The sequence below is a fragment of the Cedecea neteri genome, assembly GCF_000758305.1.
Lineage (GTDB): Bacteria > Pseudomonadota > Gammaproteobacteria > Enterobacterales > Enterobacteriaceae > Cedecea > Cedecea neteri_C.
Window position 1 is genome coordinate 4124352 of the sequence record NZ_CP009458.1, and the last position, 115343, is coordinate 4239694.

At 53.1% G+C, this 115343-nt stretch carries 115 protein-coding genes, 3 tRNA genes and 6 pseudogenes (2 of these 124 cut by a window edge); 48 read left to right on the plus strand and 76 right to left on the minus strand.

The genetic code is table 11. The features are described from left to right. The 3 genes from motA to flhD all read right to left on the minus strand — a co-directional run. On the minus strand, positions 1-382 hold the 5' portion of the coding sequence (gene motA / locus LH23_RS19155; RefSeq protein ID WP_008453872.1) for a flagellar motor stator protein MotA. Its footprint begins 509 nt before the window's first position; only the first 382 of its 891 coding nucleotides appear in the window; its start codon is at positions 380-382; its stop codon lies beyond the left edge, outside the window. A gap of 125 nt (positions 383-507) precedes the next feature. Next, positions 508-1086 (minus strand): flagellar transcriptional regulator FlhC, encoded by a 579-nt coding sequence (gene flhC / locus LH23_RS19160; RefSeq protein WP_039294634.1) that lies wholly within the window; start codon positions 1084-1086, stop codon positions 508-510. A 3-nt stretch (positions 1087-1089) separates the two neighbouring features. After that, on the minus strand, positions 1090-1440 hold the full coding sequence (gene flhD / locus LH23_RS19165; RefSeq protein WP_039294637.1) for a flagellar transcriptional regulator FlhD: 351 nt from the start codon (positions 1438-1440) through the stop codon (positions 1090-1092). Positions 1441-2378: 938 nt separating this feature from the next. Here flhD and uspC point away from each other — a divergent pair. Both uspC and LH23_RS19175 read left to right on the plus strand, forming a co-directional pair. Next, entirely contained in the window at positions 2379-2798 is a 420-nt protein-coding gene (gene uspC, locus LH23_RS19170) for a universal stress protein UspC (protein ID WP_039294639.1), read from the plus strand. An 810-nt stretch (positions 2799-3608) separates the two neighbouring features. Then, positions 3609-4112, plus strand: coding sequence for a non-heme ferritin-like protein (locus LH23_RS19175; RefSeq protein ID WP_039294643.1), 504 nt, complete (start codon positions 3609-3611; stop codon positions 4110-4112). A 70-nt stretch (positions 4113-4182) separates the two neighbouring features. Here the strand turns inward: LH23_RS19175 and LH23_RS19180 are convergent, their stop codons facing one another. From LH23_RS19180 to LH23_RS19210, 7 genes are all read right to left on the minus strand, one after another. Beyond that, entirely contained in the window at positions 4183-4434 is a 252-nt protein-coding gene (locus LH23_RS19180) for a DUF2766 family protein (RefSeq protein WP_008453864.1), read from the minus strand. Positions 4435-4542: 108 nt separating this feature from the next. Further along, positions 4543-5517: an ABC transporter ATP-binding protein gene (locus tag LH23_RS19185; protein ID WP_039294647.1), complete on the minus strand. Its 975-nt coding sequence runs from the start codon at positions 5515-5517 to the stop codon at positions 4543-4545. Then, the gene (locus LH23_RS19190) at positions 5510-6487 is read right to left on the minus strand and encodes an ABC transporter ATP-binding protein (protein ID WP_039294650.1); all 978 of its coding nucleotides are present in this window, start codon (positions 6485-6487) and stop codon (positions 5510-5512) included. Before LH23_RS19190 ends, LH23_RS19185 begins: the two co-directional genes overlap by 8 nt. Next, the gene (locus tag LH23_RS19195; RefSeq protein ID WP_039294654.1) at positions 6480-7325 is read right to left on the minus strand and encodes an ABC transporter permease; all 846 of its coding nucleotides are present in this window, start codon (positions 7323-7325) and stop codon (positions 6480-6482) included. The genes LH23_RS19190 and LH23_RS19195 overlap by 8 nt, the downstream gene beginning before the upstream one ends. A gap of 2 nt (positions 7326-7327) precedes the next feature. Then, on the minus strand, positions 7328-8281 hold the full coding sequence (locus tag LH23_RS19200; RefSeq protein WP_039296925.1) for an ABC transporter permease: 954 nt from the start codon (positions 8279-8281) through the stop codon (positions 7328-7330). A 59-nt stretch (positions 8282-8340) separates the two neighbouring features. Further along, entirely contained in the window at positions 8341-9930 is a 1590-nt protein-coding gene (locus LH23_RS19205; protein ID WP_039294657.1) for an ABC transporter substrate-binding protein, read from the minus strand. A gap of 233 nt (positions 9931-10163) precedes the next feature. Beyond that, positions 10164-11315, minus strand: coding sequence for a methyl-accepting chemotaxis protein (locus LH23_RS19210; protein ID WP_039294661.1), 1152 nt, complete (start codon positions 11313-11315; stop codon positions 10164-10166). 339 nt (positions 11316-11654) lie between these two features. Here LH23_RS19210 and yecR point away from each other — a divergent pair, with 339 nt between their 5' ends. The 3 genes from yecR to LH23_RS19225 all read left to right on the plus strand — a co-directional run bounded on the left by yecR (position 11655) and on the right by LH23_RS19225 (position 13848). Then, a complete protein-coding gene (gene yecR, locus LH23_RS19215) occupies positions 11655-11996 on the plus strand; it encodes a YecR family lipoprotein (protein WP_052050349.1) in 342 nt (113 codons plus the stop codon). Between the two features lie 140 nt (positions 11997-12136). After that, the gene (locus LH23_RS19220; protein WP_039294667.1) at positions 12137-13411 is read left to right on the plus strand and encodes a hypothetical protein; all 1275 of its coding nucleotides are present in this window, start codon (positions 12137-12139) and stop codon (positions 13409-13411) included. Further along, positions 13411-13848, plus strand: a complete 438-nt coding sequence (locus tag LH23_RS19225; protein WP_039294670.1) for a DUF3574 domain-containing protein — start codon at positions 13411-13413, stop codon at positions 13846-13848. The genes LH23_RS19220 and LH23_RS19225 overlap by 1 nt, the downstream gene beginning before the upstream one ends. A 46-nt stretch (positions 13849-13894) precedes the next feature. On the opposite strand, the gene LH23_RS19230 is transcribed toward LH23_RS19225, so the two are convergent. Next, positions 13895-15076, minus strand: a complete 1182-nt coding sequence (locus LH23_RS19230; protein ID WP_039296928.1) for a NupC/NupG family nucleoside CNT transporter — start codon at positions 15074-15076, stop codon at positions 13895-13897. A gap of 350 nt (positions 15077-15426) precedes the next feature. On the opposite strand from LH23_RS19230, the gene ftnA reads away from it, so the two are divergent. Further along, positions 15427-15924 carry a non-heme ferritin gene (ftnA, locus tag LH23_RS19235; RefSeq protein WP_039294673.1) on the plus strand — a complete coding sequence of 166 codons (498 nt, stop codon included), beginning with the start codon at positions 15427-15429 and terminating at the stop codon, positions 15922-15924. A gap of 42 nt (positions 15925-15966) precedes the next feature. On the opposite strand, the gene LH23_RS19240 is transcribed toward ftnA, so the two are convergent. From LH23_RS19240 to LH23_RS19250, 3 genes are all read right to left on the minus strand, one after another. Next, positions 15967-16542 carry a UPF0149 family protein gene (locus tag LH23_RS19240; RefSeq protein ID WP_052050352.1) on the minus strand — a complete coding sequence of 192 codons (576 nt, stop codon included), beginning with the start codon at positions 16540-16542 and terminating at the stop codon, positions 15967-15969. Between the two features lie 73 nt (positions 16543-16615). Beyond that, positions 16616-17323 carry an alpha/beta hydrolase gene (locus LH23_RS19245; RefSeq protein ID WP_052050355.1) on the minus strand — a complete coding sequence of 236 codons (708 nt, stop codon included), beginning with the start codon at positions 17321-17323 and terminating at the stop codon, positions 16616-16618. Between the two features lie 71 nt (positions 17324-17394). Beyond that, entirely contained in the window at positions 17395-17835 is a 441-nt protein-coding gene (locus tag LH23_RS19250) for a lysozyme (RefSeq protein WP_039294676.1), read from the minus strand. 475 nt (positions 17836-18310) lie between these two features. Here LH23_RS19250 and LH23_RS19255 point away from each other — a divergent pair, with 475 nt between their 5' ends. Beyond that, a complete protein-coding gene (locus tag LH23_RS19255) occupies positions 18311-18985 on the plus strand; it encodes a BRCT domain-containing protein (protein ID WP_052050358.1) in 675 nt (224 codons plus the stop codon). A 213-nt stretch (positions 18986-19198) separates the two neighbouring features. Here the strand turns inward: LH23_RS19255 and LH23_RS19260 are convergent. The 6 genes from LH23_RS19260 to uvrY form a co-directional block, all read right to left on the minus strand. Beyond that, positions 19199-19284 (minus strand) — tRNA-Leu (locus LH23_RS19260). A gap of 12 nt (positions 19285-19296) precedes the next feature. Further along, positions 19297-19370: transfer RNA gene (locus LH23_RS19265), tRNA-Cys, on the minus strand. A 50-nt stretch (positions 19371-19420) separates the two neighbouring features. Then, a tRNA-Gly gene (locus LH23_RS19270) sits at positions 19421-19496 on the minus strand. Between the two features lie 167 nt (positions 19497-19663). Next, positions 19664-20212 (minus strand): CDP-diacylglycerol--glycerol-3-phosphate 3-phosphatidyltransferase, encoded by a 549-nt coding sequence (gene pgsA / locus LH23_RS19275; protein ID WP_039294681.1) that lies wholly within the window; start codon positions 20210-20212, stop codon positions 19664-19666. Between the two features lie 57 nt (positions 20213-20269). Next, the gene (uvrC, locus tag LH23_RS19280) at positions 20270-22102 is read right to left on the minus strand and encodes an excinuclease ABC subunit UvrC (RefSeq protein ID WP_039294683.1); all 1833 of its coding nucleotides are present in this window, start codon (positions 22100-22102) and stop codon (positions 20270-20272) included. Next, positions 22095-22751: a UvrY/SirA/GacA family response regulator transcription factor gene (gene uvrY / locus LH23_RS19285; protein ID WP_008453836.1), complete on the minus strand. Its 657-nt coding sequence runs from the start codon at positions 22749-22751 to the stop codon at positions 22095-22097. Before uvrY ends, uvrC begins: the two co-directional genes overlap by 8 nt. Positions 22752-23232: 481 nt before the next feature. On the opposite strand from uvrY, the gene LH23_RS19290 reads away from it, so the two are divergent. After that, positions 23233-23457: a DUF2594 family protein gene (locus LH23_RS19290; protein WP_039294686.1), complete on the plus strand. Its 225-nt coding sequence runs from the start codon at positions 23233-23235 to the stop codon at positions 23455-23457. 69 nt (positions 23458-23526) lie between these two features. Here the strand turns inward: LH23_RS19290 and sdiA are convergent, their stop codons facing one another. Further along, positions 23527-24249 (minus strand): transcriptional regulator SdiA, encoded by a 723-nt coding sequence (gene sdiA / locus LH23_RS19295; RefSeq protein WP_039294689.1) that lies wholly within the window; start codon positions 24247-24249, stop codon positions 23527-23529. A gap of 153 nt (positions 24250-24402) precedes the next feature. On the opposite strand from sdiA, the gene LH23_RS19300 reads away from it, so the two are divergent. Next, positions 24403-25764, plus strand: coding sequence for a CoA transferase (locus LH23_RS19300; protein ID WP_039294691.1), 1362 nt, complete (start codon positions 24403-24405; stop codon positions 25762-25764). A gap of 21 nt (positions 25765-25785) precedes the next feature. Here LH23_RS19300 and tcyN read toward each other — a convergent pair whose 3' ends face one another. The 6 genes from tcyN to fliA all read right to left on the minus strand — a co-directional run bounded on the left by tcyN (position 25786) and on the right by fliA (position 30532). Then, entirely contained in the window at positions 25786-26538 is a 753-nt protein-coding gene (gene tcyN, locus LH23_RS19305) for an L-cystine ABC transporter ATP-binding protein TcyN (protein WP_039294694.1), read from the minus strand. Continuing rightward, positions 26535-27203: a cystine ABC transporter permease gene (gene tcyL, locus LH23_RS19310; RefSeq protein WP_039294696.1), complete on the minus strand. Its 669-nt coding sequence runs from the start codon at positions 27201-27203 to the stop codon at positions 26535-26537. Before tcyL ends, tcyN begins: the two co-directional genes overlap by 4 nt. 34 nt (positions 27204-27237) lie before the next feature. Continuing rightward, complete coding sequence (gene dcyD / locus LH23_RS19315; RefSeq protein ID WP_039294699.1) at positions 27238-28224, minus strand: D-cysteine desulfhydrase; 987 nt, start codon at positions 28222-28224, stop codon at positions 27238-27240. Positions 28225-28342: 118 nt separating this feature from the next. Further along, a complete protein-coding gene (gene tcyJ, locus LH23_RS19320) occupies positions 28343-29143 on the minus strand; it encodes a cystine ABC transporter substrate-binding protein (protein WP_039294702.1) in 801 nt (266 codons plus the stop codon). Between the two features lie 85 nt (positions 29144-29228). Continuing rightward, a complete protein-coding gene (fliZ, locus tag LH23_RS19325) occupies positions 29229-29774 on the minus strand; it encodes a flagella biosynthesis regulatory protein FliZ (protein WP_039294704.1) in 546 nt (181 codons plus the stop codon). 38 nt (positions 29775-29812) lie between these two features. Next, positions 29813-30532, minus strand: a complete 720-nt coding sequence (fliA, locus tag LH23_RS19330; protein ID WP_008453816.1) for an RNA polymerase sigma factor FliA — start codon at positions 30530-30532, stop codon at positions 29813-29815. Between the two features lie 386 nt (positions 30533-30918). On the opposite strand from fliA, the gene LH23_RS19335 reads away from it, so the two are divergent. Together LH23_RS19335 and LH23_RS19340 are read left to right on the plus strand one after the other, a co-directional pair. Then, on the plus strand, positions 30919-31875 hold the full coding sequence (locus LH23_RS19335) for an ATP-grasp domain-containing protein (protein WP_039294708.1): 957 nt from the start codon (positions 30919-30921) through the stop codon (positions 31873-31875). Positions 31876-31879: 4 nt separating this feature from the next. Further along, entirely contained in the window at positions 31880-32596 is a 717-nt protein-coding gene (locus tag LH23_RS19340) for a class I SAM-dependent methyltransferase (RefSeq protein ID WP_039294711.1), read from the plus strand. Between the two features lie 71 nt (positions 32597-32667). Here LH23_RS19340 and LH23_RS19345 read toward each other — a convergent pair whose 3' ends face one another. The 4 genes from LH23_RS19345 to LH23_RS19360 all read right to left on the minus strand — a co-directional run bounded on the left by LH23_RS19345 (position 32668) and on the right by LH23_RS19360 (position 39689). Continuing rightward, positions 32668-33795, minus strand: a complete 1128-nt coding sequence (locus tag LH23_RS19345) for a DegT/DnrJ/EryC1/StrS family aminotransferase (protein ID WP_039294714.1) — start codon at positions 33793-33795, stop codon at positions 32668-32670. 40 nt (positions 33796-33835) lie between these two features. Then, positions 33836-37189 (minus strand): methyltransferase domain-containing protein, encoded by a 3354-nt coding sequence (locus tag LH23_RS19350; RefSeq protein WP_081946184.1) that lies wholly within the window; start codon positions 37187-37189, stop codon positions 33836-33838. 39 nt (positions 37190-37228) lie between these two features. Further along, on the minus strand, positions 37229-38656 hold the full coding sequence (locus LH23_RS19355) for a hypothetical protein (protein ID WP_039294720.1): 1428 nt from the start codon (positions 38654-38656) through the stop codon (positions 37229-37231). 196 nt (positions 38657-38852) lie between these two features. Then, a complete protein-coding gene (locus LH23_RS19360; RefSeq protein ID WP_039294723.1) occupies positions 38853-39689 on the minus strand; it encodes a flagellin in 837 nt (278 codons plus the stop codon). A gap of 400 nt (positions 39690-40089) precedes the next feature. Here LH23_RS19360 and fliD point away from each other — a divergent pair, with 400 nt between their 5' ends. The 4 genes from fliD (at position 40090) to amyA (ending at position 43850) form a co-directional block, all read left to right on the plus strand. Beyond that, positions 40090-41511 (plus strand): flagellar filament capping protein FliD, encoded by a 1422-nt coding sequence (gene fliD / locus LH23_RS19365; protein WP_039294726.1) that lies wholly within the window; start codon positions 40090-40092, stop codon positions 41509-41511. Between the two features lie 9 nt (positions 41512-41520). Then, on the plus strand, positions 41521-41931 hold the full coding sequence (gene fliS, locus LH23_RS19370; RefSeq protein ID WP_039294729.1) for a flagellar export chaperone FliS: 411 nt from the start codon (positions 41521-41523) through the stop codon (positions 41929-41931). Further along, complete coding sequence (gene fliT, locus LH23_RS19375; RefSeq protein WP_039294732.1) at positions 41931-42293, plus strand: flagella biosynthesis regulatory protein FliT; 363 nt, start codon at positions 41931-41933, stop codon at positions 42291-42293. The genes fliS and fliT overlap by 1 nt, the downstream gene beginning before the upstream one ends. Before the next feature lie 69 nt (positions 42294-42362). After that, positions 42363-43850 carry an alpha-amylase gene (gene amyA / locus LH23_RS19380; protein ID WP_039294735.1) on the plus strand — a complete coding sequence of 496 codons (1488 nt, stop codon included), beginning with the start codon at positions 42363-42365 and terminating at the stop codon, positions 43848-43850. 115 nt (positions 43851-43965) lie between these two features. Here amyA and yedD read toward each other — a convergent pair whose 3' ends face one another. Beyond that, on the minus strand, positions 43966-44385 hold the full coding sequence (gene yedD, locus LH23_RS19385; RefSeq protein ID WP_039294738.1) for a lipoprotein YedD: 420 nt from the start codon (positions 44383-44385) through the stop codon (positions 43966-43968). Positions 44386-44580: 195 nt separating this feature from the next. On the opposite strand from yedD, the gene yedE reads away from it, so the two are divergent. Next, positions 44581-45795, plus strand: coding sequence for a selenium metabolism membrane protein YedE/FdhT (yedE, locus tag LH23_RS19390; RefSeq protein ID WP_039294741.1), 1215 nt, complete (start codon positions 44581-44583; stop codon positions 45793-45795). After that, positions 45792-46028 carry a sulfurtransferase-like selenium metabolism protein YedF gene (yedF, locus tag LH23_RS19395; protein ID WP_016537040.1) on the plus strand — a complete coding sequence of 79 codons (237 nt, stop codon included), beginning with the start codon at positions 45792-45794 and terminating at the stop codon, positions 46026-46028. Before yedE ends, yedF begins: the two co-directional genes overlap by 4 nt. 29 nt (positions 46029-46057) lie before the next feature. Here yedF and LH23_RS19400 read toward each other — a convergent pair whose 3' ends face one another. The 3 genes from LH23_RS19400 to fliE form a co-directional block, all read right to left on the minus strand. Then, complete coding sequence (locus LH23_RS19400) at positions 46058-46912, minus strand: MurR/RpiR family transcriptional regulator (RefSeq protein WP_039294746.1); 855 nt, start codon at positions 46910-46912, stop codon at positions 46058-46060. Positions 46913-47219: 307 nt separating this feature from the next. Further along, positions 47220-47831 carry a YadA C-terminal domain-containing protein gene (locus tag LH23_RS23135; protein WP_081946132.1) on the minus strand — a complete coding sequence of 204 codons (612 nt, stop codon included), beginning with the start codon at positions 47829-47831 and terminating at the stop codon, positions 47220-47222. Positions 47832-48462: 631 nt separating this feature from the next. Next, entirely contained in the window at positions 48463-48777 is a 315-nt protein-coding gene (fliE, locus tag LH23_RS19410; RefSeq protein ID WP_039294749.1) for a flagellar hook-basal body complex protein FliE, read from the minus strand. 229 nt (positions 48778-49006) lie between these two features. On the opposite strand from fliE, the gene fliF reads away from it, so the two are divergent. From fliF to lpxO, 15 genes are all read left to right on the plus strand, one after another. Continuing rightward, a complete protein-coding gene (gene fliF, locus LH23_RS19415; RefSeq protein ID WP_039294752.1) occupies positions 49007-50698 on the plus strand; it encodes a flagellar basal-body MS-ring/collar protein FliF in 1692 nt (563 codons plus the stop codon). Then, the gene (gene fliG / locus LH23_RS19420; RefSeq protein WP_008458144.1) at positions 50695-51687 is read left to right on the plus strand and encodes a flagellar motor switch protein FliG; all 993 of its coding nucleotides are present in this window, start codon (positions 50695-50697) and stop codon (positions 51685-51687) included. Before fliF ends, fliG begins: the two co-directional genes overlap by 4 nt. Continuing rightward, on the plus strand, positions 51680-52375 hold the full coding sequence (gene fliH, locus LH23_RS19425) for a flagellar assembly protein FliH (protein ID WP_039294755.1): 696 nt from the start codon (positions 51680-51682) through the stop codon (positions 52373-52375). The genes fliG and fliH overlap by 8 nt, the downstream gene beginning before the upstream one ends. Continuing rightward, entirely contained in the window at positions 52375-53733 is a 1359-nt protein-coding gene (fliI, locus tag LH23_RS19430; RefSeq protein WP_039294757.1) for a flagellar protein export ATPase FliI, read from the plus strand. Before fliH ends, fliI begins: the two co-directional genes overlap by 1 nt. Positions 53734-53745: 12 nt before the next feature. Then, positions 53746-54189: a flagellar export protein FliJ gene (gene fliJ / locus LH23_RS19435; RefSeq protein WP_008458139.1), complete on the plus strand. Its 444-nt coding sequence runs from the start codon at positions 53746-53748 to the stop codon at positions 54187-54189. Beyond that, positions 54186-55427 (plus strand): flagellar hook-length control protein FliK, encoded by a 1242-nt coding sequence (locus tag LH23_RS19440; RefSeq protein WP_039294759.1) that lies wholly within the window; start codon positions 54186-54188, stop codon positions 55425-55427. The genes fliJ and LH23_RS19440 overlap by 4 nt, the downstream gene beginning before the upstream one ends. Positions 55428-55548: 121 nt before the next feature. Further along, entirely contained in the window at positions 55549-56016 is a 468-nt protein-coding gene (gene fliL, locus LH23_RS19445) for a flagellar basal body-associated protein FliL (RefSeq protein WP_038481606.1), read from the plus strand. Positions 56017-56020: 4 nt separating this feature from the next. After that, a complete protein-coding gene (fliM, locus tag LH23_RS19450; protein WP_039294764.1) occupies positions 56021-57025 on the plus strand; it encodes a flagellar motor switch protein FliM in 1005 nt (334 codons plus the stop codon). After that, the gene (gene fliN / locus LH23_RS19455; protein ID WP_008458131.1) at positions 57022-57432 is read left to right on the plus strand and encodes a flagellar motor switch protein FliN; all 411 of its coding nucleotides are present in this window, start codon (positions 57022-57024) and stop codon (positions 57430-57432) included. Before fliM ends, fliN begins: the two co-directional genes overlap by 4 nt. Further along, positions 57433-57813, plus strand: a complete 381-nt coding sequence (gene fliO, locus LH23_RS19460) for a flagellar biosynthetic protein FliO (protein WP_039294767.1) — start codon at positions 57433-57435, stop codon at positions 57811-57813. After that, positions 57813-58553: a flagellar type III secretion system pore protein FliP gene (fliP, locus tag LH23_RS19465; RefSeq protein ID WP_008458126.1), complete on the plus strand. Its 741-nt coding sequence runs from the start codon at positions 57813-57815 to the stop codon at positions 58551-58553. Before fliO ends, fliP begins: the two co-directional genes overlap by 1 nt. 12 nt (positions 58554-58565) lie before the next feature. Then, positions 58566-58835, plus strand: coding sequence for a flagellar biosynthesis protein FliQ (fliQ, locus tag LH23_RS19470; protein ID WP_039294771.1), 270 nt, complete (start codon positions 58566-58568; stop codon positions 58833-58835). Next, a complete protein-coding gene (fliR, locus tag LH23_RS19475) occupies positions 58832-59617 on the plus strand; it encodes a flagellar biosynthetic protein FliR (RefSeq protein WP_039294774.1) in 786 nt (261 codons plus the stop codon). The genes fliQ and fliR overlap by 4 nt, the downstream gene beginning before the upstream one ends. Before the next feature lie 348 nt (positions 59618-59965). Continuing rightward, complete coding sequence (rcsA, locus tag LH23_RS19480; protein ID WP_039294777.1) at positions 59966-60589, plus strand: transcriptional regulator RcsA; 624 nt, start codon at positions 59966-59968, stop codon at positions 60587-60589. Between the two features lie 181 nt (positions 60590-60770). Then, the gene (gene lpxO / locus LH23_RS19485) at positions 60771-61679 is read left to right on the plus strand and encodes a lipid A hydroxylase LpxO (RefSeq protein WP_039294779.1); all 909 of its coding nucleotides are present in this window, start codon (positions 60771-60773) and stop codon (positions 61677-61679) included. A gap of 241 nt (positions 61680-61920) precedes the next feature. Here the strand turns inward: lpxO and dsrB are convergent, their stop codons facing one another. Beyond that, positions 61921-62109, minus strand: coding sequence for a protein DsrB (gene dsrB, locus LH23_RS19490; RefSeq protein WP_039294781.1), 189 nt, complete (start codon positions 62107-62109; stop codon positions 61921-61923). A gap of 129 nt (positions 62110-62238) precedes the next feature. Between dsrB and yodD the strand changes: the two genes are divergently transcribed. Continuing rightward, positions 62239-62472 (plus strand): YodD family peroxide/acid resistance protein, encoded by a 234-nt coding sequence (yodD, locus tag LH23_RS19495; protein ID WP_052050363.1) that lies wholly within the window; start codon positions 62239-62241, stop codon positions 62470-62472. 439 nt (positions 62473-62911) lie between these two features. Here yodD and dgcQ read toward each other — a convergent pair whose 3' ends face one another. The 3 genes from dgcQ to LH23_RS19510 form a co-directional block, all read right to left on the minus strand. Further along, positions 62912-64579, minus strand: coding sequence for a cellulose biosynthesis regulator diguanylate cyclase DgcQ (gene dgcQ / locus LH23_RS19500; protein ID WP_039294783.1), 1668 nt, complete (start codon positions 64577-64579; stop codon positions 62912-62914). Between the two features lie 162 nt (positions 64580-64741). Further along, the gene (locus LH23_RS19505) at positions 64742-64921 is read right to left on the minus strand and encodes a YodC family protein (protein WP_039294786.1); all 180 of its coding nucleotides are present in this window, start codon (positions 64919-64921) and stop codon (positions 64742-64744) included. A gap of 92 nt (positions 64922-65013) precedes the next feature. Next, entirely contained in the window at positions 65014-65928 is a 915-nt protein-coding gene (locus LH23_RS19510) for a DUF808 domain-containing protein (protein WP_039294790.1), read from the minus strand. Between the two features lie 172 nt (positions 65929-66100). Here LH23_RS19510 and yedA point away from each other — a divergent pair, with 172 nt between their 5' ends. Continuing rightward, positions 66101-67018, plus strand: a complete 918-nt coding sequence (yedA, locus tag LH23_RS19515; RefSeq protein ID WP_039294793.1) for a drug/metabolite exporter YedA — start codon at positions 66101-66103, stop codon at positions 67016-67018. Here yedA and LH23_RS19520 read toward each other — a convergent pair whose 3' ends face one another. From LH23_RS19520 to LH23_RS19550, 7 genes are all read right to left on the minus strand, one after another. Beyond that, complete coding sequence (locus tag LH23_RS19520) at positions 67019-67519, minus strand: very short patch repair endonuclease (RefSeq protein WP_039294796.1); 501 nt, start codon at positions 67517-67519, stop codon at positions 67019-67021. It abuts the gene before it with no gap. Between the two features lie 12 nt (positions 67520-67531). Further along, positions 67532-68941, minus strand: a complete 1410-nt coding sequence (locus LH23_RS19525) for a DNA cytosine methyltransferase (RefSeq protein WP_039294799.1) — start codon at positions 68939-68941, stop codon at positions 67532-67534. Positions 68942-69034: 93 nt separating this feature from the next. Next, positions 69035-69730, minus strand: a complete 696-nt coding sequence (locus LH23_RS19530; RefSeq protein WP_039294802.1) for a phosphohydrolase — start codon at positions 69728-69730, stop codon at positions 69035-69037. Positions 69731-69779: 49 nt separating this feature from the next. Continuing rightward, positions 69780-71318, minus strand: a complete 1539-nt coding sequence (locus LH23_RS19535; RefSeq protein WP_039294805.1) for an HPr family phosphocarrier protein — start codon at positions 71316-71318, stop codon at positions 69780-69782. A 12-nt stretch (positions 71319-71330) separates the two neighbouring features. Beyond that, positions 71331-73919, minus strand: a complete 2589-nt coding sequence (locus LH23_RS19540; RefSeq protein WP_039294808.1) for a glycoside hydrolase family 38 C-terminal domain-containing protein — start codon at positions 73917-73919, stop codon at positions 71331-71333. Positions 73920-74028: 109 nt separating this feature from the next. Continuing rightward, a complete protein-coding gene (locus LH23_RS19545; protein ID WP_039294811.1) occupies positions 74029-75144 on the minus strand; it encodes a PTS fructose transporter subunit IIC in 1116 nt (371 codons plus the stop codon). After that, positions 75137-75451, minus strand: a complete 315-nt coding sequence (locus LH23_RS19550) for a PTS fructose transporter subunit IIB (protein ID WP_039294815.1) — start codon at positions 75449-75451, stop codon at positions 75137-75139. Before LH23_RS19550 ends, LH23_RS19545 begins: the two co-directional genes overlap by 8 nt. 1022 nt (positions 75452-76473) lie before the next feature. Here LH23_RS19550 and LH23_RS19555 point away from each other — a divergent pair. Both LH23_RS19555 and LH23_RS19560 read left to right on the plus strand, forming a co-directional pair. Next, entirely contained in the window at positions 76474-77025 is a 552-nt protein-coding gene (locus tag LH23_RS19555; RefSeq protein WP_039294818.1) for a hypothetical protein, read from the plus strand. A gap of 52 nt (positions 77026-77077) precedes the next feature. After that, a complete protein-coding gene (locus tag LH23_RS19560) occupies positions 77078-77614 on the plus strand; it encodes a hypothetical protein (RefSeq protein ID WP_039294821.1) in 537 nt (178 codons plus the stop codon). 88 nt (positions 77615-77702) lie between these two features. Here the strand turns inward: LH23_RS19560 and drpB are convergent, their stop codons facing one another. After that, complete coding sequence (drpB, locus tag LH23_RS19565; RefSeq protein WP_039294824.1) at positions 77703-77975, minus strand: cell division protein DrpB; 273 nt, start codon at positions 77973-77975, stop codon at positions 77703-77705. A 1159-nt stretch (positions 77976-79134) separates the two neighbouring features. On the opposite strand from drpB, the gene LH23_RS23650 reads away from it, so the two are divergent. The 5 genes from LH23_RS23650 to LH23_RS19585 all read left to right on the plus strand — a co-directional run bounded on the left by LH23_RS23650 (position 79135) and on the right by LH23_RS19585 (position 84767). Next, positions 79135-79380 carry a hypothetical protein gene (locus LH23_RS23650; protein ID WP_071530494.1) on the plus strand — a complete coding sequence of 82 codons (246 nt, stop codon included), beginning with the start codon at positions 79135-79137 and terminating at the stop codon, positions 79378-79380. 317 nt (positions 79381-79697) lie between these two features. Beyond that, positions 79698-82391: a magnesium-translocating P-type ATPase gene (gene mgtA, locus LH23_RS19570; protein ID WP_039294828.1), complete on the plus strand. Its 2694-nt coding sequence runs from the start codon at positions 79698-79700 to the stop codon at positions 82389-82391. 75 nt (positions 82392-82466) lie between these two features. After that, positions 82467-82703, plus strand: coding sequence for a hypothetical protein (locus LH23_RS19575; RefSeq protein WP_039294831.1), 237 nt, complete (start codon positions 82467-82469; stop codon positions 82701-82703). Between the two features lie 2 nt (positions 82704-82705). Continuing rightward, positions 82706-84358: a Na/Pi cotransporter family protein gene (locus LH23_RS19580; RefSeq protein WP_039294833.1), complete on the plus strand. Its 1653-nt coding sequence runs from the start codon at positions 82706-82708 to the stop codon at positions 84356-84358. A gap of 67 nt (positions 84359-84425) precedes the next feature. Beyond that, positions 84426-84767, plus strand: a complete 342-nt coding sequence (locus LH23_RS19585; RefSeq protein ID WP_008458076.1) for a DUF2493 domain-containing protein — start codon at positions 84426-84428, stop codon at positions 84765-84767. Between the two features lie 45 nt (positions 84768-84812). Here LH23_RS19585 and LH23_RS19590 read toward each other — a convergent pair whose 3' ends face one another. The 3 genes from LH23_RS19590 to LH23_RS24095 all read right to left on the minus strand — a co-directional run bounded on the left by LH23_RS19590 (position 84813) and on the right by LH23_RS24095 (position 87730). Beyond that, a complete protein-coding gene (locus LH23_RS19590; protein WP_039294835.1) occupies positions 84813-86345 on the minus strand; it encodes an amino acid ABC transporter permease/ATP-binding protein in 1533 nt (510 codons plus the stop codon). Between the two features lie 24 nt (positions 86346-86369). After that, complete coding sequence (locus LH23_RS19595) at positions 86370-87197, minus strand: ABC transporter substrate-binding protein (protein ID WP_081946134.1); 828 nt, start codon at positions 87195-87197, stop codon at positions 86370-86372. 290 nt (positions 87198-87487) lie between these two features. Beyond that, complete coding sequence (locus LH23_RS24095) at positions 87488-87730, minus strand: hypothetical protein (RefSeq protein ID WP_156108064.1); 243 nt, start codon at positions 87728-87730, stop codon at positions 87488-87490. Here LH23_RS24095 and LH23_RS19600 point away from each other — a divergent pair. The 5 genes from LH23_RS19600 (at position 87729) to argE (ending at position 92361) form a co-directional block, all read left to right on the plus strand. Further along, positions 87729-88652 carry a LysR substrate-binding domain-containing protein gene (locus LH23_RS19600; RefSeq protein WP_039294838.1) on the plus strand — a complete coding sequence of 308 codons (924 nt, stop codon included), beginning with the start codon at positions 87729-87731 and terminating at the stop codon, positions 88650-88652. The two genes, LH23_RS24095 and LH23_RS19600, sit on opposite strands and share 2 nt — an antisense overlap. A 176-nt stretch (positions 88653-88828) precedes the next feature. Continuing rightward, complete coding sequence (locus tag LH23_RS19605) at positions 88829-90094, plus strand: flavin-containing monooxygenase (protein WP_039294841.1); 1266 nt, start codon at positions 88829-88831, stop codon at positions 90092-90094. Between the two features lie 26 nt (positions 90095-90120). Next, positions 90121-90549, plus strand: a complete 429-nt coding sequence (locus LH23_RS19610; RefSeq protein WP_039294845.1) for a RidA family protein — start codon at positions 90121-90123, stop codon at positions 90547-90549. Further along, positions 90546-91220 carry a DUF1028 domain-containing protein gene (locus LH23_RS19615; RefSeq protein WP_039294848.1) on the plus strand — a complete coding sequence of 225 codons (675 nt, stop codon included), beginning with the start codon at positions 90546-90548 and terminating at the stop codon, positions 91218-91220. The genes LH23_RS19610 and LH23_RS19615 overlap by 4 nt, the downstream gene beginning before the upstream one ends. Next, entirely contained in the window at positions 91213-92361 is a 1149-nt protein-coding gene (argE, locus tag LH23_RS19620) for an acetylornithine deacetylase (protein ID WP_039294851.1), read from the plus strand. Before LH23_RS19615 ends, argE begins: the two co-directional genes overlap by 8 nt. Before the next feature lie 22 nt (positions 92362-92383). Here argE and LH23_RS19625 read toward each other — a convergent pair whose 3' ends face one another. Next, positions 92384-92779 carry a VOC family protein gene (locus tag LH23_RS19625; RefSeq protein WP_039294854.1) on the minus strand — a complete coding sequence of 132 codons (396 nt, stop codon included), beginning with the start codon at positions 92777-92779 and terminating at the stop codon, positions 92384-92386. Positions 92780-92869: 90 nt separating this feature from the next. Between LH23_RS19625 and LH23_RS19630 the strand changes: the two genes are divergently transcribed. Together LH23_RS19630 and LH23_RS23850 are read left to right on the plus strand one after the other, a co-directional pair. Beyond that, the gene (locus LH23_RS19630; RefSeq protein ID WP_039294857.1) at positions 92870-93553 is read left to right on the plus strand and encodes a helix-turn-helix transcriptional regulator; all 684 of its coding nucleotides are present in this window, start codon (positions 92870-92872) and stop codon (positions 93551-93553) included. Positions 93554-93804: 251 nt separating this feature from the next. Continuing rightward, entirely contained in the window at positions 93805-94245 is a 441-nt protein-coding gene (locus LH23_RS23850) for a SymE family type I addiction module toxin (RefSeq protein ID WP_081946135.1), read from the plus strand. 72 nt (positions 94246-94317) lie between these two features. Here the strand turns inward: LH23_RS23850 and LH23_RS19640 are convergent, their stop codons facing one another. The 25 genes and pseudogenes from LH23_RS19640 to LH23_RS19725 form a co-directional block, all read right to left on the minus strand. Continuing rightward, positions 94318-94614, minus strand: coding sequence for a barstar family protein (locus LH23_RS19640; protein ID WP_039294860.1), 297 nt, complete (start codon positions 94612-94614; stop codon positions 94318-94320). Between the two features lie 130 nt (positions 94615-94744). Then, positions 94745-94942, minus strand: a pseudogene (locus tag LH23_RS23660) (VENN motif pre-toxin domain-containing protein); the annotation flags it as partial. A gap of 18 nt (positions 94943-94960) precedes the next feature. Beyond that, complete coding sequence (locus LH23_RS19645; RefSeq protein ID WP_039294863.1) at positions 94961-95869, minus strand: hypothetical protein; 909 nt, start codon at positions 95867-95869, stop codon at positions 94961-94963. 215 nt (positions 95870-96084) lie between these two features. Next, the gene (locus tag LH23_RS19650; RefSeq protein WP_039294866.1) at positions 96085-96420 is read right to left on the minus strand and encodes a hypothetical protein; all 336 of its coding nucleotides are present in this window, start codon (positions 96418-96420) and stop codon (positions 96085-96087) included. A 76-nt stretch (positions 96421-96496) separates the two neighbouring features. Further along, positions 96497-96739, minus strand: coding sequence for a hypothetical protein (locus tag LH23_RS19655; RefSeq protein ID WP_039294869.1), 243 nt, complete (start codon positions 96737-96739; stop codon positions 96497-96499). Positions 96740-97035: 296 nt separating this feature from the next. Next, a complete protein-coding gene (locus tag LH23_RS19660; RefSeq protein ID WP_052050366.1) occupies positions 97036-97380 on the minus strand; it encodes a hypothetical protein in 345 nt (114 codons plus the stop codon). 2 nt (positions 97381-97382) lie between these two features. Next, a complete protein-coding gene (locus tag LH23_RS19665; RefSeq protein ID WP_156108065.1) occupies positions 97383-97874 on the minus strand; it encodes a hypothetical protein in 492 nt (163 codons plus the stop codon). A gap of 41 nt (positions 97875-97915) precedes the next feature. Further along, positions 97916-98284: pseudogene (locus LH23_RS19670) on the minus strand (hypothetical protein); the annotation flags it as partial. A 2-nt stretch (positions 98285-98286) separates the two neighbouring features. Continuing rightward, positions 98287-98514: an Imm31 family immunity protein gene (locus tag LH23_RS19675; RefSeq protein ID WP_039294876.1), complete on the minus strand. Its 228-nt coding sequence runs from the start codon at positions 98512-98514 to the stop codon at positions 98287-98289. Between the two features lie 190 nt (positions 98515-98704). Continuing rightward, positions 98705-98950 carry a hypothetical protein gene (locus tag LH23_RS19680; protein WP_039294879.1) on the minus strand — a complete coding sequence of 82 codons (246 nt, stop codon included), beginning with the start codon at positions 98948-98950 and terminating at the stop codon, positions 98705-98707. Next, positions 98947-100719, minus strand: a pseudogene (locus tag LH23_RS19685) (VENN motif pre-toxin domain-containing protein); the annotation flags it as partial. The pseudogene LH23_RS19685 and the gene LH23_RS19680, both read right to left, overlap by 4 nt. 123 nt (positions 100720-100842) lie before the next feature. After that, entirely contained in the window at positions 100843-101205 is a 363-nt protein-coding gene (gene cdiI, locus LH23_RS23670; protein WP_071842754.1) for a ribonuclease toxin immunity protein CdiI, read from the minus strand. A gap of 4 nt (positions 101206-101209) precedes the next feature. Continuing rightward, positions 101210-103426: pseudogene (locus tag LH23_RS23140) on the minus strand (VENN motif pre-toxin domain-containing protein); the annotation flags it as partial. Between the two features lie 140 nt (positions 103427-103566). After that, positions 103567-103818, minus strand: a complete 252-nt coding sequence (locus LH23_RS23675) for a hypothetical protein (RefSeq protein WP_071842755.1) — start codon at positions 103816-103818, stop codon at positions 103567-103569. Positions 103819-104133: 315 nt separating this feature from the next. Next, complete coding sequence (locus LH23_RS19695) at positions 104134-104502, minus strand: hypothetical protein (protein ID WP_039294883.1); 369 nt, start codon at positions 104500-104502, stop codon at positions 104134-104136. Next, complete coding sequence (locus tag LH23_RS24465) at positions 104499-104681, minus strand: deaminase domain-containing protein (RefSeq protein ID WP_156108066.1); 183 nt, start codon at positions 104679-104681, stop codon at positions 104499-104501. Before LH23_RS24465 ends, LH23_RS19695 begins: the two co-directional genes overlap by 4 nt. 133 nt (positions 104682-104814) lie before the next feature. Continuing rightward, a complete protein-coding gene (locus LH23_RS23680; protein ID WP_231560152.1) occupies positions 104815-105276 on the minus strand; it encodes a DUF4279 domain-containing protein in 462 nt (153 codons plus the stop codon). Then, positions 105273-105539 carry a hypothetical protein gene (locus LH23_RS24110; RefSeq protein WP_156108067.1) on the minus strand — a complete coding sequence of 89 codons (267 nt, stop codon included), beginning with the start codon at positions 105537-105539 and terminating at the stop codon, positions 105273-105275. Before LH23_RS24110 ends, LH23_RS23680 begins: the two co-directional genes overlap by 4 nt. Before the next feature lie 72 nt (positions 105540-105611). Further along, positions 105612-106085, minus strand: coding sequence for a DUF6862 domain-containing protein (locus tag LH23_RS19700; protein WP_419672752.1), 474 nt, complete (start codon positions 106083-106085; stop codon positions 105612-105614). Then, positions 106074-106307, minus strand: a pseudogene (locus LH23_RS24470) (VENN motif pre-toxin domain-containing protein); the annotation flags it as partial. The pseudogene LH23_RS24470 and the gene LH23_RS19700, both read right to left, overlap by 12 nt. A gap of 18 nt (positions 106308-106325) precedes the next feature. Beyond that, on the minus strand, positions 106326-106814 hold the full coding sequence (locus tag LH23_RS19705; RefSeq protein ID WP_039294888.1) for a hypothetical protein: 489 nt from the start codon (positions 106812-106814) through the stop codon (positions 106326-106328). Beyond that, entirely contained in the window at positions 106814-107152 is a 339-nt protein-coding gene (locus LH23_RS19710; RefSeq protein ID WP_039294890.1) for a hypothetical protein, read from the minus strand. The genes LH23_RS19705 and LH23_RS19710 overlap by 1 nt, the downstream gene beginning before the upstream one ends. 609 nt (positions 107153-107761) lie before the next feature. Continuing rightward, a pseudogene (locus LH23_RS24475) lies at positions 107762-108190 on the minus strand (VENN motif pre-toxin domain-containing protein); the annotation flags it as partial. Positions 108191-108228: 38 nt separating this feature from the next. Then, positions 108229-108459: a hypothetical protein gene (locus LH23_RS19720; RefSeq protein WP_039294893.1), complete on the minus strand. Its 231-nt coding sequence runs from the start codon at positions 108457-108459 to the stop codon at positions 108229-108231. Next, positions 108456-115343, minus strand: the 3' portion of a protein-coding gene (locus tag LH23_RS19725; RefSeq protein ID WP_052050375.1) for a hemagglutinin repeat-containing protein. 2766 nt of this gene lie beyond the right edge of the window; only the last 6888 of its 9654 coding nucleotides appear in the window; the start codon falls outside the window, past its right edge; the stop codon is at positions 108456-108458. Before LH23_RS19725 ends, LH23_RS19720 begins: the two co-directional genes overlap by 4 nt.

Below are 115343 nucleotides of genomic sequence, written 5' to 3' on the forward strand. Positions count from 1 at the left end.
CGACAATAAAATCAAGCATCATGGTGTCCGCTAGAATACGCGGGTAGCTGGCGAAGATTTCGCTTTCTTTAGGGTTTTCAATGTCTCTTTCGAGTGAAAACATACCCTGCTGACGCGACTTAGCCATCAGACGATAAAGCAATGCCATTAAGTCCATATACATGCTTTTGGTATATTTTGAGCGTCTGAAGAGCAACGGCAGCGCTTTTAAGGTGCCCTTAATCGCCTTGCCGTTATTCCCTACAATAAACGCCCCAATACCCGCCCCACCAATGATCACAAATTCAGCAGGTTGATAAAGTGCGCCAAGGTGGCCGCCGGTCAACATGTAACCGCCGAACACTGTCCCTAAAACAACCAGGTAACCTATTAAAATCAGCACGAGATCATCCTTACGCCGTTGAGTGTAGCGAGGATGCCCAGGAGGCAGGTGTAGCGTCGTGTTTGGGCATAAAAAAAGCAGCGGTAATCTCTCACCGCTGCTGGAATACGCAAACACAGAATCTGTTACACAGCCTGTTCCACCTGGTCATCCAGCAGTTGTGGAATAATATCGGCAGCATTCTGGGAAAGTTTACGTCTTTTTACCGCCCTCGATGGCGGCTGGCACAGACTGCAGGCAAAGCTGCCGACAGGCTGGTGTGCGTGGGTAATAAAATTGCCTCCACAGCAGTTACACTGGCTCAGTTGGAGCATACCGCTCTCAACAAATCGAACCAGCGTCCACGCGCGAGTCAGCGCCAAGAGCGGGCCGTCAGACTGGGAAGGACATTGTTCAAGATAGAGTCGATAGGCTTTGATCACCGCATCAACGCCGGTACATAGCCCACTACGAAGTAAAAACTGCCAGGCATTACAGAACATGGAAGCATGAATATTTTGCTCCCAGGTCATAAACCAATCAGTAGAGAAAGGCAGCATCCCTTTTGGAGGAGGACTTCCACGGAGTTCTTTGTAGAGTTTGATCAGGCGACCACGGCTCAACTGCGTTTCGCTTTCCAGCATTTGCAGTCGGGCACCCAGTGTTATCAGCTCCATAGCGAGCTGAATGTCGCGAGCTTCCTGGACAATACTTTTCTCGCTCATTTGTTATGCCCTTTTTTTCTTAGGTGCCTCGGCAGGCGTCGACACCTCATTCAATAAACGGGTAGATAACAAAATACCGGTATGAATTTGCTGTAAATCATCCACACGGGAGTCTTGTGTTAAGCGAGTAATTGCCTGACTTTCGCTAAACCGGAACTGACAAACTAATTGGTTAGTTTCTGCCAATTTTACCATTTGAGGCAACGTGAGTTCCCCAAGCGTATTTGCCATATCTTCAGCGATACCTAAGCGAAACATAGCAGAGGCTTTGTCCTGACTAATAAGACGCTGTGCAAGCAATAAGTACGACAAATTGATGTCGTAAATATGTTTTAGCAACTCGGAAGTATGCATTTTTTCCATCCCGAATAACCAACTATTATTGTATGCGGCCCAGCCTAAATATGTCGGATGACAGTAACGTGTCAGCGCGAGTAAATTCTCCAGAAACTTACAGTTGTAAGAAGCCGAAGCGCATCTCTCGCGCCATTACTGTTTTCTGAACTATTAGGGGGTTGTTACCGCACCCCGCGATGTCGCCGGGTCTCCCCGGTTAAATTAAAACAATCGTTACGGCCAAAATGCACGGATAAATCTTTAGCTCTGACTAAACTCCTTCGCATCCCACAGAAGAAGCCTTTTCCCTGACAGAGCCCGAACGCCTGTTGTCGTTCATCATTTTATTACAAAAAACTAAGATTTTTCCTAATTCGGGCAAACTCTACTCGCAGCCCCTGGCACATACAATGCGGGCACCTGCGATTTTGGAATTTATGTGACGCAGATCACATAAATACATCATCCTTTGGGATGAAAAGCATCAGAATCGCTTTTCATTTGCTTACTTTTTCATCTGATTAAGAATTTTACCGAAGCCGACAGATGAATAGTGACACGGAAAGATCACAACTCTATGAGTTGTCATTGCTTTTTATCCGATACGGGCGGCCAGGAATGCCTTAGCGATCACACTTTGTGAAAGCCATTCGGAGTAATCTGCTGTTATTCATGGACTTAAGTCAAATTATAGCGGCATTTTAACTGACCGTTATGATTTCAAAAGCGCCTGTTACCGAAAGTTATCGCGCGATCCAGGTTCTGAAATTAATCCATTCGTCTGATGGAAAATTTTTACATTTCGTCTACGAAACAATGTTTCAAATTCGTTTCATAAGAATAACTAAACAATTTCTATGAGTGGCTTCACATTTCGTACCGCGACAAGCGTTGCGCCTCGGGCACAACTGGTGTAAGAAAATGTTAACAATTCACACTAAATGTGGAGGGGTTATATGAGCTATCGTCATGTGCTGGTTGCCGTTGCTATCACGCCTGAAAGCCATCGTCTGGTACAAAAGGCCGTCTCCATCGTTAAACCCGTCAACGGAAAAATTACCCTCGTCACGCTCGCGTCAGATCCCGAACTGTATAACCAGCTTGCCGCCCCTATGCTGGAAAGTTTGCGCGATCTGATGCTGGAAGAAACCCACCTTTTTCTCGATGAGCTAAAAGAGAAAGCGCAATATCCTGTTGAAAAGGTAATTATTTCCACAGGGGAACTAAGCGAGCACATTCTGGATATCTGTGAAAAACACGATGTCGATTTAGTCCTTTGCGGTAATCATAATCAGAGTTTTTTCAGCAAAGTCATGTGTTCGGCCAAGACTGTTGTGGCTTCCAGCCGGGTCGATGTGTTGCTAGTCCCGCTTTAAGTCTTTCTCTGACAGAAAGCGGAGCCTGCTCCGCTTTTTCACCCCCAACCCCGCTGCTTATTCGATTATTCCATAGCGACTAATCACGATAATTTTTCAAAAATCGCGTTTTTATCCTGCCATTTCACTGCCGCCGGAAAGAAGAAAAAACACGCTCCAATAAACGGCTGGATTTCCAGGTTTCATCATTGTTAATGAGGTACGGCTTACTGTGAGGACACGTTGCAAGCGAGATGCGGACTCCCTTGCGCGGCATAATCACCTCACTAAGGCATACTTTTTTCCGATAGATAAAAAAATCAATTCATTAGCCGTACCAGCAGATTCTGGTGTTTTCCCTGGCCCAAAACAGCTTGTTTTTTGTACTCATCATCTGCTCTTGCACAACAAGAGATCTCCTTAGCCGCGGAACATCTTGACCCCTGAGAGCAAAAATTTTTTTAACCACGGATCTTCAAACCTCCGTCTAAGATGCAAAACAGACAAACATGATCTCGATGCGCATAAACCAAAATCTAAAATACAACCAAAAAATAAAAAATGATTCACATTGGAAAATAAACAAATCCAATTAATCGTACTTTTGACATAGCCCCACAGAGATAGCATCACGCCAATGAGTAAAATATATTTTATATCAAATACAGCAAGTTATGTAACAACGCAAGGGGCAAAGAATTAAGCTTTTTTTATCTTAAATAAAATTAAAGAAATGAAAAATAGCGCCACTTAGGACTTTTCTCACCATTAATAGCAGCGTATGTTTATTTCATCTCTTCATAAAATTGCTCATGAAATAAGGATATTGATATGCCTACTGCCAGCATGATCCAGAAACTGAATGCGCAAATTAATCGTGAATTCTACGCCTCCCATCTGTGTCTGCACTTGAGTGCCTGGTGTGCCAAACATAGCCTGACAGGGAGTGCGAATTTTTTACGCAGTCAGGCTCAAAACAACGTGACCCACATGATGCGGGTCTTCAATTTTATGAAGCAATCCGGCGGCATGCCTAGCGTCGGCACCATGTCCCCCCCAGACTGCGACTGCCTGACGCTGGAAGAGCTATTTCAACAAACGCTGGATGACTATCATCTCAGGCAAGAAACGCTGACCACGCTTAAGGAAGAAGCTAAAGCCATCAATGCCGGTAAGATTGTGAGTTTTTTAATGGCGCTAGGCTTAGAGCAGGATCGTGAGGGAGAACGGCTGCAAACGATTCTTGAAGAAGTGCGCGACGCAAAAAAAGCGGGCCTGTGTATGAGCCAGACCGACAGGCGCGTGCTCAGCTTTGTCGAACGAGACTATCACTGAACAGCTTCTGCTCAGATAAAAAGCACCGCAACCAGGCGGCGCTTTTGCTTTCTGGCAGCGGATAAAAGCTTCAGTGCGCTTCTTTCTGCTGAGTAAACTTCAGCTCAATCAAAGCAATAGCTTTTTGAATCGCACGGCGCGTGACCGGGTCAACGGCCGCCGGATGGGTAGTAAAATCGATGGTTTTCAGCTGTTCGGCCATCTTGTCACGGACTTCAACGGGCGCGATCACATCAATCACGTCGAGAATTTGTTTAATCACTAACTGGCATGCCACGACATCGGAAACCAGTTCCTGATCGGCAGAGAGTTGTTCGGCCATTTTAATCTCCTGTTTTATTTGCGCGACAGTCTACCTGCGTGCCTCCGTACGAGGCAACAGCCCATTCGTTGGCAGAGAGAAGAAGCGGGAGCAAATGCCCCCGCCGACTCATTTTTCGAACAACCAGCAGGCCACGCGGTGACCCGGCGAGATCTCCTGCATACGGGGAGCTTGCTGCTGACATTGGCCCATCGCTCGCGGACAGCGGCTGGCAAACTTGCAGCCAACGCTCTCCCCTGTATCACCGCCTATTTCGCCCTTTACCCCTCCCTGCTCCAGCATCTGAACATGCGGGTCGGCAACGGGGATGGACGCGAGCAGCGCCCTGGTGTACGGATGAGCAGGCTGGTGATACAGCGTTTCCGCTGGCGCTTCCTCCACCAGCGATCCCAGGTACATCACTCCAATACGGTCAGAAATGTGGCGAACCATCGACAAATCGTGGGCGATAAAAAGATAAGTCAGCCCGAAGGCCTGCTGCAGATCCTGCAGGATATTCACCACCTGCGCCTGCACAGAGACATCGAGGGCAGACAGCGGCTCATCGCAAAGAATAAATTCAGGATTCACCGCCAGCGCGCGGGCAATGCTGATGCGCTGCCGCTGACCACCGCTGAACTCATGGGGAAAGCGGTTCAGATGCTCAGGGTTTAATCCCACCTGCCCGAGCAACTCCAGAGTACGGGCTTTACGCCGTGCCGCATCATAACCGTGGATACGCATTGGCTCAGCGATCAGCTGCGCCACCGTCATGCCGGGGTTTAGCGACGAATAGGGATCCTGGAAAACGGCCTGCATCCGACGGCGAACAGGCTTTAGCTGGCGCTCGTTAAGCGCCGCAATATTTTGCCCGTCGAACTCGATTTCCCCGTCGGTCAGTTCAAATAGCCGCAATACGCTTCGCCCGAGCGTCGATTTACCGCAGCCCGATTCCCCCACCAGGCCGTAAGTTTCCCCCGGAAAAATATCGAAACTCACGCCATCCACGGCTTTGACCGTAGTCCCCGGCCCGAACCAGCCCCGACGAGCGATGAAATGCTTGTGCAGATTACGCACGCGAATCAAAGGAGTAATGTCAGGCATGAACGGCCTCTTTTTCCCACAGCCAGCAGTTGACTTCATGGCCGTCGGCAAGCGTGTGTTTGGGTGCCGCCGTGTCGCAAATGGCCATGCGCTGCGGGCAACGCGCGGCAAAAGGACAGCCGGGCGGCGGGTTGAGTAGACCCGGAGGGCTGCCCTCAATCGGCGATAAGCGCTCTTCGTTACCGTCCGGCCGAGGCAGCGAGGCCAGCAAACCTCGCGTGTAAGGATGTGCGGGGCGATAAAAAATCGCGTCAACGCTGCCCTGTTCCATAACCAGCCCGCCATACATCACCACCACCCGGGAACAGACTTGTGCCACCACGCCGAGGTCGTGAGTGATCAGTAAAATCGCGGTGTCCGTCTGCTGCTGAAGGTGTTTCAGCAGGCGCAGAATTTGCGCCTGAATCGTCACGTCCAGCGCGGTCGTCGGCTCGTCTGCAATCAGCAATGACGGATGGCACGACAGCGCGATGGCGATCATCACCCGCTGGCGCATCCCACCGCTAAACTCGTGCGGGTACTGGTCATAACGTTTCTCCGGCTGGCTGATGCCTACTTGCTCCAGCATCGCGATCGCCTTCTCTTTCGCCGCCTTCTTACTCAAACTCTGGTGGCGAATCAGGATCTCACTCATCTGTCGTCCGATAGTCAGCACCGGGTTTAACGCCGTCATCGGATCCTGGAAAATCATCGCGATTTCGCTGCCGCGAAGGTGGCGCATTTGCTCTGCCGTTTTACGCGCGAGGTCTTCTCCCTGAAAACGGATATGGCCTCCCACCACTTTGCCGTGACTGCCCAGCAAATTGATAACCGATTTACAGGTAACGCTTTTGCCACAGCCAGACTCGCCCACAATGCCAACAACCTCCCCGCGCTGCACGCTGAAGGTAACGCCGCGTACCGCCTGAACTTCGCCCTCGCGGGTATAGAAAGAGGTTTTCAGGTTTTCTATTTCCAGCAAATTACGCATCGCGATTTGCCCCCGGCTCGAAAGCGGTACGGAACACATCGCCGAGCACGTTAAAACTCAGCACCGTCAGTAGGATTAGCACGCCCGGGAACATAGCAAGCCAGGACGCTTCGCCGATATAAGACTGAGCGTTATTCAGCATACTGCCCCAGGAGGCATCCGGCTGCTGCACGCCAAGACCAAGAAAACTCAATGTTGACTCCATTAAAATCGCCGAGGCGATATTCAACGTTGCCGCCACGATAATCGTCGGCAAAATATTCGGGATGATGTGCCGCGCGACAATCATCAGCGGATGCTCCCCGGAAGCCCGGGCATAAATCACGTATTCCCGCTCTTTCAGCGTCAACGTTTCTGCCCGTACCAGCCGCGACATATTCATCCAGGTCAGCGCGCTGATAATTAAAATGATGTTAGCAATCCCAGGCTTCAGGTAAGCATTGAGCACCAGCAGCAGGAAAAACGCCGGGATCGCCATTAAGATGTCCACCAGCCTCATCAGCAGGTTATCAATTTTCCCGCCAAAGTAGCCGCTGACGGTGCCCACCAGCGTGCCAATTAGCGTGGAAAACATCATGGCTAAAAACCCGACCATCAGGGAGATTTGCCCGCCGTAAAGCGCGCGGGTGAAATAGTCCCGGCCATATTCATCCGTGCCAAACCAGTGGCCCGCCCCCGGCGGCAGCATTCTCGCCTGCAGCGACATCTGATTGGGGTCCCACGGACTTAGAAAAGCCGATAATGAAGCCAACGCAAAAATCACCAACACCGCCAGAGAAAGCTGCGCGGGGCGGCTGTGTTTGAGGCCTTGTTTAACCTGATTCCATCTTCTGCTCATGGTTACCTCAGCGCCTTAATGCGCGGATCCGCCACGCGATACAGAAGATCGGCCAGCAGATTCCCTACGATCAGCATCAATGCTGAAAGCAAAATAATGGCCATGATCAGCGGGTAGTCGAGGGAGGTGATAGCCTGGATCCCCAGCAGCCCCATCCCCGGCCAGGAAAAAACGCTTTCCGTCACATAGGCGCCCACCACCAGCTCGCCAAAAGAGAGGCCAAACAGCGTGATCACCGGCAACAGCACGTTCTTCAGCACGTGCCGGAACAGAATGGTGCGGCGGGTCGCCCCGTAGGCCAACTGGGTTTGCACATAGTCGGCGGACAGCTGGCTGATAGTGTTCGACCGGATGTAGCGCACGTAGCTGGAGAGGTTGTAAAACGTCAGAGCGATACAGGGCAGAATGCCGTGACGAATCACATCGAGCCAGGAATCCTCCGCGCCAATGGTCCGCATCCCCATGCTCGGCAGCCAGTTCAGCTGCACCGAAAACACGGTAATCAGCAGGATGCCAAACCAGAAGATCGGCACCGAGATCCCGACGTAAGCGAACAGGTTTAGAACATGGTCGAGCCAGCGGTGTTTGAACGCACCCGCCAGCAGCCCAAGCGGGATCGCCAGCAAGATAGCTAACACCAGGGACGCGCCCATCAGGCCAAGGGTGGCCGGGATACGCTCGCCGATCATCGTCAGCACCGGACGGTGGTAGATCAGGGAGTAGCCAAGATCGCCCTGCAGCAGATTCTTCAGCCACAGCAGGTACTGCACCGGCAGCGGTTTATCCAGCCCCATACTCTGGCGGATACGTTCGATATCCTCCGGGCTCATGCGAGGAGTGATATACGCCTGCACAGGATCGCCGGGGGCCAGCTTCACCAGTAAAAAAGAGACCAGCGAGATAAAAAGCAGCATCGGGAGCAGCTGCAGTAAACGCCGGAAAAGAAGGTTATTCATAGTTTCGCCTTCCTCCGCCCGGCCTGCACAAAACGGGCCGAGAGGAGGATCACTCATTGTTATTGTTGATAAATCTTAGACAGATCCTGGAACATATAAACGGGCTTAGGCTCGGCTTCTTTCGTCCCGCCAAAACGTTTGTCCACGGCCACCACTGCGTTGGTGTAAGCAATTGGGTACCAGGCCATATCGCTGGCGACGGTTTGCTGGATCTGCTTGTAGATAGCCGCGCGCTTAGCCGCATCCGTTTCCGTTGCGCCCTGCTCCCACAACGCATCAAACGCCGGGTTTTTATAATGCGCGTAGTTGTAGGCTTCGTTGCTCATATACAGCGATTTATAGCCATCCGGCTCAGAGCCCATGATGTAACCCCCCAGGCTTAGCTCATAGGCCGTGTTTTTCATGTCCTGGCTGCGCTGAGACATCGCGTTCGCATCCAGAGGCAGCAGTTCAACGTTGATGCCTATCGCCTTCAGCTGCTGCTGAATGTAGAGCCCCATGCTTTCCTGGGTTTTATTGCTGTTGATGTAAGCCAGGCGCAGCTTCAGGCCCTCCGGCTGCCCGGACGCTTTAAACAATGCTTTGGCTTTTTCGAGATCGAATTTATACGGCTCCACATCGCTGGTTTGGTAGAGGGTATCCGGGGTCAAAATAGAAGCCGCAGGTTTGGCGTAATCGAGCGAGGTGAACGCCGTTTGCACAAGGTCATCTTTGTTCAGCGCATACGCGATAGCCTGGCGCAGATCTTTGCTCTTCATGCTGTCAACGTTCTGGTTAAACGTCATGTAGGCCAGACGCCCTTCCGGGTAAATAACAAAATCAAACTTGCCGGTGGCTTTCAGGCGCGAAACATCCTGCGGATCGACCATTTTGAGATTGATTTCGCCGTTCTGCAGCGCGAGGTTGGCCGAGTTGGCATCCTTCGCAAAACGGTAGGTGACCGAGTCTAGTTTCGATTTGCCGTTCCAGTAATCATCAAACCGCGTCAGGGCGTAGTACTGACCCGCCCGGTACTCTTTAAACTTGAACGGGCCGGAGCCGACAGGCGCATCATTGCGGGTACTTTTTTCCAGATCGCCCGCTTCGCTGCCGAAGATATGCTGTGGGATCGGGAAGATTTGCACCAGCGTACCGGCGAACGCGGCGCTGATCTGCGGCAGCGTAAATTTAACCGTCAGCGGATCCACTTTGCTCACGGCCAGCGGCTTGTTGCCATAAACAAACATGCTGCGGAAGAAACTGTGCTGCTTTTCATCGAGCAGTTTATTAAAGGTGAACACCACGTCATCGGCGGTGATCGGCTGCCCATCCTGCCATTTCAGGTCGGGCTTGAGTTTCAGCGTCCAGGTGAGGTTGTCGGCCGACGGCGTCAGGCTTTCCGCCAGGCCCCACTCGATCTTATCGCCGTTGTAGCTGTACAGCGGCGAGTAAAGCGCCTGCATGATGGTTAACGTAGTACGATCGCTGGCGTACAGCGGGTTCATGGCCAGCGGGTCGCCGGAGGTGATGCCGATTATCAGGCTGCCGCCCTGCTGCGCTTCTCTTGCCGGAGCGGGTGCCGCCGCGGTCTCTTTTTTTGCGTCATCACAGCCGCTTAAGGCCAGGGCCAGCGCGGCGACCAGCGCCGACAATACCAGAGGTTTACGCATTGCTTCAGAAACTCCTTGCTCAATAAGAGCCCGCATAGTGCGACACTCGCGATCGCTTGTAAATGTGCCTAAAAAGCATAAGCTTAGCTGAATTTTAACTATCCGCATGGTGCCTGACACCAATGCCTGCGGGGAATATTATTTAACCAAGCTGCGTCACATATTTTTGTTTCCGCGCATGTATAAGACGTAAAAAAAGCAACCCTGAGGCTGCTTTGTCATTTACGTGACTTTCAGACTGCGTTAAGTCGGAACATCGCCACCGCGTCATGCAGATGGTGCGCCTGCTTCTCCAGTTCAACGGAAGAGAGTACCGACTTCTGGACCAGGTTCACGTTCTGCTGCGTCACGCTGTCCATTTCCCTAACGGCGATCCCGACCTGCCCGATGCCCTGACTTTGCTCCAGGGAAGCGCTGGCAATCTCCCCCATAATGTCGTTGACCTGCTTCACGGCGCGGAGGATCTCGTCCATCGCTTCCCCCGCTTTTCGCACCTGCTGCGACCCGGTGTGAATATTACTGACCGAGTCGTTGAGCAGCGTTTCAATCTCTTTGGCGGCCCCGGCGCTGCGGCTGGCCAGGTTACGCACTTCGCTGGCGACGACCGCAAAGCCTTTGCCCTGCTCTCCCGCCCTTGCCGCTTCCACCGCGGCGTTTAGCGCCAGAATGTTGGTCTGGAAAGCGATGCTGTTAATCACCGTGGTGATATCGACAATTTTATTCGCGCTGCTGGCAATCACGTCCATGGTCTTCACCACCTGCTTCACAGAATCCCCGCCGTTTACCGCGGTATTGGTGGCATTCTGCGCGAGATGGCTGGCGTGATTCGCATTGTCGGCGTTCAGCTTCACCGTACTGTTCAGCTGCGCCATGCTGGCGCTGGTCTGCTCCAGCGCGGCGGCCTGCTGTTCCGAGCGGGATGACAGGTCGGTGTTCACCCCGGACACTTCGGTGGCGTTGCTGCGAATAGCCTCAGCGCTGTCCCGGATCCGGCTCACCGCCCTTTGCCAGTTTTCCTGCATCTTTTGAATAGGCGGTACCATCAGGCCAATACAGTTACGCCCCAAATCCGGCAGTGCAGCGGCCAGTTCACCCTGCGCCAGGACATGCATGTGGTGGCGGATAGCATTGACCGGTTTCACCAGGCAAAACCACAGGTAGCGTTCTGTAAAAATGACGATCGCGATGCTGATGGCGATGGAAAGCATCAGCATCCGTTGGGCCGTGTTAATCCACGTCAGCTGATCCGGGCTCAGGGCAAGCTGTTGTTTGAGATTATGTAATAGCCACAGCGTCGCGCCCGCCACGCAGATCCATGCCAGCGTTGAAAAGATTTGTATCAGCACCACCATCGCGCGAATTTTAATATTGCGAATAATGTTCATTTTTTGGTTCCCCGGTAAAAATAAAATGCACTTCCTGTGCGGCTTTAGCGACGCGCGTCCTGATTTATTCCCTTGTATACCTGCATAAGTGAAATTAAATCGCGCCGTAGCGCTATTGTCGGCACGGTTCAGCAAAACTTGACGCGTATTTGATCAAAAAATCGCCGCGCATTTTGTGGGGAATTTATGTTAGGTAAGACTTTTTTATTCCACAATTTGAATTAAGGATTATTTAAAATTCGAAATTTATGGAATTTACGACCAGCTTAATTGAACAGGCTTTTCTGCCCGCCGCGCGTGCTACCATGAAAGCGGTTAAGTATGAGGTATGAATCAAAGATGAAGCGCATTTCTCTGGCCGTTACTGCCCTGTTGCTGGGCGGATGCACCGTAAGCAAAACGCCTGTTCCGCTCAATACCAATGAGCCTGCCGGTGTTGTTCGCCTCGCCTATAGCCTGCCGCCGCTGCAAACGGCCAAAGTGGATAAATTCCTCGCCCAGTCCACGGCTTCGCGCCAGTGCCAGCAATGGGGCTATGCCAGCGCCATTCCTTACGGCAGCGACATCAAGACCTGCACCACCTACAGCGGCACCGTTTGCCTGAACACCCAGGTGGTGCTGGAGTACCAGTGCCGTGGCGTGACCGGCCCACAGTATGCGGGCGTCACCAGCAACTGGTAATTTGTGAATACTCCTCTATTTTTAGAGACACCTGAGCAAAGAGAAGCCTGACACCAATGTAACCCGTTCCTGACGATAAATATCTCGCGCCGCCGTCTTCCCACGGCGGCTTGACTCTATTTGTTCATCAGGAAATTAACATGCTTCTTTTATTGCTACGCGCCCTGCGCCAGCACCGCTGGTTCTCGCTGCTCGGGTTGGCGCTCCTGTTCTCTTCGGTAGGTAACGGCCTGACCTATGTTCTGGTCTTTAGCCAGCTGTTAAACAGCCACGCTACGCCCGCCTGGCTTTCTCTCGCTTACGTCCTCGCGCTTGCCCCCGGCTTACCCGCCAGCTTTGTTGGCGTGTGGTTATTAAAGCGCTGGCCGCCGTTTTCCGTTCTGCTTCTCGGTGAGAGTTTAGGCCTTACGGGCCTGGTTCTGCCGTGCCTTGCGTTGCTGAATGATCACCCGACCATGCTCTTATTGAGCCAGGCCGCCGCCGCTTTTAGCACCGGTCTCACGGTGCCGGTGCTCAGCCAGCTCTTCAAACAAGGCTTATCTAAAGCATTAATGCCCGCCGCCGCAGGTATTGAAACGCTAGTGTTTGCAGCCAACGTTATCTTCGGCGTGGGAATGGGGACATTGTTATATGGCCACGTCAGCCTGTGGCTGATGCTGTTTCTGGATGCGCTCAGTTTCACTTTTGCCATGGGGCTACTTTGGCGAGCCTCAGCGGCTTTTGTTATCACAGGAGAAGAAAACAACGCCCTCGGCGAAAGCGAAGAATTTAGCTGGCGGCACGTTACCCCGGTACAAAAGCGTAGCCTGCTTCTGCTGCCCAGTCTTGCCCTGGTTGGCGCGCCTGTGATGGCTTTGCTCCCTGCTCTGGCCCCTGCGTTGCCGGGCGATAACACAGCCAATGGCCTGGCGCTGCTGTTTGCCCGCAGCGCAGGGCAACTGCTCGCCCCGCTCCTGCTAAGTGAAAAACAGGTACGCAACCGGGCGGGTAAAAGCTTCCCGCTGATGCTGGCGCTGCTGCTTTTCACATTGTGTTATTTCGCCGTAGCGTATTCGGGCACGTTGTGGCTGGCCGTGCCGCTCATCGTGCTCGCACATTTGTTCAGTAACTGGTTTTATCTGGTTGCGACGCTCAACGTAATGGACAGTTTCCCCAGCCCGCAGGTTGGTGCTGCCATGGCGGCAACCTGGCGACTCCAACTCGGCATTACGTTAATCGCTCCTCTGGTCACGGGGACGATTGCCGGGTACTTCCCGGCACAGTGGGTACTGCCCGGCAGCGGCATCTGCGGGATTATTCTTGCCCTGTTGATGCTCGGTGACTTGCGAAAAGTGCGGAATTGTAATTTGATATCGCGGCGGAATCATTCCGCATTTAATTTTAATAATGATGATGACAGTAAGACAGGTGGATAATGGTATTTTATAAAGCAACACTTGCAGGGGCATTAGCTCTGGCTCTGGCGGGCTGTGTCGCGCCAGCGAAAACCACATCGGCAGTAACCGCCCCGGCTAAACAGTGCCAGGTTGGTGATGCAATGACGCAAACCACGCTCTATTTCGGCATCAGCCGTCCATCCGGGGCGGAAATTACCGCCAATGAATGGCGCAGCTTTGTGGATAAAGACGTGACCCCACGTTTCCGCGAAGGGCTGACTGAATATGATGCCAAAGGCCAGTGGCTGAACGCTAAAGGTGAAGTGACCCACGAACCGAGCAAAGCGATCATGCTGATTCGCGGCAGCGATGCGGAGAGCAGCAAAAAGGTAGACGAACTGCGCGCTATCTATAAAACCCGCTTTGCGCAGGAATCCGTAATGCGCGTTGACCAGCCGGTCTGCGCCGCGTTCTGATTGTTGTGAAGAGAAGAAACGGCGGGGAAACCCGCCGTTTTTGTTTTTACAGTACCAGCCCGGCAAACGCCGCCGACAGCAGGCTGACCAGCGTCGCGCCGTACACCAGGCGCAGGCCAAAGCGAGAAACCACGTTCCCCTGCTTTTCGTTCAGCCCTTTGATAGCCCCGGCCACAATGCCGATGGAAGCAAAGTTAGCGAACGACACCAGGAAGACCGACAGGATCCCCAGCCCGCGCGGCGACAGCGTCGCCATGATCTTCTGCAGCTCGATCATCGCCACAAATTCGTTCGCCACCAGCTTGGTCGCCATGATCCCGGCCGCTTTCAGCGCATCCGCCTGAGGAATACCCACCAGCCAGGCAAACGGATAGAAAACGTAGCCCAGAATTTGCTGGAAGCTCAGGCCGAAGACGGTGGCGAACAGCGCATTAATGGCGCTGATAAGCGCGATAAAACCAATCAGCATCGCCAGAATAATCATCGCCACTTTGAAACCTGCGAGGATGTATTCCCCCAGCATTTCAAAGAAGCTTTGAGATTCGTGCAGCTTCTCAAGCTTGATTTCTGGCTCAGCGCCAGGGCGGGTCGGGTTAATGATCGACAGGATAATAAACGTGCTGAACATATTCAGGATCAGTGCCGCGACCACATACTTCGGCTCCAGCATCGTCATATAAGCCCCGACGATGGAGAGCGAAACCGTGGACATCGCCGTTGCGGCCATGGTGAACAGGCGGCGAGAGCTAAGGTCGCCCAGCACACCTTTGTAGGCGATGAAGTTTTCAGACTGGCCCAGAATCAACGAGCTCACGGCGTTGAATGATTCCAGCTTGCCCAGGCCGTTCACTTTAGAAAGCAATGTGCCGACGATGCGAATAATGATCGGCAGAATGCGGAAGTGCTGCAGGATACCGATCAGCGCCGAAATAAAGATTATCGGGCACAGTACACCGAGGAAGATAAAGGCCAGACCCGCTTTGCTCATGCCGCCAAAGACGAAGTCGCTGCCCTGCCCGGCGAAGGTCAGAAGATGGCCAAAGAAACCGGACACGCCGTTAATCACCCACAACCCGCTGTCGGAGTGTAGGAAGAAGAACGCCAGCAGGCCTTCAATAACGACAAGTTGTAACAAATAGCGGATGCGGATGGTTTTACGATCGAAGCTCACCAGCCACGCCAGTCCCATGATGACAAAAAGTGCGAGAAGAAAATGAAGAATGTTCATGTGCAGTCTAATTTTGAAAGAAACGTATTTAGCCACAGCTCTTGCGTCAGGTAAATGGCGGCCATAAGAATATTTAGCCATAAGATTTTCCAATGACAACATAAACTTACTCTTAGCATGGTTACCATTTTGCGCGGCTAAATATGACTAATTCATGACACCTTATTTGGCAATAAAATAGCGAAGCGGAACAAGATTAATTCTCATTATTAATTCATTTTGTCACAAATAAAATAATAGTAACAACCATTCTCATTACACTAATATAATTAACAATTTCTTTGCATTATGGAAAATTAATAATTAAAGTAGCGCCATATTAACGTCCCTCAAAAAATATGGAGCCTGTGATGCTGAAGACGGAAATGATTGAAAAACTGAACGAGCAGATGAACCTTGAACTCTACTCCTCCCTGCTTTACCAGCAGATGAGCGCCTGGTGCAGCTATCACAGCTTCGAAGGGGCCGCCGCGTTCCTGCGCCGCCACGCTCAGGAAGAGATGGAGCACATGCAGCGCCTGTTTGCTTATTTAAATGATACCGGAAGCATGCCGCGTATTAACGCCATTCAGTCCCCGTATTTAGAATACGCGTCACTGGACGAGTTATTTAAAGCCACCTACGAGCACGAGCAGCTAATTACTCGCCAGATTAATGCGCTGGCGCATTCCGCGATGACCTCTCAGGATTATCCAACCTTTAATTTCCTGCAGTGGTATGTTGCCGAGCAGCATGAAGAAGAAAAACTGTTTAAATCCGTGCTGGATAAACTCAGTCTGGTAGGCAAAAGCGGCGAAGGCCTTTACTTTGTCGATAAAGAGCTGGCTACCCTGGACGCTCAGGCTTAATTGCCGTGAAATAGCAGGCCATTGCGGCCTGCTATTTTTATTTTAGTGCAGCGCCCCGCCGTTTCGCTGGCTGTGCCAGTACCCGTATAGCGCCAGTGCCGCAGGTTTAATCGCCTCAATGCTCGCCAGAAATGCTTCCGGCGTCAGGCTCTCAAACTTCGCTTCATTCTCTTCCAGTCCATGCAGGGCAATGGCGTCCAGCTCTGGCTGAAGTTCTGCCGGCAGCGCAGGCCAGCTTTCCAGTGACACACCGCGCATGTAGCCGTAGCACCACTCTTCCACGATGGTGATTTCGCGGTTATCCACTTCGCTGGTACCAAACAGAGGCTCAAACTGCCCCGGATACTCTGCAAGGCGTTCGGCAATGTCGTTCATATGCTGGAAAACCAGTACGCTAAAGCGCGTCAGCTCTTCTTTGCTTTCCCATTCTGGCTCAACATCGCCACCCCATACCGCCCGCAGCACGGTGGCAGGTTCGGTCACAGCTGGCCCCGACAATAGCGCCGTGAGTAGCCCGTCCAGCTCAGCCACATCAATCACCGAATGCGCCGTGCCATATTTCAGCAGGATGTCATCCAGCCAGATAATTTCGTCTTCGTTCAGCGGTCCCTGGGACATTTTTGGCTTCCTCGTCTCGCGTTTTGAATAAAATTTTGCGTAGTGTACCCGTTCTGCGCGCGACGAGTCATTTTCATTCCGCTTTTGTCAGGCATTCCACCAATAATTGACAGGTTTTGTCGTAGAGCGACGGGGTGTGCTGCAGCGCCTGCCAGACGCTGTTGTGGTCAGCACCCGGCACTGTCAGCAAAGCATGTTTGCCCTGCCCCGACGCCGAATCATAAAGCCGCGGTGGGATCTCTGCCGGGATCACCCGGTCTTCTGCCGCGGCGATGACCAGGACATTACCGCCAAATTCAGCCACAGTCTGCCAGGCGTCGCTTTCGGCCCAGCTTCGCGGCTGGCGGATAATGGCGGAAAATTCAGGCCCGAAGTTTACCCGGTAAGCCGAAGGGTGATACACGCCCGGCACCATCAGGATAAGGGAATGCAAAGGCACGGATTTACTCAGGTGCAAAGCGTTGTACGCCCCCATGCTGACGCCCATGCAGCCAGTCAACTGAGGACCTAAATGTTCGGCAACCGCCAGCGCCTGCCCGGTGCGGCTGATTAAAGAGGAGTGAGAAAGATCTCCACCAGTTTCCCCGTGGCCGATGCAATCAAAAGCCGTGCTGCCAAAGCCCAGCTCCGCCATTAAGTGCCGGTAGCGAAGACCCGCCTCGCGGTCTTTTGAACCACCGTGGATCATCAGAATGTGACCTTTACTGGCAAAAATACTGTCAGCCTTGAGCATGCGGCCCTGAAAAGCGACATCAAATGGGTGTCGGGAGAAAGTGTTCATGGCTGCCTGGTGCGATATTAGTCGATGAGTTAGCATCGCATCTTTATCATTCCTAAGTAAGCCCCAACGTTTTATGACAAAAAGAGCGTATGCTCTGCGGCCCGGCGCGCAACCAGCCCTTTTAGAACCTTACCGCCAGCTCTGTTCCACTTTGAAAACTCATCTGCCGCGCCCGCATAATCACCTGCGTTGAGCTTTTTCAGCAGCGTAGAACCTTTCAGGGCCCTGGGGCCAAGGTTATAGGCAAAATCAACCAGGGCATCGAACTGATTTTGGTTCACATCGACTTTTAACAGTCCCGACACCTCCTTTTCATACTGCACGATACCGCTGCCCAACTGGCTGTCGGCTACGTCCTGAGTAATGACCATTCCGGCAGCGACCGGTCGGCCTTCAACTGGCTGTGTCCAGCCATAGCCTATCGTCCAGACTCCAACAGAATCCTGATACGCCGAGAGTTCACAACCTTCAAATTTTTTTAGCAAAGCAAAACCTTCCTGGCTCAGTTTCATTTGTTTATTTCCTCATGATTAATGCCGTAAGCATATGAGCCAGTGAACAGCAATATGTTGTGATTCATCAAGGAATAACCAAAAATGCTCCTGATATAATCACGCCAGTAAAATACCAATGACAGTTAATATCCAGGGAGGAAATAAACATGAGTGAGTATTCTCGATTTAATTACTTTAAAAACCGGGACAAGGCATTCGCTAATTTAATTAGCATTATTGATGGTCTGCTTAGTGATGGCCACTTCTTTCAAAAAGAAATGCTCTATTTATACTCTAGATAATTCGAGTTGCAGGAAGGCGGCAAGACCGGGAATCCTCAGGAGCATAGCTAACTATGTGACTGAGGTGAGCGGGTGCAGCTAACGCACCTGCGGCTTGAAGTATGACGAGTATAGATACCTGGTTACTTGAGTCAGAATAAATCAGTGATAACCATTGCGTAAAAGCCATCCGTCGTAGAATTGCGGACATATTGGCCGATGGCGTGATTGAGCCCTCAGAAATCAAGTCGCTTAAAGCGGACTTGCTTAAGATTCAGAAGGAGCTCATCGACCTTCCCCACCTCAACCTGGATTCAATTGAATCAGACCGACACCTGCTCGAAGGGCTGTGCAAAGGGATGCTGGCGAACCACCAGCTCAATGATGCCGAGATAAAGTATTTAAGATGGTTTCTCTCCGTCAATGGTGCGCTTAAAAATAACTATCCCGGCAAAGCGCTGTATAGCCTTATAGAAGATATTTTGGCTGATGGGGTTATCACAGAAGATGAACGTGAATTACTCAAGCAGGCCCTTATTTCATTTACGGGATGTGATTTAGCATCTGGTATTGTAGATGGCCTGTCAACGCAATTGCCGGTTGATAATATCGATACTATAGATTTCGCAGGTGCTACCGTTTGCCTTACGGGTGAGTTTATTTATGGTAAGCGAAGCTTGTGTGAAGCAGAACTTCGTCTTAAGGGGGCGAATGTCATCAGTAATATCACTCAAAAACTCGACTATCTGATTATTGGGACATTGAGCTCCCGGGACTGGCGATACAAAGCGCACGGCCGAAAGATAGAAAAAGCCGTCTCTTACAGAGATGAAAAAGGAATCCCGCTAAAAATCATTAGCGAAGAGCAATGGAAGAATTTTTCCTGAATGGCGCCTGGCGATGCTCTCACGTAATCAATATTTCAGGGTAAAACGGCGATCAGCGAGCATCTTTTCAGGCTATCAACGACAACGCCGCAACCCTTGCGGCGTGCGCTGTTTGCCAGGGTGGGAACAGTGCCAAATCGCAGGCAATAAAAAACCACCCGAAGGTGGTTTACACGACACTGCTTATCATTGATTTTATTCTTTTTATTCCCATGGTACCCGGAGCGGGACTTGAACCCGCATAGCCAAAGGCCGAGGGATTTTAAATCCCTTGTGTCTACCGATTTCACCATCCGGGCTCGGGAAGAAATTGGAGGCGCGTTCCGGAGTCGAACCGGACTAGACGGATTTGCAATCCGCTACATAACCGCTTTGCTAACGCGCCAAAATCTTTTTGCCTTTTCAGGCGGTAACAGAAACTCTATTACCTGAATTTGGAGCGGGAAACGAGACTCGAACTCGCGACCCCGACCTTGGCAAGGTCGTGCTCTACCAACTGAGCTATTCCCGCTTTTTGTACAAGTGACTGTTGGTGGCTATTAAGCTAATCACTTGATTTTATTATCTTCCGGCAAACCTTGCTGCCTTTCGATGCGTTGCATTCTACTTACCTGACGCAATGAGTCAATGAAATTTTCTAACACTACGAATCGTTTGCTGAATTTTGCGCCGGATAGATCACGGTTCGAGCAAATCGCCCCGCGCAGCAGCTAAATATTGGAACATTGACCAGAACGTCAGCACCGCCGCAACGAAGAAAAGCGCGATACCTGTGTACTCAATCCACATATTTGGCCGCCACAGCATGCCGATAAGCGCCAGCATTTGCGCCATCGTTTTGGTTTTGCCTATCCAGGAAACCGCCACGCGGCTGCGTTTGCCGATTTCCGCCATCCATTCACGCAGTGCCGAAATAATAATTTCACGGGCGATCATCGTGGCCGCAGGCAGGGTCACCCACCAGGCATGATAGTGTTCCGCCACCAGCACCAGCGCCACAACCACCATCACCTTATCGGCAACCGGATCGAGGAATGCGCCAAAACGGGTGCTCTGGTTCCAGCGACGCGCCAGAAAACCGTCAAACCAGTCGGTGATGGCCGCCAGCCAAAAAATGAAAGCACAAAGGAAAGGAGCCCAGTTGAACGGCAGATAAAACGCCAGCACAAAGAACGGGATAAGGATGACACGAAACAGCGTGAGCAGTGTTGGGATATTGAATCGCATAGTGCCAGTTAACTATCTGTCATAAGTGGAAATTGTCTCTATGTTGCTACAGAGCCCTTAATGTTTCAACGAGTAGTAGATCTTTTCTGCCAATGCCTGCGAGATGCCCGGCACTTTTGCGATCTCCTCAATAGAGGCATTGATTAACGGTTGCAATCCGCCCATATACTTCAGCAGCATCTGACGGCGCTTTGGCCCGATGCCTTCAATCGTCTCCAGCGAACTGGTACTTTTCACCTTCGCCCGTTTTTTACGGTGGCCGGAGATCGCGTGATCGTGGGAATCATCGCGGATGTGCTGGATCACATGCAGCGCCGGAGAATCAGGCGGCAAAGAGAACCCTTCACCTTCCGGTTCAAAGAACAATGTTTCCAGCCCGGCTTTGCGGTCACTGCCTTTAGCCACGCCAAGCAATAAAGGATGATGCTTATCCCAGGGCACATCCAGTTCAGCAAACACCGCCTTCGCCTGCCCCAGCTGCCCCTTCCCGCCGTCGATCAGGATCACGTCAGGGATTTTACTTTCTTCTATTGCTTTACCATAGCGACGGCGCAGCACCTGATTCATCGCGGCATAATCATCGCCCGGCGTGATACCGGTAATATTGTAGCGACGGTATTCCGCCCGAAGCGGGCCGTTGCTGTCGAAAACGACGCAGGAAGCGACGGTTTGCTCCCCCATCGTATGGCTGATATCAAAACACTCCATCCGTTTCACTTCCGGAAGGTTTAACACTTCGGCCAGCGCTTTCAGGCGCTGATGAATGGTGGACTGCTGAGAAAGTTTTGTCACCAACGCCGTTGCCGCGTTAGTACGGGCCAGCTTCAGGTAACGCGCCCGGTCACCGCGAGGTTTGGTCTGGACATTCACTTTACGGCCGGCCAGCTCACTCAACGAGTCCGCCAGCAGCGATTTGTCCGCCAGCGCGAAGTCGAGCAGAATTTCAGACGGCAGCGTGCGCATCTGGCTGCCCTGCAGGTAGAACTGCCCGACAAACGTCTCCACCACTTCGCTAAGTTCGGTGCCTGCCGGCACTTTCGGGAAGTAGCTGCGGCTGCCAAGAACTTTGCCCTGGCGAATGAACAAGACGTGCACGCAAGCCATGCCTGCATCAAAGGAGACGCCAATAACATCCAGATCGTCGCCAGTGTTGGAGACAAACTGTTTTTCGGTAATACGTCGGACCGCCTGAATTTGATCGCGGATCCTCGCGGCCTCTTCAAATTCAAGATTTTTGCTCGCTGCTTCCATGCGGGAAATAAGCTGCGTCAGCACCTGATCGTCTTTCCCCGCTAAAAACAGGCGAACATAGTCCACCTGCCGGGCATAGTCCTCTTCGGTGACCAGACCTGAAACGCAGGGACCAAGGCAACGCCCGATCTGATACTGAAGGCAAGGCCGAGAGCGGTTACGGTAGACGCTGTTTTCACACTGGCGAACCGGAAAGACCTTCTGCAGCAGCGCCAGAGTTTCTCGCACCGCATAGCCATTAGGAAACGGACCAAAGTATTCGCCCTTCGCGTGCTTCGCGCCGCGGTGCATCGCCAGTCGTGGATGGCTGTCGGCGCTCAGGAAGATAAAGGGATAGGATTTATCGTCTCGCAGCAACACGTTGTAACGCGGCTGATAAAGCTTGATGTAGTTGTGCTCGAGCAGCAGAGCCTCGGTTTCCGTGTGGGTCACCGTGACATCAATATGCTGGATCAACGCCACCAGCGCCTCTGTTTTACGGCTGGACAGATTTGTGCGGAAGTAGCTGGAGAGGCGTTTCTTCAGGTCTTTAGCTTTGCCGACATAGATAACTGTGCCGCCGGCATCGTACATGCGGTAGACGCCGGGCTGGCTGGTTACCGTCTTAAGAAAAGCCAGGGAATCAAAAGGTTCACTCACTGCTGATTAACGTCTCCGCATTGAATAACCCATGGCGAATAGCCAGGTGCGTTAGCTCCACGTCACCGCTGATATTCAGTTTACTAAACATGCGGTAGCGGTAGCTGTTCACCGTTTTAGGGCTGAGATTAAGCTGTTCAGAGATCTCATTGACCTTCTGGCCTTTAGTGATCATCAGCATAATCTGTAATTCTCGCTCAGACAAACTGGCAAACGGGGATTCCGCTTCCGGCGCTATCTGGCTTAAGGCCATCTGCTGGGCAATATCTGAAGCGATGTAACGCTGGCCCGCATTGACGGAACGGATGGCGTTCACCACGTCCTGAGGCGCCGCCCCCTTGCTTAAATAACCTGCCGCGCCGGCCTGCATCACTTTTGCAGGCAGCGGGTTCTCGGTGTGGATAGTCAACATGATAACTTTGATATCTGAAGAGTAGCGGGCAATTTTGCGGGTGGCTTCAAGGCCACCGATCCCCGGCATATTCATATCCATTAACACGACATCGACCGGGTTACTGCGGCACCATTTGATGGCATCCTCACCGCAGTTCACTTCACCCGAGACTTTGATGCCTTTAATCTCTTCCAGAATGCGTCGTATCCCTGCGCGCACCAGTTCGTGGTCATCAACAAGAAGAACGTTGATCAAAGGGCTATTCTCCAGAAAGGGATAACGCTGCTGATAGCTAATTGGGCATATATTAACGTTTTTCCGGCAACATTAAAATCCAAATTGCGGTCAGCACATTCTGTTAACATTAAAGAAGAATATATCTTTACTTTCGACCTTGTTTCTGCGGCATACATCAAGTTTCAACCCATGACTCGAACGCTATTATTCACTGACTAAAAAACAGCTAATTATCAAAATGCGACAATCATCAAGAATAAAAACCTTATTCTCTCGCCTTATTTAACGTTAGTTAAACGAGAGTGAAACAATCTGTTTTTAATTCTTCCCAGTGCCCCGAGAATAACCTCCGGCAATATTGTTTATTACCGTAAACAGTCAGGCGCATTCTCATTCGTCGAACATGAATAACTCTGATGAATGTTATGGTATACTCCGCCGCCTTATGAATATCACTGTGCATAATGGCAGCGTACTAACTAAGCATTGAGGAAAGTAAATGAGCACTCCAGATTTTTCCACCGCCGAACACACTCGTGAACTGGCACAAGAAGTTACCTGTCTGAAGACGCTGTTAACCCTGATGCTGCAGGCTATGGGCCAGGCTGATGCGGGCCGCGTTATCCTGAAAATGGAAAAGCAGATCGCTCAACTGGAAGACCCAACTCAGGCCGAAGTATTCAGTAATACCGTTAAGCAAATTAAACAGGCTTACCGTCAATAAGCCGAGGGCGGCTGGCTGAATCCGGGTTCACCAGCCGTCAGCGCCACACGCAACACTCGCCCTCCAGGTTCAGATAATCCCCAACGCCGCCGCATAACAGGCTATCTGCGTCTTGTTTGGCGCATTGAATTTCTTCTGCATATTCTTCTGATGGAAGTTCACCGTGTTCTCAGAAATGGACAGGATAATCGCAATTTCTGCCGACGTTTTCCCTTCTCCCGTCCACTGGAGAATCTCTTTTTCACGCCTACTCAGCTTCATGTCGATCATTTCAACCGACGGGTCATCCAGGCGGTTTAACGTCGCCATACTCAGCTCAGCCAGGTAGTCCAGCCGCAGCCCAAGCTCATCTTCCGCAACCATTTCCGTGCGGATATTTGAGCGCGAAACGGAAAGAAAACCGGCCGTACGGTTAGGCGCCATGACGCAGTGTGTCCGCCCAGTTGCGAGACCGTGATCGCGTGCGGCATCCCACAGCTCACGAGCCTCAGCAAACAACGCATCGCTCCAGATTATTTCACCGCGCATGAAATTAGATTGTTTCAATACCGGGTCAATAGCAAAATAGTTTTCTGTGACATACCACTCTAGCCATTTTTGCGGGTAAGAACTCTGCAATGATAATTTAGGCCGCGTGAAAGGCACCGGATGCCGAACACACAGTGAAAAATAATCAAAACCCAGACATTGAGTTTGTTGTTGAACTAAAGTTTGTAATTCGCTGGCTTCAGTAATTGACAGGAAAAGTTCGAGTGCTTCCCGTCGCCAGCTAAAAAAGTCACGTTCCAGCATTATATCTGGCGGCTCTCCTGGCGCTAAAAAGTAATTCATTAATAGAATGTAATAAGCTAACACATTTATTAAAGTAATTAATGTGATTTATTGTCTTTCCGCCACAATTCTTCGGTTTTTACATATGTAAGGAAAAATTTACTGGAGCTATGTATGGTTAAATCTTCGTTTTCTTCTCTCCTTACTACAATGACCCAGGATCTCGAGCTGGAAACGCCCCAGCCATCCGTAAGCGTGGTGGGTCGAGGGGAGCTCAGCTCGCGCTTTCCTGTGACCGAACTCGCCACGGCCAGCCTCGCGACGGCGGGTTTTGCACTGCGTGCACTTCTCTCTCGCCCGGATACACCGCTTTATGTGGATCAACGTCTGGGCTCATATTGGTTTTCAGGTAGCCATTTCCCCGTGAACCGTGCTCCCGCCGCGCTGTGGGATGAATTTGCCGGGGATTATGCCACGCAAGACGGCTGGATCCGCCTGCATACAAATGCGCCACATCATCGCCAGGCGATGGAAAGCGTGCTGGGAGTGAGCAAGGATAAAACAGCTCTCGCCCAGCGCGTTGCCACGTGGAGTAAAATCGAACTCGAAGCCGCGATCGTTGCCGCAGGTGGATGTGCAGCGGCGATGCTAACCCACGACGAATGGCTGAAACATCCGCACGGGAAAACCGTTGCGGCAGAGCCGTTGTTCTGGCAGCAGTTCCACGCCGAAGCGCCCCGCACAACGCTGAAACTATCACCTGCACGCCCGCTGGCAGGCCTCCGGGTGCTGGATCTCACCCGTATTATTGCCGGCCCGGTTGCCACCCGATTTTTGGCCGGGCTGGGGGCACAGGTGCTGCGCCTTGATCCACCCGGTTGGGAAGAACCCACGCTTGTCGAGGAAGTCACTCTCGGAAAAAAATGCGCGACGCTCGATCTCAGGTCTGTCGCAGGCCGGGAGAAATTTAAAATCCTGCTTGCGAAAGCGAATGTCCTGGTGCACGGCTACCGCGCGGATGCGCTCGAATCATTAGGGTTTGATACCGAAACCCTGCAGGCTTTATCTCCGGGGCTGGTAGACGTGTCGCTCAACGCCTGGGGATGGCACGGACCATGGCGCAATCGCAGAGGTTTTGACAGCCTGGTCCAGATGTCCAGCGGTATAGCCGAGGCAGGTATGCGCTGGAAAAACGCCGGGCGGCCTTATCCGCTTCCCGTTCAGGCACTGGATCACGCCACGGGTTACCTAATCGCGGCGGCAGTGCTAAAAGGTCTACATGTTCGGCATGTGCAAAATCAGGGCTATAGCGCACGCCTGTCGCTCGCCCGAACGGCCGCTTTATTAATGTCGCATCCGGCTGGCGTTCAGTCGGGGCTTGCCGCTCCCGGCCCGCATGATTTTCAGTCAGGGATGGAATGGTCAGCTTTTGGGCTTGGAAACCGGTTAAAATTTCCACTGAGGCTGGCAGGCACGCCGGTTATCTGGGCGACGCCACCGATGCCTCTCGGCTCGGCGGACGCCGCCTGGGAGTGAAACCGGCGTCATCAACGCGGCTTACTGGGTCAGAAACTTCTCGAGGAACTGCCGGGTACGCGGCTGCTGTGGGCTGGCGAAAAGCGCTTTTGCCGGCCCCTGCTCCACAATTTTGCCCTGATCCATGAAGATTGCGCGGTCGGCTACGTCACGGGCGAAACTCATTTCATGGGTCACAATCACCATCGTGCGCTTCTCCTCAGCCAACTGGCGGATAGTATTCAGCACTTCCCCCACCAGTTCCGGGTCGAGCGCCGATGTTGGTTCATCGAACAAGATAACTTCCGGTCGCATAGCCAGCGCACGGGCAATTGCCACCCGCTGCTGCTGCCCGCCCGACAGGCGGCGCGGGTAGCTGTTCTCTTTCCCGCTTAAGCCCACTTTCACCAGCAGTTCACGGGCGCGAGCAATGGCTTCAGCTTTCGGCTCGCCTTTAACGATGACCGGGCCTTCAATAATATTTTCCAGCACCGTACGGTGTGGAAAAAGATTGAAGCTCTGGAACACAAACCCCACCTGCTGGCGCAGCGCACGAATTTTCTCTTTTTGCTTTGCCAGCGACTGCCCGGCATCAATCGTGATATCACCCACCTGAATCGTGCCGCTGTCCGGCTCTTCCAGCAGGTTAATACTGCGCAACAGCGTGGTTTTTCCAGAGCCGCTCGGGCCGATAATAGCCACCACTTCACCGGGCTTCACGTCCAGATCAATGCCGTGCAGCACCGTCTGTCCGTGGAATTTTTTCACCAGTTTTTTTACGTCAATGGCGCTCATTTCGGCTCCCTGTCCTGGCGATTAAGCCGGTTTTCGAAATAGTTCTGCAGCGTGGAGAGCACCGTCGCCATCACCCAGTAGACCAGCGATGCGGCGAGATACATGGTGAACACTTCCAGCGTGCGGGAGGTGATCAGCTGCGCCTGACGAAACAGCTCCGGCACCTGAATGGTCGCCGCCAGCGAAGTATCCTTCACCAGGCTGATAAAGCTGTTTCCGAGCGGCGGCAGCGCCACACGGGCCGACTGCGGCAGAATCGCGCGGCGCAGCGTTTGCCACCGCGTCATCCCGATACTGGCCGCCGCTTCCCACTGGCCTTTATCAATAGAGGCAATAGCCGCCCGCAGCGTTTCAGACGCATAGGCCGCGGTGTTTAACGACAGGCCAATCATCGCCGACGGGATCGGGTCCAGCTCAATGCCAAACTGCGGCAACCCGTAATAAATCATAAACAGCTGGGCGATAAGCGGCGTCCCGCGAAAGATGGAGACATAAAAACGCGACAGCAGCGAAAAGGGCCAAAATGCCGACAGACGCATCAGCGCCAGCATAAACCCGAGGATCAGGCCAAAGAACATCCCGCCGATACTCAGCTGGAGCGTGAAAACCGCCCCTTTAAGCAGATACGGTGCTGAATCCAGCACCAGTTGCAAACTTTCTTGCATGGTGATTCCCGATAATTAAAACCTGCTCCGCGTCTTACAGATGCGGGTGGTAGGCAAACAGCGCCGGCGCCCCGCCGGTATGAATAAAGGCGATAGGCCCCTGATCCTTGAATCTTTTTTGCGCCACGCCGTCAATCAGCCCGGCCATCGCTTTGCCGGTGTAGACCGGGTCAAGCAGGATGCCTTCAAGCCTGGCCAGCAGCTTCACTGCTTCCATGCCCTCTTCATTCGGCGTGCCGTAGCCTGGCGCGAAATAGTCATCCCAGAGGATAATTTCGCTGGTCGCGCTCACCTCAAGCGACTGCGCCACAGCCTGCTGCAGGGCGACAACTTTTGGTTTTTGCTGCGCCACGGTTCTGGAAACAGTGACGCCAATCAGCTCCACGTCCGGCATCAACTGCTCAAGGCCGACCGCCAGACCGGCATGCGTCCCCGCGCTGCCGGAGGCAACCACCACGGATGACAGGTTCACGGCGTTCTCGCACTGCTGGGCAATTTCCAGCGCGCTTTCAACATACCCCAGCGCACCTAACGCATTAGAGCCGCCGACCGGAATAACATAAGGCCGGAACCCCTGCGCTTCCAGGCGCGTAGCCACCGCTTCCAGTTGCTTATCCGGGGCGTTCAGCGCCTCGCACATTTCGACTTCAACATTGAACAGATCAACCAGCAGACGGTTGCCGTTGGTCAGGTAGTTTTCGGCTTTTGTCCCGATAGGGTTTTCAAGCAGCGCCACGCAATGTAGCCCAAGCTTTGCCGCCACCGCTGCCGTCTGGCGCACGTGGTTAGACTGGATAGCGCCGGCAGTGACCAGCGTATCAGCGCCTTCCCGCAGCGCGTCTGCGGCTAAAAACTCAAGCTTGCGCAGCTTGTTGCCGCCCATCGCCATCGGCGTCACATCATCACGTTTAATATAAATTTCACGGCCAAGATAGTCCGAAAAGCGCGGCAAATACTCCAGCGGCGTCGGCGCGCCAATAAATTCCAGACGAGGAAAACGCGTTAGGTGATGCAGTGACATAGGGCCTCCTGAGCCGATATCAATATCCAGTTTTATTATGCACCAGAGAGACGACTTCATTCTCTGGGGTAAATAAAAAAAGGTGCTGAAATCAGCACCTTTTCACTGTGATATCGGGTTACTTAGTGACGTCCGCCCCGAACCATTTATCGGACAGCTTAGCCAGAGATCCGTCTTTCTGCATCTCAGCGATGGCTGCGTCGATGGCTTTCAGCAGATCTTCATTGCCTTTACGTACGGCAACGCCAGCTTCCTGACGGGAGAACGCATCCCCCGCTACCGCCAGCGTGTTGTTGGTTTTCTTCACCAGATCCAGCGCGGCGAGGCGGTCAACCAGAATCGCGTCAATACGGCCCACGCGCAGATCCTGATATTTAGTTGGGTCATCATCGTAGGTACGGATATCTACGCCTGGCACGTTTTCACGCAGCCACTGTTCGTAGTTAGTCCCGAGGCCCACGCCCACTTTTTTGCCCTTCAGGTCAGCCGCAGTTTTAATGCTGCCTTCGTTGCCTTTTTTCACCAACGCCTGAATACCGGAAATGGTGTAAGGGGTGGAGAAGTCGTATTTTTTCTTACGTTCGTCGGAAATGGTGACCTGGTTAATCACCACGTCAATGCGTTTAGAATCTAAAGACGCCAGCATGCCGTCCCACTTGGTCGGCTTCAGCGCGGCTTTTACGCCCAGGTGCTGAGCCAGCTGTTCGGCAAACTCAACTTCAAAGCCGGTCAGCTTGCCGTCATCGCCCTGGAAACTGAACGGCGGATAAGTGCCTTCCAGCCCCACCAGCAGCGTGCCGCGCTCTTTCACTTTATTCAGAAGATTTTCAGCCGCGAAGGTTTTCACGCTTGCGCCGGCCACCAGAGCAACGGCCAGCACGCCCATCAGCGCCTGACGCCCCATCATTTTTAATTTCATGTTTACCCCGATTATTTACATTTTTTGTAGTGTAGCGGGCGGCTTCGGGATATATCAAAACCAGTCCGCTACAACTTATGCAAATTTAGTATATATCGGAGGTTGCGCTAATTTCCTGGCGCGAGATCGCATGTCCCTGCACCTGAAATTGCCAGTATTTGCGTAATGCGATGCGGTAATTATTGGTGCTGGTACGGGGCAACCAGGCGTCCAGCGTCTCGTCCAACAGGCCTTGCAGCGAGGCGGGAAGCGGGACTTTATGCTCGCTCAAATGGTTCCCCAGGCGGCGCAGACGAACCACGTATTCACGAATCGTCCCGTGGCTCATTTCAGTCTGCTCAAACAGATACTGTTTAAAGCCAATAATATCGAAGTAATTGTTTTGTTCTTTGCAGTGCAAATCACCGCAAAAACGACACAGCGCCATCCACTCTTTCTGCTCGATAAGCCAGGTAGCTTCATCAATAAGCGTATCAAGTTGAGCTATGGTGGCTTTATTGATAATTACCCCGCTGCGCGTGAGCGTGATGCGGTCGAGCAGCTTACTGCAATGTGCACAATGTGTCTGGGTGTGTTTGAAATCTTTGAGATAGCGGCTTAATGGCCGTCTTTTTGACTGCTGCACCGTCATGATAATTCCCAGGTCGTCAGATAATTGTGCGGCACTCCCTACAACTTACCCAGTTTGGTGCGCAAACGCTTGATCGCCTGGCTATGCAACTGGCTAACCCGTGACTCACCCACATCAAGCACCGCGCCAATCTCTTTGAGATTCAGCTCTTCCTGGTAATAGAGCGTCAGCACCAGTTGTTCGCGTTCCGGTAAAGCCTCAATGGCTTCCATTACGCGCTGGCGAAGATTGCTGTCCAGTAATTGCTGTAGCGGGTTTGCCTGCTGGTGCTCCTCGGTGACCAGTTCAATGCTATCGCCATGCTCTTCCCGCCACTCGTCATAAGAGAAGAGTTGGCTGTTATTGGTGTCGAGCAACATCTGGCGATACTCTTCGAGCGGGATGTCCAGTCGCTCCGCGACTTCCGTCTCGGTAGCGTTACGCCCCAGCTCTTGCTCCAGTTGACCAATCGCCTGTGCCACACCGCGAGCGTTACGCCTGACGCTTCGCGGCACCCAATCACGGCTGCGCAACTCATCAAGCATCGCCCCACGGATGCGCTGCACCGCGTAGGTAGTAAATGCCGTTCCCTGCAGGGCATCGTAACGTTCGACTGCATTCAACAACCCGATGCCGCCTGCCTGTAGCAGATCGTCGAGCTCCACACTCGCCGGCAGACGTACCTGCAGGCGCAATGCTTCGTGACGCACAAGCGGTACATAACGCTGCCACAGCGAGTGTTTATCCATTACACCTTCAGCGGTATACAGTGAATTCACGATAAACAGCCCTGCGTTAGTTGAGTTATCGGCATGATTATCCGTTTCTGCAGGGGTTTTAATCGGATGAATAGTGGGTGAAATGGGGGGTTATTTGGAGGTTATGAAGAAATAAACCCCTCGAAATTTAACCATAAAGTATGGCAAATCATGTTCCGGCTTACTTAAAAGTATCAATTGGTTGTTAAATATTAACGTCACATACTATAGCGAAACCGGAGAAATTAAGCCGGAGAATCTATCCGGTAAAAAAAGGATAAAATCATCTGTTATTCCAGGCCTGATCTCTGGCCGGGTTATCATACAGTGATAAATATACGCGTCGTTTCTCTGCGGAAAGCTCCCCCTGCCGCCAGGCGAAGCAGATTACAAGACAGGTCATTTACATGAACATTTTAATTACGGCTATAGGGTCAATGTCTGCACCAGCCGTGATAAATGCGCTGAAACGCGCATCCCACACCGTCATTGGGTGTGATATTTATCCTGAACAATGGGTGTATGCTTCTCGTCTGGTCGACAATTTTGTACAGGTTCCCCGTGCAACGGATAGCCAGGCTTTTATAGAAAGTATCAATGCAATTTGCGACCAACATCGCATTGAAGCCATCATCCCGCTGACCGATGTCGAAGTGGACGCGCTTTCTGATGCCCGCGGTAAACTGTGTTCATCCGCCACGCTGGCGCTGATGGCCGCGGATGCCATTACGCTCGCCAGGGACAAACTGACCTGGAGTAAACAATTTGCACATAACGGCATTTTTCTTCCACTGCCTGCCGTCGCACTTGCCGAGTCACACGAGCTTGCATTTGGTTTCCCGGTCATTCTCAAACAAAGGCATGGCCGCAGCAGCGAAGGGCTTCGCCGCGTGGAGACCGAAGCCGAACTGATTGAGCTACGTCAGCGGCTGAACGGCAACGACTGGATTGTCCAGCCGTATCTGCCAGGAGATGTTCACGTCATTGATATTGTCCGGCAGCGCGAGTCCGGCGAATGGGTGGGCGTTGCCCGCAAAGAGCTATTGCGCACCGCGAACGGGGCCGGATTAACCGTTGAAATCCTCCAGGATGATGGGCTGCTCGCCAAAGCGGCAGAAGTTGCCAGGCTGCTCGACCTGAACGGCTGCATCAATATTGAATTTATGCGCCACCCCACCGGGGATTACCTGATGGACATAAACCCCCGCTTTTCCGCTGGGGTCGAATTTTCGGTCATGGCAGGCTACGACATGATTACCAATCATCTCCATTGTTTCACCCGCCAGCCTATACAACCAGCCGTTGTCGTACAAAATGCCGTTTTTACGCGCCACTACGTCGCTGAGAAATCATTCACAGGATAGAGATATGAGCCAAATAACAGAGCCTGAAAAGCTCACCACGGCCGAGGACTGGGACAATAAATGGCAGGGTATTTTCGACCATTACCAAAACGATCTTCGCCACGCCTACTATATTGATGCGGTCAGAAAAAGCCGTGAAAAGCGGGTTCTGGAGATTGCTGCCGGTAGCTTTCGCGATATCGTCCAGTTGACAAAGCGTGGCGCAGAGGGCCACGGAATAGACTTTTCGCCAGAATCCGTGAGTCTTGCGAAAAAGCTTTACCCCTCCCTGCAGGATCGTTTTTCCGTGATGAATGCCTTCGAACTGCAGTACCCGGACAAGCATTTTGATATCAGTTACCACAATGGGTTTTGGGGGCTATTTGCGGATGAAGATATCCAAAAAATGGCGCTTGAGCAGGCCCGTATCACTCGCGGCAGAATGATCGTCACGGTACATAACGCCCATAATCAGTCATTTGCTGATTACTTTAAGGTGAAAAAAGAGACCGACTCGCTGTTTAACATCCGCTTCTTTACCGTCGAACAGATGCAGGAAATCCTCGGCAAAGTCGCCCGCAAAGTCACCATTATCCCGGTTGGCAAAGGCAAAAAAACGCACGAAGACTGGCTGATACGCCACGGCCTTCATAACCCGTTATTGATTAACGCCATGTTTAGATTGTCCGGCCAGCGCTACCTTGAGCGCAGCGAGCGCTTGATGTGTATCGCCGAGCTATAACAGCACGTGCAACACAGTAAAAAGGGCCTTGTCGCAAGACAAAGCCCTTTTTTCTTCACACGGACACCCAGCTATGCGGCGACGCTTTGCCCTTTAGCAATTCGCCTGACTGCCGCGATAATACGCAGTTGCTGTTCTTCTTCGAGATCCGGGAATATCGGCAAACACAGCACCTTGTTAGCCAGGTCGTTGGCTACCGGCAAATGCTCCGCAGCGGAGGACGGCAGATGCCGGTACATCGCGAAGGAACTGATAAGCGGATAGAAATAGCGACGGGTATAAATCCCCTCTTCTTTTAATGCGTCGTACAACGCGTCACGGCTCACCGGGAAGCGTTCATCTATCAGCACGGGATAGTAAGCGTGGTTCCACTCGTAATCGCTTTTCTGGGTATAAAACTCAAGGCCAGGAATATCGGCCAGACCTTCACAGTAGCGCTGATAAATGTCGGCCCGGGCGCTTAAGGCGCCGTCAATATGCTGAAGCTGCAACAGGCCAAACGCCGCCTGCACCTCATTCATTTTCGCGTTAATGCCCGGCGCAATTACCGTCGTTTCGTCGGCAAAGCCAAAGTTTTTCAGGTAATCAATGCGTTTCTTGGTTCTGGCGTCCGGGCAGATAATCGCCCCGCCTTCAATAGTATTAAACACTTTGGTGGCGTGGAAACTCAGGATAGACAAATCACCGCAGTTCAGGATGCTGCTACCGTTTTGCTTCACGCCAAAGGCATGCGCCGCATCGTAAATAACTTTGAGGCCATAGGTGTCGGCGATACGCTGAATTTTATCCACATCGCAGGGGATGCCATAGCAGTGCACCGGCATAATGGCCGTCGTTTGCGGGGTGATCAGCGCCTCAATCGCGTCGGCATTAATATTGAACGTCTGCGGGTCAATATCGGCAAAGACCGGCGTCAGGCCATTCCACAAGAGGCTGTGCGATGTCGCCACAAATGAGTAAGGCGTGGTGATTACTTCGCCGCTCAGCCGCAGCGTCTGGAACGCGGTCAGCAGCGCCAGCGTGCCATTAGAGAACAGCGAAAGATATTTTACGCCCAGATAATCGGCCAGCGCCTGCTCTAGCTGCTGATGAAATGGCCCGTTGTTGGTCAGGTATTTATTTCCCCAAATCTGCTCGAGGTAAGGAACAAACTCCTCCAGAGGCGGAAGCAGAGGGCTGGTGACAAAAATATTTTTCATAGTACACCTCGGTGTGAAACCAGTTGGCGCGGCCCGCGCCTTATTCCAATACTGTGAACGTACGGTGTGCTTCACCGGCACAGTAAATTCGCCATGCTTCCCGCAACGCTCGTCCAAAAGTGTCAGCCACGTTGAAGCCGCCCGCGGTTTCCGCTGGCATTCTTTCACGCATTGTCATGCGTATTTCATTCAGTTCAGGCAGCCGGTCGCACCAGCTCAGCGCCTTCTGGATGTAATCTTCTTCGCTGTAGGCAATAAAGTTTTCCAGTCCATGAATGCGCATAATATCGACACCCTGTCGGGCAGCCATTGTGGCACCGCACAGCGTCAGCGTTGGCACGCCCATCCAGCAGGCGTGGTTACTGGTGGTGCCACCAGAGTAGGGAAATGCATCAAGTAAAATGTCGATTTCATTGTGGTAAGCCAGATAATCAAGCAGCGGTGCTCTTTTCTTGAATATCAGGCGCGACGGTTCAATACCCAGCAGCTCGAGTTTCCTCGTCATCTCGACCACCATTTTTTCATCGTTCATAAAACCGATAACAAATTTGGCTTCAGGAGACTGTGCCAGGATAGTGGCCCACACCCGGAGGACTTCATCGTTGATCTTTTTAGGGCGATTAAAGCTGCCGAAGGTGAGGTAACCGTTTTTAAGCGCCGGCAGAGGTTCGATATCGGGGCTTTGCGGATCGGGCTCAAAGAACTTACGCATCTCAATAAACATGATGCTTTCGGTCAGTTGCTGTTCAAGATCGGCTGGCTCAGCGAGCGTCGCGGTCACAATACGGTAATCCATCGTTTTCAAACCGGTTGTGCCGGGGTAGCCAATCCAGGAGATTTGCACCGGTGCAGGGCGAAGCGCAAACGCCGGCAGACGGTTGTCAGAAGTGTGGCCCGAGAGATCAAACAGAATATCAATCCCGTCATGATAAACTTGTTCAGCAAGCTGCTGGTTGCTTAACTTGTCCACCTGCCGCCATAGCACGGAACCGGCCGCAAAATGTTCAGTGACCTCATCATGAACATAAGAGGTGCTGTACCCCACCAGCTCGAAATGATTTCTGTCCAGCCCATCCCAGAACGGCGCTAAGAAGTGACTTACGGGATGCTTGCGTAAATCACCGGAAACAAAGCCCACGCGCAGTTTTTTATCAGGATTTTTTATACCCCGATAAGGCAGTTGCAGATGACAAGCCGCGGCCCATGCGCCTACCGTCTCACCGTATTGCAGATGTTTCTGGTACAGCTGTTCTGCCGTTACCTTATGGTCGTGGGTCATTGCAAACAGCAGTGCGGTAAAGTAGTCAAAATTACTCGGTTCCAGCGCGATCGCTTTGTTAAGAAACCAGGCGGCCTCGTCAAGTTTTTGGCTATCGCTGAGAATGATCCCCATCGTGGCAAAGTGAATCGCTTTCACCTCGTCGCAGCGCAACGAAACACGAGAACACTTTTCCGCCAGGGACATTTCACCCAGCTGGTAATATGAGTACGCAAGGCTATGCCAGAAATTGACGTTTTTATCTTCCAGCCTTAACAACCCCTGCAGGAGAAGAATCGCGTAATAATGTTGGTTTGTTTTCTGTAGCCCTGTCGCCAGATCGTAATAAATATCCAGACTGGAGAAATAGTGTCCCATCAGCCGACAAAGCACTTCTTTTGCTTCATCCCAACGATTGGACAGCACAAGCGTTCGCGAATAACAGCGAAGCGCGGCAATATCCTCCGGGTTCTCTTTCAGTAGCTTCTCAGCACAGGTTTTCGCATCCTGAATCTTTTTCTCACGAATTAAACGATTAATCCGGTCGTAAGTATCTTCCGCAAGTTCTGATTCACGCTGGGGTAAGTCATTAACATCTTTGCTAAGCAAACCGCCTCGCGATATCGAAACACTGAGCAGCAGCAAATTGTTCAACAGCGGTAGCAAAAATTGTGTTTTCCCCGTACGTAAAAAAAGCTGGTAGTGCTTTTTCCAGGCCACCGGAGACCCCATCAACGCGCCTTTTTTACGTAGCGACATAAAACACTGCCACGCCTCGGCATCCACACCGGCTAAACCGTGTTGCAAATAGCGCCATTCTTCAGGCGTGACAGAAAACTCGCCGCCCCAGAGGTTCCTGTATACTTGTGAGGCATTCTCTTCTGACACGCCGTTTTTCAGCGATAAAATTGGCCGTAGCGTGTCATTTTCAGCCCGATCATAGGCCCCTGGAGTACAGCGCCAGTAGAGTCCGGCAGGCTGAGTGAGATAAAGATCTTTCAGTACGTTCAGGACTGCCTCCCGCACGTCAGTATTGTCTTCCGGCTTACGGCAGTTAATGACCAACTGTTCGACGCTTAGGCTGAATGGCCAGGCAGCCCCCAGCAGATCCAGAATGCGTAAAGTGATCGGATTCTCGCTACTAGACTGCTGCCCATCCCCGCCAATATGGCCGTTGTATATCGCCCCATTCTCGTTCATTTTGCGGCTAAAGTTTCCCGCCCAATAAAGTGATTCGAGGCACGAACTATCGGGCAATGCCGGGAGGTGTTCTTCGGTTCTGGTCGCACTGAGCAGACTGAAGCGCTCGGAACGCGATACCGCAAAATCAAGATATTGTTGGGCGGAGATGCGCTGCTGCCCGGCGACGAGGGCGTGTAGCGTTGCGACCTTTTCACCATAAGCGCGCGGCAGCTCATACTGAGGCACCGCATCACCAACATAGCGCAATCCCAGGTCGCTGACCTGACGGCAAAACTCAGTAAAAGACAAGGCTGCCGTGGTCGGAGAGAGATAACGCAAGGTCAGGGCAAGATCGCTCTCTTTCTCAGCCTGTTCAACCTGGGCTTTAAGTGTCCCTTCCGGTAGCGTCATCGCCAGATAGCTCAGCATGCCTCGCGCAGCATTGACCTGAGACTCAGGATCGGCATTCGCGCCCCGGGATGCATGGTAGCCAAGCGCTTCGCGAATGGCCGCGGTGTCAGGTTCGCCAGTGGAGGGATACCAGTGCAGGCAGACAACGCCGGAGGCAGAAAGATTTTGGCGGCACCAGAGCAAGAGTGCCTCTCGCTCCTGGCGGCCGAGTAACGAGAAAATACCGCGAATCACAATGTAGTCAAACTGCCCGCCTTCAGTGGCGAGAATATCCCCAAGTCCGGCGGTGAACAGCTCAATATTGCTGAGCCCTAATGCCTGAGTATGGCGCTGCCCTGTGGCAATCAAGCTTTCATCAATATCAATCCCCATCACCTGGCTTTCCGGGCACGCCAGCGCGTGGGCCGTAATGCATCCTCCCTCGCCACATCCTATTTCCAGCACGCGCGCGTGCGCAGGCTCCACCGTAGTAAGATGGTAGACGCAGGCCGCAGACTGAATAGCAACGGGCGAAATACGGTGATCCGGGTAATACTGACTCACGTTATGCTTATCCATTATTTTGAAGAAATAAATGCAGACTCAACCGATTAACGCGCTGTACTTTTCCAACAGCGACGCTTTGTATCGACGATAATCCTCACTCTCAGCCCCGGAGTGACTCAGTACCCAACTAAACGCATCCTCGCCATGTTCAGCATCCACGAGCGTACGCGGCTGAACCCGGCCTATCGCCATTTTGTCCAGCGCGCTAAGCTCATTTTCGACGGCGGCCAGTGCCACTTGATCGAGGAACCGCTCGGCATTGTTGCGTTGTAAATTGAGATCGATAAACCGGGCCACGGCTGCCAGATATTTCGTCGACAGCTCGCCCCCTTCACAATAGAGACATGTCGCCAGAATCGACGCCCAGAACGGCGCGGTATCATCCCAGGCCAGCAGTAAGTCTTTGACCTCTAACTGCCCTTTCATCCCGGTCCACGACTTCCTGACGAGGCTGTTCGGCTCAAGCAGCAGGACAGGCGCGGTCATTTTTTCCAGCGCATGAGATAAAAAGACCAGCCGGCGACTGGCACAGTGCACATTCGCGGCCGCGCCCGGCGCCACTGCCTCGCTGCTTAACGAAATAGCCAGTTCAGGCATCGCGTCGCGAAGCCCTGCAATCTGCTGAGTCAGGCCAGCATCACAGTTATAAATATGGAAATGAACGTTAAGCTCGTCGCGATTGGTGTCGAAGAGAGAAAGCAGTAACGGCAGGCCATGAGCGGTAAAACCAGCGCGATCGCACGCGATCAGCACGGTAGTTTTATGATTACTGGCCGGCTCAATTAACCAGCAATAACGGCCAGCATCAGGCTGCCCGTCGGTCACAGATAAAGCGCTAAAGTCGATAAAGGAGTCCGGACGGCCTCCCAGCTTGTAGATAGCCGTGACGACCATCAGCAGCGCCATAGGATCTTCCCCGATAAGCGCCATGTTCTCAGTAAGCTGCTGAATAATGACATATGCCTGATTAAAATCTTCTTCCATCAGGCAGATGAGCAAGAGAATTTTTAGTGCAACGGGTGACTCACTGAGCTCGGAAAGATTATTGGATATAAGGAAAACGGCAGAATTTATTTCATTAATGCGGAACAGGATCTGAACGGCGACAACCAGATAGTTTTTATTCCCGTCGAGCTTTAGTGCCTCAACGATACATTGCGTGATTTTCTCAACATTCTCCGCGTCAATCGCCTTAGACTTTTCTCCAGAAGGGCCGCAGAGTGCCGCATTTGCCAGAATAATTGCCCCAACCATCAGCTTTAACGCTCTGTCTTGCTCGTGATTCAACCCCGTCTGTGCCTGGTTTAATTTGTCTTCGAGGCCAGCAAAATCGGCATTGGCAAAATTCAGGACTTCCGTCACCAGCCACGCAGGTAAAACATCGGCTTCCGGCAGGTTAATCGCTCGGGTAAACAGATCGCGATAATATTGATGCATTGCCCGAGTGCGGGAGAAACTGTTCATAACTGTCCTTTGGTTGCAATATTTTGCCAGACGGGTGATTGTCTGATGCTAGCACCCGGCCCGTAAGCATAATGCGCTGAACAAAACCGAAATTAACGCCTTAACCTTCATATTAAAAACACCCTGTCGCCCCCTTTCTGCAAAAACAAAAAAAGGCTGCTGTTTCCAGCAACCTTTCTTGTAGCAGTCTGCGAAATTAACGCAGCAGGGACAGCATTGCCTGTGGAACCTGGTTTGCCTGAGACAGCACGGAAGTACCAGCCTGCTGCAGGATCTGCGCACGGCTCATGTTGGAAACTTCGGTCGCGTAGTCAGCGTCCTGGATACGGGACTGAGCAGCAGACAGGTTGGTGATGGAGTTGTTCAGGTTGTTGATGGTAGATTCGAAACGGTTCTGAATCGCACCCATGTTAGAACGTGCAGTATCGATTTTCGCGATAGCAGCATCAGCAGCAGAAACAACAGCCTGTGCAGTAGAGTGGTCAACGATTGAAGTGCTCAGGCCAGCGCTCAGGCTAGCGGAAGAGGCGTTGATCAGAGAGTCGCTGCCGATAACGATGGTATCGTTAGCGGTGGTGTTAGCGCCAACCTGGATGTTCAGACCAGTAGAAACAGAACCGTCCAGCAGGTTTTTGCCGTTGAAAGCAGCGCCGCCAGAGATACGGTCGATTTCAGACAGACGCTGGGTGATTTCAGTCTGGATGGATTTCAGGTCAGTGGTGCCGTTGGTATCGGTAGCAGCCTGCAGGGACAGTTCACGGATACGCTGTAAGTTGGTGTTGATCTCGTTCAGGTTACCTTCAGCGGTCTGAACCAGAGAGATACCGTCGTTAGCGTTACGAGCCGCCTGAGTCATACCCTTAACCTGGGAAGTCATACGGTTGGCAATCGCCTGACCAGCAGCATCGTCTTTCGCGCTGTTGATACGCATACCGGAAGACAGACGCTCGATAGCGGTACCCAGTGAAGACTGAGATTTGCTCAGGTTGTTCTGAGTAGTCAGGGACAGCAGGTTAGTATTGATTACGGACATAGTATTAATTCCTTAAAAATTGGGTTTAGGTTCGGTGCCTAACACTCACGGCGTCTCTCACCGTCAACAAGGTTATCGACGCCCTCAGTTCCAACTTTAGATTTAATGATAAAAAAAATTTAACACCATGAATTTAAAAGGAATTAATTTCAGAAATTGTTCCAAACCTCACCTTTCCTGGACTTTTATAATGCGTTTATTGCCCGTTCGAAAATATATCTTTGCGGCACGGAGGTCCATCAGCCACGCTATTAATGAATACGTCTTTTCCGACAATCGTCATATAAGGCCGATCCACGGCCTGCTATTCGGCTGATTATTTTTTTTACCTGGCTGTAAACTTTTCATCGAGTCAGCCGATAAGTTAATGAAACTACCAGCGACTTAAAGGAAGACATCAATGGCATCGATCTCTAGCCTTGGAGCAGGCACGACCCTGAACCTCCAGGACACTTACGATAAGCTTTATGCGGCAGAGCAGACAAAACTAACTATTTTTGATACGCAGACCAAAACTTATCAAGCTCAGTTTAGTGCCTTTGGTCAATTAAAAACGGCGATATCGGGTCTGGAAACGGCGACGGCAGCGCTGACCAAAAGCGGTGCCCTGCTGGCAACGTCTGTGAGCAGCACGAATACTGCATTCAGCGCCACTACGACCAGTGATGCCATTCTTTCTGACTACACGGTTAACGTCCAGCAGCTGGCGAAAGGCCAGGTATTAATGTCCGGCAGTATCGCCAGCAACACGGCTCAGCAAGGGGCGACGACGGGCGGAACGCGTACACTTACCATCACGCAGCCTGGGACGACGACCCCGTTAAGCGTGACGCTTTCCGACAGTGACACCTCATTAAACGGTATCGCAAAAGCGATCAATGGGGCCAACGGGAATGTTTCGGCCTCAGTCGTTAAAGCCAACGACGGTGATTACCGCCTGATGCTGACGTCCAAGAGCACCGGCGCTAATTCTGATATGACCGTGACCGTCACCGGTGACGACCAGTTGCAGGGCGTGATTGGCTACAACTCTGCCAGCAAATCTGGCGCATTGAGCGAGCAAACGGCGTCGCAAAATGCCAAAGTGTCGGTAAACGGCGTCGTGATCGAACGCCAGAGCAATAGTATTAGCGATGCTATGCCGGGTGTAACACTGAACCTGAAAGCAAAAAGCACCGCCGACGAAACGCTGAGCGTGACGCGCACAACCGATGCCAGCAAAAAAGTCATTAATGATTGGGTAAAAGCCTATAACACCCTGCAGTCAACGATTGCGACCGTGACCAAATATGTAAAAGTTGACCCAGGTGCAGCACAGGATAGCAGCAACGGTGCGTTGGTCGGCGACAGCACCGTTCGCGGTATTCAGGCGGATATTCGCAGCATGCTGACGCAGGTTCAGGGCGGCGATTTCAGCATTATGGCGCAACTAGGGATTAGCCAGGATCCGGTGCTGGCACCTGATGGTTCCAGCGCACTGAAAGTGGATGATGCCAAGCTGACTAAAGCGCTGAGTGATAATCCACAGGGCGTGATCAACTACTTCGTTGGTGACGGCAAAACGACCGGTTTTGCAACCCAGCTGGACACCAAGCTGAACAACATGCTGAGCACCAGTTCCATCAACGCCGGCGTCATTAAAAACGCGCAGGATGGCCTAACCTCAACATTGAAAACTGTAGCAGACCGTAAACAGGATATGAGCGACAGTATCGATGCCACCATGGCTCGCTACAAGGCTCAGTTTACTTCCCTGGCAAACCTCGTCAGCCAGATGACCAATACGGGGAACTACCTGGCGCAGCAGTTCAACAAAAGTTAAGGATGTAATATGTACAAGAGTTCTGGTGTACAAGCCTATCAACAGGTCGGTCTGGAAAGCGCCGTTATGAGTGCCAGTCCACACCAGCTCGTGGTCATGCTGTTCGACGGGGCACTCAGTGCCCTGGTGCGAGCCCGCCTGTTTCTGGAACAGGGGCAAATGCCACAAAAGGGAGAGGCGCTCTCCAAAGCCATTAACATCATTGATAACGGACTAAAAGCAGGTCTGAATATGGATATCGGAGGGGAACTGCCTGGTAACCTTGCGAATCTTTATGACTATATGGTGCGGCGTCTCCTGCACGCTAACTTGCGTAATGATGCCGACGCAATCAGCGAAGTAGAGCGATTGCTCACCAATATTGCGGATGCATGGAAACAAATCGGTCTTTCTCCCTCTACACTTCAGGATGCTATCTGATGAATGATTTCATCTCATCCCTCAATGAGTGGTATGCCCTGCATGCGCTCAGCCAAACCATGCTTGACCTTGCTCACTCTGGACAATGGGATGAGCTGATAGAACAAGAAGTGAAATACGTTCAACTGGTAGAAGCGATTGCCAATAACCCGATTGCGCAGTCAAGCCAAAGAAGTCAGGAAGAAGCAAAGGCGCTGCTTGATATGATTCTCGCCAATGAAAATCAAATCAAAGGGCTGCTTAACAGCCGCCTGAGCGAGCTTCGCGATCTGATTGACCAAAGTGGTCGCCAAAAATCACTGAACAACACTTACGGTTTTCTCTCCGGTAACGTGTTAACACCGAGTGACCTGAACCAGTAAACCTGCCGTATTTCGATTCTTATTCCATACTCCAGAAGTCAGCTAAATGACTTCTGGAGCGCGGAAAAGATGACGAACCCCACCCTGTTACAGTTTTTTCACTGGTATTCCCCCGGCGACGGAACGCTTTGGTCAGAAGTTGCAGACCGTGCGGCCAGCCTCAGCGACATCGGCATCAACATGGTTTGGCTTCCCCCAGCGTATAAAGGCAGCGCGGGCGGTTATTCGGTGGGCTACGACAGTTACGATCTCTTTGACCTCGGTGAGTTTGACCAGAAAGGCAGCGTCGCCACCAAGTACGGGGATAAAACGCAGTTGCTGGCAGCAATAAAAGCCCTGCGGGACAAGGGTGTTTCAGTGCTGCTGGACGTTGTCGTGAACCATAAAATGGGCGCCGACGAAAAAGAGCATATCCGCGTCAACCGGGTAAATGCCGATAACCGCAACGATATCTCGCCTGAGGTTATCGACTGCGAGGCCTGGACCCGCTACACCTTCCCCGCCCGTGCCGGGCAATACTCACAGTTCATCTGGGACTACAAATGCTTTAGCGGCGTCGATCATATAGAAAACCCCGACGAAGACGGCATCTTCAAAATCGTCAATGACTACACCGGCGAAGGCTGGAACGACCAGGTGGACGACGAGCTGGGGAATTTCGATTATCTGATGGGAGCGAATATCGACTTCCGCAACCAGGCGGTAACCGAAGAGCTTAAATACTGGGCGCGCTGGGTGATGGCGGAAACGCAGTGCAACGGCTTCCGGCTCGATGCCGTCAAACACATCCCGGCCTGGTTTTACAAAGCGTGGATTGAGCACGTCCAGGAAGTGGCGGACACGCCGCTGTTTATCGTGGCGGAGTACTGGTCGCATGAAGTGGACAAGCTGCAGGAGTACATTGCCCAGGTAGACGGCAAAACGATGCTGTTTGACGCCCCTCTGCAAATGAAATTCCATGAGGCATCCCGGCTTGGGCGCGATTACGACATGAGCCAGATTTTCACCGGCACGCTGGTTGAGGCCGACCCGTTCCACGCCGTCACGCTGGTAGCTAACCACGACACCCAGCCGCTGCAGGCGCTTGAGGCCCCCGTGGAAGCCTGGTTTAAACCGCTGGCCTATGCGCTAATTCTGCTGCGCGAAAACGGCGTGCCATCGGTGTTTTACCCGGATCTTTTCGGCGCAAGCTACGATGATAAAGGTGGCGACGGGCAGAACTACCACATTGATATGCCGGTCATTGAACAACTGGACGACCTGATTCACGCCCGGGAGCGCTTTGCCCACGGCGTGCAAACTTTGTGGTTCGATCACCCTAACTGCATTGGCTTTAGCCGCAGCGGTACGGCAGAAGCCCCAGGCTGCGTGGTTATCATGTCCAACGGCGATGACGGCGAAAAGCACATTACCTTAGGCGAAAATTTCGGTGAGAAAAACTGGCGTGATTATCTCGGCAATCGCGAGGAAACAATTCGCACTGATGCAGGCGGCAACGCAGTCTTTACCTGTCATGGCGGCAGCGTGAGCGTTTGGGTGCTGGAGGATGTGCTGTGAGTGGGTTTTTACCCTCACCCTAACCCTCTCCCTAAAAGGGAGAGGGAATAAACCTGTTCCCGCACCTGTTTTCTCCCTCGCCCCCTTGGGGAGAGGGCCGGGGTGAGGGGATTTATTAGTTTTTGGATACTTTGCTATCTAAAGGATTTTTAGCCAGGAAATCTGCGCACTCTGTCGTCAAACGATCGACACGCTTCAACGTCATCCCGGCATATTCCAGCGTGTCGCCGCTCAGCTCAATATCGTAAATTTCACGTTTAACGGTGACGTTGCGCAGATCGCCAGACAAATGCGTCAGCTTACCCGGTACCCCAATCACCCGCTGCCACTGGCGGCAATCCAGCGTATCGCCCTGCGGCGTGACCACCAGCGAAGCAATCGCCTCCGGGCTAACCAGCTCGCTCTGCGGCCCGCTGGACTGCCAGTAGCCCGCCATGCCCGCTGGCGCTTCAGTACGCACTACTTGCTTATAATCTCTGACCTCGGTGCAGCCGCTCAGTGCCACCAGCGCCGCCAATACTAAAAGCTTCTTCATCGTCTATCCTGACTGCGGAGAAAAAATAATTCTGGCATTAAAGCCCGATGCCTGCCAGCAATTCCGCCTGGGGCACAAAAATTGATCCAGATTGTTTTTTCGTCTTTTCAGCCTGTTAAGCCCAAAAGATGGGCGTATGATTGCGCCTTCTTTAGCCCTTCGCGGCACGTTCTTCTGAGTTCAGAGGCGAAAACAATGACCTGGCACTCCTTTAAACACCAATACCTGGTAACCTTCTGGAAACCGATGCCCGCGGTGATCGCGGCCGGGATCCTCTCCACCTATTACTTTGGCATCACCGGCACCTTCTGGGCCGTGACCGGCGAATTCACCCGCTGGGGCGGTCAGCTCCTGCAGCTGATGGGCATTCACGCTGAAGAATGGGGTTACTACAAGCTGATTCATCTCGACGGCAGCCCGCTGACCCGCATTGACGGCATGATGATCATCGGCATGTTTGGCGGCTGTTTTGCCGCCGCGCTGTGGGCCAATAACGTCAAGCTTCGCCTGCCCCAGCACCGCATTCGCATCATTCAGGCCGTGCTCGGTGGGATTATTGCTGGCTTCGGCGCACGACTGGCAATGGGCTGTAACCTTGCGGCATTTTTTACCGGTATCCCACAGTTTTCGCTGCACGCCTGGTTCTTCGCCCTTGCCACCGCCATCGGCTGCTGGTTTGGCGCGCGCTTCACGCTGCTGCCGATATTCCGCATTCCGGTCAAACTGCAAAAAGTCTCCGCTGCCTCCCCACTCACCCAGCAGCCGGATCGCGCTAAGCGCCGCTTCCGCATGGGGATGCTGGTGTTTATCGGCATGCTCGGCTGGGGTGGTTTGACCGCCATAAACCAGCCGAAACTGGGGCTGGCGATGCTGTTTGGTGTCGGCTTTGGCCTGCTGATCGAACGCGCGCAGATCTGCTTCACCTCCGCCTTCCGCGACATGTGGATCACCGGCCGCACCCACATGGCCAAAGCGATTATTCTGGGCATGGCGGTCAGCGCCATTGGCATCTTTAGCTATGTGCAGCTTGGCGTAGAAGCCAAAATTATGTGGGCGGGGCCAAACGCCGTTATCGGCGGGCTGCTATTTGGCTTTGGCATCGTGCTGGCCGGGGGCTGTGAAACGGGCTGGATGTACCGCGCGGTTGAAGGCCAGGTACACTACTGGTGGGTCGGCCTTGGCAACGTGATTGGCTCTACGCTATTAGCCTGGTTCTGGGATGATATTTCCCCGGCGCTGGCCACCAGCTGGGACAAAGTCAACCTGCTGAATACCTTTGGGCCGCTGGGCGGGCTGCTGGTGACCTACCTGATGCTGCTTGCCGCTTATTTGCTGATCGTCGGCTGGGAAAAACGCTTCTTTCGCCGTAAAAACCAGGCTATCGGCACCACAACAGGAGAAACCGCATGAGTCAGAACATTGTCCCGGATTACCGACTGGACATGGTAGGTGAGCCCTGCCCTTACCCGGCTGTTGCCACGCTGGAGGCAATGCCGCAGCTGAAAAAAGGCGAGATCCTGGAAGTCGTCAGCGACTGCCCGCAGTCCATCAATAATATCCCGCTGGACGCCAAAAACCACGGCTACACGGTGCTGGATATTCAGCAGGATGGCCCCACCATTCGCTATCTTATTCAGCGTTAATCATGAAAGGGGCAAAACTGCCCCTTTTATCAACGAACCGGTTTTACCCAGGCCCCAGAGTCCAGCAGGAAACGTTCTGCGCTGGCAATTTTCTGTACTGCCCTGTCTCCGTGCTTAGCCACCAGCATCGCCAGTAAACATTCGGCAATGCCCATTGCCGACACCACGGAAGGAAAGAACGACGGGCTGTGCGCAGAGAAATAAAGCGTGCTGGCGGCATGTTCCGCGAGTGGTGAGAGTGGAGAGTCAGTCAGCGCGACGATTTTACTCCCGGCCTGCCTGGCCGCACCCAGCACGTCAAGGGACTCACGCGAATACGGTGCGAAACCAATCATCAGCACCACATCTTTCGGCGTCAGTTCACGAGTGAAAATTTCGTAATTACTCGCCTGACCATCGATGAGCGACACGTTCTTATTAAACAGGCGATAGATATAAAACAGCGTGTAGGCCACCGAATAGCTGGCGCGGAAACCACAGACATAAACATGTTCGGCCGCATCCAGGACGTCAACAGCCTTCTCCATCGCCTCGGGATTTTCGGCCTCAGTGTGGGAAAGATTCACCGCATGGGCGTCAAACACTTCCTGATAGAGTGACGCCGTACTGCCCTTGTCCACCAGCTTCTCCGCCCTTGCCTGATGGGTTTCATTATTCAGGCCAAACTCCTGAATAACGTCGGTTTTGAACTCTCCCCAGCCGACATAGCCCAGGCGCTGGGCCAGACGCAGCAGCGTAGCGGGCTTGACGCCAATGCGTGCAGCAAACGCCCGCATTGAAAGCGCGATTAAGTCCTTCATGTTATGCAGGCTTAACTCTGCGGCCCGCTGCAGCTCGGGGGTTAATGTCTCGTAATGCTGTTCTAGCTTTTGTTGCGGGGTCATAGGCTGACAGGACGCTCCCATATAGACCGGAAATCCCTTCCGGTTTCTTGACGGTATCGTCCTGATAGTGCAGTGAAATGACTTTAGACGTCAAATGAATGCAGATACCACACTGATATTATTGATAAAAATGATACATCTCTCAACAAACTGGGAGATAAGTCTCATATATACGCGCAATAATCAGCATCAGCGCGACGCAAAGCCCCATGATGCTGAATGCCGCAAACAGGAAAATGAGATAAAAGCGCATCGCTCCCCCTGAGAAAGAAAAAGCCCCATAAGGAGCTTTTGAATACAGCAAGATTTACCACTGCAGAGACGCACCGGCACCCACGACAAAGTTTTGCTGTGAGTCATTCGAGACGGATGCTTTCACCACAGTATTTGCCGTTGCACGAGCGGAGAATCCTACCGCAAGTGCGTTCTCTCCGTCAGTGGTGCCCACCCCGGCGCCGACGGAAAACGTTGCGCCCTGGGTTACCTGTGGGATGTTAGCCATCGCCGCAACGCCAGCGATCCCCGCGGAGGCACGTTGACGGTTTTCATCAACCTGATCTTTTAAGTGGTTAAAGCTACTGCTGCTGACGGTATTTGCTTCCAGTGCACCAAGGCGAGACTCATGATCGGCCAGCTCAGCAGTATTCTCAGCCATCGCCTGGTTAGTGGCCTCCAGCGCGGCTTTGTTCGCTTCGGTATTTGCCGTAGCCGCATTGATTCTGGATTGAGCGTAACTGTCATTGTCGTTGATTCGGTTGTTTAGAATATTAATTGACTCATTTTGTCTTTCATTCATTGCCGCACCATTAACCAACGCTTTGTAAATCGTGTCGTTGTCTAAATCAGCCGCATAAACCGCGCCCGCAATATGTGTTACCAGTCCGACACCAACCATTAATACCAGCATTGCCTTTTTCATCTTAAAAACCTACTATATATTCGCTTGTGAAGATTTAGTAAAATCCGATCAAATCGATAGTTAACCGGCTGCAACCGGTTAACTATCACCTCAATAATTTATTAAGCACCATCACTCTTCTTTATTTAATACGTTACTCCCTCAATAGTTTCGCCAGAAATCAAATAAGCTTCATCGACTTTCTTTAACCCTCGCCTTTTCTCCCACCCCATGAGGCGCGCACCCAACAGCCCAGCATGACGTTCAGCCGTCACGCTGTGATTTGTTCAATTAACGATATACTTATGGTCGGCTGTTCATTTTTCCTGATGCAATACGAGTCTGTTCGCATATCACCCAGAAAAATAAAATAATAATATTGTGTGACAATTCCGGTGCTGAATATGCAATGCCCGGCGGTGAAAAAGATTGATCTGCGTCATGCCATTTAGCATTCATTGAGCATGAAACAAGAAAATTCTTAATGCCTTTCGTATGAAATATTTGATTGTTAATTGAATATTATAAAAAGGTTTAGCGTGCGGAATAATACAGAATTGAAATAAGAATGATTATTAATCGTGCTTATTATATGCAAATAAAAGGCCTGTCGCAGACAGACCTTTTACCCACTAAAACCGTGCTGGTGTCACTACACCTGCATGTTCATCACTTCCTGGTAGGCAGCAACCAGCTTGTTACGCACCTGAATGCCCATCGCCAGCGAAACGGAAGATTTCTGCAGATCCACCATCACATCATTCAGCGCGACGCCCGGCGTACCGAGAGCAAATTTCTCCGCCTGGACACGCGCGGTGTTAGAGGTCTCGCTTATCCGCCCTAAAGCGGCCTGCAGCTCTCCAGCAAAGCTCACCGTTGGCGCAGCAGCCGACGCGGCAGGATTGGTGGCCGACAGCGCGGTCGCCTGAAGTTGTTGTAGTACGCCTTCGATACCCTGAATTGCCATTTTCTCGCCTCACATTGATTAAGCGAGTGAAGATTACCACCCTGTCAATAGGATAAAGGCGTTAAATAGACGTAAAAAATAGAGCTAATTCAGCCATCGAAATTTCCTGAAACGAAAATAATGACACTGCCATCCATATGGAACTTTTGTCGTGTTTGTCGACCCGGGAGTCAGTCTTGTTCACTCATTACTCTAAAAATTCTGTCAACGCTAAGCCGCGAGGTGTGGAATGACCACTGCTGCTCAGGCGCAAACGCCGCAAAACAAGACACTTGAGTGGTTAAATCGCCTTCGCGCTAATCCAAGGATCCCGCTGATTGTGGGCGGCTCCGCCGCCGTTGCCGTGCTGGTGGCCCTGGTACTTTGGGCAAAATCTCCTGATTACCGCGTGCTTTACAGCAACCTCGCCGATCAGGACGGAGGCGCGATTGTTACCCAGCTTCAACAAATGAATATCCCCTACCGTTTCTCAGACAACGGTAGCGCCATCATGGTCCCGGCAGACAACGTCTATGACCTGCGTCTGCGTCTGGCTCAGCAGGGTCTGCCTAAGGGCGGCGCCGTCGGCTTCGAACTTCTGGATCAGGAAAAATTTGGTATCAGTCAGTTTAGCGAGCAGGTGAACTACCAGCGTGCGCTGGAAGGCGAACTGGCCCGCACCATTGAAACACTAGGCCCGGTGAAGAACGCCCGCGTACACCTCGCCATGCCAAAACCATCCCTGTTTGTTCGTGAACAAAAATCCCCTTCCGCTTCCGTTACCCTTAGCCTTGAGCCTGGCCGCGCGCTGGATGAAGGGCAAATCAATGCCGTCGTGCATATGGTTTCCAGCGCCGTGGCTGGCTTACCGCCGGGTAACGTCACGCTGGTTGACCAGGGTGGTCATCTGCTGACGCAGTCCAACAATGCAGGCCGCGACCTTAACGATGCCCAGCTCAAATACGCCACTGACGTAGAAAGTCGCTACCAGCGCCGCATTGAATCTATTCTTGGCCCGATTGTGGGCAACGGGAACGTGCACGCTCAGGTCACCGCGCAGATTGATTTTGCCAACAAAGAACAAACCGAAGAGCAGTATCACCCTAATGGCGATCCGGCCCAGACCGCTATCCGTTCTCGCCAGTTGAACCAGACCTCTCAGGTCAACGGCCAGTTCCCGGGTGGCGTGCCAGGTGCACTTTCCAACCAACCAGCTCCGGCTAACACGGCACCGATTTCGACGCCGCCGCAGAACAACCAGGCTAACCAGCAGGCCAACAACGGCCAGCAGAACCAGACCAGCACCACCAGCCAGAACGGCAGCAGCAACACTTCGCGTGACGAAACCACCAACTATGAAGTGGACCGTACCATCCGTCACACCAAGCTGAACGTCGGGGATGTTCAGCGTCTGTCTGTTGCCGTAGTCGTGAACTATCGCCAACTGGCCGACGGGAAACCTCTGCCGCTCACCGCCGACCAGATGAAGCAGATCGAGAACCTGACGCGTGAAGCGATGGGCTATTCCGAAGCGCGTGGTGACACCCTGAACGTGGTGAACTCGCAGTTTACCGCCACCGAGGACGACACCGGCAGCAGCCTGCCATTCTGGAAGTCTCCGGCCTTCTTCGACATGCTGCTCTCTGCGGGACGCTGGCTGATTGTGCTGATTGTAGCCTGGGTGCTGTGGCGTAAGGCGATTCGTCCGCAGCTCACTCGCCGCGCGGAAATTCTGAAAGCCGCCAGCGAAGAGAAAGAGAACCGTAAAGCCGAAGAACAAGCCGTCGCCGTGTCGCTTAGCCGTGATGAACAGCAACAGCAGCGTAAAGCTAACCAGCGCCTGAGCGCCGAAGTCATGAGTCAGCGTATTCGTGATATGTCCGACAACGATCCTCGCGTAGTTGCGCTGGTGATCCGCCAATGGATGAGTACTGAAATATGAGTATTACCGGAACCGAAAAGAGCGCCATCCTGCTGATGACCATTGGTGAAGACCGCGCCGCCGAGGTGTTCAAACACCTTAGCCCGCGCGAAGTGCAGCATTTAAGTGCGGCGATGGCGAACACCCATCAAATCTCAAACAAACTGCTGACCGAAGTGCTGGCCGAGTTTGAGCAAGAAGCGGAACAGTTCGCTGCGCTGAGCATCAACGCCAACGACTACCTGCGCACCGTGCTTATCAAAGCGCTGGGCGAAGAGCGTGCCTCCAGCCTGCTGGAAGACATTCTCGAAACCCGCGACACCACCAGCGGCATCGAAACGCTCAACTTCATGGAGCCGCAGAGCGCCGCCGACCTTATTCGCGACGAACACCCGCAGATCATCGCCACCATTCTGGTTCACCTCAAGCGTGGCCAGGCGGCGGATATTCTGGCGCTGTTCGACGAGCGCCTGCGCAACGACGTCATGCTGCGTATCGCCACCTTTGGCGGCGTCCAGCCGGCCGCGCTGGCAGAACTGACCGAAGTACTGAACAACCTGCTCGACGGCCAGAACCTCAAGCGCAGCAAAATGGGCGGCGTGAGAACGGCGGCGGAAATCATCAACCTGATGAAAACCCAGCAGGAAGAAGCTGTTATTACCGCCGTGCGCGACTTCGACGGCGAACTGGCGCAGAAAATTATCGACGAGATGTTCCTGTTCGAAAACCTCGTCGCCGTGGACGACCGCAGTATTCAGCGTCTTCTGCAGGAAGTGGAGTCCGAATCTCTGCTTATCGCCCTCAAAGGTGCAGAGCAGGCGCTGCGCGAGAAGTTCTTGCGCAACATGTCCCAGCGTGCTGCGGACATCCTGCGCGACGACCTTGCCAACCGCGGCCCGGTACGTCTGTCGCAGGTGGAAAACGAACAGAAAGCTATCCTGCTTATCGTGCGTCGCCTGGCGGAGACCGGCGAGATGGTGATCGGCACCAGCGAGGATACCTATGTCTAATACGCTGCCATGGAAACGCTGGACGCCTGAAGATCTCGCCTTCCCTTCGCCGGTGTTCGAAGAGATTGTGATGCCGGAAGCCACAGCTGAGCAGGAAGAGCCGGAAAGCGAGCCGGACCTCCAGCAAACGCTGGCGATGATGCAGGCTCAGGCCCGTGAACAGGGCCACAGCGCGGGCTTTGCCGCCGGGCACGATCAGGGCGTAGAAGAAGGCCGTAAAGCGGGCTTCCAGCAAGGGCTTGAGCAGGGCATCAATGAAGCCCGCCAGCAGCAAGCACCGGTACACGCCCGTATGCAACAGCTGGTGAGCGAATTCCAGTACACGCTGGACGCGCTGGACAGCGTGATCGCCTCCCGCCTGATGCAAATGGCGCTGGAAGCCGCGCGACAGGTCATTGGCCAGACGCCTGCCGTGGATAACAACGCGCTGATCAAACAGATTCAGGGCCTGCTGATGCAGGAACCGCTGTTTAGTGGCAAACCGCAGCTGCGCGTACACCCGGATGATCTGCAACGGGTGGAAGAGATGCTGGGTGCGACCCTAAGCCTGCACGGCTGGCGTTTGCGCGGTGACCCAAGCCTGCACCAGGGCGGCTGCAAAGTCTCCGCCGATGAAGGCGACCTTGACGCCAGCGTGGCGACCCGCTGGCAAGAGCTTTGCCGTCTGGCCGCGCCGGGAGTGCTCTGATGACCGCGCGCCTGACCCGCTGGCTGAACACGCTCGATAATTTTGAAGCGCGGATGGTCGAACTGCCGTCCGTTCGCCGCTACGGCCGCCTGACCCGTGCCACCGGCCTGGTCCTGGAGGCCACCGGCCTGCAGCTGGCGCTGGGTGCGACCTGCATCATTGAGCAGCACGATCGCGAAGTCGAATGTGAAGTCGTGGGCTTCAACGGCCACAAGCTGTTCCTGATGCCGCTGGAAGAAGTCGAAGGCATTCTGCCCGGCGCCAGGGTTTATGCCCGTTCCGCGACATCCGAAGGTCTGCACAGCGGTAAAAAACTGCCGCTTGGCCCGGCCCTGCTGGGACGCGTGCTTGACGGCAGCGGCCGCCCGCTCGACGGGCTGCCTTCGCCGGATTCCGACCTGATGGGCGCGCTGGGTGCGGCCCCGTTTAACCCGCTCCAGCGTACCGCGATTGAACATGTTCTTGACGTCGGCGTTCGCCCGATTAACGCCCTGCTGACGGTGGGTCGCGGGCAGCGTATGGGCCTGTTTGCAGGCTCCGGCGTCGGTAAAAGCGTCCTGCTCGGCATGATGGCGCGTTACACCCAGGCAGACGTGATCGTCGTGGGCCTGATTGGCGAGCGTGGTCGCGAAGTAAAAGACTTTATCGAGAACATTCTCGGTGCCGAAGGCCGTGCGCGTTCGGTTGTGATTGCCGCCCCGGCGGACGTTTCTCCGCTGCTGCGTATGCAGGGTGCCGCCTACGCGACAAGAATCGCCGAGGATTTCCGCGATCGCGGCCAGCACGTCCTGCTGATTATGGATTCACTGACGCGCTACGCCATGGCCCAGCGTGAAATCGCCCTCGCCATTGGCGAGCCTCCGGCGACCAAAGGCTATCCGCCTTCGGTCTTTGCCAAGCTTCCGGCGCTGGTTGAGCGTGCGGGGAACGGCATTCACGGCGGCGGCTCAATTACCGCGTTTTATACCGTACTCACCGAAGGCGACGATCAGCAGGACCCGATTGCCGACTCCGCGCGAGCCATTCTTGACGGCCACATTGTGCTGTCGCGCCGCCTGGCAGAAGCGGGCCACTACCCGGCCATCGACATCGAAGCTTCTATCAGCCGTGCCATGACATCGTTGATTACCGAGCAGCATTACGCCCGGGTACGTCGTTTCAAACAGTTGTTATCCAGCTTCCAGCGCAACCGTGATTTGGTGAGCGTGGGGGCTTACGCCAAAGGCAGCGATCCGATGCTCGATAAGGCCATTGAACTGTGGCCGCATCTTGAAGCCTTCCTGCAACAAGGCATTTTTGAACGCGCAAACTGGGAAGAAGCCAGCCTCGCACTGGAGACGCTTTTCCCCACGGTTTGATGAGAGGTGACCATGAACCAAAACAGCGCACTGGATACTTTGCGTGAACTCGCCGCCCAGGAAGTGGAAAAAGCAGCGATTCGTTTAGGGGAGATGCGCCGGGGTTGCCAGCAGGCGGAAGAGCAACTCAACATGCTGATTAACTATCAGTTTGAGTACAGCAACAGCCTGAATGACAACATGAGTCAGGGGATTGCCAGCACGCGCTGGCAGAACTATCAGCAGTTTATACGCACGCTGGAAAAAGCCATCGAACAGCACCGCCAGCAGCTGATGCAGTGGAGCAATAAAGTCGACCAGGCATTAGGCGCGTGGCAGGAAAAACAAAAGCGCCTGCAGGCATGGCAAACCTTGCAGGACAGAAAGGCAGCAGAGCTGTTGCTCGCAGAGAACAGACTCGATCAGAAGCAGATGGACGAATACGCCCAGCGGGCCACATTGAGGAAAGGTGAATGATCACATTGCCAAAAATTCTGTTAAACACCGGGGCCGACACCGCTGCCGCCGGGGATGCAAAAGGCGCGGAAGGCAAAGGCTTCGGTGAAGACTTCCTGACGCTGCTTGGCAAAGCTTTGCCGGGTAATGTCGCTTTGGAGGACGGCAAATCGCTGCCTCTGGGCACGGCGTTAAGCAAAGTTGCCGCGGCCAATGCGGCAAAAGGTGATAGCAAAGACGGCCAGGCGGCCCTGACTGAGCTGTTAAACTCGCCGGAGCAACCTGAAGCACTTTCCGCCCTGCTCGCCTCCCTCGGCAAAACAGAAACGACTGATAAGCCCGATGCAGCGCTGAAAGACGCCAAAACCGATAAGCCGCTGAGTGATGCAGAGCTACAAACGCTGAGTGCACTGTTCGCCATGCTGCCTCAGCCTGTCACCGCTGCGCAGGGCGTGACGCTGCCTAAAGCCGCAACCGATACGGCATCGCTGTCCGCCCTGACCTCCGCGGCCGGCACGACTACCGGTAAAAACACCGTGGACAGCCTGCTGCCTACTGACAACGGCGGCAAGAAAGCCGCACCGGCGGGGGCAACGCTTGCAGACAGTAAATCTGTTGCCGCCAACGCCCCAGCTGTAACCCAGCCGCAGGGGGATGACAAAGCGCAACTGGTTGCTAACAACACGCCAGACAGTCGCGACAACGCGGCTCCACAGGCAAATAACACCGCCCCTGTTACCGCCCAGATAACCCCGGCCATTAGCAGCGCCACCGTGGCAACCCCAACGACAACGCATATCGCCACGCCGACGGCACCGATGATCAGCGCCCAGCTGGGCAGCCACGAGTGGCAACAGCAGATTTCTCAGCACGTTACGTTGTTTACCCGCCAGGGCCAGCACAGCGCCGAGCTGAGATTGCACCCGGAAGATCTCGGTCAGGTGCAAATTAGTCTAAAACTAGAAGATAACCAGGCACAGCTGCAAATGATGTCCCCGCACAGTCACGTGCGGGCTGCGCTTGAAGCAGCGTTGCCTTCACTGCGTACTGCGCTGGCTGAAAGCGGCATCCAGCTTGGCCAGAGCAACATCAGCAGCGAAAGCTTCGCTCAGCAGCAGTCCGGCCAGCAGCAACAGCAGCAAAGCGCCCGCAGCGGGGAGCGTTTCTCCCTGAGCGGTAACGACGCAGAACCGCTGCCGGTGGCCGATAGCCTGCAGCGCCTGGCAAGCAGCAACGGCGCGGTGGATATCTTCGCCTGAGCCCCGTTAAAGGGTAAACGCCAGAGCTAGCGACAATAAACGTGTGTTTTCCGGGCTTTGACCGCCCGGAGACACGGGATAATTGCTATTCAGCAGTACCGATACAGGAATAAAGCGTTCAATGACTGATACCGCTATCACGAAAGGCCGTAAGCGCGCCATCTGGGTGCCGATACTGGTTCTTATCACACTCGCCGCGTGCGCCACCGCAGGCTACAGCTACTGGCGCATGCAGCAAACGCCAGCCACAGCCCAGGCTAAAGCGCCTGAGCCACCGCCTGCGCCTGTGTTCTTCGCTCTGGATACGTTTACCGTCAATCTGGGTGATGCGGATCGCGTGCTGTACATTGGCGTCACGCTGCGTTTAAAAGATGAAGCGACCCGTCAGCGTCTGAGCGAATTCCTGCCGGAAGTCCGCAGCCGTCTGTTGCTGCTGTTCTCTCGCCAGGACGCCAATCAGCTTGCCACCGATGCCGGCAAGCAGAAGCTGGTGGAAGCGATTAAAACTACTCTGGCGCCGCCTCTGGTCGCCGGGCAACCTCAACAGGTAGTCAGCGACGTGCTGTATACCGCCTTTATTTTGCGGTAAGTCCATGGGCGACAGTATTCTTTCTCAGGCCGAAATCGATGCGCTGTTAAACGGCGACAGTGAGAATAACGACGAGCCGAAGGCCAGGGCACCGGGCGAATCCGATATTCGTCCCTATGACCCTAATACCCAGCGTCGCGTCGTGCGTGAGCGCCTGCAGGCGCTGGAAATTATTAACGAGCGTTTTTCTCGTCAGTTCCGTATGGGGCTGTTTAACCTGCTGCGTCGTAGCCCGGACATCACCGTCGGGGCCATCCGTATCCAGCCTTATCATGAGTTTGCCCGCAACCTGCCGGTGCCAACTAACCTGAACCTGATTCACCTGAAACCGCTGCGCGGCACCGGGCTGTTCGTGTTTTCACCCAGCCTTGTGTTTATTGCGGTAGACAACCTGTTTGGCGGAGATGGCCGCTTCCCAACAAAAGTGGAAGGCCGGGAATTTACCCACACCGAACAGCGCGTGATCAACCGTATGCTGAAACTGGCGCTGGAATCCTACAGCGATGCGTGGAAGGCGATTTATCCGCTGGACGTGGAATACGTTCGTTCGGAGATGCAGGTCAAATTTACCAATATCACCACGTCGCCTAACGACATCGTGGTTAACACCCCGTTCCACGTCGAAATTGGCAACCTGACCGGTGAGTTCAACATCTGTCTGCCGTTCAGCATGATTGAACCGCTGCGCGAGCTGCTGGTGAACCCTCCGCTGGAGAACTCCCGTCAGGAAGATCAAAGCTGGCGCGACACCCTGGTGCGCCAGGTGCAGCATTCCGAGCTGGAATTGGTGGCGAATTTCGCCGATATCCCGCTGCGGTTGTCCCAAATCCTAAAACTGAAACCTGGCGATGTGCTGCCCATCGAAAAGCCAGATCGTATTATCGCGCACGTAGACGGCGTACCGGTTCTGACCAGTCAGTACGGTACGATCAACGGCCAGTATGCCCTGCGCGTAGAACATTTGATCAACCCGATATTGAATTCGCTGAATGAGGAACAGCCCAAATGAGTGATATTAATCAACCGTCCGATGACAATGCAGGCTCAGTGGACGATCTGTGGGCTGATGCGTTAAACGAGCAGAAAAGTTCCGGGAAAAGTACCGCGGATAACGTATTCCGTGCGCTGGAAGGTAATGATATTGCCGGCAACGTGCAGGATATCGACCTGATCATGGACATTCCGGTCAAGCTGACCGTTGAACTGGGCCGTACCCGCATGACCATCAAAGAGCTGCTGCGTCTGACGCAGGGTTCCGTGGTCGCGCTTGACGGGCTGGCCGGTGAGCCGCTGGATATTCTGATCAACGGTTACCTGATTGCTCAGGGTGAAGTGGTGGTTGTCGCCGACAAATACGGCGTGCGTATTACCGACATCATCACTCCATCAGAACGTATGCGTCGCCTGAGCCGCTAAATGACAACCCAGGCCACCGTCACTCAGCCGAGCGTCAACGCCAGCTCACCGCTCGTTCAGGTGAGCGGCGCCCTGGCTGGCATTGTTATTTTTATTCTGGTGGCCGCCTGGCTGGCAAAGCGCTTTGGGTTTCACGGCGCGGGCGTCGGCGTAAAGAAGTCGCTGAACATTAGCGCCAGCGTAAGCGTAGGCCCGCGCGAGCGTGTGGTCGTAGTCGACGTCGAGGATGCCCGCCTGGTCCTCGGTGTCACCGCCAGTCAAATCACGCACCTGCACACGCTGCCTCCGGCGCCGGTCACGGAGACGGTTGAAAAATCGCCTGCCCCTGCCGATTTCCAGAAACTGATGAAGAACCTGCTTAAACGTAACGGGAAAGATTGATGAAACGTTTGCTGACGCTCTCGTTACCGGGCCTATTTTTGCTCCTCCCTGCGGCCGCCTTTGCACAATTACCGGGCCTGATAAGCCAGCCCCTCGCCAACGGCGGGCAGAGCTGGTCCTTGCCGGTGCAGACGCTGGTCTTTATTACCTCTCTGACCTTCCTGCCGGCCATTTTGCTGATGATGACCAGCTTTACGCGCATCATTATCGTTTTTGGCCTGCTGCGTAATGCCCTCGGCACGCCGTCCGCCCCGCCTAACCAGGTGCTGGTTGGCCTGGCGCTGTTTTTGACCTTTTTCATTATGTCGCCGGTGTTCGACAAGATTTATACCGACGCCTACCAGCCCTTTAGCGAAGACAAGATCTCGATGGAAGTGGCGATGGATAAAGGCGCTCAGCCGCTGCGCGAATTTATGCTACGCCAGACACGTGAAGCCGATCTGGCCCTGTTTGCGCGCCTGGCGAATACTCAGCCGCTGCAGGGGCCGGAAGCCGTGCCGATGCGCATCCTGCTGCCGGCCTATGTCACCAGCGAGTTGAAAACCGCATTCCAGATTGGTTTTACCGTATTTATCCCGTTCCTGATTATCGACCTCGTGATCGCCAGCGTCCTGATGGCGCTCGGGATGATGATGGTTCCCCCCGCGACAATTGCCCTGCCCTTTAAGCTGATGCTTTTCGTGCTGGTCGACGGCTGGCAGCTGTTGGTGGGTTCATTGGCGCAAAGTTTTTACAGCTAGCGGAGAAAGAAAATGACGCCAGAATCGGTCATGATGATGGGCACCGAAGCGATGAAGGTGGCCCTTGCCCTTGCGGCCCCGCTGCTGCTGGTTGCGCTAATAAGCGGTCTGGTCATTAGCCTGCTGCAGGCGGCGACGCAGATCAACGAAATGACGCTGTCGTTTATTCCAAAAATTCTGGCCGTGTTTGTGACCATCGTCGTTGCCGGGCCGTGGATGCTTAACCTGCTGCTGGATTACATGCGTTCCCTGCTGACCAATCTGCCGAACACGATTGGATGATCCACGTTGACAGCACCCAGTGGCTTAACTGGCTGAGCCTCTATTTTTGGCCATTGCTGCGCGTGTTGGCGCTGATCATGACCGCCCCCATTCTGAGCGAGCGGTCGATTCCGAAACGGGTCAAGCTCGGGCTGGGGCTGATGATCACTTTCATCATCGCCCCTTCTCTACCGGCAACCGGAGTGACAATCTTTTCCGCCGCCGGTTTCTGGCTGGCAATACAACAAATTCTTATCGGTGTCGCGCTGGGCTTTACGATGCAGTTCGCGTTTGCTGCCGTGCGTACCGCCGGAGAAATTGTGGGCCTGCAGATGGGGCTTTCTTTCGCGACCTTCTTCGATCCCGGCAGCCGCCTCAATATGCCGGTACTGGCCCGTTTTCTTGATATTCTGGCGATGCTGCTGTTTCTGACCTTTAACGGCCATTTATGGCTGATTTCGATGCTGGTCGATACTTTTCATACCCTGCCCATCGGCGGCGACCCGATCAACAGTAACGCCTTTATGGCGCTGACCCGGGCGGGCGGCCTGATTTTTCTCAATGGCCTGATGCTGGCGCTGCCGTTAATCACTTTGTTACTGACGCTTAACATTGCGCTGGGTCTGTTAAACCGCATGGCACCCCAGCTATCGGTATTTGTTATCGGTTTCCCGGTTACCCTGTCTATCGGCATGCTCATTTTCATGGTAATGATGCCGCTTATCGCCCCCTTTACCGAGCATTTATTCGGCGAGATTTTTGATCTGCTCGCGGATATAGTCAGTGAAATCCCCGCAAATTAATATCCATAACTTTTATAATGTCTCTCTGAGGATATTCCTAAAAAAAAATGTTAATAACATCCGCCAAGATATATCTGGCGCGGAATATAAGTTTTTACCTTGCTCACATTACGCAACATTCACTTTACTTTAAGAACATTCCTGGCAAATTATAGGCAACTTTCCGGGATAGTGATTTCGCCTTTTAAATTATTAATAATGGTTACCCATAAATAATTAGAACTGCGGAAAATGCGGCGGATTGGCTTTGCTCTGGGACTGACATTGTCACTCACGGTCAAAACCAGTACAGCTTTCAATCTGCGCTCCTGATTATTACGGGTATAACGCGCTTAGTGAGGGTTTGCTATGTCAACGATTATTATGGACTTATGCAGCTATACCCGGCTGGGGCTTGTCGGCTACTTAGCCAGCCGCGGGGTTAGAAAACGGCATATTGCAGATGTAGAAACGGTAGAACAGCTGGCACAGGCATGCCAGTCGCAGGCACCCAGCGTGGTGTTTATTAACGAAGACTGTTTTATTCATGACCCGGAAAGCAGTCAGCGAATTAAGCAGATCATTAATCAACATCCAGGGACGCTATTTTTAGTCTTTATGGCGATTGCTAATATTCACTTTGATGAATATCTTCTGGTCAGAGAAAATCTGCTGATCAGCTCGAAATCCATCAAGCCGGAATCTTTAGACGATATTTTATCGGAATACTTAGCAAAAAATGCACAATGTATTGGACATATTAATTTGCCGACACTTTCTCTTAGTCGCACAGAGTCCAGCATGCTTAAAATGTGGATGTCAGGACAGGGAACGATTCAAATCTCCGATCAAATGAACATCAAGGCAAAAACTGTTTCGTCGCATAAAGGAAATATAAAACGCAAAATCAAGACCCATAACAAGCAGGTGATATATCATGTAGTTCGTCTCACCGACAACGTCACCAACGGTATTTTTGTTAACCTCCGGTAGCTGACTTACGCTGCACCCTACGCCGCTTTGGCCGCAGTATTTAATCTCTGACGCCCGTCAGAGATTAAATACAAGTTAAACGACGCTCTTTTTCGTAACAAAACCGCAACCTTTGCCAAAAAAAGCAGATAAATCTCACTAGACTTACGCCTTACCATTATTCATGGAGAGATTTGTTGCTATGGTAGCCGTTATTATTCTTGGCATTTTTATTATCAGCGTCTTCTACGCCCACTCCCGCGGCGTCGAAAAACAGAAGTTTTCGCGTCAGCTTTTTGACCACTCGACCTTTATGGCTCCGGTCAATATGTTCATGACGCGTTTCTCGCGTCTACCGCCTGAACAGCCCTATTTCCCGACCAGCGACTTCCCGGAACTGCAAAAGCTGACGGACAACTGGGAAGTCATTCGTGAAGAAGCGCTGCGCCTGCAGGGCCACATCAAAGCGGCAGAAAGCCACAACGATGCCGGATTTAATACGTTCTTCAAGCGGGGCTGGAAGCGTTTTTATCTGAAGTGGTACAGCGACGCGCACCCGTCCGCGCATGAGCTTTGCCCAATCACCACTAAGCTGGTCAGCGAAATTCCGTCCGTTAAGGCGGCGATGTTCGCCGAACTCCCCGCAGGATCATACCTGGGCAAGCACCGTGACCCGTATGCCGGATCTGTGCGTTACCATCTTGGCCTTGCCACGCCCAACGACGATCGCTGTTTTATTGAAGTCGACCGGCAACGCCACAGCTGGCGCGATGGTGAGGCCGTGATTTTTGACGAAACGTATGTGCACTGGGCAGAAAACAAAAGCGAACAGACCCGTATCATTCTGTTCTGCGATATTGAGCGACCGATGAAGTGGCGCTGGGCGCAGGCCATTAATCACTGGGTAGGCACCACGCTGATGTCCGCCGCCAGTTCGCCAAACAGCGACAGCGACCGTACCGGCGGGCTGAATCGCATCTTCAAGTATGTTCACGCGCTTCGTGACAAAGGGCAAAACCTGAAGAAACGAAACCGGAAGGTGTATTACGCGATGAAATATTCGGTGATTACGCTGATTTTTGCGGCGGTGATTGTGCCAAGCGTGGTGTAGAAGGTTGCCCCCTCACCCTAACCCTCTCCCCTCGGGGGAGAGGGGACTATCCAGAGCAAGACTGTTAGATTTTTCCCCTCACCCTAACCCTCTCCCCTTGGGGGAGAGGGGACTATCCAGAGCAAGACTGTTAGATTTTCCCCTCTCCCTCCTGGAGAGGGACAGCCCGGTGTTCATCTGTTAGATTTTCCCCCTCTCCCTTCCAGGGAGAGGGCCGGGGTGAGGGTCAAACCCCAAAAACCTACTCCTCACTCTCCACAAAAATCCCGTCCGGATGGCCTGACTCATTAAAGAACCAAATCCCCAGCGGATAATCCTCCAGCGACACAAGATACATTGTACCTTCGTTAAACGGCTCCACCGCCAGGACTACGCCCGAACGTCGCGGGCCGCCATCGGTCTTCACGGTCACCCGATCATTGATTTTCATGGTTATTTCCTCCAGAGACATTGTTTGCCATTGTAGATCAAAAACCCGTTGAATGCCCTTACTCCGGGCTGGCTGGCACATTATCTGGAACGACTATACTTAAGGGTGGTAGTCAGCGAGGGTAAAGTGATGAAGACCGTGAAAATCAGCGGCAGCGCGGCGCATCAGACAACGGATGTGGATGTTGACGCACTGCTTGCCGCCATCAACGAAATTAGCGAAAGCGATATCCGACACGCCAGCAGCGAGGAACACCCGCAGCGAGTGAGCGTGGATGGGCGAGACTGGCATAGCTATAAGGAACTGGCGGATGCCTTTGAACTGGATATTCGGGATTTTAGCGTGAATGAAATTAACCGCTAAGAAAAGCATCCCGGCCGGGGAGCCGGGATGAAAACTTGCTGAAGCAAGAAGCACTTGAAATTCGTTACATCAGGAAATCTGATGTGTTCACCACATTACCTTAAATTTTATTGAATACAAGGATATATTCTTTTCAAGAATGCCTGCAGCCGTACCTATTGACGCAGCGAATTTGATTCCAATGCCTTGTTAAATCGTTTTTTTAAACCGACGGCCCGCAGCACAAGGCCATTTGAGTGCTGAATAAATTAAGATTTATCCTAAACTGAGCGTTCTGATTTCGCTTGCCGTATTGGGACGAATGAAAAATAAAATCGCCTCTACCTCTCCCACAGTGTGACAAAAACATTACGCTTGCTTGAGCAAATCCCCTCTTCACCAACCGAATAAAACATCAGCAACGCTTATATGATATAGCGGCCACACCAGACCGGAAAAATCAGTCCTGGGTACAAACCTGGTTGCGGCCATTCTGTTTCGCCTTGTACAACCTTCGGTCCGCAATGGACTGTAGATGCTCAAAATCATAATCATGGCGCTCATGGGCGCAGCTAACCCCGAACGAAGCGCTGATTTTTAGGGCCTGTCCGGCCTGTAAAAGTAGCTCTTTGGTATTGATGCGGTGCCGAATCCGCTCGGCGACAGCGGCCGCCTCAGGAAGCTTCGTCCCCGGCAGCAGCACGCAGAACTCTTCCCCACCCACGCGTCCGGCAACATCCTCTTCCCGAAGGGAGGAAGCAAGTAACGCGGCTGCATGAGATAACACCCTGTCGCCAGCGTGATGTCCGTAGCGATCGTTAATCCCTTTGAAGAAATCGAGATCCATCTGAATGACCGAGAACGGTTTATCCTCGCGCTGGCAGTCCTGCGCCATGCCGTGGGCGATATCGAAGAAGGCTCCGCGATTGTAGAGCCGGGTCAGGGTATCGTAATTTGCGCGCCAGCTTAACGTCTGCTGCAGCGTCAGCATATTGCTGACCAGCTGCCGGATAACCCGCCAGGAGATAAACAGCATCAGCGTAAAGAGCAGCCAGAGTATAGTCAGCACAATGCTGATTCGACCAAACTCCCCCTGCACGCCTTCGCCCAGGGTATGCACTTTGATCAGCACACCGTCAAAGTTCCCAAGCTTCGCCCACGTCACGAAGCGGCTGTCCATTCGCAGCTCGCCCTCTTCTCCGCTTTCCATTGAGCGGGCAATCTCAGCCTGCTGCCTGGCGTTAAACACCGGAGACAGCGGAGCGCTATCAGCCGCGGTGGCAATGAGCGAGAAGTGTTTATCAAACAGCATCACGGTGCCTTCATAACGGTCATGAGAAAGCCCCTGAAGGAATGCATGCATGCCGCTGACAGGAAAATCCATGGCCAGCACGCCGTACCAGCGCTGATTGAGATCCAGCGGCACCGAAGCGGTAATAATCTGCCCATTTGAACTGGCGGGGTTATAGGTATGCGTCCACTGAAGGCCACGGCCGGGGTTGTTTTGCGGCGACTGAGCGCCAAAATACGGCTGGGCAATCAGCCGATAATAGAGCGAAACGATCGCCGGATCGTTTTCCGGCGGCGTACTTGAGAGGAAAAAGCCCGCTCTGGAGGCGTAAAATACGCGCCTTTGCAGATCTCGCTTGTCGTCGGCAAGCTGCATGATGTAGCTGAATTCCAGCGCCGCCTCCAGCTCAGGATAAAGCCAGGCCTCATCCCGGTCGAGCACGTGGCTGTGGCTGACAAACTCGTCGGAAACGCCGTTAATCGGCATCCCGCGATTAAGATCCAGCTTTAATTGCCAGTAAGGCTGCGTTCGCTGGACGGCAAAATCCGCCAGCGCCTGACGTGAAATATCGGTGGAAATAGGAGACTGCAGCGCATAGTGCATGGTGTTGCGGTAAAACAGCAGGTTATCAATGCTGTGCTGCAGCTGCCGGTCCAGCGCGGTGGCGATGTTATCCAGACTGTTGCGCTGGTTAGCAATGTAGGCGGATTCCAGCACCGCCACCTCACGCCAGGTCAGCAGCGTTGAGCAAAGAAACACGACGATAAAACAGAGGTTTACCACCCGCTGCGGTCGTTTATAGCGGCTTAAAAACCGCTCAAATGCATTACCGATCAAGGGGGATACTCCCTGGCCGCGGTTATCAGTTCCTTCCAAAAACCCCGGAAGAATGAAGTCTTTGCAGATTTTGCCACCGCGACAGCGCTTTGTCGAAGTTGGCCCACGCCGTAGGCGTAAAAAAACCCGGCAAAGCCGGGTTTGGTTAAGAAACCAGAGGCTTCATACGTGCTGATGCTCCATGGTTTCAACAGGCGTCAGGTCGTCCTCACGGAAAGCCTCACGCTTTACGCCGTACCCGTCGTACCAACGGCACTCCACCATGCCACTGGAATAACCCGTGACAATCATGCGTGGACCACCGTTCTTACGCCGGACTTCATCGCTGACCACATAAACCATAGCCGCCTCCGGCATTAAGGGTGAAAACCTCTAAAGGTATAGCCAATGGTCAGCGTTTTTTCCTGACTAAAGCGTTATTTTTCATCTCGAACTTAGTGTGAAGCGCTCCCGCGAAGGTGATTTATGCCGTTCACCACCAGCAACACAATACCGCCCGCGATAAAACCAAGCACCAGATTAACAAGTGTCGGGCCCACGAGCGCCACAACGCCACCAAACTGGCTCGCCCACTGCTCAATGCCGTGATGCAGCACCGGCACGCCGTGCACCAGGATACCGCCACCGACGAGGAACATCGCCAGCGTCCCGACGAACGTGAGGATCTTCATTAGCCAGGGAGCAAGAACAAGCAGCCCTTTCCCCACTGCCTGAGCCACCGCCGCACGTTTATCCGCCAGCCAGTATCCGAGGTCGTCAATTTTCACGATCATCCCGACCAGACCATATACACCGATGGTCACCAGAATCGCGATACCCGCCAGGATGAGCACCTGGTTCAGCAGCGGCGCTTCCGCCACTATGCCGAGCGTGATGGCGACGATTTCCGCCGAAAGAATAAAGTCCGTGCGCACCGCCCCTTTCACCTTATCTTTTTCAAAGGCCATCGGGTCCTGCGCGGCAATCTCCTCCAGCCTCGCCTGCTTTTCCTCCGCGCTTTCTTTGTGCTTTCTCGCCTGCAGGCTGTGCAGCACCTTTTCCACGCCTTCAAAACATAAAAATGCCCCGCCCACCATCAGCAGCGGCGTAATTGCCCACGGCGCAAACGCACTGATGACCAGCGCCAGCGGCACCAGGATAAGCTTATTGAGGAACGACCCTTTTGCCACGCTCCAGACCACGGGCAGTTCCCGATTCGCGCGCAGGCCAGAAACCTGCTGAGCATTCAGAGAGAGGTCATCGCCCAGTACGCCCGCCGTTTTTTTTGCCGCGAGTTTGCCCATAACGGAAATGTCGTCCAGCAGCGTGGCGATGTCGTCGAGCAAGGTGAGTAAGCTACTTCCAGCCAAAATATCTGTCCTTATTGATGTCGATACCCAAGAGTATGAAGCAAAAAACGCGTCGGGAAAAATCGCCGCCCTTGTCAATAAAAATTAACATTATATCAACAAGTATAATGCTCGCTATCCGCCCGCTTTTGGCGTTAACTGTCGGCCTGAAATTGGTGTCTGGTGAGGGATTATGCGAGCTCGTTCTGGTCAATTAGTGCCGCTGATAGCGGCGCTGTTTGCGTTGTACATTATCTGGGGTTCAACCTATTTGGCGCTGGCTATCGGGGTGAAAACCTGGCCGCCGTTCATCCTCGCCGGGACGCGATTCATGCTTGCTGGCTCACTGCTGATGGGCATTCTGCTGCTTCGCGGCCACAAGCTGCCAAAATTGCGCCCGACGCTTAATGCCGCCCTTATTGGCGTGCTTCTGTTGGCCGTGGGTAACGGCTGCGTCACGGTGGCCGAGCACCAGCATGTGCCTTCCGGCATTGCCGCCGTCATGGTTGCCACCGTGCCGCTGTTTACCCTCTGCTTCAGCCGCCTGTTTGGCATTAAAACGCGCAAGCTGGAGTGGCTCGGCATTGCCATTGGCCTCGCAGGGATTGTGCTGCTGAACAGCGGCGGCAATCTCAGCGGCAATCCCTCCGGCGCTGTTTTAATTTTAATTGGCTCCCTGAGCTGGGCGTTTGGGTCGGTTTACGGGTCACGCATCGAACTGCCCGAAGGCATGATGGCCGGCGCGGTGGAAATGCTGGCGGCCGGGATTGTCGCACTCAGCCTCGCGGCGCTCACTGGCGAACGGCTGACAACGATGCCGGACACCTCCGGCTGGCTGGCGCTGGGCTATCTCGCGCTGTTTGGCTCGATGATCTCCATCAGCGCCTACATGTACCTGATCCGCAACGTCTCTCCGGCAGTGGCCACCAGCTATGCCTACGTCAACCCGGTTGTGGCCGTGCTGCTGGGCACCACTTTTGCGGGGGAAAACCTGTCGGCGATTGAATGGCTGGCGCTGGGGATCATTATTTTTGCCGTGGTGCTGGTCACGCTGGGGAAATATCTGTTCCCGGCCAAACCGGTGGTTGAGGCATGTGAAGTGGAAAAATAACTAGTCGGCGGCCAGCCTGAACTGGCCGCTGTTGTTTTGCTGGTGAATGCCGGTCACGTTAATTTCCGCGCTGTACCCGCCGCTGCAAATCCACTCTTCTAAACGTTCACACAGCGCCCGATCGGGCATTTTCTCGCGGCCACGCAGCGCGCATTCCCAGACGATTAAAACCCGCCAGCCCTGCGCGAGCAAAAGCGCCGCGTCTCGCTTATCCCGAATAACATTACGGCCTATCTTTTCCAGCCAGAACTCGGTACGCGTGGCCGGGACTTTAAACAGATGGCAGTCGTGGTGATGCCAGAAACAGCCGTGGGTGAAGATAACGCAGCGGTATTCATCCACCACAAAGTCGGGTTTTCCTGGCAGGGCTGCATCCTGAACGCGAAAGCTAAACCCACATTCAGCCAGCAGCGCGGCAAGGCGTTTTTCAATGGCGGTGTCGCGCGTGGCAATCGCTCGCATGTTTTTACTGCGTATCGCTTTGCTGTGTACATCCGCCATTTCTTTCTCCGCTTAGCGCTTTTTCACCGCTTGTTTAATCACCGGCTCCAGCAGCTTTGCTACCGCTGCAAACGCGGGAACGACGACGGAGTTGCCAAACTGGCGGTAAGCCTGAGTATCGGATACGGGAATACGGAACGCTTTCCCCTTCGGCGCTTCAAACCCCATCAGCCTGGCGCACTCGCGCGGCGTCAGGCGGCGCGGCCTGTTCACCTGGTTATCAGCATGGTTAAAATCAGCCTCACCCAGCGCTTTGTCCCAGCCGCGATCGACCAGGATCTCCGCGCCATCTTTGAAATAACGGGCCGACAGCGTTCTCGCGACGCTTGCCGGATTCTTCGGGTCAACCAGACCGTACCCAAAGCCATTCCCCTTGGCCTGATGCTTCTTCGCATAGTTATAGAGGTATTTCCACAGCGTCGGGGTCAGCACATATTTCGCGTCAACCTCATCGTCCAGCAGTTCACCAAAGGTGGGGCGGCGAGCCGGATAAAAATCGCTCAGGGTTGTCAACGTCACCGCCGCATCCAGCTTCAGATCGCGGCGCGTGCCGACCAGCACAATGCGCTCGCGGTGCTGCGGCAGGAAGTTTTTACCGTCGACAATTTTCGGGTCGTCACGCCCGGAAACCGCGGCGTCGGCTACGTCGTAGCCCAGCTCGTCCAGCGTCTGCATGATTATGCGGAACGTATTGCCTTTGTCGTGGCTCTTGAGATTCTTAACGTTTTCCAGCACAAAAACCGGAGGACGTTTGGCGGCAATGATCCGCGCCACGTCAAAGAACAGCGTGCCCTGCGTTTCACAGGCAAAACCGTGCGCGCGCCCAAGGGCATTTTTCTTCGAGACGCCCGCCAGCGAAAACGGCTGGCAGGGGAAACCCGCCAGCAGCACATCATGATCGGGCAGCGTGGCCTGAATGTGCGCCGTCGCCTGCTCGTCCGTGACGTCGCCCCGGTTGCTGAGCGTCACATCGCGGATATCTTCATTGAACTGATGCTCTGCCGGGTCGCAGTACCAGTTCGCTTTATAAGTCTTCACGGCGTATTTGTTCCATTCGCTGGTAAACACGCACTGGCCGCCGATAGCCTCAAAACCGCTGCGGATCCCGCCTATCCCGGCAAACAGGTCAATAAAACGAAAAGCATAACGTCCGTGATGCGCCGGCGGCGACGGCAGCATACTTTGCAGCATCTGAACTTCAACTTCGGTTAAGCCCCGTGGCGCAGACTTGCCGTTATACCAGCGGTTCAGGGACTCACGCGTCCAGTCACCTCCCACCTGTCGCAGGCGCAGAGCGACGGTTTTTTGATCGTAGATTTCCAGTAACCGGCTGACCAGCGCGTGATCTTCTTCTTGCTGAGTTTGTTTATGGCGCTGTGCCTGAAGGGAGAGGTGTTCTGCTATCGCGTCAAGATCGTTCATCGTGAACCAAAAATGGGAAAAGGGAGTGAAACTGTATCACTGATTTGACCCAGAAAGAATGGAAACAGCCCGCAGAAATGCGGGCCGGAAGGATTAAGCCTGTGATTTAAAACGCTGCAGCACCTGCTCGTCCACCTGCAGGTAGTCGCCTTTCAGCTCGGCGCACAGCTTCGCCATATAGCCGACGAGGAAATCCGCATTGTGACGCGCCAGTGCACGCCCGGCTTCGGTTTGCATTGACTCCGGCAGGCGCAGAAGCTTTTTCTGGAAATGGTCCACCGAATACTCCGTATCGTCCAGCTCACGGCGATCGGCCAGCGGATCGTCGCTGTCGAACAGCGAACGCCCTAGCGCACCGGAGACATAAAACACCCGCGCCAGGCCTATCGCCCCCAGCGATTCCAGCCTGTCCGCATCCTGCACCACTTTCGCTTCCAGCGTCTGCGGCGCTATAGCCGCGCTAAAACTGTGGGCCCGCACCGCATGGGCTACCGCGTCATACAGCTCGCGTGGGAAGTCCGGGAAATGTGTTTCCAGAATGCGCAGCGTTTCCTGCGCGGCCTGTGTTGAAGCCAGATGGCGCTCCGGGTGATTCTTTGGCAGGTTAACGATGTCGTGGAAGTAGCAGGCGGTCAGCACCACCAGCCTGTCCGCCTCCGTCCCTTCCATAATATGCTGGGCGGTTTTCCATACGCGCCGAAAATGCGCCACGTCATGGGCTTTGTCGTCCTGCGCCCAGTTATCAATCAGATACTGCTCAAACTGCTGCTGCCAGCGGGCAATCGGCATACACGTACTCCCCTTCTCGTGAAAAGCGCCAGTCTGAGTATAACCAGATTTATGACAGGATTATGACCTCTTCGCGGAGCACATCCACCACGGCCTGTGCCGTAGCCGCGGCCAGCAGCTTCTCACGGAAGGATTCATGCATAAGTCGCCGGGCTAAAACTGAGAAAATCCGCATATGTTGTGCCTGCTCCTGCTCACTGAGCGTCAACATAATCACCAGCTGTACCGCCACGTCCCCTCCCCAGTCCAGCGGGTCTGCCAGCCGCAGTACGGATATACTGCTGCGGGAAATCGCGGCGGACTTGCAGTGCGGAATGGCGATGGAAAAGCCCAGCGCGGTGGTAAAGACCGCCTCACGCTGCCAGATAGCCTGCTCGGCAAGCGTCGCGGAGACAGCCCGCCCCTGAACCTCAAGATTGTCCGTCAGCCGCTTAATCACCTCGTGCTTGCCATGAAGCTTTTCATCCAGAAACACCAGGGCCGGGCTAAACATGCCTTCTTCTTCACTTGCGACCACAGCAGCAAATTTTTTGCACTCCAGTTCATACCAGCGCAGCGCCACATCATCGGGTCTTGCCAGCACAAAACCATGTCCGGCGCCCAGCAAATATGTCCCCTCTCCTACGGCAAATAGTGGCTTCGTCGAAGCCAGGCACAATAGCGGCGTCGAAAGCGCACAAGCAAGTATTGCGGTATGAGACGTTTCACCGCCTGTCGGCATCACAATCCCCCGCAGAGATGGCCCTTGTAGCATGAGCAACTGCCCCGGCGTCAGCACGCCATCGCTAATCACCAGCGTGTCTTCGTCCAGCTGCGGCAGCCCCAGCCGCAGGTCACCGGTCAGTTCGGCCGCAATTCGCAGGCCTAAATCAAAAACATCCAGCTCCCGCTGACGCAGATATTCACTGTCGCTTTGCCGGAAAGGCTCCCGCAGTACGTCCACCGCTTTTGCCAGCGCGGCCAGCGTATTACGGGCGTCATGCTCGTCCAGCAGGCACTCTGCAACGGTTTCATCGTCCAGCAACTGACTTTGCGCATCCAGAATCTGCGCCGCCTCACCCGCTTGCTGGCCGATCTCTTCCCGTAAACGCTGCCGTGCTGCCTGCAGCGCGACAATCAGCCGCTGTTGCTGCAGGGGAAAAGGTTCCTCATCGTGCCGCAGCGCCAGCACGTTAAGATCGATCTGCTCAACAAAAACGGCCTTTGCCAGCGCCGCCCCCGGACTAACGCCCTTACCTTGCCAAACTGGGGATGCACTTCGGGAAAGAAACACCGGCAGCGGTTGCTCTTCTTCAACGGCAACCGCCAGCGGCGAGTCACTCTGCGCGAACTCATGCTCAATAAAATGGCCAAGCGCCTGCCAGGCCGCCTGCTCGTCCGGGCCTTCAATCAGCAGCTGGCATTCATCGCCAGCGGCAACATCCGCCCCCACCAGCGCCAGCACGCTCTTAGCATCACCCTGGCGTGACTTAGTCTGGTTCACTAACGTCACCGCGGAAACAAAGCGTGAAGCTTGCCGCTCAAGTGCGCTGGCCGGCCTGGCATGAAGCCCGTTCACCAGCGGGCAACGAAATAAAAATGTCTGCATGTTGATAGCCCCTTATTCAAATGAGCGAATGAGCCAGGAAACCGGCGTACCTGCTTCGACAGTGTCCGTTGGCGTGGCAGGTATTTCCGCCAGCGTGATCTGCTGCGGCGTAGCGTTTACTGCAGGGGGAAGGTTTTCCAGCACCGTCAGGCCTGGGTTCCAGCCTCGGAGCACCAACGCCTCTTCGTTTTGCGCTTTTTTCAGGGTGCTGAAATGCAGGGCACTCTCCCAGCTCAATACGCTGAAGTGCGGCGGGAAGATTTTTCCGTGGGGATTAGTGCGAAAACGAGACCAGCCAGAGTCCAGGTAGCCCAAAGCCGGGGTGCGCCATTGCTCGATGGCCCGCCAGAACGCTAGGCTTTGCCCGTCGTTCATCGGCATGACGGCAAAATGAAACGCGTGGCGACCGGGTATTTGTGATTCCGGGGCTGGCAGCACCATGCCCGATGCCCGTCCGGGCCGCCATTCCAACGCGGGCCGCCCGAGCCAGCCCACGCTGCGGAACAGGGTAATAGCCAGCGTATCCGGCTGCCCGACGGGGATCTCGTACTCCCGCAGCCCGGCGGTCACCACACCAAGGCCACGCCGTGCCTGATGCATCATCACCAGGCTCTGCATTGGCCACAGCGAAGCAGGCGTTTCCGTCCAGTTTTCCTGCTGCCAGATCTCAAGCGCACGAGGGACATTTTCGCGCTCGATCAGGCCAAAAGGTTGATCGGCAAAATGGGTGGTCTGATGTACGCCGGTTGGTAGCTCAACCTGCAAACGGTGGTCACGCAGCGTGTTGTTCACTTCGACGTCAACATCCAGCCAGGCGCTATCGTGCGGCAGGGAAATCGTCATCACTGCGTCCAGCCGCGCATCCAGCCGCCTGGCCTGGCGTGCCTCCGCATCAACCGGCGCAGGCATATGCAGCGTTAGCTTCAGGGTGTCTTTGAGCACACCCCGCGTAAGGATGGCCTGCTGCAGGCAGCATTCGCTGCTAATCTTCCAGTCAACCGCCGGTGGCGAATAGTTATAGTTGTCCCCCGCGTCTTCGCCGTCGACCAGCCGCAGGATGTGCGGGTAAACTTCGCCCGTGCGTTTATCTGTCAGCGTAAGCTCTCCCGCTTTATGCTCCAGTCGTAGCCAGGCATTTTCCAGGCAATCGCTCTGCCTCGCTGGGATCTCAAACCCAGCGGCTTCTCCTTCCTGCAGGTAAAAAGTTTTATAGCCGCAGGCCGGTAGCGCCCTCGCCTCCAGCAAAATATGACATTTACGATACCAGGTTGTTGTGGTGCTGTTGGACAGCTCCTGCACCACCAGCGACATGTCCTGCGGCTCTTCATGCAGCAGCTGCCAGCGGCACGGATTACCCTCGCCATCCACGATGCGAAAGTCCTCTTCCGGGGTATAAAGCGTGAGACTCACCTGCGTATCGCGCCGTGCGGGCAGCGGGTTAAAGACCACGATTTTTTTCCCGTGCTGGTTCGCCTCAATCCCTTCCGCAAGCATTTTCATGTTCAGGTCAAACAGCTGTTCGGCACTCTCTTTGCCGGACTGCAAACGCCCCTTCACCATCTGGTTGACCCGGTCTGAATTGCAGCCGCCAATGCTGTCATGAGCGTGAGATTTCATTGCCTCCCGCCAAATGTGCTCCACCGCCTGTTGCGGATAAGACAACCCCAGCCGCCAGTTGACCGCCAGCAAGGGCTCCAGCGTCTGGCTGACAAACTGTTCCAGCGAGACATTGAGCTGCTTGATATCCATTCGGGTAGAGAAAATGCCGCGATGAATACGCATGTATTTGGGGCTGAGCAGCTCGCCGCGCAAAACAGGCAGCTTGTGCTCGTCGCTCCGCAGAGCGGCGAAGAAATCGCTGAAGCTGCTTCGCCTGAAATGGTACTCACTCTGGCTGGTATTCAGTTTTTCCAGCGCAGCAGGTACCGCATATTCGAACGGCGACTGATCGTTGCCGTTGGGGAGCAGGAGGTGATTCGTGGCGGAAAAACGCGCCTGCTTTTCCAGAATCGGCGGTAATTTTTCAACCAGTTCCTGCGAAGCCGTGGGCAGCCACTTTGCGCAGCCGTAGCCCCAGGGGAGCACGGCGGTGAGCACCTGCTGCCCGCCCTGCGCCTGCCAGTTAAACTCACTGGTCGGCACATCATGCTCGCTCCACCCACGCCAGAGCACCGCGCTGTCGATAGCGAACTCGCGAAGAAACATCGGTAGCTGCGCGCTTTGCCCGAATGAGTCAGGCACATAGCCCACCGGCATATAGCTGCCCCAGGCTTTACAATCCGCCAGCCCAAGCAGCAAATTGCGGGTGATTGACTCCGCACCGACGACCAGGAAATCGCTCTGCGTGTACCACGGGCCAATCAGTACCCGCCCGTCGGTAATTAATTTTTGCAGGCGTGCCCGGTGCTCTGACGCCACCTGTAAAAAATCCTCCAGCATCACCGTTTGGCCATCTAAAATAAACGGACCCAGCGCTTCGTCCTGCTCCAGCCGGGTGATTAAATCCAGCATGAAATAATAGAGCACGACTTTTGAGTCGTTCTCGGTGAAATACCACTCTCTGTCCCAGTGCGTGTGCTGAATTAAATGCACAGTCTTCATAACATCACCTTATTAACGTCTAAGGATAAATATTTAAGGCGTAGCTATCCCCGGCATGAAATACCGTGAAAGCACAACTCATACAGCCTGAAATAAATTAACCGGGCGGCTAGCGCCCTACTTTAAATTTAGGCACGGCTGTCGAAGGTTTATTTTCAACGACAGTTTCACCCCGAAACACTAATAACGACCCCACAGCGATAATCCCCGCCCCGACGGCAATAGACAGCACATAAATGGGCCATTGATCTACCGCCAGCCAGCCGTAAAAGCCCGAAATCGGCGCATGGTTTACCGCACCCAGGCCGACGGCCAATGCGGCCCCGGTGGCAGAACCCACCACGTTGATGATGATAATTTTGGGGTTTGCCAGCGCGAAAGGAATGGCCCCTTCAGATACGCCAATCAGGCCCATCAGCGTCGAAGCCTTGCCCGCCTCTCGCAGCGAAGCCGGGAAACGCTTAGCCCAAATGAGCGTTGCAACCCCGAGGCCAATCGGTGGGACGATAATCGCCACCTGTGCGGCAGTGTTGGGATCGTAAATCCCGGAAGCTAGCAGCGCCATCGCGGTGGTCACCGCCGCCTTGTTCACCGGGCCGCCCAGATCAAAACCCACCATTCCGCCCACAACGGCGGCCAGGATGATTTTGTTCGTCCCGGACATCGCCAGCAGCCAGCTTTCCATCCCGTGATTCAGCGCAGCGAGCGGGCCGCCGATAATAAACGCCATCACCATGCAGGTCAGCAGCGTGCCGCCCACCGGCAGGATAAAAATAGGGCCAGCCGAGGCCAGCGCAGCAGGCAGTTTGATCCAGGCTGCCAGCGCCCGCACGATATAACCCGCGACAAAACCGGCGGCGAGCGCCCCAAGAAACCCGGTTCCCAGACTGCTGGCCAATAGTCCCCCCACCATCCCCGGCGCCAGGCCTGGCTTATTGGCGATAGCAAAGCTGATATACCCGGCGACCACCGGCAGCATCAGCGACAGCGCCAGGCCACCAAACCCGTCGAATTTATGCAGCATCTGCACAATGATGCTCGCCGCCTGGGCGTGGCTGGCATCCCAGATATTATCAATGCCGTAGAGCGAAGCGCCGATGCGCGCAATGCCCATGATCACCGCCCCGGCGATGACAAACGGCAGCATCCACGACACCCCGGTCATAATGGCATTTTTGACTTCTTTGCCGGTCGACATCCCCGCCTCTGCCCTGAATTTAGCCATTTGCTATCTCCGCCTCTATCGCCTCAAATACGGCCTCGCCAAACTTGATAGGATCGGCCACGCTGCACTCTAGTTTCATCATGCCGTCAAAACGTTCTTTGCCGGTAATCGCCACATCAGCGGCAAGAATAACCGCGTCGGCCCGTGCAAGATCGTCAGCGGTAATTTCGTTTTCAACGCCCATGCTGCCCTGAGTTTCGACTTTCACCTCATGGCCGCGCTGTTGGCCAACCAGGGCCAGCGCTTCCGCAGCCATGTAGGTATGGGCGACGCCCGTAGGGCAAGCTGCAACACAAACGATATACATAACAACTCCTTATCTGGCTGAAGAATGGCAATAAAAAAAGCACAATGGCTGAAAAGCGCATTGTGCTTTGGGGACGAACAACGGCCAGCATCGCGGCGTCTCCGGCATCACCACCGGCGTGAAGACACATCATCAGCTGATGCAGGCTGGAAATACGGCACAAGAACGAGAGTTCATAGCGTTTGCGAACGGCCAGGCGGTGCGGGCGTGCAACGCTATGCCCTCTTTTTAATGACGGAGAATGTGAATAGCGAAGCGAATGATATAGAGTCTCTGCGCTGCACCATAGCCGGGACCAGTTCACGACACAGGCGTTATCGAGAGAATCAAAATAAACGGCGTCGTCTTTTTCTAGTTCACTCACGCTATTAAACCAGCAGCTATTATTCAGCCAAACGCGCGCCTTGTTGCCAAGCATCAGCAACATAAAGCGAAAAAGCGTTATGACCCGAACAATATAAACGCGCATAGTTTCCCCCATTAACCTTCCCGCAGTGTAGACAGTTCGAAAAATAACAAACGTGACTTTACGCACAGTTATGTAAACACGAAAAACCCTCTTTTTATAATGGGTAAATGGCATTGAAATACACACAAAAAATTAAATGATGTCAGGGAAGAGAATGAAATAAATAGGCTGAGGCCAACGAAGAGTTTTAAAGCGGGAAAGTATACATCCTGAGCCACGCAAATGCAGGTGGCTCATCGGGCAATCGGCATACACGTACTCCCCTTCTCGTGAAAAGTGCCAGTCTGAGTATAACCAGATTTATGACAAGACTATGACATCTGTCGGTGAGCGTGCTCAGATGGCGGGTTTACAGCGGCAATGGCAGACGCCATTAAGCGAGAGCAAATAAAGCCAATAACACGCGTAACGCTTATTTATTTTAATACCTTAATTCTTTTAATTAAGGGGATTTAAGAGGCGCCAGCATACCCTTTGTGTTTAATTATCCGGCGGCTTATCAATGTTTATTGATGGACAGCCGTACACCAAACAAACAGAGGGTTTTTAAACCATGAAAAAATCAATGGCCGCATGCGCGATTCTTGCCGCTTTAGGCGTATTTTCCTCGACGGCTTTTGCCGAAGAGCGGCAGTGGGATGAGATGAGTAAATCAACGATGACAGTATCACCCACGATCGTCAAAAGCAGTGATCTATCTATCCACATCGAAGATGCCAACGATATAACCGGCAATTTGGGGCCCAACCAACCTCTATTTACCATAAAGATTAATGCATCTGCTGATGCAAAGATTGCCATGGGTACACCCGGGGCCGCCCGCGGTACAGTATTACGTGCTGGAGGATTGTTGATGACAACAGGAGATACCGGAGCCTGGCTTACTGGCAAAATTCCCGAAGAGTATAGAGATGCTCTGACGAGAGATTCCGCATATTTCTTTACCGGTGTTAACCAAAAAGATTCCCTTAGCGAAGTACTGCTATTAGAAGGTCAGGATCAGTACGCTATCAACATTGTTACTGATGACGACCAAACTGTAGACACCTACATCAAGCCGGGGAATTATACCTTCGATCTCCTTGCTCAAGCATATACAGAATAGTTTCTGTACCGATATTTATCTGGTCTTTATTTTTTAATCTTTAGGTGATCCCATGATTCGTCCATATTCAGTTTTTCTAGGGGCCTTAGCACTGACATGTGCATTTAACGCCTCAGCACTCCCAACATTTACTGGCCCTATTGCAACTGCAAGTGCAAATATAAAAGTCACTCAGAGCAGTCAAATAGACCTGATTGCCGACTTGGTAGCTGATACTCTCCCAGACAATACAGCTGAACTGGTTGGCAAGCATTTATTTAGGATTTCGCTTACCTCTGCTGATAAAAACATAAAAATTGCGCTAGCTGGTGATATGGATACAGTTATTGATGGTAACGGTCTTGTTCACAGTTCGGTAAAAGATAATGGAACTAAGCTCATAGGTGTGATTGAGGATAGTTTTAAAGATCAAGTCACGTCTGATTCATCGTTTATTCCACCAACTGCCAATCAGTCGGCAGACGCTGCCGCGTTACTGTTAACGGGTGAAGACATGTACAGGATTTATTTCAAAGCGGCTGACGTCGAACAAAATATTGCGGCAGGAGCATACGATTTTAACTTCGTTGCCCAGGCCTATACGGATTAATTAAGTCCTGGTCACAGCATAAGAGACATATCCAGAATATGTCTCTTATGCTTATAAACAGCAACTATATCACAGTACGAACAAGCGCTTAGCGCAGCCGGTTGTCGCGAACGCGAACGGGATAAGCACGCGGCCTTGTGTACCACGCTATCCAGCCCAGCACCGCCGCCACCGAGCCAAGCACCAGCAACCCCATCAGCGCGCCGAGAAGTTTGCCGCTGAAGGTGCCTAAATCGCCGCTGGTTACCCCGCTGACGACCCAAAAATAACGCACCATCGCCCAAACGATGTACAAACAAAAAGCATAGAACAGCCACAGCGCAATTTTGCCGCCGGGGCTGCGAGTTGGTTTCGCATCCATAACGTTCGACCTAACTTTTCAACTGAAACAAAAACGGGTTGTCGACGGCAGTTCCCCTGCCGCCTGAATGTGATTTTTATCACACTAACGGATTAGACGAACCGCTATAAGCGTTAAATTTTGTTTCAAATCAAAGTCTGCTCGGCATAAATCGGCTTTGCCAGTGGGGTTTGATTTAGCTTAAGGAAAATTCTTAATCGCGGTGAGGCCTCTCGATGGAGGTTTATTTATGTTCTCTGCGCCTTTTATCCCACTTTTCTTTCAACATCTTCGGGAGTGTTCTTCAGCCTGGTGGTTATTCCGTTCACCCATAGATCTGTTTTCCCTGCATGTTCAGAGCACGGTGAACGTGTCAGGGAGATAACGCCATCCCCCGAACAGCCTCGGCACCCGGCGAGCTCATCGCCGCTGAAGCGGTAAACCCACCGGCTATCACCCAAACATTCGGGGTTGTTGAGAAAGAACCGGGAACACTTATTCCCCTCACCCCGGCCCTCTCCCCAAAGGGAGAGGGAGAAAACAAAAGCTGCGGGAAACATTGTTTATTCCCTCTCCCTTCCAGGGAGAGGGTTAGGGTGAGGGTAAGAAGCGACGCTGCGTTTTAAGTCAGCGCTAAACATAAAGCGAGGCACGGTTCCGGCTTAAATCGCCTCCGTTTTCTCTCCGACTGGCCAGGGTCCGGCCGTCGGGAACGGCCGAAGAGACGTTCACATGTACAGTAACCACATAAAGAACAGAGCGGGAAGTGAACGGAACCTTAACAGAACCCACACAAACCCAGGTATTTGTGACTAAGTGGCAGTTTCTTGCTTAGAGAAAAAACAACTCAGGAAGAGAGATAAAAATACCCTTTATTCCCTTCCCTCAATATTTCCTCTCTGAAATATAAACGAACGAATTTAATTTCCATTACCGGGTTGACAATAGTACTGCCCATGGGTAGATTTCACGGGCCGAAGTTGCGGCCTTTCCTAACCTGACATAAGAGACTAATGGATACTGAATTTAGTAGCTGCCCGAACATGGCCTTAATGGCGGTTCGGGAAAGTAAACATGAAATCGATTGTGATCACTTCTTCGTTTTGGTGTGTCTCGCCGGAGCCTGATGCTCTCGTGTTGTCCCACCTCGACCAGGGTTTTCACGGTCCCGAGGTGTGTTATGAACTTCAAATCTACCCTTTTTCCTGGTGTCAAAACAGTGACATCAACGCTGCGTGTCCGGCCGCCTCGCGATCGGGTGTTGTCCGCACGTAAAAAACAGTCAAACTCAATTTTCTCTTCGAAAATCAGTGAGTTGAATCAACGCATCACCAACTGGCGTGTCAGTCCTGTCACCGGCCAGCTGGAGCGTCGTTGCAGCTTCTCTGATGGCGAAGACCCACAAAGTCGACCCTTCGTAGCCTGATTCAGCCGTTACGCTGTCGGGTGCGTCTGCGCGCTATGCCGCAGTCCGCTTCCGTGCGCCACGCTGAGTTACGTCACTGTTGGTACCTGTTTATTCGCTGATGCCTTCTGGCATATTTTTCAGCAGGAACAAACACGTCCCAAGAAAAGAAAATATAAATTTCTCACCTGTTTATTTTTAATAAATAAATAGCGAGAAACCCTGTGCGAAATTAATTTAAAACCGATCGTTCATACGACATCGGGCTATTTTCGGCCGCCCTTAATCTGGCGTTTACCCTAAAGAGCCTGCTGCCGTCCGGCGACAGGAGCACCACCATGACTGTACAAACCAAGAACCGTAATAAAAAAAGCACGCTGTCTATGCGTGCCGCCCAGGAAGCCAAAAACGGCATCGCAGAAACCCTGGTCAACCTGAACACCACCCGGGAAGGGCTGCAGGAAGCCCACGCCAGCGCCCGGCTGGAGCGGGATGGCCTGAACGAAGTTGCCCATGACAAGCCGCCTCACGCGCTGGTTCAGCTGCTGATGGCATTTAACAACCCGTTTATCTACGTGCTCGGTATTCTCGCCGGGATCAGCTTCTTTACCGATTACTGGCTGCCCACCAGCCACGGCGAAGACGGCGACCTGACGACGGTGATTATCATCGGCACCATGGTGGCACTCAGCGGCCTGGTGCGTTTCTGGCAGGAACACCGCTCGGCGAAATCTGCCGAGGCGCTGAAAGCAATGGTTCGCACCACCGCGACGGTTGTGCGTCGTGAACACGCGGGGCAAAAAGGAACCCCGCGTGAAATCCCGATGCGTGAACTGGTCGTGGGCGATATCGTGCAGCTCTATGCGGGGGATATGATCCCGGCAGACGTGCGCCTCATTGAGTCCCGGGATCTATTCATCAGCCAGGCCGTGCTGACCGGTGAAGCGCTGCCGATTGAGAAATACGACACCCTGGGCGACGTGGCACAAAAGTCCGCGCACGATAAGGCGATCGACAGCGAAAACCTGCTGGATATCCCGAACATCTGCTTTATGGGCACCAACGTGGTGAGCGGCACCGCACAGGCTGTGGTGGTTGCAACCGGGCCACGCACTTACTTTGGCTCACTGGCCAAAGCGATTGTCGGGAGCCGCGCGCAAACGGCCTTCGACCGCGGTGTGAACAGCGTCAGCTGGCTGCTGATCCGCTTTATGCTGGTGATGGTGCCGGTGGTGTTCCTGATTAACGGCCTGCTGAAAGGCGAGTGGTGGGATGCCCTGCTGTTTGCCCTGGCGGTGGCCGTGGGGCTGACTCCGGAAATGCTGCCGATGATCGTCAGCGCCAACCTCGCCAAAGGCGCGGTGGCGATGGCGAAGCGTAAAGTCGTGGTTAAGCGCCTGAACGCTATCCAGAACCTGGGCGCAATGGACGTGCTGTGCACCGACAAAACCGGGACGCTGACGCAGGATAAGATCATCCTCGAGCACCACGTAGGCACCAACGGCCAGAAAAACGAGTCCGTGCTGGGGCTGGCCTGGCTTAACAGCTATCACCAAAGCGGCATCAAAAACCTGATGGATCAGGCGGTCATTTACTTCTCTGACAATGAGCCGAACTTCGTCAAACCGCAGGGCTACAGCAAAGTCGACGAGATGCCGTTTGATTTTGTCCGCCGCCGCCTGTCGATTGTGGTGAAGGATAGCCAGAGCAACCACCTGCTGGTGTGCAAAGGCGCCGTGGAAGAGATGCTTAGCATTGCCACCCACATGGAAGAGAACGGCAAGGTTGTCGCGCTGGATAATCAGCGTCGTGACGCCATGCTGGCAATGACCAATGACTACAACAAGGATGGTTTCCGCGTCCTGGTAGTGGCCACTCGCGACATCCCTAAAGCCGAGGCGAAAAAACAGTACGGTACCGACGATGAGCACGACCTGATTATCCGCGGCTTTCTCACCTTCCTCGATCCACCGAAGGAGAGCGCAGGCCCGGCAATTGCTGCCCTGATGGACATTGGCGTGGCGGTGAAAGTGCTGACCGGCGATAACGCCATCGTCACCACCCGCATTTGCCGCCAGGTCGGGCTGGAGCCGGGCGAGCCGGTACTCGGCCCGCAGATTGAGCAACTGAGCGATGCCTCTCTTCAACAACTGGTGGAAGAGCGCACCGTGTTTGCCAAGCTGACCCCGCTGCAGAAGTCTCGCGTGCTGAAAGCGCTGCAGGCCAACGGCCATACCGTGGGCTTCCTGGGCGACGGAATTAACGATGCCCCTGCCCTGCGCGATGCCGACGTCGGTATCTCGGTTGACAGCGGTACCGATATCGCCAAGGAATCCGCCGATATCATCCTGCTGGAAAAGAGCCTGATGGTGCTGGAAGAAGGCGTGATCAAAGGCCGCGAGACTTTTGGCAACATCATGAAGTACCTGAACATGACCGCCAGCTCCAACTTCGGCAACGTGTTCTCGGTGCTGGTCGCCAGCGCATTCATCCCGTTCCTGCCGATGCTTGCGATCCAGCTGTTGCTGCAAAACCTGATGTACGACATCTCCCAGCTCGCGCTGCCGTGGGACAAAACGGACAAAGAGTTCCTGAGCAAGCCGCGCAAGTGGGATGCCAAAAACATTGGCCGCTTTATGGTCTGGATTGGCCCGACGTCGTCCATTTTTGACATGACCACCTTCGCGCTGATGTGGTTTGTGTTCAGCGCCAACAGCGAGCACATGCAGACGCTGTTCCAGTCCGGCTGGTTCGTTGAAGGCCTGCTGTCGCAGACGCTGGTGGTACACATGCTGCGTACCCAGAAAATTCCGTTCATTCAGAGCACCGCCGCCTGGCCGGTGATGATGATGACCGGGCTGGTTATGGCGATTGGGATTTACGTCCCGTTCTCTCCGCTCGGGCCGTTGGTTGGGCTGCAGGCGCTGCCGTGGCAGTACTTCCCGTGGCTGGTGGCGACCCTGCTCGCCTACTGCTGCGTGGCTCAGGGCATGAAAACGTTCTACATGCGTCGCTTCAAGCAGTGGCACTAATTCTGCGTTAAGTACGGTAATTCGGTGCCGCTTCGGCGGCACCTTTCAGGCAAGTAACACAAGCTGGAAAGCATTATGGAAAAGCAACATTCCATTATTTTCCTGATTAAAAATAAGACCATCGCACTGGTTGTCTTATTTTTAATGAAAATAACCCGCACCCTTCGCGTCCGCGCCCTGGCCTGGTTCGCCGGAGGGAAAATCAACTATCGACACGCGAAAGCGTTACTGAACCTCGCCAGCGCCATACATCGTTTTTCGATCAGGTTACTGCGTTTTGTTACACCACCCGCCCTGAAGAGGGGGAATTGATTATGTCCGGAACTACTCTGTTAATTAACCTGGCTGGCGCCATCGCTTTGCTGCTCTGGGGCAGCCATATGATTTCGACTGCGCTGCAGCGCGGCTTCGGCACGCCGCTGCGCAACTGGATGGGACGCCACCTGACCAGCCGCTGGACGGCTCTGCTCGCCGGGATCGGCATTACCGGCGTTCTGCAAAGCAGCACCGCGGTGAGCATGATGGCGACGTCGTTCACCGCCGCCGGGACGCTGAGCCTTGCCCCTGCCCTGGCGGTGATGCTCGGCGCTAACATCGGCTCCACGCTGGTGGTGCAGCTGATGAGCTTCAATATGGAAATGGCCATCCCGCTGCTTCTGCTGGCCGGGTTTGTGGTCTTTAAGCTGCGCGACCATTCCAACTTTGAGAGCGTGGGCTGCGCCCTGATTGGCCTCGGTTTGATGCTGCTTGCCCTGCATTTACTGAGCGGCACGCTGGCGGAAATCGAAGTCACCCCGGTGTTTCACGCCGTCATGCAGGGGTTGCAGGGCGATATCTTAATCGCCCTGCTGGTGGCCGCGATCCTGACGCTACTGTGCCACTCCAGCGTGGCGATTATTCTGCTGATCGCTTCCCTCGCAGCCACTGGCGCGATGGGGCCGGAAACAGCGCTGATCCTGGTGATGGGCGCCAATATTGGCGGGGCGCTGCCGCCGGTACTCAACGCGGGCTCCGCCGTGGCTCGTCGCCTGCCCGTGGGCAACCTGATTGTTCGCCTGGCCGGCTGCGCGCTGGCGCTGTTACTGCTCCCGCTGCTGACGGATCTCGCGCAGAAGTCCGGGCTGAGCACGCCGCAGCTTGTAGTGTGGTTCCACACCGCGTTTAGCGCCGTGCTCGCGCTGCTGTTTATCGGCCTGACCGCGCCGATGGCGCGTTTCCTGGAGCGCCTGTTCCCGGAAGAAGAGCGCGTGGGTGACCCTGGGATGCCGATGTATCTGGACGATGCCGGCCTCGAAGTGGCCTACATCGGTCTGTCCAACTCAGTCCGCGAATCTCTGCGCGCCGCCGACATGCTAACCATCATGCTGGACCGCCTGCTGGTGCTGTTTGTCACCCAGGAAAAGCAGGCCGCCGATGAGATTCGCCAGCTCGATCAGTCGGTGGATCTGCTCAGCGCTGCGGTGCGTGCTTACCTGGCCGATATCAGCCACGACGGGCTGAACGACGCGGATGCCGATCGCGCCCAGGAAATCCTGATGTTCATCATCAACTTCGAGCACGCGGGAGACATTCTTTCCAGCAACCTGACCCAACTGGCAACGCGCCGCGCTCGCCGGGGCGAACTGTTCAGCGACTTTGAGTTGCACAATATTCGCCTGCTGCACGCGGAGATCCTCACCAGCCTGCGCCTCGGCATCGCCGCGTTTATGCGTGAAGACTTATCCGCTGCCCATCAGCTGGTGCAACGCAAGGAAACCATTCGTCAGCTCGAGGCTTCCGCCAGCCGCGAGCACTTCAAAAAACTGCGAGAGGACAAAAATGCCTGGGCGGAATCCGGCGACATTTTCCAGCGAGTGCTGCGGGACTACCGCCGCGTGCATCACCACATCGCGGCCGTGGCCTACCCGGTGATCGACCGCCTGGGCGATAAGTCGCTGCGCTTTATCGAAACGCCGCCGGACGCTTAAAAAACAATAACCGCCGCAAGGTGGACGAAGCATCTTTTCAAGGAAAGCAACGTTAAGGTACAGAAAAGTGAGAGTTTTAATCTGCGCAGGTCGGTTTTATGCCGACACCCACACCCTCACCCGCGTGCTGGATTTATATGCCAGCACGCAGACAATGAATGTGCTGATCCACGGGGGGCATCAGTCGCTCGGCGGGGCCATTGAAACCTGGGCACGCGGCACCGACGTACACGTTATTCGCTACCCGGCCAACTGGGCGCTGCACGGCAAATATGCGGAGACCCGCCGCAATCTGTTTATGCTGGAGGACAGCCGCCCCGACGTGCTGCTGGCTTTTCCTGGGGGAGAAGACACGGCGGAGTGCGTACGAATGGCGCGCAGTTCCGGCGTGAAGGTAATAGAGATTTAATCCACCCGGGCTGCGGCAGGCTAATGTTACCGCAGCCCGTTTTTTTTAGGCCGCGACGGGTGCCAGGTTTACGTCTTTCAGGAATTCGGTAATGCGCGGGTTCTCTCCGCTGCGCAAAGCCTGAGGAGAGTCATCGCAGACGACGCGCCCTTTTTCCATAAACACAATTCTGTCCGACACGCTGAACGCGAAGTTCATCTCGTGGGTGACGATCACCATCGTAATGCCCTCTTCCGCCAGGTTCTCAATCACCTGCAGCACCTCATTCACCTTTTCAGGATCCAGCGCCGAGGTAGGCTCATCAAACAGCATGATTTGCGGACGCATCATTAAAGCCCGCGCAATCGCCACCCTTTGTTGCTGCCCGCCGGAAAGCTGGTGCGGGTACTTGTGGGCGTGCTCCAGCATGCCGACTTTGCGCAGCAACACGCAGGCCTCGCGCTTCAGCTCTGCATCCGTCGCCAGGCGATGGTAGTGCGGGGCCAGCATCAGGTTCTTCATCACCGTTAAGTGCGGGAACAGGTTAAAGCCCTGGAACACCATGCCAATGTTCAGTCGATGGGCGGCGTTTTCAACATACTGTGGCTTCTGGGCCCCGTGTTTTTCCAGGCGAATAAACGGCTGGCCGTTGATCAGGATCTCGCCGTTATCCAGCTGCTCGAGGCCGTTCAGCAGACGAATCAGCGTGGTTTTGCCTGAGCCCGACGGGCCAATAACCGACACCACTTCACCGGGCTTGATGTCCAGGTTCACCGCACCAAGCACCTCCACGTTGTTGTAGGCCTTGTGTAGCTTGCGAGCCTGCAGGGCGGGAGTATTCACGGCCAGCGCCGGGCGAGCAACCAGCCCGCTTTCTTGAGTAGCCATCGCTTCCAGTTCGGCTTCCGGCAGGCGTGCGGTTTTGCGCTGGGTGACATCCAGCCTTTTTTCCAGCAGCTTCAGCAGGAAGTCAAAAACGGTCACGATAAACACGTAATAGAAAGCCACCGCCGCCATGGTTTCCATCACCAGGAAGTTTTGCGAGTAAAGCCGCTGCCCAACCATCAGGATCTCAGTCAGAGAAATCACCGACACCAGCGAGCTAAGCTTGACGATGGAGATGTATTCGTTCGCCAGAGACGGCAGCGCCACCCGCAGCGCCTGCGGCACGATAACCAGCCACTGAATGCCCGCATAGCGCAGCCCCAGGGCATGGGCGGCCTCACGCTGCCCGCGCGGGATAGCAAGCAGGCCACCACGGTGAATCTCGGCAATGTAGGCCGTTTCACTCAGCACCAGCGCGATAAGCCCGGCCCAGAACGGGTCGCTTAACAAAGCCGAGCTGCCGGGCAGCGCCTGAGGCAGATTGTAGACAAAAATCAGCAGCACCAGCAGCGGCAGGCTGCGGAACAGCCAGATATACGCCCGCGCCGGTAAAGAGAGCCAGGGAGAGGCCGCCTGTTTGCCCAGCGCCAGAAGAAAGCCCAACCCAATGCTGATGACCCAACTCAGCAGGCTCAGCTTAATCACGGTCCAGGTTGCCAGCCAAAAATCAGCGTTGCTAAACAGGCTGAATAAATAGTTCCAGTCAAAAGACATATCCGCACTCCCCGGCGATGAAAATTACAAACTGCTGGCCTGAATTTCGGCTTCGGACGGCTCCGCCAGGTGATACTTTTTCACTAAGGCCGAGTATTTGCCGCTCGCTTTAAAGGCCGCAATGCCGTCGTTCAGCGCTTTTTTCAATTCAGGGTTGGTTTTACTCACGCCAAGCCCCACCAGCACCGGGTAAAGCAGTTCGGTCGAGGTTACCGCCAGCCGCCCTTTCATTTTGTCCACCACCTGGCTGGCTACAGCGGCGTCGGTCATCTGCACTTCAACCGCGTGGGAAAGCAGCGCCTGGGTGGTTTGTGGGTCGGTGGAGAATTCGCTGACCGTAATCGGCTTCAGCCCCTGCTTCACGCAGTAATCCGCCGACAGCGTGTGCAGTTTTTCCAGCCAGTAAGTGCCCTGCATCGAGCCGACTTTATGCCCGCAAAGCTCTTCTGGCTTGGTTGGCTTGAAGCTGGCGTTGCTCAGCGTCAGCAGCGACTCACCGGTTTTCAGGTACGGCACCATGTCGATCACCTTTTGGCGCTCCGGGGTGATAAACAGCGCGGAGGCAATCAGCTCGAAGCGCTTCGCCTGCAGGCCGGGGATCAGGCTGGTGAAACGGGTATCCACGTAATTGGGCTTCAGCTTCATCGCTTCGGCCACGCCGTTGATAAATTCAATATCGAAGCCCGCCGGGGTTTTGCCGTCGAGATATTCGTAAGGCGGGAAGGTAATGTCGCTGCCTACCGTAAGCTGCCCGGGGGTCATCACGGCCGCCTGAGCCCCGCCGCTGAGCAGTAAAGGCAGCGCCGCCGCCATGCAGGAAAATAACGCCTTGCTGTGTGAGGATGTAAACATGCGATGACTCCAGTGCAGGTGGTTAATCATTTTTATGGATGCCAAAACGGCGGCACCTTAAACAACGTATGATTTTCGCGCCGGGGAATGCCTTGCAATATATTCGCCAGGACGATAATCACTCGATGAGCGTTTGCGATGGGGCCATGCTGCAGGAGAAGCGCGTCGGGATAAAGGACGAAAAATATGCCTTACCTCTATAAAAAATTGTTTTAATGCAATGCCGTTTTTTTTGCACCAGCGAAGCGCAAAACATTAATTCCTCAAAAGAAAGCCAATAAAGACATATTTCAGGCAGATAATTGAACATTTAAATATTCACCCGCACCAAAAAAGTGCAGTTTAATTTTCTCTTGCCACTTTTTGGGGAACACTCGTGGCCAATAAAAGCAAAAATATTTTTTCAGCGCAGGTTTTTTACCGTTTGCGACGACCACACAAGTACCTGGCATGGGCCTTGCTGCAGATTGACTGAATAGCCTGAAGCTCTCTTCGAGGCTGCATTGACAATAAAAAAGCGGGGTTAGCGCCATGACACATTTCACGCTCAAGCAGCTCAAGTACTTTGTCACCGTCGTGGAGGCGCAGAGCATCGCCGAAGCCTCAAGGCAGCTGCATATCGCCCAGCCTTCCGTATCCATTGCCATCAAAAACCTGGAAGACACCTTTGAGCAGCAGTTTTTTATTCGCCACCACGCCCAGGGCGTTTCGCTCACGCCCGGCGGGCTGCGGTTTTATGAAAAAGCCCGCGAGCTGCTGCGGCTTTCATACCAGTTTGAGCAAAATGCCAAAGCGGATAACGACCTGGTTTCCGGCACTATCGCCATCGGCTGCTTCGAGTCCGCGGCCCCGCTTTATCTGCCTCGCCTAATTGCCGGGTTTCGCAAGCTTTACCCTGACATTACCATCCGGCTGTACGACGGGGAGCAAAACGAGCTGACCCACGGGCTGCACCGCGGCCGCTTCGACCTGGCCTTTATGTACAATCTGGAGTTAGAGAGCACGCTGCACACCGAAAAACTGAACGCCCCACAAAAGCCATACGCCCTGCTCCCGGCGGCGCATCCGCTGGCGGGGAAAACATCCGTGACGCTCAAAGAACTCAGCCGTGAACCGATGATCCTGCTGGACGTTATTCCCAGCAAAAGCTACTTCATGAACATTTTCACCGACAAAGGGCTGCACCCGGAGGTGGCCTACAGTTCGCCGTCGATTGAAATGGTGCGCTGCATGGTCGGCCAGGGCATGGGTTTTTCGGTGCTGGTCACCCGCCCCTGCACCGACATAACCTATGACGGCCAGCGCGTTAAGCAAGTGGAAATCATTGATGATATGGCGGCCTCCACGCTGGTGATGGCTTATTTACGCAATAACGAGCCAACCCGGCCGACGCGCTTATTTATGGATTACTGCCGCACTTTTGAGCTGATGCCGGAAACCCTGGCCGAAAATTAAAAAGAGGTGTTTCACCGTATTAAAATACAGGAAATTCATAGCCTCCAGATTGAGCCTACTTTATTTATACCTTATCCCTAGATTTATAATATTTTACGGAATGTCTGCCGCTTAATAACCTTGTGCCATCGCGAAGCTGCGCTGAATCATATTTCCCAGGCACCAAGGAAACAGACATGACCGAAATAAAAACACAGACAGATACCCTTGTGATTGGCGCCGGCCAGGCAGGGATCGCCATGAGCGAGCACCTGACGCGCCTCGGCATTCCCCATCTGGTGCTGGAGAAAAACCGCATTGCCGAAGCCTGGCGCAGCGGCCGCTGGGATTCGCTGGTCGCCAACGGCCCGGCCTGGCACGACCGCTTTCCTGGCCTTGAGTTTGACGCCGCCGACCCGGACAGTTTTATCCCCAAAGATGAAGTGGCGAACTACTTCGAAAACTACGCCCGGAAATTTGAAGCGCCGGTAAAAACGGGCGTGGAAGTGAAAAGCGTGACGCGCAATCACGGCAGGCCGGGTTTCACGGTGGAAACCAGCGACGGTATTGTCGAAGCAAAGCATATCGTGGCTGCCACCGGGCCTTTCCAGCGCCCCGTCGTCCCGGCCATTGCTCCGGCAGATGACGGGCTGTACCAGATCCACTCCGCCGCCTACAAAAACCCGGCTCAGCTTCCGACTGGTGCGGTGCTTGTGGTGGGCGCAGGCTCTTCCGGGGTGCAAATCGCCGATGAGCTACAGCGGGCGGGCAAGCAGGTTTACCTCTCCGTGGGTGCCCACGACCGCCCTCCCCGCGCCTACCGCAACCGGGACTTCTGCTGGTGGCTGGGGGTGCTTGGGCTGTGGGATGCGGCGGCCAATCAGCCGGGCAAAGAACACGTCACCATTGCGGTGAGCGGCGCTCGCGGCGGCCACACCGTTGATTTCCGGGCGCTCGCGCACCAGGGCATTCACCTCGTCGGTCTGACCCAGCGCTTTGCCGGAGGCAAAGTCTTTTTTGAAGATAACCTGGCGCACAACATCCGCCAGGGCGACGAAAACTACCTGGCCCTGCTGGACGCCGCCGATGCGTGGATTGCCCGCAACGGGATCGATCTACCCGAAGAGCCGCAGGCCCGTGTCTTCCCGGCCGATCCGCTGTGCGTCACCCAGCCCACGCTGGAACTGAACCTGGCCGAAGCGGGCATCACGTCGATTATCTGGGCTACCGGATACGCCCCGGACTACGGCTGGCTCAACGTGGATGCTTTTGATGCTCAGGGCAAACCCCGCCACCAGCGCGGCGTTTCCAGCGAGCCGGGCGTCTATTTCCTCGGCCTGCCGTGGCTTTCCCGCCGGGGCTCAACGTTTATCTGGGGCGTGTGGCATGACGCGAAATACATCGCCGACCACATTGAAACCCAGCGCAAGTACAGCCGCTACCTTGATGCTTCCCAGCGCTAACCTTTTTGCCAACAAGGAATTAACCGATGCCAACGCATACCCGTATTCGCATGTTTAACACCAAAGAGACTTACCCTAACCAGTCGCTGAACAACGATCTCTGCCAGGCGGTGCGCGCCGGGAACACCGTGTATGTGCGCGGCCAGGTCGGGACGGATTTTGAAGGCAATTTGATTGGGCTGGGCGACCCGCAGGCGCAGGCAGAACAGGCGATGAAGAACGTTAAGCAACTGCTGGAGGAAGCCGGGAGCGACCTTTCCCACATCGTCAAAACCACGACTTATATTATCGACCCGCGCTACCGTGAGCCGGTGTATCAGGAAGTCGGCAAATGGCTGAGAGGCGTCTTTCCCATTTCTACCGGGTTGGTGGTTTCCGCCCTCGGCCAGCCACAGTGGCTGATGGAAATTGACGTTATCGCGGTGATCCCGGACGAGATTCAGGGGGAAAAATGACCTTTTCCATTGCCGCACGCTGCCGGGAAACCGGCCAGCTTGGCATCGCCATTAGCTCGTCCAGCATCGCGGTCGGCGCTCGCTGCCCGTGGCTGGTGCCGGGCGTGGGCGCGGTGTCGAGCCAGAATATAACACTGCCCGCGCTGGGGCCGATGGTGCTGTCGAAGCTGGGCGAAGGTGTTGCGCCGCAGGAGGCGCTAAAGCTGGTCGCCAGTGAACATCTGCACGGCGACTACCGGCAGGTGACGGCCATAGACAGTAACGGTAAAACGGCCTGCCACAGCGGCGTTAATTCACTGGGCATTTACCACGCCGTGGAGGGAGATAACTGCGTGGCGGCGGGCAATATGCTGGCCGATAAGTCAGTGATTAACGCCATGATCGAACGCTTCGAACAAAGTCCCGGCCCGTTGGCTGACAGGCTGATGGCCGCCCTTGAAGCGGCGCTGGAAAAAGGGGGCGAAGCCGGGCCGGTACACTCGGCGGCGTTAAAGGTGGTGGACACCGTCGCCTGGCCGGTTGTCGACCTGCGCGTGGACTGGGCGGACGAAAACCCGATTGCCGCACTGCATTCGCTCTGGCTGGCCTATAAACCACAAATGCAGGATTACCTGATCCGTGCGCTCGATCCGCGCGAAGCCCCCAGCTACGGCGTACCCGGCGATGAATAAACACCTGATTCCTTTATTGCAGAAGTTGCTGGCGCGGGACACCACCAGCCGGGAGTCCAACCTGGCGCTGATCCAGGATATTCATGATTATCTCACCGAATGGGGTATCAGCGCGGAGCTGTTTCACAGCGCAGACGGGCGTAAAGCCAATCTTTATGCGACGCTTGGCCCGGCAGGTGGCGGCGGCGTGATGCTCTCCGGCCATACCGACGTGGTGCCGGTGGACGGGCAACAGTGGAGCGTCCCTCCTTTCGACATGACTTACCGGGATGGCCGCTACTACGGGCGGGGTGCGGCGGACATGAAGGGCTTTATTGCCTGTGTGCTGGCCTCCGTCCCGGCGTTTCTTGCCCAGCCGCTGAGAATGCCGCTGCACTTCGCCTTCTCCTACGACGAAGAGGTCGGCTGCCTCGGCGTGCGCAGCCTGGTGGAGCACCTCCGTGCTTCCAAAGAGAAACCCGCGCTTTGCATTGTCGGGGAGCCAACCGAAATGCGCCCGGTTTACGGGCACAAAGGGAAAATCGCCATGCGTTGCGAGGTGCACGGCCATGCCTGCCACTCTGCCTATGCGCCACAAGGCGTGAACGCCATTGAATATGCCGCCCGGCTTATCGGCAAACTGGGAGAAGTTCGCGAGACGCTGACCCAAAAAACGGATGCCCGCTTTGATCCCCCCTTCAGCACGCTTCAGGTTGGCACCATTCACGGCGGCAGCGCGCTGAACATTGTGCCGCAGGAATGCCAGTTTGATTTTGAAATCCGATACCTGCCGGGCGTCGAAGCCACGGCGGCGATCGCCGACATTCAGGGCTATGCGCAGCAAAACCTGGTGCCCGCCATGCAAAGTGTTTCCCCGGCAAGCGCTATCCGGTTTACTCCTCTGAGCCACTACCCCGGCCTGCTGACGGACGCGCAGTCTGAATTTGCCGGATGGCTGGCGCAGTGGTGCGGCAGCGCTGATTTCAGCACCGTGGCGTTTGGCACCGAAGGCGGGCTTTTTGACGAAGCCGGGATCGCCACGCTGATTTGTGGCCCCGGCAGCATGGAACAGGGGCATAAGCCCGATGAGTTTGTTGCCGAAGAGCAACTGCAAAAGTGCATGGCGATGCTGGAGAACCTGCGCCAGTGGATGAGCGCCTGATCGCTAAAAAGCGCGCCTGTATTTAGCGCGCGAACCGCTTTTTCGCCGCCTCAGTCACTGGCGTGTACAGTGAAATCAGCGTGCCTTCCGGGTCACGAAATTGCATGTTACGGTTGCCCCACGGCATCTCTTTGGGCTCGTGTACCATCTCGACGTGGCCGTTTAAACGCGCAAACTCCGCGTCCACATCTTCCACCCTAAACTCCAGAATGACCGAGCGGTTGCTGGCAGGCTCCGCGCTTCCCGCTTTAAAGAGCGGGACGGTTTCCGCGCTTCCTATGGCGATAACCCCCACCGGCGTGATAATTTCGGCGAAAACCGGGGCCAGCCAGTCGGCTCGAGCGCCGGTCACCTGTTCATAAAACGGCACCATTTGCTGCATGTTTTGCACAATCAGACGGACAGACACAAATTTCATTGATGATCTCCTTATGGGCGGCGAACGGCGCGGCCCTGAAGGCATCATCTTCCAGGCATGCTGCCAGCGTGGTGGCAACAGGATATAAAAATGCGGCGAGCAGACAGATTATTTCAGTTGATCCAGATCCTCAGGCGCGCCTCTCGCCCTGTCACCGCCGCGCGCCTTGCCGAAGAGCTGGAGGTATCAAAACGCACGGTTTACCGGGATATCGCCGACCTGGCCGGGCAGCGGGTGCCGGTGGAGGGAGAAGCCGGGAGCGGGTACACCCTCAGCGCGGACTACGACATGCCCGCCCTGATGTTCACCCCCGATGAGCTGGAAGCCCTGCTGTTAGGCGCGGAGTTTGTCAGCAGGTTGCCGGACGCGACGCTCGCCAATAACGCCCAGGATGTGCTGACGAAAATCCTGTCGGCCCTGCCGGAAAGGCTGGCGCGGACTGTCACAAGTTCAGCGGTGGCGATCAGGCCGGATATCGTGCCAGCGCAGCAACCCGATACTCGCCTTATCAGAGCCGCCATTCGGCAAGGTAAAAAGTTGCGGCTCCGCTACCGGGCAGTCAAGGATGAAATGTCTGTAAGGGTTGTCTGGCCGGTTGTGCTGGGCTATGACCTTGAGCGCTGTTTACTTATTGCCTGGTGCGAAACCAGAAATGATTTTCGCCACTTCCGCGCCGACCGCATTGAGGAAATAACTATGCTGGAGGAGAAAATACCGTTAGCGGCAGACGCGCTGAAAGAAAACTGGCGGCGCTGGCGGGAGGAGAATAAATAAAGGTGATTGTTATCGATAATGTAATTGTTGCATTCCGTGGTTTTATTTTAAAGGCCGTGTCGCAGTTTTCTATATTAGCAGATTTTTAAGCACTGTGTTTTTGTCCAGCAAGGTATAATGTTCCGGCAGGTAAGGTTTTAACGTCAGAGGTGAGTAATATTCCCCGAAGCATAAATGATTAAATAACGCGACATAGAGGTGTCTCACCACCTTTATGCCGCTAACCACAGGCAACTAAAGAGGAGTTGAATATGGCTGCGAAGGATTTTAAGCCAGAAGTATCTATTTCCAAAACGAATTCAAACAAACCTGAAACTAAGGCTGAAGTTTGCGATTCGGTGCGCAATAAATCAGATAAAGGTTTGCCGGAAGCCCCGCTTTCCCGCGCTGAGTTCTATGACCGGGTGCGGTATGACTATCTGCCGCTCCAGGGCGAATGGATTTCACAGGCGGGCTTTACGCCAGGGATGCCGATAAAAATCAGAGTGATGCCCGACTGTATTGTGATCACCACCCAGAACAGCCGCGAGCTGTGGGGCTGTGCCGAAGGGTTGAGCGTCACGCATTTCAACAAGAAGAAGATGAACCAGTGGATCAAGGATTTTCCAGGGGCACTGAACGATACCGGCGATATCCCGGTCATCAGACGGGAGTCTCCCCGCTATGACTGCCTGAAGCGGGGCAAGAGCTGAGGTTTAATGTGAAAATCCCGGCTTTTTAAAGGCGGGGATTAAGTCAGATTCAAGAACCTAAAAGAGGAATTATTATTTCAGTATATAATCGAATTTTTCGTCCCAGTTAAATTTTAGATCTTGCTGTTTAGTTCTTTCAAAAACATGAATTATTTTATTAAAATACTCCCCAAGGGATTTTTTCGACAACTCAGAATCTAACCAAATTATTTTTACTGGTCTTTCTACGTCAGAACTAAGAGTGTCCCACAATGCATCGAGATTTTTACCATAGTAAGGGCCAAAATATAACAATTCAGACATGACATGATGGAAATCTGCTTCCGTTAGAATGTTTGAACCATCCAAAATTACCTCACCAGTTCTCATTTCCAATTACCTGTTGAAGTTGCATTTTTATAATGGTCTGTTGTTATGTAAAGCTTACCATCATTTGAATACAATAATCTGGTTACAGCTTGATTAGTTCTTAACATAGTGTTGTTTATCCATATATTACCGCCTGCGCACCCGCCACCACGTCCGCCGTACTGTTGCCTGCCAGGCCACCCGCCAGCCCTGCCGCCAGGGTGCTCAGCGCGCTGATAGTCTGCTTCTGCTCTTCACTAAGGTCTTCCCGCTTTATCCCCGGGTACATCTGCTGCGCGAGGAATTCCGCAGTGGTCGCCCCCGCCGCGCCTGATAGCGCATTATTGCCTTGTGTTGTTATTAGTGGTTATCGCTGTGAGTTATCATTATTTTCTGGATACTCTTCACTAAAAAATCTGTAAGTTGCCTCCAGCATTTCCGCATAAAATGGATCAGCAGAAATCTCTTTATATCTAGTATAAATTTTTGAGATTAAATCATCAGAGAACTCTATTCTAAATGGTGTTCCGCTATATTGAACCAAACCATCCATTGCTATGCCTAAAACTGGAGCCGACATATGTAACACATGCTCTTCAACATACTGTAGTGCATACTCTTTGTTGAGTTCAAAAAGATGCATTAGACAAAGTGAATCCAAATAAATATCACCCACCCCTTCTGTCAAAATTATTTCCTTACAGAACCCCTCGCATTCAATTGCATCATGAAAATGCAACTCTGCTAATGCACTAGCAGCCTCATCTGGTGGATTGTCAAATGAATTTATATCTGCACAACCATATTTTATATAGTTATCGAGTTCTAAAATTAACTTATCTCTTGATTTTTTTGACATGATTTTATCCTTAAACGTTCCCGTAGTAACGGTAGCTAAACGTTTTTCCCCGCTAGGTAAAACTCTCCATACTGCATTTATCCTTACTGAACCATTTGTACCTTTAAGGACATGTGCATCGCCGCTCACCATAGTTACATATAGTTTACCATTTGCATCAGGCAACATCTTAATACCGTTTTCCATCCGAGCAACTTTTTGAATTATTTTTACCGTCGCTCCAGATACAATAGTATTGCCGCCGATATCCCCCAACACTTTCCCTTGCAAAGATCCAACCATTTGTCCTGCAAGTTCTGGGTTATTCACTAACGCATAGTCATATAGCTGATTCCACTCAGCAACAGAGATTTTAATTGCATCGTAGGTTTTATCATAGTTCCAGATGGCACTTGCGAGGTCAGCAATGGTATCCATAGGATGTAGAATAGTGTTGACGGCGCCTTCTAAGCTTTCTGATACTCCGTCTCCTTATAGCTATCTCTCTCTCAGCGCCGCCAGATAGACATCACGCTCTTTCTGCGAGGCGTTTTCTCCCGACGTGTGCAGGCCCGGATTGTTTTTAACGTAAAAACCTAGCCTCTGCGTCCAGGATTTTTTAGTTTAGCGATTCGGGAACCTACTTTTTATCACTAACAAATCGATTGATAACGTTCATCCTGTTTCATTAAAGGCAAGATATCTTCTTCCCATAAACGATGTTGAATCACCTGACCCTCTGTTGGATCAACTTGACTATCCAAATATTTTTTTACAGCATTAATGACAAAATTAAAATCAGTCTTGCTTAAATTACAAAAATTTAGCTGATCCAAGACTGACATCTCTGTTATCGATTCATGAATATTTATATATTCTCCTTTCAATACTTCATCAAGAAGTATTTCTATAGCATCAGACGCCCCCCTATTTAAAGTTACATACAACTCTTTATCCTTAGAGCATCCAATAAAAAAAGTAGCACCCATAATTACCTCATAATAATGATTTTATCTTGCTGATTTTTATGCAACCTTTAACAAGGTTCAATAAAAAATGAATCAATTACTCCTCTAAATAATACACCCCACGAGAGCCTTCAAGTGAGGCATACATATTCATGGCTTCCTGCCCCTCTGCTATGTACTCTATATCAATGGGTTCAGGAGGAAAACTTGGATTATTAAAATCTCCTTGTAAGAATTCTTTATATTGCTCAAGAATATAAATCAACTGCTCTACAATAAGGATAACCCTTTGCTCTTTAACGTATTCACAGGCAATAAAAACAAAATCATTTGTTACCATTACCCAATGAGAATTACCTATACCAAAAAGCCATCTGGTGCTATGCTGGATTCTAGGTTAGTTACATTATCAATCCAAATATCAATAGAGTTTAGATAGAATTGAATGTCATCATATAACCAGCCTGCTAACTCTCAGGAACCATAGCACAAAGTGGTTTTATCTGTTGATAACCATAATTTTTTACCTACTGGTGTAAAATCTTTACTGTTATTGTTCCACCAGAAATTCATTCTGTCATTTAGCATTAGTATTCCTACTAACTGAGAAGGTAAGATGACTAAGAGACACCTCAACTAGGCATTAGGATCCTCGTAACGCTTATCTTGTTTTATTAAAGGCTCAATTTCGTTGTTCCATACTACTTTTTGAAATAATTGTGCTTCTGTCGGCTCGATTATTTCTATTAAATAATTACGAATTGCCTTTATTGCTATGTTGAAATATTTTTTCTCTAGATCATAAAAATTAATTTGATCAAGAAAATAAACTTCCATTATTGTTTCATAAAGAGTGGGGTATTTTGTATTTAATGCCTTATCAAATAACACCTCCAAAGCTCCTGATGCACTTCTGTTTAACACAACACTTAAATTATCGCCACTATTTTTACTATAGCCAACACCAATATATAAACCCATGATTACCTCAATATAATAATTTTATCCTGTTGTGATTTTGGAAGTGTTTTAACATAACCCATAAATATCTGTTGATTCTTGGGTGTTAACACACTGAAATCAACCAGAACTATATCTGCCTTATTTAAATGTTTAATGATTTGATCTTGACCAGGAGGAAGCGCCCCGGCTTCTCTCGAAACCGTCATGTTTTTTTCATAGAACTTGTTAATACCATCTATTTCCACTTGTTTTAGATTTTTTGTTGTATACATCAAATCAACTGTTTTACCTTTGTTCGGCCCAGTTGTGATAACAAAATCCGCATTTGCTGTACCAACGGTTCCTTCTGGTAGCCTTTCCATTTTACCCAATGAGGTTTCCAATCTTGCAGCTGCCTCTGCTGGATTATATTTTCCGTTGCCTAATGCATCTTTAGTATTAAGTCGGCTATGACCTTCAAGTGGTGTGACATTAACTTTTACTTCGTGAATGCCATCTATGTTCTTAACCAACTGATTCGTTGTATCCGGCAAATGCTCAAGTTTCGGTATTTTTTTGCCAGATACGGCGCCGCGCCGCCGGCAAGCGCCTTCGACAGGTCTCCACCCGCCAGCCCCTGCACCGCCGCCGTTGCCGCATGGATGCCCTGCTGAATGGCGCTCCCGGTGCCGTAAGGGGCCATTGCCGTGTTGTAGGCTTTATCCGCTATCTGTTCGGCCGTTGGCTCTTTATTCCCTTTGGCAATCAGTTCCGCTCTCGCCGCCTCCAGAGCCGCCGGGTCTTTTTTCGCCTTCAGGCCCGCGATATCCCCCTGCGTCCGCGCGATATCAGCCGCTTGGTTCCCGATTTCCGAGATAAGCTGCGCTTCCTGCAACCGCTTCTGCTCTTTCTCTTTGTCGAAGATAGGGCTCAGTGTCTGGTTAGTTAATAAAAATCATCTTGTGTGAGCTGCTTCCCTGTCGGGATAACTTCATCTTTATCAAAGGATAAAAGATATTCCTCGTCATAAAGTTTTATTGAGTACCCATAAAGTATCCCATCTTCTTCGCTGACTCCCATAACACCACCTTTTTTACCTGCATATTTCTTATTTTTTTCTTTGCAATCAGAGGATATTTTTACCTCTTGATAAAAACCAATTTTATTTTCCATAAATATGAATCCTTGGTTATTTATGTGTAATTCGTCCATCCAGAGATATATTTAAGTGAGAGCCATCTCTTGTTGCCCAACTCTATTGGGCTTTACCTTTGGGTGATAACTGAACATCCCATTCAAAAGCCTGTCCCGCTGTACGAGATGGGCCTTTTACTTCTGGTTAATAGCCATCGATAAAGATAGCTCATCTGTTAAGCAATCTTTTTCTATATGGAATATAATAAGACAACCATATTAATGCCCCTAAAATAAAACCAATTACTGCCATTTTAAAAGCAATATACAATTGATGATTACCGAAAAAATCATTATACACTCCACTTCCCGGTAGCCATTGAAAAACAAGACTAATAAAAAACATAAAAACAGAAGCGACAGTGCAAGAATAGACTAGCAACATAGCTATCTTCCAAGTTGGTATTTTCATCATTTATTTTTTTCCTCTACAATTTTATTTGCAGATTGATTGACAAATCCCGACAGCACAGAGTCGGCAACATTAGCTGCCACTGATGGCACAGTACTTTGAGGAACTGGCTTAGATATTGTCCACCCCCCTGTTTGAATCCAATCATATTTTTTTGACACTGGATTAAACACATTGTCGAACGGTATTTTGATCATATTACCTACTGCATACCCAGTACCTGCACTTGCTTTACTCGTTAATGCCGAAATAAATGGATCATCACCACTGATTAGAGCCTGGTAATAGCCACCTGCTGCATTCCATGACACCGTTGGATTATACCCCTTACCGACTGTAACCCCACCAATAATTACCGAACCAATAACATCTGAAAGTTTCACTTTGCCGGTCGTGCCATATTGAATACCTGCACTTGCTGTGCCTGTAATTTCCACCGCAATGAGCTGTTCTTTAGTATTATTCACGGCATTAGTAATAATGGCTTTTCCGCCCATAATCGCTACAGGCCAGGAGGTTGGGGTCATTATCACATCCATAACCCGATCACCAGTCGTGATATTATCCTGGAGGAATTTAAGATCGGTTCCGTTAAGGTAATTAACCAAGGCTGCAGCGCTTGGATCTTTCAGCTTTTCATCCAGCCTGATTTGATGCGGATTAGCATCATTTGCCACGTTAGTGTACCCTTGGATTAGCTCCTGCCAACTCACACAAGTCACACCTCCACCGGTACAGGCATCAATCAGTTCTTTACTGTTTTTATTGCTAATGTCGATGTATTTCTCGACCACTTTTTTACAGTCGCCACCCGATTTTTTGCAATCCAGCATTTCTTTATCAAGCTGACGGGCTTCTTTCTCATTGAGGTAGTTATTCTCAACCGCATTCTTCCCTGTCTGCGCACCCGCCACCACATCCGCCGTGCTGTTACCTGCCAGGCCACCCGCCAGCCCCGCCGCCAGGGTGCCCAGTGCGCTGATAGTCTGCTTCTGCTCTTCGCTCAGGTCGCTGACTTTCTTGCCCGGATACAGCGCTCCCATCACGACTTTTGCCATCAGCTCTCCGCTGACCGCACCTGCCGCGCCCGCCGCAGCGCTGTTGCCCGCGGCATAAGATACGACTGCCCCCACCACCGCATGCGCCATAGCCTGCACCGCCGCCGTTGCCGCCTGGATGCCCTGCTGAATGGCGCTCCCGGTGCCGTAAGGGGCCATTTCCGTGTTGTAGGCTTTATCCGCTATCTGTTCGGCCGTCGGCTCTTTATTCCCTTTGGCAATCAGTTCCGCTCTCGCCGCCTCCAGAGCCTCCGGGTCTTTTTTCGCCTTCAGGCCCGATATCTCACCCTGCGTCCGCGCAATATCCGCCGCCTGGTTCCCAATCTCCGAGATAAGCTGCGCTGCCTGCAGCCGCTTCTGCTCTTTCTCTTTGTCGAAGATAGGACTCAGCGTCTGGTTCGCATGCTCCGCGTCGCGGCTCAGGTCGGCCACATCCTGCTGCTGTTTGTCTTTATCACGTACCGTGATGGTGCCCGCCGACCGGGTCGTTGAGCTGTCGTGCCCCTCTTTGTTGACTCCAGTCAGCAGCGTGTTCGCCAGGTTCCCCGCGAACTGCTTGCCCATCTCGCTCATCCCACCGCCGGGGGTGAACCCTGCGCTCTGGTGTTCCACCTTGTAATCGGCCTGGTTGTGGATATCCCCGCAGCCCAGCGTGCCGGTATCCAGGCGGTTTTTGTCTGCCGACGCCCTAGAACCAATCACCGCACCGGTTAGGTGAAAATTCTACTTATGCGTGCACTGGTTTTCCGGGGGTATTACCCTCCCAAAGCGCATCTTGCCTGAAAGTGAAAAATACAGGGCAAAAAAAGCCCTCCAGCCAAGGGCTGGAATTTGTACTTACGCAGGTAGCCGGGCAAGTAAGCTAGTTACTTTTTCCGTATCTTCCGGGTGAAATCGTAAATACTTCTCACTTGCAAGTCGTACGTAGTGATAACAGGTTTCTTCACTAACGATAGTAGTATCTGCTTCAGAGGGAGGATAACCAACAGCAAATTCAACACCTTCAAAATGTTCACTTTCGTCATAACTTTCCATATCAGGAAAGAAGCAATAAACTCCATCTCTCATAAATGAATGCTTTTTAATAATACTTTCAATAGACATCAAGAAATCACCATCGTTATACATGAGGTCAAAATAATTTTTTACAACCACGTAAGGGTCTGATTTTATATAAGGCAAACCAAACAAAAATTTCATTTATTTAATCCTGTTTGGGATGGAAGTTTGTTACTCGACCTGTGTTTTTATCGAGATAAATTCTAAAGTTCACTCCACCAGCTGTAGCATCATATGCTGACTGACCATTGTGTATTGCATCTCTATACCCTTTCGTAGCGGCCTCTTGCCCTAGATCTAACATTATCTTGTCAGTGTATATTTTCGGATCATAGATAATTTTCTTTTCTGGATTTGGTTTATATTCCCCAGTTAAATTCCCCGAGCGATCTTTGGTAGGAACTAAGTATTCAACTTCAGAAATACCTTTAATATTCGTAGGTTTCTCACTTACGATTTTTACGCCATATTGTTTAACGGCACCATAAAACGCATCAGCATTATGCCCACCTGAGATCCCACTCTTTTGAGTAAACCCATCAACAGTTGCAAGGTGTTTCGGTTGATCAATTCTGAAACTCATCCCATCAGGGTAAATAATCGTGGTGATACCTTTGTCAATATTAGTCTTGTAAGGCAATGAATTCCCGTCATATTTACCAGCAGGATATTCAACATTCGTCACCGTTTTATCCGGTTTTGGGCTAAATTCACCCTCACCGGCCTTCCAGGCTGGTGGCGGAATATCAGGCATCGTCTTTTCAGCTCTGAATGCTATTTTAGCGATTACCCTTTCCGTCAGTGCCACGCCTGCTTTTGTAACACCAACTCCACCTGTAACAGTCGCCAACAGATCTGACATAAGTTTACCGGCTTCAACCCCGGCATTGTATGCACCACCTGCTCCTGCCCGCTGGTATTCCGACTCCATCAGATTGATTCTATCAATGTAGCTTTGTTTCACGGTATCTGACACGGTGCTAAACATGTCGTCACTCGTTAACAATTGCTTAATAGCGCCTAAGGTATCTACGGGATTTGTGATGGCTTTAGATAAGCTATCTACCGATTCATAAAGCCCCAGAGGTACACCAGCCAGCATACCGGTACCATAGGCAACATCCTGCCCGACACTAATACCATGCCATTTGGTACCTACTGCCAACTGGCATGACAGATTGCCTTTGCAGGCATCAAATTCTTTATCACGCTCTGAACGTTGTTTATTGCTCAGATAGTTATTCTCAACCGCATTTTTCCCTGTCTGCGCACCCGCCACCACATCCGCCGCGCTGTTACCTGTCAGGCCTCCGACCAGCCCTGCCGCCAGGGTGCCCAGCGCGCTGATGGTCTGCTTCTGCTCTTCGCTCAGGTCTTCCCGCTTTATCCCCGGGTACATCAACTGCGCGATGAATTCCGCAGTGGTCGCCCCCGCCGCACCTGAGAGCGCATTATTGCCCTGTATCTTCGCCACCACTGCGCCCAGCACCGCATGTGCCATCAGGTTCGCTTCTGTGCTTACTTCGCCCGTTATCGGGTCAGTGGTCTTTTTGTGGATAATTTCTGCCAGATACGGCGCCGCGCCGCCGGCAAGCGCCTTCGACAGGTCTCCACCCGCCAGCCCCTGCACCGCTGCCGTCGCCGCCTGGATGCCCTGCTGTATGGCGCTCCCGGTGCCGTAAGGGGCCATTGCCGTGTTGTAGGCCTTATCCGCTATCTGTTCGGCCGTCGGCTCTTTATTCCCTTTGGCTATCAATTCCGCTCTCGCCGCTTCCAGCGCCGCCGGGTCTTTTTTCGCCTTCAGGCCCGCGATATCACCCTGCGTCCGCGCGATATCCGCCGCCTGGTTCCCGATTTCCGAGATAAGCTGCGCTGCCTGCAGTCGCTTCTGCTCTTTCTCTTTGTCGAAGATTGGGCTCAGCGTCTGGTTCGCATGCTCTGCGTCGCGGCTGAGGTTAGCCACATCCTGCTGCTGTTTGTCTTTATCACGTACCGTGATGGTGCCCGCCGACACCGCCGACCGGGTCGTTGAGCTGTCGTGCCCCTCTTTATTCACCCCGGTCAGCAGCGTGTTCGACAGGTTCCCCGCGAACTGGCCACCAATATTACCGCCGGTACTGAACCCTGCGCTCTGGTGCTCCACCTTGTAATCGGCCTGGTTGTGGATGTCCCCCCAGCCCAGCGTGCCGGTATCCAGGCGGTTTTTGTCCGCTGACGCTGTGGAGCCAATCACCGCCCCGTTAAGCTGGGTGTGCTCACCCACCGTCACGTCAAACCCGCCCTTGCCCGCAAACAGCCCGGTCTGCTCTTTCACCGAGTCGTAGTTGCTGTGCATTTTGTCCCGGCTGACGTTCACGCTTGCCGGCATATTGCTCCCGCGCCACCAGAGCTATAATCTATACCAACGCCCACGCTACAGCAGTGGCTGCTGTTGCTGCCACTGACCGTTTCGGTGTTCGACGTCAAAAACAGCAGAATAAGGAACAGGGATTTCTGGTTTACTCAATTAAACCTTTTATCTTTTCGTTCTTGTAAATAAGACCTAATCCAAAGCCCAACACCCAAAATAAGACCACCAATATATCCAGATTCAAAAAATGATGAAAAAACATCTCTCCAATTGAATAAAAAATAATCCTTTTTGGCATAAACAATTAATGATGCAAGCAGTACTGACACAGCATCAGCAATTAAGAATAAAACTAAGCAACCTAATATCAACTTAGATATTCTGATAAAGCTATTTTTTAGCATTGGCATCATCCTTTTTATCAAGAGTATCTTTTACATGATTTCATTTTTTCACTGAAAGATGTCAACTTGGATGAATAGTCACACAGGTCATTTGACACCCATCAAATGATCTGAGGGTCGACATAACTATATATTATGTGACTATTTACACCCATTATTAATCATTCCGTGTTTTTTCTTTGCCCATGAATAGGTAATTGTTGCTCCGGTGTTCGGGTCAACATAGCTTACTGTAAATTTCTCATTAACGAGTTTATCGCATGAGGTTTTGGGGCTGAGAAGCAAAGATCCCGGCCAATTGACCGGGATGTTTGACTATATTAATTGCAACGCTTGCATGTCACACAGTAGATCTTCCCGTTCTTCTCCCTCTAACTCTTTTAATAACTCATCAAGAGGATAGGTTGATAAAATCTGTTTAATTTCTTTTCGGTGGAACATTTCAACATGCTCAGGGCCACGTGCAGCCATTAATATTAAATTAATAACTGCCAACATTAATTGCTCAACAGGGAGCTGGTAGACTCCCTCATATTGATAGGAAGCATACCCTCTTCCATCTGCATCCTCTGGCCATTGCGAGTTTCCCCTGGCAATGTCATCCAATTTCACACGACAACCATCATAACAGCACTCTAAGAAATCCCTTTTAATCTCATAATAATCAGTACGTTCACTGTTCATGATTTCTTCCTCGGCGTTAATAGCACACCATTGTTATCCAAGACGTTAACTTGGATGCCAGGATATCTTTTCTGGAATTGATCAACTACACCCAAACAACTACCATAGGCGGGACGTTCAGTGAAGTTGGTTACGGGACTTTTTTGCTGGTTGATACTGATTTTGTCATAAGCCACCACTGGTTCAGAGTTTACTCACTTATCCCAGTGTCCACTATTGCTGGATAGGAGAATCTGTAAACCGCAAAGATGTGAAGGTAACTGGCCGATTATAAAGTAAAATCCCAACCGCGAAGGGTTGGGATTATTTGGACTACTGGTCGTCAAAATAGATATCGAAAGAGCATTCTAATCCAAATGCAGATATTGCTATCATCTGCTGGGGCCATAACACTGGGCCACTATGGCCATCTTTTGAACGCCATGTGCATTTAAGCGTCATTTTCACATTTCTTGTATTTTGGATCTCATGCAAAGCATCTTTGGATTCAGATAGTTGCATCATAATCCAGTCTATATGGTCCCTTAGATCTTTCGAGTCAATGTTATCTTTTGACGAAAGGAACCAGCCTGATATTTTTATTTCTCTGGCTTTTCCTCTGCTATTAATAACGGAAGTGCCAGCTATATTTATTTGAGTTGCACTGATACCTAATAACCGTGTTATCTCATCAGGATGGATTAGCCCTGGATAAATAAGAAGTTCAGCGTAACACTCTGAACAGGTTGCATAATCTTTTGCAACCTGCGTTATCATTGAGTCAGTAATATTCACGGAACATAATCTCCTATATTTCCAATAATGTTGCCAGACTTATCAACATAATTACCATTGTCAAGAATACGCCCATAAAAATCGTTTCTTAATCCATTATCTTTTTTCAACGCTTCCAATGCTCTTCCCCATTCTCTGCTTGTCATACTCTCACCAAGACTTTCATTTAAGGCGTTAGCTGTACTCTTGTTTAGTGTATTTCCACCGGATTGAAGAACATTGGGAACTCTACCAGCAGCTCCAACACTAGGAGGAACTGGCAACGGTAGTCCTTCAGCATCAAACCATTTACCATTTATAAGCTGATTTGATCCTTGATATGAAGGGATAGACGGCTATTTTATCCCCTTAATCCCATAGGCCGCGCCACCAACTGCCATTGTGGTATGGAAAATTGCCATCCCATTATATAGCTTGCTGGCCGTTTCCTTGCTAACTCCCCAGTTTTCAACCAGCCGACTTACGTTAGCATCACGCTCAGCTTTCGCATCCGCCGTGGCATACCGCCATATGAGGGTATCAACCTGGCCTTTACCTTCCTTGTAAACATTGCCCATCGTACCAATATACTGACCGTCCATCTGCTCATCGTAGCTTTTTGCCATCGCCACCAGTTCCTGTCTCATTCCCTGACAGGCAGCCGAAGAGAGATTCTTACAGGCTAAGTCCAGCGCCACATCAAACCCCTTACTCTTCGAGTTCAGGTCGCTGATGAGTTTTTCGGCCTGCTGTTTCTGGTTTTCATCCTTAATGTATGGCAGTGACCACTTCGCATCCTGTCGATGCTTCTCATCATGAGAGTTCAGCACATTATTCTCAACCGCATTCTTCCCGGCCTGCGCACCCGCCACCACGTCTGCCGTGCTGTTACCCGCCAGGCCACCCGCCAGCCCTGCTGCGAGGGTGCTCAGCGCACTGATGGTCTGCTTCTGCTCTTCGCTCAGGTCTTCCCGCTTTATCCCCGGGTACATCTGCTGCGCGAGGAATTCCGCAGTGGTCGCACCCGCCGCACCTGAGAGCGCATTATTGCCTTGTGTTGTTATTAGTAGTTATCGCTGTGAGTTAGCATTATTTTCTGGATACGCTTCACTAAAAAATTTGTATGTTGCTGCCAGCATTTCCGCATAAAATGGATCAGCAGAAATTTCTTTATATCTAGTATAAATTTTTGAGATTAAATCATCTGAAAATTTTATTCTAAAGGATGTCCTGCTGTATTTAACAAACCCGTCCATCGTTTCATCTAAAATAGGTGTCGACATATTTGTTATATGCTGCTCAACATAATGCAAAGCATACTCTTTATTAAGATCAAAAAAATGAGAAAGGCAAGAGCTGTCTAAATAATTATCACTATTTTCTTTTGAACCTATTATTTTCTTGCAAAAAATCTCACACTCCCTTGGGTCGATAAAATGCAAGCTTGTAAGCAAGATGGCAACTTCATCTCGAGGATCATCATACGAATCAGCATTAGTATAACCAAATTGCAAATAATTATTTAGTTCTAAAATAATTTGCTCTTTTGATTTTTTCATTATTTACCACTCCCTTTCACATCAAAGAGTTGACTAGTTACCGTGGATAATCTTTTTGTTCCATCAGGCTGTATCGTCCATACTGCATTGAGCCGAACAGATCCAGTGGGTCCTTTTAAAACAACAGAACTCATTCTGTTTTCCAATGTCAATTCTTTAGCCGAGTCGAATAGCTTTTCAATAATAATACTATTATTTAGATTAGATTCATTATCGATACCAGCCCTTAATAAGTTCTCCCCCATTGTACGAGACTTTTCGATTCTTCTGATATCATTCTTTAACGCGTCCACTTCCGCCTTTTTGCCTGATTTTTCAAAAGCACGTTGATCTGCCATTTGTTCTTTTCTTAAAACTTCCAAACGTGCTTTCGATGCATTTAAGTCGCCAGAAGCTCCACCTCTGAGCTACACCTCAATCTTATCAACTGGGATATGTGCATCACTGCTCACCATAGTTGCATGTAGTTTACCATTTGCATCAGGTAACATCTTAATACCGCTTTCCATCCGAGCAACTTTTTTAATTATTTTTACCGTCGCTCCAGATACAATAGTATTGCCGCCGATATCCCCCAACACTTTCTCTTGCAAAGATCCAACCATTTGTCCTGCAAGTTCTGGGTTATTCACTAACGCATAGTCATATAGCTGATTCCACTCAGCAACAGAGATTTTAATTGCATCGTAGGTTTTATCATAGTTCCAGATGGCACTTGCGAGGTCAGCAATGGTATCCATAGGATGTAGAATAGTGTTGACGGCTCCTTCTAAACTTTCTGATACTCCGTCTTTTAAACCATCCTTAACGCCTTGTTCTCGACCTTTTTTAAAAGCATCTTTTTTACTTTGGTCATTTCCATAAATATCATCAAGGTCGACACCTTCAGCCTGTTTTTGAATACTGGATTCAATTTCTTTATGCGTTCTTCCTGCTAAGTTAAAGGCATTATTCTCAACCGCATTCTTCCCGGCCTGCGCACCCGCCACCACGTCCGCCGTGCTGTTACCTGCCAGACCACCCGCCAGGGTGCTGATGGTCTGCTTCTGCTCTTCGCTCAGGTCGCTGACTTCCTTGCCCGGATACAGCGCCCCCATCACGACTTTTGCCATCAGCTCTCCACTGACCGCACCTGCCGCACCCGCCGCTGCGCTGTTGCCCGCGGCATATGATACGACTGCACCCACCACCGCATGCGCCATAGCCTGAGCTGCCGGATTGCCCGCCGTCAGCTTATGGATCTGCTCTGCAATATACGGATTGGCTGCCCCGCTGATGGCCTGCGCGATATTTCCACCCGCCAGCCCCTGCACCGCCGCCGTTGCCGCCTGGATGCCCTGCTGAATGGCGCTCCCGGTTCCCCACTGCTGCTGTGCCGTTTTGTAGCCGGAGGTTTTCCCGTCAGGGCTTTATGTTACTTTTTTAACGCAGGCATTACATAGTAAAAGAACCATAAAATTAGACTTGTAGGGATAGCCCCAAAAACAGCTCCTCTCAAGCCTAACCATAAATTATCAAAGTAAAAAACACCTTCAGACAAATAAGAAAGCCCTTCAAAAAAAAAGAAAAAGACTATAACAACAGAACTTATAGCAAGCTCTATTAGTAGGAAAACCTTAGCTAATACCATGAGGCTCTTTATCATTTCTTCACCTCTGTTTTTTTCTCTAAATATTTTGGTACTAACCCCGATGCTGTTGAATCCCCCATATTTCCAACAATCGACGGTAACGGATTCTGTGGTGCTGGTTTTGTTATTGTCCAGACCCCTGTTGGAACCCATTCATATTGCTTTGATATTGGATTAAGGACTTTATCCATTGGTATCTTGATCATATTACCTACCGCATACCCAGTACCTGCACCTGCTTTACTCGTTAATGCCGCTACAAACGGATCATCACCACTAATTTCAGCCTGGTAATAACCGCCTACTGCATTCCATGCCACCGTTGGATTATATCCTTTACCGACTGTAATCCCACCAACGATTATTGAACCAATTACATCAGACAATTTTATTTCACCTGTTGTGCCATATTGAATGCCTGCACTTGCTGTACCTGTAATTCCTACAGCAATGAGCTGTTCTTTAGTGTTATTCACAGCATTAGTAATAATTGCTTTTCCGCCCATTATCGCTACCGGCCAGGAGGTTGGAGTCATTATCACATCCATAACCCGATCACCTGCCGTGATATTATCCTGGAGGAATTTAAGATCGGTTCCGTTAAGATAATTCACCAGTGCTGCTGCACTTGGATCTTTGAGCTTTTCATCCAGTCTGATTTGATGCGGGTTAGCATCATTTGCCACATTAGTGTACCCCTGTATTAGTTCCTGCCAGCTCACACAGGCAACACCGCCACCGGTACAGGCTTCAACCAGCTCTTTACTGTTTTTATTACTAATGTCGATGTATTTCTCGACCACTTTTTTACAGTCGCCACCCGATTTTTTGCAATCCAGCATTTCTTTATCAAGCTGACGGGCTTCTTTCTCATTGAGGTAGTTATTCTCAACCGCATTCTTCCCTGTCTGCGCACCCGCCACCACATCCGCCGTGCTGTTACCTGCCAGGCCACCTGCCAGCCCCGCCGCCAGGGTACCCAGTGCGCTGATAGTCTGCTTCTGCTCTTCGCTCAGATCGCTGACTTCCTTGCCCGGATACAGCGCCCCCATCACGACTTTTGCCATCAGCTCTCCACTGACCGCACCTGCCGCACCCGCCGCTGCGCTGTTGCCCGCGGCATATGATACGACTGCACCCACCACCGCATGCGCCATAGCCTGAGCTGCCGGATTGCCCGCCGTCAGCTTATGGATCTGCTCTGCAATATACGGATTGGCTGCCCCGCTGATGGCCTGCGCGATATTTCCACCCGCCAGCCCCTGCACCGCCGCCGTCGCTGCCTGGATGCCCTGCTGAATGGCGCTCCCGGTGCCGTAAGGTGCCATGGCCGTGTTGTAGGCTTTATCGGCTATCTGTTTGGCTGTTGGCTCTTTATTCCCTTTGGCAATCAGTTCCGCTCTCGCCGCCTCCAGAGCCGCCGGGTCTTTTTTCGCCTTCAGGCCCGCGATATCACCCTGCGTCCGCGCGATATCCGCCGCCTGGTTCCCGATTTCCGAGATAAGCTGCGCTTCCTGCAGCCGCTTCTGCTCTTTCTCTTTGTCGAAGATAGGACTCAGCGTCTGGTTCGCATGCTCTGCATCGCGGCTCAGGTCGGCCACATCCTGCTGCTGTTTGTCTTTATCACGTACAGTGATGGTGCCCGCCGACACCGCCGACCTGGTCGTTGAGCTGTCGTGCCCTTCGTTGTTGACTCCGGTCAGCAGCGTGTTCGCCAGGTTCCCCGCGAACTGGCCACCAATATTACCGCCGGTACTGAACCCTGCGCTCTGGTGCTCCACCTTGTAATCGGCCTGGTTGTGGATTTCCCCCCAGCCCAGCGTGCCGGTATCCAGGCGGTTTTTGTCCGCTGACGCTGTGGAGCCAATCACCGCCCCGTTAAGCTGGGTGTGCTCACCCACCGTCACGTCAAACCCGCCCTTGCCCGCAAACAGCCCGGTTTGCTCTTTCACCGAGTCGTAGTTGCTGTGCATTTTGTCCCGGCTGACGTTCACGCTTGCCGAGCCCGACATCGAGCCAAAGCTAAAGCTCGCGCCCGCGCTGACGTTCTGCTGTTTGCTGTCGTAGCGGTCGCTGTCCTGCTCTGAGGTCAGCGTCAGGTTGCGCCCCACATCAGCCACAATGCTGTTGCCGCTGACCTGCGCGCCCTGCAGCGTGGTGTCCCGCCCACTGGTCAGCGTCACGCGGTTCCCGCTTTCCACCGTGGTTTCACTGCGCGTGACCGTGCTGCCGTTCTCTTTGCCTTTCCCGGCGTTCACGCTGGCCGACACGTTGATCCCCGCGCCGCCAGAGCCATAACCTATTCCAACGCCCACGCTACCGCCGTGGCTGCTGTTGCTGCCACTGACCGTTTCGGTGTTCGACGCCGAAGACAGCAGAATATCACGTGAGGCATTCAGCGTCGTATCGCGTCCGGCCTGGAGCTGGCTGCCCACCACCGCAATATCCCCGCCGGTGGCCTGAATATGGATATCGCGCCCGGCATTCAGCTTGCTGCCCGAAGCCGTCTGCTGATCCAGCTTACGCTCGGAGGTTGACGACTGGCTGCCGTAGCTGAGGCTAATGCCAACGGTGTTGTCGTTCCCCTTCACGTCGCCCGTGGCATCATCTTTCGCCACCGCCTGCGCGGCGCTGACCCCGGTCAGTGCCGCCTGGGTGCCCTTCAGCGCCGCCAGTCGCCCGTCGCTTTCGTTGCGGGCCGACTTCGCCTGCTGTACCGAAGTGTTCACCGCACTGCCCGCCGTACCTGAAAGCGCCAGCGTGAAGCCGCTGGATTTCTCTTCGGTTTTGGTCAGTTCGGTATGGCTGTTCTGCGCCGCCGTAATGGCAACCTCACGCCCGATAATGCTGAGATCCTGCCCGGCCACCACGTCGCTGCCGTGCACTGTCGCCGTGTTGCCCGCCGTCAGGCTGACGTTCCCGGCGCTGCTGCCCACGGTACTGCCTTTTTTGACGTTGCTGTCGCTCTCGGTGGTCACCTTTTGGCTGGCCGAGCCCACCGTAAAGCCAATACCGCCGGTGCCCATCAGGCCAGATTTTTTCTTCTGCGTGACCTGCGTGTCGTGCATTGATTCATCGGCAGTGGTTAACGTCAGGTTATTGCCTGCCGCAAGCGCCACATCCTGCGTGCCAACCACATTACTGCCCTGCACCGTGAGGTCGTTCCCCGCGCGCATCTGCACGCTGTTGCCGCTGAGCGTGGTGCTCTGCGCGTCGCGCTCGCTGGTGTTGCCGTAAAAATCATAGGTCGTTTTCGACAGGAAGCCTTTTTTCGTCCACTGGCTACGGCCTTCATGGTCGAAGGTAGATTCGCCGCTGGTCAGGTTGATGTCATGCCCCGCCTGGGCGATCAAACCGTCCTGCGCGGTGAGATCTGCTGCCCGGGCGTTAATGTCCCGCCCGGCGGAAAGCTGGAGGTTGCCTCCGGCGTCGATGCGGCTGCCCGCCTCGCTGGTTTGCAGCGTGCGATCAAAGTGTTTGGCATCCCGCGTGTAGTCGGTGCCGTGGCTGAGCTGTCGCGTATCCAGGGTCAGATCCCGCCCCGCCGTCAGCTGCGTGTCGCTCTCTTTGCCCCGGTTGACCAGCTCGCTGGCGGTCAGGCGAATATCGTTGCCGGCCTGAAGAATCAGTTTCCCCTGGTCGTTTTCAACGTAGATCCCGGCCGTGCGCTCCAGCCATGCTTCAGTGCCCTGGCGGCCGCCCTGGGTCTGGCTGACGATGTCATGCCCGGCCGCCAGCGTCAGGCTGTCGCCCGCCATCAGTTTGCCGCCGGTGTTGGTGATATCGTTTTTCGCCAGTACCGTAAGTTTATCACCCTGAATAAAGCCTTCGTTGCTCAGGTTTTCCGCGCTGATTTGCGTCAGCTCGCGGCCTTTTACCGTGCCGCTGTTGGTGACATCGCCCTGGGTATTCATCAGCACGCGGTTGCCTGCCAGCAGCGCGCCGTTGCCGGTCACATCGTCCGGTTTCACCCGGACATAAAGCTGCGGCACGCTGACGACTTCGGTGCTTCCGTCCGGCAGAGTGACGGTTTTATTCACCATCCACACCATGTCGCTGGTGAGCAACGCCGCCTGCTCAGCGCTCAGCGCCACGCCAGGCTTAAGCTGATATTGATCCGCAAAGGTTTTACCGTTGTTCAGCAGCCATTTGTACTGCTCATTGTCGTCGCTCATTCCCGTCAGGAAGCGCTGCCCGGTCGCCTGAGCAACCTGGTCGCGCACCAGTTTTTGCTCGTAAAAACCGTCGCCCAGCCGTTTCTGCAGGCGGTCGCCCCAGACATCTTCGCTGCTGAACAATGCCTTACCGCTGGTAAAGCGGCTGTCGGTTTCAATCAGATAATGGTTGCTGTTCCCAGGATGCAGCACAAACAGGCTGCTTTCCGGGAGGCGCAACACCAGCGGTACGACACGCACCACCAGCTCGCTCGCCTGGCCGTTTTGTTTCAACGGCAGGTCGAGGATCCCCCCCGGTTGCGACGCCGCCAGCGCGTCCAGGTCCGCCGGGTTATTGAACGTCACGTCTACCGTCCCACTGCCGCTGGCACGGCCACCTGCCGCTGCCTCCTGCGTCACGCCGTCGGCAACAATTTTTGTCCCTGAATTATTTTGCGGCCCAATGAGCTGCCCCGCCCCTTGCCCGGCGCGCGTGGCCACCTGCATCAGCCCCATCGCCAGCGGTGTTTCGCTGTTATTACCCGCATAGGCATAGACGGACTGCCGGGTTTTCCAGTTGCCGCCGCCTTTATAGTTAGAGATGGTCTGGCCCTGCTCAACAATCCGCTGAATCCCCTGGCTTTCATTGTTGAAGACCTGCGCCGTGCGGGTGACCAGATCGCCCCCGGCGATGATGCGGCTGTCCTGGTTGGTGAGGGTGCCACCTTCAACCGTCAGATCCCTGCCGCTGCGAATTGTCGACGGATCTTTCTGCACCACCTGCGTTTGCCAGACCTGTCGGGTGTAGCGATATTCATAGAAGTGCTTCGTCACGCCGCCGGGAATAAAGAAGCGCAGTCGGTTATTGCTCCCCGGCTCTTTTTGCAGGCTGACGCCCGGAATGCGGTTGCCGTTCTCATCAATGGCGTAACGGAAGCGACCTTCCCACGGCCCGAGGCGATAGCGTTTTCCGTCGCCGCCAAAACAGGCGCCATCGCCATCGCCGTTGCAGAACTGGAACTCACTCACTTCACCGGAAGACGACACCAGCACAGGCGCATCACTCAGTAACAGATGAATATCCCGGTTGTCGATTTGCTGTGCCGCCAGGTGCATGGCCCCCATGGCTTCAATATCGGCGCTAAAGTTTTCCACTTTTTGCGCCAGGCCGGAAAGCGTGCCGTCCTGGCTCATCTGCCCGCCAATCGCCATATCGCCGTCGCTGTAAATCAGGGCATGGTCGCTGTTAGTCAGGTTGTCGGTCGCGACAATCAGCCGCTGTCGAGCGGCAATCGTCGCGGCTTTATTCTGCGACGCATCTTTGTCGTTGATCAGCCTGCGGGCGTCAATCAGCAGGTTATCGCCGTAGATCCGCCCGGTGCCGCTGTTGTGCAGCGTGTCGGCGATGAGATGGCTATTAGTGCCGTCCACCAGCCCCGTGTTGGTCATTTGCCCGGCGCGGATCGCGACCGTACTGCCTTTAATTTCGCCGCTGCCGCTGTTGTTCAGCGCAGGCGTGGTAATGCCCAGCGTTCTGAGCGCCGTCAGTAAGCCCGAGTTGGTCAGCCCCCCGCGAGCGTCAAGGATCAGGTCGCCGTTGCTGGCGAGGGTGCCGTCCTGTAACAAGTGCACCAGCGTTGTCAGATTCAGCGCCTGTTCGGCCGTAATGCGCCCCACGCCATTCAGTTGGCGAAGCTGCACATTCATGTTGCCCTGCGAAACCAGTTCCCCGCCCTGGTTACTCATCACCAGCGCGCTGGCGTTCATCGGCACAATGTCCAGCTGCTGCTGGGAAGAGAGCAGGCCGCCCCGGTTGTCCAGCGCCGCCTGAATATCGGCGGCAAGCTGATTCGCCGCCCGCAATGCTCCCTGCTGGTTGTTAACCGTGCGCGCCGCCAGCTGCAGGTTACCCGCTTCAATGCCCTGCCCGCTGGTGCGCGTGTTGTGGTTATCCACGCTGTCCGCCGCGAGCGTGAGCGTTTCATTGGCTTTAATAAAGCCCTGGCTGTTGTTGAGATCCTGATTAACCTTCAGCTCGCCGTCTTTCCAGGCAAAAACTTTGCCCTGCTGGTTATTCAGCGTGTTGGCGCTGAGCGCCAGGCCTCCGCCCGACAGCAGTTTGCCGCTCTGGTTATCGATGTGCCCGCTGAACAGCGAGAGCATGGTGTTACCCTGCAGCGTCCCGCCCTGATTAGTCAGCAACCCGCTCAGCAAGGTGAGCGTCTGGTTAGCCAGGATCTGGCCCTGCAGGTTGTTGAACACGCCCTGTTGCGCGTCCAGGTACATTGCGCCGCCTGCCTGTATCTGGCCACCCTGGTTGTTAAACGCCGTGCCGGTAAGTGATGCCTCCCCCACCGTGCTAATCTGCCCGCCCCGGTTATCCCACTGCCCGCCAGTGCCCTCCAGTTGTCCCGCCGCCAGTAGGCCAGTCTGGTTGTCGAGATCCCCGCTGCGCAAAGTCAGCTTGCCACCGGAACGAATGCCGGTGACATCGCCGCTGGTACCTACGTTGGTAAGCTTTGCCCCCTGAGTATCAAGGGTAAGATCGCCGGTCGCCTGGATCAGGCCGCCCGTGTTATCCAGTGCTCCGCCGGTCAGCGTCAGTTGGCTGCCGGTCAGCCTGCCGCGCTGGTTGTTCACCTGGTCGCCCTGAATCGTCAGCGCCTGCCGGGCGGCAATGCGCCCGTCACCGTTGAGCAAGGCGCCGTCCAGCGTCAGGCTGGCATCGTCATCCGCCGACTGAAC

Bases quoted from the DNA above. Each gene is read 5' to 3' on its own strand.
- flhC (WP_039294634.1), bottom strand. From the start codon at position 1,086: ATGAGCGAGAAAAGTATTGTCCAGGAAGCTCGCGACATTCAGCTCGCT.
- flhD (WP_039294637.1), bottom strand. From the start codon at position 1,440: ATGCATACTTCCGAGTTGCTAAAACATATTTACGACATCAATTTGTCG.
- uspC (WP_039294639.1), top strand. From the start codon at position 2,379: ATGAGCTATCGTCATGTGCTGGTTGCCGTTGCTATCACGCCTGAAAGC.
- LH23_RS19175 (WP_039294643.1), top strand. From the start codon at position 3,609: ATGCCTACTGCCAGCATGATCCAGAAACTGAATGCGCAAATTAATCGT.
- LH23_RS19180 (WP_008453864.1), bottom strand. From the start codon at position 4,434: ATGGCCGAACAACTCTCTGCCGATCAGGAACTGGTTTCCGATGTCGTG.
- LH23_RS19185 (WP_039294647.1), bottom strand. From the start codon at position 5,517: ATGCCTGACATTACTCCTTTGATTCGCGTGCGTAATCTGCACAAGCAT.
- LH23_RS19190 (WP_039294650.1), bottom strand. From the start codon at position 6,487: ATGCGTAATTTGCTGGAAATAGAAAACCTGAAAACCTCTTTCTATACC.
- LH23_RS19195 (WP_039294654.1), bottom strand. From the start codon at position 7,325: ATGAGCAGAAGATGGAATCAGGTTAAACAAGGCCTCAAACACAGCCGC.
- LH23_RS19200 (WP_039296925.1), bottom strand. From the start codon at position 8,281: ATGAATAACCTTCTTTTCCGGCGTTTACTGCAGCTGCTCCCGATGCTG.
- LH23_RS19205 (WP_039294657.1), bottom strand. From the start codon at position 9,930: ATGCGTAAACCTCTGGTATTGTCGGCGCTGGTCGCCGCGCTGGCCCTG.
- LH23_RS19210 (WP_039294661.1), bottom strand. From the start codon at position 11,315: ATGAACATTATTCGCAATATTAAAATTCGCGCGATGGTGGTGCTGATA.
- yecR (WP_052050349.1), top strand. From the start codon at position 11,655: ATGAAGCGCATTTCTCTGGCCGTTACTGCCCTGTTGCTGGGCGGATGC.
- LH23_RS19220 (WP_039294667.1), top strand. From the start codon at position 12,137: ATGCTTCTTTTATTGCTACGCGCCCTGCGCCAGCACCGCTGGTTCTCG.
- LH23_RS19225 (WP_039294670.1), top strand. From the start codon at position 13,411: ATGGTATTTTATAAAGCAACACTTGCAGGGGCATTAGCTCTGGCTCTG.
- LH23_RS19230 (WP_039296928.1), bottom strand. From the start codon at position 15,076: ATGAACATTCTTCATTTTCTTCTCGCACTTTTTGTCATCATGGGACTG.
- ftnA (WP_039294673.1), top strand. From the start codon at position 15,427: ATGCTGAAGACGGAAATGATTGAAAAACTGAACGAGCAGATGAACCTT.
- LH23_RS19240 (WP_052050352.1), bottom strand. From the start codon at position 16,542: ATGTCCCAGGGACCGCTGAACGAAGACGAAATTATCTGGCTGGATGAC.
- LH23_RS19245 (WP_052050355.1), bottom strand. From the start codon at position 17,323: ATGAACACTTTCTCCCGACACCCATTTGATGTCGCTTTTCAGGGCCGC.
- LH23_RS19250 (WP_039294676.1), bottom strand. From the start codon at position 17,835: ATGAAACTGAGCCAGGAAGGTTTTGCTTTGCTAAAAAAATTTGAAGGT.
- pgsA (WP_039294681.1), bottom strand. From the start codon at position 20,212: ATGCGATTCAATATCCCAACACTGCTCACGCTGTTTCGTGTCATCCTT.
- LH23_RS19290 (WP_039294686.1), top strand. From the start codon at position 23,233: ATGAGCACTCCAGATTTTTCCACCGCCGAACACACTCGTGAACTGGCA.
- sdiA (WP_039294689.1), bottom strand. From the start codon at position 24,249: ATGCTGGAACGTGACTTTTTTAGCTGGCGACGGGAAGCACTCGAACTT.
- LH23_RS19300 (WP_039294691.1), top strand. From the start codon at position 24,403: ATGGTTAAATCTTCGTTTTCTTCTCTCCTTACTACAATGACCCAGGAT.
- tcyN (WP_039294694.1), bottom strand. From the start codon at position 26,538: ATGAGCGCCATTGACGTAAAAAAACTGGTGAAAAAATTCCACGGACAG.
- tcyL (WP_039294696.1), bottom strand. From the start codon at position 27,203: ATGCAAGAAAGTTTGCAACTGGTGCTGGATTCAGCACCGTATCTGCTT.
- dcyD (WP_039294699.1), bottom strand. From the start codon at position 28,224: ATGTCACTGCATCACCTAACGCGTTTTCCTCGTCTGGAATTTATTGGC.
- tcyJ (WP_039294702.1), bottom strand. From the start codon at position 29,143: ATGAAATTAAAAATGATGGGGCGTCAGGCGCTGATGGGCGTGCTGGCC.
- fliZ (WP_039294704.1), bottom strand. From the start codon at position 29,774: ATGACGGTGCAGCAGTCAAAAAGACGGCCATTAAGCCGCTATCTCAAA.
- LH23_RS19335 (WP_039294708.1), top strand. From the start codon at position 30,919: ATGAACATTTTAATTACGGCTATAGGGTCAATGTCTGCACCAGCCGTG.
- LH23_RS19340 (WP_039294711.1), top strand. From the start codon at position 31,880: ATGAGCCAAATAACAGAGCCTGAAAAGCTCACCACGGCCGAGGACTGG.
- LH23_RS19345 (WP_039294714.1), bottom strand. From the start codon at position 33,795: ATGAAAAATATTTTTGTCACCAGCCCTCTGCTTCCGCCTCTGGAGGAG.
- LH23_RS19355 (WP_039294720.1), bottom strand. From the start codon at position 38,656: ATGAACAGTTTCTCCCGCACTCGGGCAATGCATCAATATTATCGCGAT.
- LH23_RS19360 (WP_039294723.1), bottom strand. From the start codon at position 39,689: ATGTCCGTAATCAATACTAACCTGCTGTCCCTGACTACTCAGAACAAC.
- fliD (WP_039294726.1), top strand. From the start codon at position 40,090: ATGGCATCGATCTCTAGCCTTGGAGCAGGCACGACCCTGAACCTCCAG.
- fliS (WP_039294729.1), top strand. From the start codon at position 41,521: ATGTACAAGAGTTCTGGTGTACAAGCCTATCAACAGGTCGGTCTGGAA.
- fliT (WP_039294732.1), top strand. From the start codon at position 41,931: ATGAATGATTTCATCTCATCCCTCAATGAGTGGTATGCCCTGCATGCG.
- amyA (WP_039294735.1), top strand. From the start codon at position 42,363: ATGACGAACCCCACCCTGTTACAGTTTTTTCACTGGTATTCCCCCGGC.
- yedD (WP_039294738.1), bottom strand. From the start codon at position 44,385: ATGAAGAAGCTTTTAGTATTGGCGGCGCTGGTGGCACTGAGCGGCTGC.
- yedE (WP_039294741.1), top strand. From the start codon at position 44,581: ATGACCTGGCACTCCTTTAAACACCAATACCTGGTAACCTTCTGGAAA.
- yedF (WP_016537040.1), top strand. From the start codon at position 45,792: ATGAGTCAGAACATTGTCCCGGATTACCGACTGGACATGGTAGGTGAG.
- LH23_RS19400 (WP_039294746.1), bottom strand. From the start codon at position 46,912: ATGACCCCGCAACAAAAGCTAGAACAGCATTACGAGACATTAACCCCC.
- LH23_RS23135 (WP_081946132.1), bottom strand. From the start codon at position 47,831: ATGAAAAAGGCAATGCTGGTATTAATGGTTGGTGTCGGACTGGTAACA.
- fliE (WP_039294749.1), bottom strand. From the start codon at position 48,777: ATGGCAATTCAGGGTATCGAAGGCGTACTACAACAACTTCAGGCGACC.
- fliF (WP_039294752.1), top strand. From the start codon at position 49,007: ATGACCACTGCTGCTCAGGCGCAAACGCCGCAAAACAAGACACTTGAG.
- fliG (WP_008458144.1), top strand. From the start codon at position 50,695: ATGAGTATTACCGGAACCGAAAAGAGCGCCATCCTGCTGATGACCATT.
- fliH (WP_039294755.1), top strand. From the start codon at position 51,680: ATGTCTAATACGCTGCCATGGAAACGCTGGACGCCTGAAGATCTCGCC.
- fliI (WP_039294757.1), top strand. From the start codon at position 52,375: ATGACCGCGCGCCTGACCCGCTGGCTGAACACGCTCGATAATTTTGAA.
- fliJ (WP_008458139.1), top strand. From the start codon at position 53,746: ATGAACCAAAACAGCGCACTGGATACTTTGCGTGAACTCGCCGCCCAG.
- LH23_RS19440 (WP_039294759.1), top strand. From the start codon at position 54,186: ATGATCACATTGCCAAAAATTCTGTTAAACACCGGGGCCGACACCGCT.
- fliL (WP_038481606.1), top strand. From the start codon at position 55,549: ATGACTGATACCGCTATCACGAAAGGCCGTAAGCGCGCCATCTGGGTG.
- fliM (WP_039294764.1), top strand. From the start codon at position 56,021: ATGGGCGACAGTATTCTTTCTCAGGCCGAAATCGATGCGCTGTTAAAC.
- fliN (WP_008458131.1), top strand. From the start codon at position 57,022: ATGAGTGATATTAATCAACCGTCCGATGACAATGCAGGCTCAGTGGAC.
- fliO (WP_039294767.1), top strand. From the start codon at position 57,433: ATGACAACCCAGGCCACCGTCACTCAGCCGAGCGTCAACGCCAGCTCA.
- fliP (WP_008458126.1), top strand. From the start codon at position 57,813: ATGAAACGTTTGCTGACGCTCTCGTTACCGGGCCTATTTTTGCTCCTC.
- fliQ (WP_039294771.1), top strand. From the start codon at position 58,566: ATGACGCCAGAATCGGTCATGATGATGGGCACCGAAGCGATGAAGGTG.
- fliR (WP_039294774.1), top strand. From the start codon at position 58,832: ATGATCCACGTTGACAGCACCCAGTGGCTTAACTGGCTGAGCCTCTAT.
- rcsA (WP_039294777.1), top strand. From the start codon at position 59,966: ATGTCAACGATTATTATGGACTTATGCAGCTATACCCGGCTGGGGCTT.
- lpxO (WP_039294779.1), top strand. From the start codon at position 60,771: ATGGTAGCCGTTATTATTCTTGGCATTTTTATTATCAGCGTCTTCTAC.
- dsrB (WP_039294781.1), bottom strand. From the start codon at position 62,109: ATGAAAATCAATGATCGGGTGACCGTGAAGACCGATGGCGGCCCGCGA.
- yodD (WP_052050363.1), top strand. From the start codon at position 62,239: ATGAAGACCGTGAAAATCAGCGGCAGCGCGGCGCATCAGACAACGGAT.
- LH23_RS19505 (WP_039294786.1), bottom strand. From the start codon at position 64,921: ATGGTTTATGTGGTCAGCGATGAAGTCCGGCGTAAGAACGGTGGTCCA.
- yedA (WP_039294793.1), top strand. From the start codon at position 66,101: ATGCGAGCTCGTTCTGGTCAATTAGTGCCGCTGATAGCGGCGCTGTTT.
- LH23_RS19520 (WP_039294796.1), bottom strand. From the start codon at position 67,519: ATGGCGGATGTACACAGCAAAGCGATACGCAGTAAAAACATGCGAGCG.
- LH23_RS19525 (WP_039294799.1), bottom strand. From the start codon at position 68,941: ATGAACGATCTTGACGCGATAGCAGAACACCTCTCCCTTCAGGCACAG.
- LH23_RS19530 (WP_039294802.1), bottom strand. From the start codon at position 69,730: ATGCCGATTGCCCGCTGGCAGCAGCAGTTTGAGCAGTATCTGATTGAT.
- LH23_RS19535 (WP_039294805.1), bottom strand. From the start codon at position 71,318: ATGCAGACATTTTTATTTCGTTGCCCGCTGGTGAACGGGCTTCATGCC.
- LH23_RS19540 (WP_039294808.1), bottom strand. From the start codon at position 73,919: ATGAAGACTGTGCATTTAATTCAGCACACGCACTGGGACAGAGAGTGG.
- LH23_RS19545 (WP_039294811.1), bottom strand. From the start codon at position 75,144: ATGGCTAAATTCAGGGCAGAGGCGGGGATGTCGACCGGCAAAGAAGTC.
- LH23_RS19550 (WP_039294815.1), bottom strand. From the start codon at position 75,451: ATGTATATCGTTTGTGTTGCAGCTTGCCCTACGGGCGTCGCCCATACC.
- LH23_RS19555 (WP_039294818.1), top strand. From the start codon at position 76,474: ATGAAAAAATCAATGGCCGCATGCGCGATTCTTGCCGCTTTAGGCGTA.
- LH23_RS19560 (WP_039294821.1), top strand. From the start codon at position 77,078: ATGATTCGTCCATATTCAGTTTTTCTAGGGGCCTTAGCACTGACATGT.
- drpB (WP_039294824.1), bottom strand. From the start codon at position 77,975: ATGGATGCGAAACCAACTCGCAGCCCCGGCGGCAAAATTGCGCTGTGG.
- LH23_RS23650 (WP_071530494.1), top strand. From the start codon at position 79,135: ATGAACTTCAAATCTACCCTTTTTCCTGGTGTCAAAACAGTGACATCA.
- mgtA (WP_039294828.1), top strand. From the start codon at position 79,698: ATGACTGTACAAACCAAGAACCGTAATAAAAAAAGCACGCTGTCTATG.
- LH23_RS19575 (WP_039294831.1), top strand. From the start codon at position 82,467: ATGGAAAAGCAACATTCCATTATTTTCCTGATTAAAAATAAGACCATC.
- LH23_RS19580 (WP_039294833.1), top strand. From the start codon at position 82,706: ATGTCCGGAACTACTCTGTTAATTAACCTGGCTGGCGCCATCGCTTTG.
- LH23_RS19590 (WP_039294835.1), bottom strand. From the start codon at position 86,345: ATGTCTTTTGACTGGAACTATTTATTCAGCCTGTTTAGCAACGCTGAT.
- LH23_RS19595 (WP_081946134.1), bottom strand. From the start codon at position 87,197: ATGTTTACATCCTCACACAGCAAGGCGTTATTTTCCTGCATGGCGGCG.
- LH23_RS19600 (WP_039294838.1), top strand. From the start codon at position 87,729: ATGACACATTTCACGCTCAAGCAGCTCAAGTACTTTGTCACCGTCGTG.
- LH23_RS24095 (WP_156108064.1), bottom strand. From the start codon at position 87,730: ATGGCGCTAACCCCGCTTTTTTATTGTCAATGCAGCCTCGAAGAGAGC.
- LH23_RS19605 (WP_039294841.1), top strand. From the start codon at position 88,829: ATGACCGAAATAAAAACACAGACAGATACCCTTGTGATTGGCGCCGGC.
- LH23_RS19610 (WP_039294845.1), top strand. From the start codon at position 90,121: ATGCCAACGCATACCCGTATTCGCATGTTTAACACCAAAGAGACTTAC.
- LH23_RS19615 (WP_039294848.1), top strand. From the start codon at position 90,546: ATGACCTTTTCCATTGCCGCACGCTGCCGGGAAACCGGCCAGCTTGGC.
- argE (WP_039294851.1), top strand. From the start codon at position 91,213: ATGAATAAACACCTGATTCCTTTATTGCAGAAGTTGCTGGCGCGGGAC.
- LH23_RS19625 (WP_039294854.1), bottom strand. From the start codon at position 92,779: ATGAAATTTGTGTCTGTCCGTCTGATTGTGCAAAACATGCAGCAAATG.
- LH23_RS19630 (WP_039294857.1), top strand. From the start codon at position 92,870: ATGCGGCGAGCAGACAGATTATTTCAGTTGATCCAGATCCTCAGGCGC.
- LH23_RS23850 (WP_081946135.1), top strand. From the start codon at position 93,805: ATGGCTGCGAAGGATTTTAAGCCAGAAGTATCTATTTCCAAAACGAAT.
- LH23_RS19640 (WP_039294860.1), bottom strand. From the start codon at position 94,614: ATGAGAACTGGTGAGGTAATTTTGGATGGTTCAAACATTCTAACGGAA.
- LH23_RS19645 (WP_039294863.1), bottom strand. From the start codon at position 95,869: ATGGATACCATTGCTGACCTCGCAAGTGCCATCTGGAACTATGATAAA.
- LH23_RS19650 (WP_039294866.1), bottom strand. From the start codon at position 96,420: ATGGGTGCTACTTTTTTTATTGGATGCTCTAAGGATAAAGAGTTGTAT.
- LH23_RS19655 (WP_039294869.1), bottom strand. From the start codon at position 96,739: ATGGTAACAAATGATTTTGTTTTTATTGCCTGTGAATACGTTAAAGAG.
- LH23_RS19660 (WP_052050366.1), bottom strand. From the start codon at position 97,380: ATGGGTTTATATATTGGTGTTGGCTATAGTAAAAATAGTGGCGATAAT.
- LH23_RS19675 (WP_039294876.1), bottom strand. From the start codon at position 98,514: ATGGAAAATAAAATTGGTTTTTATCAAGAGGTAAAAATATCCTCTGAT.
- LH23_RS19680 (WP_039294879.1), bottom strand. From the start codon at position 98,950: ATGATGAAAATACCAACTTGGAAGATAGCTATGTTGCTAGTCTATTCT.
- cdiI (WP_071842754.1), bottom strand. From the start codon at position 101,205: ATGAAATTTTTGTTTGGTTTGCCTTATATAAAATCAGACCCTTACGTG.
- LH23_RS23675 (WP_071842755.1), bottom strand. From the start codon at position 103,818: ATGCTAAAAAATAGCTTTATCAGAATATCTAAGTTGATATTAGGTTGC.
- LH23_RS19695 (WP_039294883.1), bottom strand. From the start codon at position 104,502: ATGAACAGTGAACGTACTGATTATTATGAGATTAAAAGGGATTTCTTA.
- LH23_RS19705 (WP_039294888.1), bottom strand. From the start codon at position 106,814: ATGAAAAAATCAAAAGAGCAAATTATTTTAGAACTAAATAATTATTTG.
- LH23_RS19710 (WP_039294890.1), bottom strand. From the start codon at position 107,152: ATGGCAGATCAACGTGCTTTTGAAAAATCAGGCAAAAAGGCGGAAGTG.
- LH23_RS19720 (WP_039294893.1), bottom strand. From the start codon at position 108,459: ATGATAAAGAGCCTCATGGTATTAGCTAAGGTTTTCCTACTAATAGAG.